Origin of the sequence: Pseudomonas sp. CFSAN084952 (genome assembly GCF_009648855.1) — a bacterium.
Lineage (GTDB): Bacteria > Pseudomonadota > Gammaproteobacteria > Pseudomonadales > Pseudomonadaceae > Aquipseudomonas > Aquipseudomonas paracarnis.
The window spans coordinates 1,778,665-1,894,007 of the sequence record NZ_CP045767.1 but is presented as its reverse complement, the minus strand read 5'-3'; the positions used below and the strand labels follow the sequence as shown (position 1 = coordinate 1,894,007).

Here is a 115,343-nt window from a genome sequence, read left to right as displayed (position 1 = left end):
CACGCCCTGGCTGACCGACCTGCAATACCAGCTGGGGTTCAGTACCGACCAGGGCTACCGGCCATTCGACACGCCCCATACCCGCGACACCACGCTGTACCACGGCTTGCTCGACCTGTACCGCACGCTAGTGGATGAACAGGCCGAACTGCTGCAAAAACAGAGCACGCTGGTGAGTTACTTCACCGAGGTGCAACAGCGTCTGAACCCTTCGTTGGCACCGGTACGCGAGGTCAACCACAAACTCGAACGCGCCGCCGACTACATCCGCGCTTACTGCACTCAGGCCTTGAAACTCGAAGACATCTGCCAGGCGGCCGATCTGTCGCCGTCTTACCTGATCCGCGCGTTCAAGCAGTATTACGGCTTGACGCCCCACGCCTTCATGGTCAACCGACGCATCCAGTTTGCCCGCAGCCAACTGCGCAATGGCGCACTGATTGCCGACGTCGCCCTGGCCGCGGGCTTTGCCGACCAGGCGCACTTCCAGCGCACCTTCAAACAACACTTCGCGGCCACGCCGGGGCAATACCGCGAGAACCTCAAGCCATCAGCAAATAACCCACACTGGCCACCAGCAACGCGGCCATTGAGCGGTTGAACAGCCGTACACCTTTGGGGTTGTTCAAGTAGCGGCGTAAAAACGTCCCCGCATACACCCAGCACGCCACCGACAGGTAGCAGATCACCAGGTAAAGCGCGGCAAACAACCACACCTGCGCCGCATCGCCATCAGCCACAAACAACCCCATGCCTGCCACACACGCCAGCCAGGCTTTCGGGTTGAGCCACTGCATGATCGCGCCATACAGCATCGACGGCGCGGTGTCGGTACCGTCAGCGTCCAGCCGACCATCGTCCACGGCGAGTTTCCACGCCATGTACAACAGGAACGCGACTCCGCCCCAGCGGATCAATTGGATCAGTATCGGCCAGCGCACCAGCACTTCATGCAGCCCCAGGCCGATCAGTATCAACAACAAGGTGAAACCTACGGCGGCGCCCAACACATGTTTCTGGCTGGCGACAAAACCGAAACGCGCGCCGGCACTTAAAGCAACCACATTGACGGGGCCGGGCGTGATGGACGTGGCCAGGGCAAAAGCGGCCATGGAGAGGATCAAGCTCATTACAGTTCCTTGTGTGATGCCAACGATGTTGAGATCACGGTAACGCGCCGGGCGATGAGCGTATTGAACAAAATGCCCCTGGGCGCTTCAGAAACGAACGCTGATCTGATGGATGCCCCCACGATCAAACTATGGGAGCTGGCTTCCACATTGGTCATGCATCGCCCAAAGGATCTACGCCTGGCACCGGTCCCCAGTGGGAGCGGGCTTGCCCGCGAAGGCGGCGTGTCAGCCACTGCATCTTTAACTGAACCACCGCTTTCGCAGGCAAGCCAGCTCCCACATTTGGACCGTGGGGCGTCACGGGAGCAAGCGCTTCGCCACAGGTACAGCGCGTGGCCACTTGGAGGGGATGACACCGCCTCACCCTTGGTATCCTGCCACTCCAACCCACAGGGACCCGTGCGCATGCAAATCAACCCAGCCTTTATCCTTCACCAGACCGAGCACTGGCAGCTCAACCACCACCTGACCTCGAAGCTGCCCGGTTACTTGATGCTGGGCGCCAGGGCGCCGATTGACGCCCTCCCCGACATGCCTGAAGCCGCACTGGCCGAACTGGGCGGCCTGCTCGCCAATATCCAGCGGGTGATGCAAACCCAGCTCCAGCCAAAATGGCTGTATATCAGCCGTTACGGCCATGTGCCGGGCTTACCGCTGCATTTTCATTGCATTCCCGTCTATGACTGGGTAGAGCAAGCGTTCTGGCGGGACGAACGCTATCGCTCGCTGAACGCTTTCGGGACGCCCCCCCTCGAACCCATGACCGATGGCGCTGAACTGACCCTGTTCGTATGGCGCGAGTTTGGCGAGAGCCTCACCCCGCCGCCGATTCAAGGGCTAGGGATAGAGCCTGTGATCGAGCAATTGCGCGCTGCATTCAAACGGGACTCATAACCCGCAACCGCTTCACCATCGGTACACACGCCAGCACCAACCCGGACGGCGAGCGGTACACCGCCTGCTCATCGCCCACATACCCGCACGCTCTATAAAAACTCACCGCGTTCAGTGTCGCATCCAGCACAACCTGTTCAATCGCCCGCTGCTGCGCCATACGCTCCAAGTGAGCAAGCATCACTTTGCCAAACCCTCGCCCGCTGAATAGGGGCAATACAAACAAGGCTCCGATTTCATGGCTGGCAAGATCCAGCATGCCAGTGACGACTGGTTTGCCATTGAACCATCCCATGTAGAACTGTTTTTCCATCAGCGCGCCGTAGCCATCACTGGCGCGACCTCGGGTCCAGAGCGCCATTTGTTCAGCGCTATAGGCGCCAATGCATTGGCCGCGAATGGCCTCGTGACGAATCTCAAACGCACGCTCGGCGTCGTCCGGCGTGGCACGTTTTATCTTCAGCATCGCAAGCTCCTTCCGTGACCTCAAACTGCCATTAGCCCATTTGTGCTAATCGACCCTACCTTACGGCAGCGCTATATTCCGCGGCACTTCCAACGTTCTCACCCACACCGCGCATTCCGTGCGCGCGGGTTCGTTGCGCGTTGGAAAAACCAAAACAACCCCAAGGAAGAAGCACCATGAAACTCTACTCCCCTGTCACTCGCTTTGCCCTGCTGGGCGCCTTGATCATCGGCGTCGCCGGTTGCAGCAATATCAAGCCCACCGAAGATCATCTCAAGAAGCTGTCGAAAACCAATCTGGGCGAGCCGGTAAAACGTATCTCCAATGTGCGCAGCGACTCCATGACCACCTACTACGTCGCTAACACAGCCTCCGGCGAGTACAACTGCTCCGTACCCAGTGGTGCCAGTGGCGGCGCGTTCGCGATTGCCAGCTTCGGCCTGATGAAGCCCGCGGCCTACTGCATGCCCAAGGGCGCCAAAGGCAATGGGTTGACGCCGTTCATGCAGTAATATTTTCCTGGCTGAGCGCTCGCAGAGTGCCGCGCAGTTCCGCAGGGCGTACCGGTTTGGACAAAATAGCGATCTGACGATCATGCAACGCGGCCTGGATTTTCTCCACGTCGTGCCCGGTAAGGATCAGCGCTGGCACCGCCCAGCCGCGTTGCTGGCGTAACTGGTCGATGCATTCGATGCCGGTGGCGTGGTTGCCCAGGTCATAGTCGGCAACGATGATGTCGCAGTCACTGACCAAACCCTGCCCCGTGGACTCGGCCTGCACTTGGCACCCCCAGCGCTCCAGCAGGGCCTGGGTGGCGAGCAGCACGTTGTAGTCATCTTCCACCAGGCACACCTTAAGGCCGGTGAGCAGCCCGGCTTGGCGTGCATCGTCGCGCAAGGCCGGTTGACGCGGCGCGGTGGCCAAGGCTAGGCCATGCAGGCTTACTGAGGTGCCATGGCCGACCCGCGAACGCAGGCTCACCTGCAACCCCATCAATTGCCCCAGGCGCTTGACGATGGACAGCCCAAGGCCCACACCTTCGACGTCCTTGTCACGCAGTTGGCGCACGCGATAAAACTCTTCGAAGACCTTTGACAGATGCTCCTTGGCAATCCCCCGCCCCTGGTCGTGCACCTGCACCACCACGCCGTCATCACGCATGCGCACGCCAATCAGCACCGGTCGTTGCGCCCCGTACTTGAAGCAATTGGAGAGCAGGTTCTGCACCATGGTCGCCAGCATGGCCGGATCAACCAGCACCCAGTGGGCACAGGGGCGCAGGCGCAGCTCCACGCCCGCCCAGCGAGCAGCCTCGGCGTTCTGGCGCACGAGGTCGGCAAGGAAGTCGCCCAGGTGGATCACTTGGTATTTGGGCAACAGGCGCCCGTTGTCGAGGGTGTAGAGGTCGAGAATCGAGCGGAACAATTGCGAGACGTTAAGCAGCGAGCGGTCGATATTGTCCACCAAGCGCTGTTCGTCCTCGCCCAAACGGGCTTCGCGCAGGCAGGCGGTAAACAGGCCAATGGAGTGGATCGGCTGGCGCAGGTCATGGCTGGCCTGGGCGAGAAAACGGGATTTTTCCAGGTTGGCGGCGATCGCCTGCTCGGAGGCCTTGCGCGTGCGCTCCAACAGGATATGGGCATACACCGGGATCACCGTGCTGGTGATCATCAGCATCAGCACCATGAATGGTTGTGCCTGCCACAGCGGCGTGAGTTGGTACACGATCAACAGCGCCAGCAACGCCAGCCCCGTCGCAATTGCCAGGTAGCGCGAACCGTAGCGCATGCCGTTGCCCAGGTTCACCCAGACCATCACCGCATACAGCGGCAATGCCGCCTCACCGCCTACCACCAGGCCGAACGAAGTGCCCGTGTAGTCGTGGATCATGCCAAAGATCCGCCGCGCCGGATAATGCCCGGGCCAGCGTGCGATCACTTGGCGAAGCACGATGGACGCCAGCAGGAACAGCAAGATATACAGGATCACCGGCAGATAAGTGTCCAGCGACTGCCCAGGCAAAAAGCCCAGCACGCCGATGTAAACGATAGCGATGCTGGCCACCACGATGCGCAGGTTAGCCTGATCGAGTTCGGAGTTAGTCTCGGGGCTCATCGTCCTATCCTTGACCTATCATCTGAAGGAGCGAGCTTGCTCGCGAAAAACGTCAACGATAACGCGTTTGACCTGGGAGTACGCGGTGCCTGTGCGTGCTTCACGAGCAAGCTCGCTCCTACATCGGCGGTAAATAAATTAGCATGCCTCGACACAACCTTGCCCCAGGAAGGAGCTCGCCATGACCGGCCGAATCATCATCGCCGACGACCACCCCATGTTTCGCGAAGGCATGACGCGCACCGTGCAGCGCCTGCTGCCGGGCGCGGTGGTGCAGGAGGCCGGCGACCTGGCCACGGTGAATGCGTTGCTGTGCGAAGCGGGCGAGGTCGATACCTTGATCCTCGATTTGCGCTTTCCCGGCCTGACCTGCATCAGCCAACTGGCCGAACTGCGCCAGCAACTGAAACGCACCACCTTGGTCCTGGTGTCGATGGTCGATGACCCCGCGCTGATCGAACAGGTCATGGCCTTGGGCGCCGACGGCTTTATCGGCAAGAACATCGCCCCGGACGAGATCGGCCAGGCCCTGCTGGCGATCCGCGAAGGCGAAGTGCTGGTCAAATTTGCCCCTTCAGGCCTGCTGCCCCTCGACACCCACACCCTCACCACCCGCCAGCAGGAAGTGCTGCGCCTGATTGCCCAGGGCAAGACCAACAAGGAAATTGCCAAGGCCCTGAATATCTCGCCGTTTACCGTACGTATCCATGTGTCGTCATTGTTGCGCAGCCTGAATGTCCCCTCGCGCGCTGCAGCTGCGGTGAAGTATTCCGGCGAGTTCTAGGCGATTGCACGGCTCAACGCTGCGCGGGAATACGAATACCGCCCCCACGGCATTGGCTTTTCACACTGCGCGGGCAACCGGCAAAGGCCAGGTCCTTGGTCAGGCACACCCGTACCTCCGACAACACCTTTCCCTTGCAGATCACCGCCATCCCGTGGTTACCCATACGCGGGTTGCTCGCGCGAAACAGCGCCTCGATCTCACTGGCCGGCAATGACGGCGGCGTATTAAACGGTTGCAACTGCTGCGGGATGGCGACCGCACCGAGCGCTACATCGGTCTTCTCCAGATATTCCAACGGTTCGAGCCCACTGCAGGTGCCATGCGTGGCCCACTCATGCTTGAGCAGCGCGCGGGTGGGAAACAGCGCAGCGCCCTTGTCCATTTCTGCCTCGCTCAAGCGCGTCTGCGGCGTGCAGGACGCCGGCCACCCTCCCCGCGCGTATTGCGGCCACAAACCGTGCAGCACAAAGCCGTAGCCCTTACCCGAGCATTGCTCGTTGCCTGGGTGCGTCAGGCAAAACGTGGGTGACCACGATAACGACAGCACATAGAAATCAAACTCGCCCGACTGCCCTTGGCTGCGTGGCGCCGCCGTTGTCGCGGTGGCGATCAGCAGCCACACCACCATCCAGTATTTCATCCCGGTATTCCTTTAAAAGAGTGAAGCCTTACGCTATTGCCACGACTAGGGATGCTGGGAATAACGGTGTAACACCTTGTCCAGGATGATATCGGTCTTCAGCGCTTCGATGGCCAGCGACGGATGCTCGGCCTCGCCACGAATATGCGCGTTCATGTTCAGGACATGGTGCCATTGAATATGGGTGTGACACGGCACCTCTAACACCTCGGTGGTCTCGCCTTCAAGACGCAGCGGCTGGTCGTCGAACACCGAAAATTGAATACGGCCGCGACTGCCGATCAGTTCGACCCGGTCTTCGCGGCGGTCCGCCACAAAATTCCAGCAGCCCATGCCCAATGCACCGCTGGCAAATGTCCAGCAGGCCGTCACTGCGTCTTCTGCCGCGTAGCGTCCTGCCTGTCGTGCGGAAAAGCCTGAGACCTCGACGATGTCCCCGGCCAGGTACTGGAACAGGTCGAACCCATGGCTGGCCAGGTCGGCAAAGTAGCCGCCACCGGCAATGGCCGGGTCGGTGCGCCAATTGCTGGCGTCGGTGTCTGTAACGGCAGCGGGTTTGCACAAGGTCCAGGTCAGGTGACGCAACTCACCGATACGGCCTTCCTGCAGCCAGGTGCGCACTTGCTGAAAGCGTGGCAATGAACGCCGGTAGTAGGAGACAAACAGATGCAGCCCGGCGCGCTCGAATGTGCGCTGCATCAACGCGCTCTGTTCAGCATTCAGCGACATCGGCTTTTCGACGCAGCAATGCTTGCCCGCCGCCGCCACCCTCAAGGCGTATTCAAGATGGCTGTCGGGTGGCGTGGCGATGTAGACCGCATCCACCTCGGGGTCGTCGATCAAGGCCTGGGCATCGGTATAACAACGGGCAATACCATGGCGCGCCGCGTAATCGCGCACCGCCTCGGCACGCCGCCCCATCACGGCGACCAAGGCCGAACCTGGCGCTTTATAGAAAGCCGGTCCACTCTTCAATTCAGTGACACTGCCACAGCCGATCATGCCCCAGCGTATGGTCTTCATCTAATGTCCTCGGTCGTATTCGTCAATCGGGCAGTATCCACATACCGGCCCTGGCGCGCCATAACCACTTAGCATGACAATTGCATTACACTTTTATGACACTCATTCGGCGCGGGGGCACATTCGATGAAAATTAGGGCAACCGTCATTTGCGAACATGAGGGGCATATCCTCTTCGTGCGCAAGGCCAGATCAAAATGGGCATTGCCCGGCGGGAAAGTCGAAGCGCACGAGCGCCCTGTCGGCGCGGCGGAACGCGAACTGGAAGAAGAAACCGGGTTAAACGTGGACGGCTTGCTGTACCTGCAAGAGCTCAAGGCCCGCGACACCGTCCACCATGTGTTTGAGGCCTCGGTGGTCAATATCGACGAGGCACGGCCGTGCAATGAGATTGTCGATTGCCAGTGGTATGCCTACAGCGCCCTGGACGAGCTGGACACCACAGACGCCACCCGCCACATCGTCAAATCCTTCCTGCGGCGCCTCTGACGCCCTGGACAGCCGCTAACCCACCGCCGCGAACCCGCGGCGCCCGGCCTTTATCTCGGCACGCAACTCACCAATCAGGTTGGCGATGGCACGGATGCTGTCCAGGCCCTCGGGCGATACGCGGGTCAGCAGCAAGTCGACACGACCGGACGCAGGCTCGAACACGCTGATGCGCAGCGAGCCGTCGCTATTGAGGCAGCACTCACACGCAAGCGGCAGGAAGCCTGAGGCCATGATGCGGTTGAATTCGGTGATGGAAATCATGATCAGCCCCCCGTCCCTGGGTTCTACCCGATTGAGGTGATGCAAGCAGCATAGATAAGGTTTTGCCGGCCACCGGACATTTAATGCAACAGTGTTAACCAGCCCTCACTTTGTCGGGCGTAACCGGCCATGAACGACAGGCCGAGATTAAATCGCGGGCAAAAAAAATCCCAAGTAGCTGATGGAAACTTGGGATTTAAAAATGCATAAACCGTGGGAGGTGAACGCCCGGCTATAGTAGCGATTGTAAAAACATGTAACAAGATTATTTTAATCCTTTCGTCGGATTGAAAGCGTCGTAAGTCATTCAATAACCACATGTTTTTTAAGGTGGAAGGCGGCAGTCATGCTACTTTTTGGTGCAAGTAACGGTTATAAACCCACGTATAAAAAAGGGTTATTAATCCGGTGCCGTACTTTTAAGTAATTGTTCACTTAATTGCTTGCACGTTTCTTGAAGGGCCTCACGACTCGAAGCGGTGGCGCCCACCACAGCCTCCAGGTGACGACACAGCGCCAAACGTTCAGCGGCTTCTTCACGTTGGCGGTCGACCTTTGCGTTGAGCTGAACAAAATAGAACCCCAGTAACACGGCGACAACCAGCACGCCCGCCGCGAAGTAGCGCAAGCTGTTGGACGATGAAGGCGCTGGGGCATTCATGGCCTTATGGCGCCCTGCTCTTTTCATAACGCACATCATCTCCATCGACCGGGCCCACGACAGACCAGCCCAGGCGCTGATAGAACCCATTGGCCCGGATCTCATCACGCCCATCAGTCACCAGGTACGCCGTGTCGTGGCGCTCAAACAGGGCCGCCTCGGCCACCGCCATCAGTTGACGGCCCAGGCCAAGCTTCTCGTGGGATGGCAGCACGAACATCGCGAACACTTCACCTTCATCCAGGTCGACCATGGAAAACCCCGCCGCCTGGCCGTCCACTTCCGCGATCCAGCCACAAGGTGCTGCGCGCAACGTGTCGCTCAATACCTGCGGGGTAATCCCCAGGCCAGCCATCTGTTCAAGGCTCAGGTGGTTTTGCACCACCGAGGTGCGAATCGCGCACAGCGTGTCGACGTCATCAGGTGTTGCCGTTCGAATCAGTACTTGCATACCGGCCTCCATGAAGAAGTGCGCAATTGTATGCAAATACTCACACGGGGTTTGTCGTGGATTTGTAAAGGCCCTACGGCTGGTGCGGGGCTACGAATTACTTGCGCGCCACCTTGTAGCGCAGGCAATCCTGATAAAAGCTCTGACGAATCGCCTCGGGCTTGAGCCGTGAGCGGCTGTCATAGGTCTGCTCGGTGATGCCCATGGCCATCATGCGCATCCACGATTTGCTGAACTTGAGGGTCTGGATCTTCTGCCGGGCCGCGTATAGCGAAACGCCGGATAACTTTAGCTCCTGGGCCCTGGCGGCCGTGCCTGCGCCCCAACTGCACATGTACTTGTCACCCTCGCGCAATTCCCTGGCCTGCGCGACAGTCGCGCCGCCGGCCAGGGAGCAGGCAATCAGCATCATTCCCACAGAGCGCATTTGCATCCTCACCTAACCACCTGAAAATAAAAGTGATTTTGGCGAGGATTTTGTTACAAAGGGGCCATTAAATTGCCTTACTGCGCAAAGCGACTCGCGGATGCTTCCTATCAAGGCTTGAGTTCGAACAGCGCCGGCATCGGTGGCCACTGCGAAGGCACTTTACGAAAGCGGCTGAACCCGGCTGCCTCAGCCATCTGGCGGGCACGCTTCTCGCCCATGAACGCCCCCAGCCCTGCCCCACCGTGGGACAGCGAACAGGTCATGCAATAGAGGGTGCTCTGCGGGTACATGACGCGCCCGAACAGGTTCATGTTCTCGTGCAGTTCCTCGGACAGGTTGAGCTCCACCATCAGGTAGGTGCCGTCCTCGGCCGTGGCAGCGCGCAAATCCTTGAGCATCTGCTGGGGGTCGGTAGCATCGTGGATCACCACAAAGGTGGTCACGAAGTCGAATTGCTGGCCGCGCAACGCATCGGAGTCGTTCACCTCGAATTGCACCCGGTCACCCACGCCGGCCGCCTCGGCGTTGGCCCGCGCCAACTCGATGGAAGGCAGGTGGAAATCGCAGCCGACAATGCGCGCCTCAGGATAGGCCTTGGCCATGGTGATCGCCGCCAGGCCCGCACCGCAGCCAAAATCCAGGACACTGCCGCCGGTCTTGAGCTTCTCTTCGACGCCATCCAAGGATGGAATCCAGTGCTGGACCAAGTAATGCTTGTACCAGGGCATGGTCATGCGCTCCATGCCTTTCCAGGTTTCCAGCGGGAACGCCTCTTCAGCGCAGCCACCACCATGGCGGAAGGCTTCGATGACCTTGGGCGCCATGCTCACGAACGGCACGCTCAGCTGAATGATGCCGCCGGCGAAATACGGCGAGTCTTCATCGGCCAGCACCGGCACAAATTCAGCCGGCATCTGGTAGCGGCGGGTTTGCGCGTCGTAGGTCAAATAATTGCCGGTGGCCATGCTGCCCAGCCATTCGCGCAAGTAACGCGCGTTGTAGCCAGTCTTGTGCGCCAACTCTTCCAGGGTCACCGCCTGGCCGTCGGCCAATGCCTTGAACAAGCCGAGTTGGTCGCCGATGTAGAGCATGGCACCGCGCAGCGTGTTGCCGTAATCCTCCATGATCCGCGCCGAGAACTGTTGGACCTTGGCTTTATCAACTTCCATAACGTTGGACATCTGTCGCTCCTTGATGAATTTGCAAGTCTGTTAAGGGATCAATGGCCGGCGAGTTTGGCCAGCACGTTGTCAACGATGCGCTCGGACATGCCCAGGTGGGTCCTGGGCTCGAACAGCCGTGCCAGGGCGCCGTCACTCATGACAGCAAGCACCCGCGCATCGGCCTCGATTGCCTCGCGGATCGACACGTGATTGCGCTGGCTGGCCTGGGATACTTCGAAGATGATCTGGTAGGCGCTGCTCTTGCCCAGCTTGCGCGCCATTTCGAACACCACCGCTTCGGTGCAGATGGCATCGCCATACGCCTGGGCGGTGCCTTCCATCTTCTGCACATTCACGGTGAGCCCGTCGATGGTCTCGGTCAGAATCGAGAGCGCCATCAATGCATAGTGGGAAACGTCCGCGACCGCGCACCACTCCAGCCGCGTACCGCGGTAATCGCGCTCATGCTCAAGAATCATCGCGTCCAGCGCGAGCATGACCTGGGCCTTGGCCAGCCGCGCCAACACCACCACCTGCTCGCAGCCTTCGGGGTTGCGTTTGTGCGGCATGGTGCTGCTGCCGATCTGCTGGTCGCTCCAGCCCACTTCCACTTCAGCGATTTCCCAGCGATTGAGCGTACGGATTTCATCGGCTACGCGGGCCAACGAGGCGGTAACCATGGCCAGGGTGCTGACGAACTCCGCAACGCGGTCACGGGACACATGCCAGCCCGTCAGGGGCACTTGCAGCGACAAGCGCTGGGCAAAACGCTCCAGCATCGGCATGGCGTCCGGGCCGAACGCCGCCATGGTGCCGACCCCGCCGAACAGTTGCACCACCAGTACACGCTGGCGGGCTTCGGCCAAGCGCTGCTGGTGGCGCAACAGCTCATCGATCCAGCCAGCGACCTTCAGCCCGAAGGTGGTCGGCAAGGCGGGAATCGAGTGGGTCCTGGCGACCATCAGCGAGTCACGGTGCGCATCGGCCAGGGTCGACAACTTACCCAGCAAAGTCTCCAGGGCCTGGTCCATCGCATCAAGCACATCGCGCATCTCCAGGGACTGGGCGGTGTCCTGTATGTCTTGGGTGGTAGCGCCGTAATGCACGTATTCACGGGCACTGGGGCTGCAATTTTTTTGCAGGGCGCTCAGCAATGGCATCAGCGAATGCCCAGTGGCAACCACACCCTCGGCCAGTTGGCGCACATTGATGCCCGATAGCAACGCGGCCTTTTCGATCTCCAGGGCCGCCTCGCGCGGGATGATGTTGACATCGGCCTGCGCCATGGCCAGCGCGGCTTCCACGTCCAGCCAGCGTTGCAGGCGACAATGACTGCAAAAAATCTTGCGGCTCTGCGGGCCGGCATAACCCGAACCGTGGGTTTTCGAATCGAGGATGTGGCTGTGTTCGTGGCGGCATTGCTCGCCGTCATGATCAAAACCTGGGTGGTCCGAACGTGCGGTGCAAGACGCACGAGCTGTCGTTTCCAAAGTTTGCGCATCCATCACATACCCTCCGTAGCGTACAGGGACTGATTGGTATTGCCTTGGGTTGCCATCAGTGCTTCAGCGCCATCGCCTGAAGCGCGAGGTCGTGCTTTAGTTGCCACCAGATCGACCATTTCGGCCGCCAGCCCTGTGTAGGCCGTCGGGTCAAGCAAGTCATCGAGCATTTGTGGGCTGAAACAACCGCGCAGCCGAGGGTCGCCAAGCAGCGCGTCGCGAAAGCAAACGCCCGCGTCTTGGGCCTGCAGGGCGATGTCGTGCACCAGGTGATGGGCCGTCTGCTTGCCACACCGAGGCGCCAGCGCAAGCATCACGCGCTCCGACAGGATCAGCCCGCCCAACAAGTCCAGGTTGCTGCGCATGCGCGCTTCACGCACCTCCAACCCCGCCAGCAGCAAGCCTTCCATACGAGCGAGCAACGCACCGGCGTAAATGAACAGCTCGGGTAAGGCCGCCCATTCGATGCGCCAGGTGGTGCCGTCACGCTCGTGCATCTGGAAAGCCGCATCGGTCAGCGCAACCATCTGCGCACGTACCAGCCGTGACAGCGCGCTGATCAAGTCCACCGTCGACGGGTTTTGCTTGTGGGGCATGGTGCTACTCCCCACTTGCCCGGCTCGCCGCCCCTCGCGCACTTCGTCGATCTCGGTGCGCTGCAGGTGGTAGATCTCATTGGCGACACGCCCCAACGTCGCCGACGCCTGCACCAGCAGCCACGCCGCTTCCAGGATGCGGTCGCGGGCGCTGTGCCAACTGCTCAACGGCGCCGCCAGGCCGAGGCTTTCCAGGGTGCGGCGCTGCACGTCCAAACCCTGCGGGCCAAGCCCGGCCAGGGTGCCCACGGCGCCGGTCAGGTTGCCGACCATCACCCGGGCGTAGGCTTCGTCAAAGCGTTCAAGGTGTCGATCAATCTCATCGACCCACACCGCCACCTTGTAGCCGAACGTGGTGGGCAATGCGTGTTGGCCATGGGTTCTGGCGACCATCGCCGTGTGCTTATGGCGCAGGGCGAGCGTGAGCAGATGCCCGCGGATCCCGCGCAAACGCTGCACTACCAGGCCCCAGGCATCGCGGATTTGCAGGATGAGGCCGGTGTCGAGGATGTCCTGGGTGGTCACGCCGTAATGCACGTATTCGCCCAGCCCATCGGCGCATAACCCCTGCAAGGCGCGCAGGGCCGGCACCAGGATGTGCCCGGTTTCCAGGCCCTCGCGCCCCAACGCATCGAGGTCCAGCAGTTCCACGCTGGCTACCCGGGCAATCTCCCGGGCGGCCTCGTGGGGGATGAGGCCCATCTGCGCCTGGGTCGCCGCCAGCGCTGTTTCAACATCGAGCCACTTCTGCACCTGATTGGCATCAGAGAAGATTGCAGCAAATTCCGGGGACGAGTAAGCGCCCCCGTGGATACGGGATTCAGTGATATGACTTGGCATGTCGGGTTACTCGGGTTGTCCAGGGAGGGCTACTTCACGCGTTGTACTTCTTCCCAGACTGCATCGTAATAAGCCCGCTCCAGCCGGAAGTGCTCGGCCAGAGACGTCAGGAACGCATTCTGGAACCCCAGGTCCGGAATACGCCGTGAGATCAGTGCCCATTCACGCTTGGCCCGCGGCGGCACCAGGCTGATGTGCACTTCGTAGTACTCCGCGTCATCCTGGCTCAAGCCCGCGTTGCGCAGGGCGTTGTACAGCTTGCCGTGGTTACCGGGCACCACCAGTTCGGTGATGTAGAACACCGCCAGGCCCCAGCCGACATCGGGGTTGCGGAAACAGCGTGCGCGGTTGTTGAGGTAGGCGATTTCCTCGGGCATCGTCGAGAGGGCCTCGAAATCGGCATTCAGGCCCACGGCGGCGAGCAGCTTGGCCAACAGCTTCGGGTGGGAACGCTGCTCATCCTCTTCGCCCAACTCGCCGTAGAGATAACGCGCCAGGGCAGCCGCCTCGTCCACGTCAGTCAGGTTGACCAGCAGGTCGGCGGCGTCCCGGTAAAGGCGATAAGTACGGAACCATTGGTGACGCAAAAACACCTGCAGTTGCTCGTGAGAGGCTTTGCCTTCAAACACATACTGCGACATCGGATGGTTTTCCCGCGACTGCGCGGCAATCTGCTCTTCCAGGCGCTGCTGGAAGCCGGCCTCGGACAAGGGCGATGCCAAGTCGGCTGACGGCATGAAACGCTCTTGCACGCTATAGACGGCATTGGCCAGCCAGCGCCGGGTCGAGGCGGTGGCCACGTCGTCGCTCAACGAGAGGATGTACAGCAATTGCTGGCACTGCGCTGCATTCGCGGCGTCGCCACGTTGGCCGGTCTCGCACAGGGCGCGCAGCATATTGGCGGCAATTTCGATGCGATTGAACGTCGCGTCCGGTTTCAAGGCTTCCGCCAGCAGACGGGCTTCGGCCGTGTGAATATTCTGCAATTGCGCCAGGGAAAAATTACGTGGGCTCATCATGTGCTCCATTATTTTTGTTTTTGGGTCGCAGGTCGTTCAGGCAGACAGGCGTTGGGCCTGCATCTGCTGCCACAGGCTGTCGAAGTAGGCCTTGTTGATTTCGAAGTGGTGCTTGAGTGCGCGCATGAACGTGCGTTGAAAGCCTTCCTCGCTGGCGAACTTGGCAATCAGTGCCCACATTTCTTCGGTGTCGATCTCATCCTGGGTGCCATGCAAGCGGTGGAATTCGCTGGGCTGCGCCGGTACATCCAGGCGCTGCAACAACTCGTAGATGCGCCGATGGTTGACGCAGCTGACAGACTCCACCGCATAGAGCAGCGCAAGGCCCCAGGCGACATCGGTGTGGCGCACACAGCGAATGCGATTATTCAGGTAGGCCTTTTCCAGCGGATGCAGCGCGGGGAAATCGATGGCCAGCGGAATATCGAAATACTCCATCAGATGGGCGAGCATCGCCGGGTGCGAACGCTCCGGTGTCTCAGCGCCTGCTTCGCCGTACAAGTTGCGGTAAAACACCGAGGCGTCTTCGATGGCTTCGAAACGGAAGGCCAACTCGGCCAGCAGGCTGTAGAAGTTGTAGGAACGGGTCCAGTGATGCTCCAGGAAAAAGCGCACATCCTGCACCGGCGGCGTACCTTGGAACAGGTGCACCGACATCGGGTGGTTGACCCGGCTGCGTGCGGCGATTTCAGCGTCGACCTGTTGACGGAACTCGTCCGCCGGCAACGCTTTAAAGCCCGGCACGTCGGCGGCGAACTCATCTTCGACGCGGTAGACCTCGCTGGCCATCCAGCGCCGGGTCGGCTCGGTGCGCGGGTCACCGGGGAGGTGCAGTTGCAGCAGGGCTGACTGATAGTGCGCATAAGCTTGGGCGTCTCCCGCCAGGCCTTGCCGGGTCAGTGCGAGCAGCGCTTCCAGCGCGCGGGTGACTTGGGCGTAGTTGGCGCTGGGTTCCAAGGCATTCACCATCAGCCGCGAGGCGTTGGTGAAGAGATCGGAATCCGAGCGTTGTTGCAGGGCAGCAGTATCCATTGATAACCCCTGAATCTTGTTTTTGTGGTTGGGCGTACTCGGAAAAAAGCCTAAAGGTTCCCGTAGTGGCAAGGTCAACACCTGTAGGAAAATTCTTTCAAAGGCTTGGAGATGGGGGGTTGGCGCCACCAAACAATAGGTATTACACAACTCCGTAGCAGCCAGCGGTAACCACGATGCGAAGCGAGTCGCTCTTGATCTTGCTCTTGATCTGAAGCGCCCCCCCCCCAAATCACTGGCGGATTACGGGCACACCGAGCCCAAGCGAGGTGCCGAGTGGTGGGGCAAGAGCCCTTTGGTTACTTTGGGCTGGGCCGGCATTCCGGCTCTTTTCCAAAGTGCCCCGCTGTCAGAGCGGAACCCTAAGTGGTCGTGACCGCAGGAATGGATATGTACACGGTATAACAGCGTCGGCTGTCAGGGCGTCATCGCAGGCAAGCCAGCTCCCACAGTTGGACTGCGGGGTGTCAGGTAGATAGGCGTCGACTGGCAGGCCGTCATCGCAGGCAAGCCAGCTCCCACAGTTGGACCGCAGGGCGTCAGTTAGATAAGCGTCGGCCATCAGACCAACGCCCTGCGCTCACGCACAAAGCGCGGCAACTGATCCCCAGGCAGTGCCTTGCTGAAATACCAGCCCTGGATAAACAACTCAGGCCCGTTACTCAAAAAGGCCAATTGCTCAGCCGTCTCAACCCCTTCCACTACCACGCCCAGGTCCAAGGCCTCGCAGAACCGCAACATACCTGTGAGCACCTGGGCGCCTTTAGGGTCATGCTGGGCAACCACAAAACTGCGGTCGATCTTGATGAAATCCACAGGAAACTGGTGCAGATAGCTCAACGCAGAAAACCCAGTGCCAAAATCATCCAGATAGACCTTGGCGCCCATGGCCTGCAACTTCTGGATGGTCTGGCGGGTGGCCGGGATGTCGCTGACCAGCGCGTCTTCGGTAATTTCCACTGAAACTTGCCCACGGGCCTGGCGAAGAATTTCCACCAGGCGGTCGCCATAGGCGGCGTCCTTGAGCGTGGTGCTGGAAATATTGATGGTCATCGGCAGTTCAAAACCCACCTTCTGCCATTTCTGATACTGGCGCACAGCCTGGGATGCCACCCACACGTCTACGTCCGGCATCAGCCTGGCGTGCGCCAGCCATTGCAGGAACTCCCAGGGCGAATGCACCGTGCCCTGGCTGTCCCGGGCGCGCATCAGCGCCTCGCACCCGGTGCACAAACCGGTGCGGGTGGAGATTTGGGGTTGAAACTCAAGGTAGAACTCGTAATCGCTGATCTGTTGAATACGGTTCAACTCAGCGGCCTGACGGGCCAATGTCTGGTGAGTGGCCAGCACCGGATCGAACTCCAGCAGACGGCCTTTCTCCTCGAGACCGCGAAAGGTCATGTCAAGGGATTTGAGGTACACCGTGCCGCCATCGCTGGACTGGCGATGAATCGCCCTGACGTAGGGCGCATACACCAGGGTACCGGCGCCCAACAGAACGATCTGCAACACCACCGCCGCCACATCGCCATGGGTGCTGAGGTACGCGTTGAGCAGCACCGGGGCGGTAAAGGGCACGCTGGCCACCGCCGGTGAGACCCAGCCCAGTTGCACCACCATCAACGCCACCATCGCGTTGAACGCCGGCACCAATAGAAATGGTATGAACAGGCGCGGGTTGAGGATGATCGGCAAACCGAACAACAGCACTTCGCTGACATTGAATAATGACAGCGGCAAACTGGCCACCGCCAGCAAGCGCATGGACTGGCTCTTGGAAAATAGCAGGATCGCCAATAACAGGCATAAGGTTGCGCCCGAGCCACCGATAAACGCAAAACTGCCCAGCAAGCCGTTGTTGAGCAGGTACAGCACCGGCTCCCCCGCCGCCAACGCTGCGCCATTGAGCGCCACCGCCTGGTCCAATGCATCGAATAACGGCTGCATGGCATACACGCCGTGAATCCCGAAGAACCACAGCAGCGAATTCATCAGGGTGACAAACAACCCGCTGCCGTAAGGCGTCTGCAACGCATCAAGCACCTGCGGCCCCTGGATTTGCGCCACATGGGGGATCAACAGCAGCAACGACAACACCGCCACCAACGACAAGGCCGTGAGTGCGCCGGGTATCACCATGTTGATGGTGCCCTTGAGGTTATGGCCGACCAGGTCCTGGTTGACCAGGCGCGTCCAGCGAAAGCGGTGCAGCCAGGCGATGGCCGGCACATTGATCAAGGGCGAAGCAATGGCAATAAAGAGTAGGAACGTGGCCGAAGCACGCGGGTACTCACGCAGCACGAAGGTTGCGACCACTACATGGGCCAGGCACAGGAAGGCGACCGGCAGTTGTGGCAGACGGTGTTGAATCGCCAACATGTAGCCGATGGAGGCCGCCACCAGCAACGGGATCACCGAGCTGATCTGTTTATGCAACCCGGCCAGGAAACTCACCACCTGCGCATCGAACCCCAGCGCCAGGGCGCATTCGGACAGGATCAGGAAACCAGCGGACACCAACAGGCACGGCAGTATCCACAGCAGCCCCTCCCGAATCGCACGCAGCGACTCCGTGCTGGCCAGGACCGCCAGGCGCTGTGTCAGGAAAAGTTTGAACAGGGTGTGCGCCATGGGCCGTCCTCTGCCTGTCACCGACTGCCGCTGAAGATCAGGGCCGGGAACACCCGCTAACGCTACACGGCCTGATAGCCGAAGCGAAAGCCTTTATCCCCGTCCCTGCCCGGCTTTTTTACCAGTGAATGCCGGGTTGCTAGACTAAATCCCTACAGATTTATCGAACTTTCTGACTTGAATCATCCCCTAAGGCTGTCTGAGTCGGTATCATCCGCACGGTTTGTGCGTGTTAAAGGATGTTACAACCTGTCTGATAATGGGTACGCACTCAGGGAATCTTGCCTGGAACGACAACAGGCCAAAGGAGAGAACCTCACTATGCAAGACAAACGCTCAAGTCACATGCGTCCTCTGTTTGTCACCATCCTGCTGTGGTTGTGCAGCGTGGTGTTGCTGTTTGTAATCAAGAACCTCATTGAATTGTTCACTGGGCCTGTGGCTGAAACCTGGGTAGACCTGACCCTGGTGCTGGTCGCTTACCTGATGTTTTTCTTGCTGGCGCCGTTGCAAAACTGGATGCAGCGCAGGTCGCGCAAGCGTGCCCGCCATCACCTCAACGCACGCGCGTCCGATAGCAACTCTCACCCTTCTCATTAAGGTGTCTACCTGTGTCGGCACCCAACGATACGCACCAACTTGCGCTGGACAGATTCCTGCGCGAACAACCGCAGGTCGCTGCCGAGCTGGACAGCCTAAACCCGCTGGTAGCCCAGGCCAGGGGCGAAACCCTGGCGCAGTATCGCGCCGAACGCCTGCATGAGGCTTTCGAAGCACACGCTGAACAGCAAAAATTATTCGCCTGGGAATTGACCCTCAAGCTGACGGCCGATTCGACCGAAGCCTTCGAGGCCCAGCGGCGCGAAGTGCATAAAGAAGTCGCACAGATGGCAGGCTTGGACTGGGCGCAGTACTGCCAGTTGCACGGCTTGGCCGTTTGACCTTTGCCCTACAAGCACCAGCGTGCTCGGTTGCGCCCCATGACGTGACGCAACTCGGCGACCGTTATGCTTCGGTGCTGCGGGTCTATCGCCAACGCTGCCTGTAACGCCACCCAGCAATGCCTGGGCAACTGCGCGGGCCGGGGCAGACAGACCGTGGAGGCGCGCTCCCCAACGCGCTTGCCGTGGGCCAGTTCGTACAGGACGCAGGCCACGCCGTACAGGTCGGCAGCGGCGGTCAGCGCACCGCCGGCCAACAGTTCCGGGGCGGCGTAGGCAGGTGTCCAGGCATTGAAACGACTGCGGCTGACACTCGGCAAACCCATTGCGGCGCCTGCTTGAGCCTGGCCCAGGCCGAAATCGAACAAGCGCACGCCCTCCTCGCCCACCATGACATTGGCTGGTTTGACATCACCGTGCAGAACGTCTTGCTGGTGGGTGTAGACCAGCGCATCCAGCAACTGCACGGCGATGGGTCGCAACTCCCGCCAAGGCAAGCCATAGGGGCACTCCAGCAGCAGGCGGTCCAGCGTCACTCCTTGCAGCAACTCCATGGTGAAAAACGCGACTTGACTGTGTGTATCGACCTCAAACGAAAACGCCCGTACCACATGCGCGTGCCTCAGGCTGCGGGTCAACGCAAACTCGCTGTACAACAACACATGCGCGTCGGGGCACTGGGAAATGGGTTCGTCGAGTAGCTTGATCGCGACCTTGGAACAGGGTTCGCCCAATTGCTCGTGCAACAGGTCGCGCGCGCGGTACACCCTGCCCATGCCACCTCTGCCCAAGACACGTTCAAGGTGATAGCGCCCAGACAGTAAACGGCAGGCTTGAGCTGCCGAGTTCATGGCTGCACCACAACCGCAGTCAGGTCATCGCGTATCGGCCGGCGCAACGCCGCTGCAAATAGCCGTTCCACTGCCCGTTGAGGCGTGCCCATGCTCAACGCCCGCCCCAGGTCAACGTGGCTGAGGGCCTGATACAAGCCATCACTGCACAACAAAAATACATCCCCAGGGCGGGTACGCAGTTCCAGTACCTCCAGATGCAACCGCGAACGCGCGCCAACGGCCCGGGTCAAGGCCCTGGCACCCGGGTAAGCCTGGGCTTGCGCCACACTCAACTGACGCTCGTCCATGAGGCGCTGCAGCAGCGAGTGGTCCTTCGACAATTGGTAGAGGCTCTGGTCGCGCCATAAATAGCAGCGACTGTCTCCCGCCCATAGGCAGGCCGCCCGGCCCTTCTCCAACAACAGGGCGACCACGGTACTGCCCATCGTCACTTCATTGGTTGCGCCAGGTTCTGTCCATGCGCGTCGTACTCCTTGGTTGACGTCCTGCAATTTGTTGCGAACCGCCTGAATACGCTGGTCAAGGTTGCCGTCAGCCGACACTGAAGCCAAGTGGCTGACTATCCACTGGCTGGCGACATCCCCGTGCCGATACCCGCCCATGCCGTCCGCCACCGCCCAGCAACCCGTGCTCGGGTTGTCCAGGAATGCATCCTCATTGCGCAACCGCGCCAGGCCTCGCTGCGTGCGCCCGGCGCTGCGCCACGGGGCTTCCATCGGGGTCACAGCTGCTCCGGCAGGCGAAAGGTGCGCCATGTGTCCATGTCAAACGGACCGGGCGTACGCTGGCTGGTGAGCCGGTAATTGGCGCGCAGGCCGGCGAGGTCTGCCTTGAGGATCTGTATATTACGGCCGCTGGCGGGCTCTTTCTGCAGCAGGTCCAGAAACCGGAACAACGACCACGCTCCAGTGTCTTTTTCGATGCCCAAGGGGCGCTGCTCCGCGCCTCTCTCCAAGACGAGGCTGCTGCGCCCATTGTCTGCGTCGGTGGGCCAATGGAACGTCATGGGTACGATCGGACCGTGGCGATACTCCAATTGCTGGTCGCCAAACCGCAGGATCGCTCGGCTGACCGATGGGTCCAGGCTGTAGGGTGCCAAGGTGAATCGCACGGACAACTCCCCCGCGTCTTCGGTAAAAAAGCCGCGGCGGATGACCTGGATCTTCATCAATTGCTCCAGCAGCGCACGGGAAACCGGCAAACTCTGGCCATCCAGCCCACGCAATCGGTAGCGGCTGCCGTCGGCACTGATAAAAGGCCGCAGGTAGCCCTCATAAAAGCGCGCCATCACCCCGCGTGGCTTGAAGAACTCCTGAAAATCGTGAAGGGCGACCTCACTGCTGGCGTGCGCATTGAATGGGTAACGTCGGCCAATGGCCTTGGCATAAAGGCTATGCACCTCGCTCTGATAACGTTGGTTGACGTGCACATAGGCCTGTTCCAGCAAATGCCGCCAACTGTCATCCGCCATACTTTCGAGCCAGCCGGCAACGGGCAGCGGCAGGCGAGCGGCGGCGTCTCGCAGATGGCCCAATGCATCCTGCTGGCCCTCCATGCGCTGCCTGGCACGCAGGAAGGCGGCCTGCTCGGGTGCGCTGTCCCGGTTCAAGGCCGTCAAATGCAGGTGCACTTCATCCAGCAGACGCAAGGCCTGAGTCAGCTCTACGCCGGGGTTCTGCTGCTCATCCAGCAATTGATGCAAAGGCTCAAAGCGGCGCTGCAAGGCGCGCCGCGGAGCCTCGACAATACCCGCCTGCCCCGCCGTCAACCTCGACTTGGCCATCTCGCCCAGGTCTGCCGACTGCTGGGCCACTTTGTCCAGCAGTCCATGGCTTGGCAACAAACGCGTATTTTCACGCACCTGTTGCAAGAGACGAATCAAAGGCGATTGCGCCGACGTCAGGTTCATCAGTTGCTCGGCATCCTGGCGCAGGTTGTCAGTCTCTTGCAGCCTGACTCGGCCAAGCGCATCGCTCCAGGCATCGGCATACTCGCTGAAATAACGTTGCTGCAGTTCAGCCATCAGGCGCCGCAAGTCCTCGGTCCCCAGGTCGGTACCCTCGCCGAGCACCCAGTTGTCCTGGGTGATGGCGTTTACCAACCGCGGGCCCTGCGCCTCAAAGTACTGCACATAGCGTTTGGTATAGAACCCCGGCACAGGCGGATCGATAGCGGCGAACACCTTACCCTCGGCCAGCCGCAACGGCTCCAGGCTGCGCGCTTGTTCGCGCAATACCCGATAGACCCCATCGGCCAACGATTCGCCCCTCAGCGCTTCACGGGCCTGGGCCACCCGCTCCGCGTTGAGTGACACCACAAAAGGTTGCTCCAGCAGCCGCGCAAGGTGCACATTGAGGCGCTTCTGTGTTGGCATATCCCCGGCAAACCGCACCGACCAAAGGCTTGCAATATGTTCTGCCAGCCAGGTCGTGTCACGGCGTTCGCGCAGATTGAGCATCAGGTAGGCACGCAGGTCGTCGAGCAGCCGCTCCCGGTCCCCGAGGCTGGCAATTACCTGTTCTTCCAACTGGGCGGCTGTCCAGGCCAGAAATGGCTTTTGCAGCGCGTGATCATAGGCTTGATCGACGCTGGGACGGCTCAGTTCGCCCTGATACAGCCCGGTGCGCTCCACCAGGCGTACATCTGCCGGCCCAGGAAAAACCTGGGTCGCCGCCAGTCGCGCGTCCAACAGCGCCAACAGCGCCGTGCTTTCATCGTCGGCCGCAAGGGCGAGCGGCGGGTGTGAGGTCAGCGCCGACAATTGCGCCAAGCGTTGGTGGTTGACTGAGTAACTGTGCCCCCATAGCCCGCCGACACCGCCAATAACCAGCGCTGCAGCCACCGCCTGCGCGCCCTGGCGCCAACGCAGACGTTGTTGTTCCTGAGCCTGCAAACCCGCAAGGTCGGCCTCGGCGAAGATCACCTGGCTGAACAGACCCTGCACAAAGCGCGGGTGCCTGCCATCGGCGCAGGTCAAGAAGAACCCTCGCAAACCGTTGATGGGTTGGTAGCGATGTGCGCAAAACGCCATGTCAACGAACAGGCTGACGCGCTCCCCCATTCGTGCTGCCTGCTGGGGAAACTCCAGCATCTGCCCACGTCGCTCGACATTGCGCTCCTGATGCAGTCGCCCAATCAGCTCACTGTTCAAGCGCTGCAATAATTGCTCGACCGCCTGACGAACCTGTGTTGTGTCAGTACCGTCGGCGCAACCTTGCAGGTGCTGACCCAACACGCTGTCGGCACTTTCTCCAAGGGGTGAGTCAAAGAATTCAGCGAATCCCGGCAATCGGTCGGCGTGGGTCAACACCAGGTAAATCGGCACATCCACATGCAACGTCTGTTGGATCTCTTGCAGGCGCGAGTGTACATGGCGTGCGTGATGATCCAGGTCGTATTCGTTGGTGCTCGACAGCATGTCGACCGATAGCGTCACCACCACACCGCTGAGCGGCCGCACTCGACGGCGCCACCGGAGCAGATGCAGCAAGGTGATCCAGCCTGCGGCGTCCACTGAAGAGTCGGGCTGGGTAAGGTAGCGTCCCGGGGTGTCGATCAGCACGCCTTCGTCGCCGAAATACCAGTCACAATGGGCACTGTTACCGATCGGCCGCGTTTGCGCGTGGTCCAGCGCCAGCGGCAAGCCCGCTGCCGCCAGCAGCTGTGTCTTGCCACTGCCCGGCTCACCGATCAACAGGTACCAGGGCAACTCATGACGCCAACGCGCGTTACGCTCTCCATAATGGCGGGATATCTTGAGCAGGTGCACGGCTTTCTTGAACCGACTGCGCAGGTGCCGGCGTTCGTCCTCCACCCCCGTCATCGGCTGTCGGCGCACCTCGCGTTCTGGTCTTTGGCGCCAGGCGGCAAAACCTGGGCCCACAAACGCCATCGCCAGTCCCCATAGCAAGAACACACCGCTGATGGTGACCAACCGAGCAGTCGCCCCGGCCCAGATACGGTGATCATCCACTGCCAGCAGCGGCCCCAAGAACCACACCATTGCCGCGCAGGAAAGCACCAGCAACAGGCTCCACACCCAAATCCTGCCCAGCACGGTGCCCACCCCCTTGAAGAATGCGATCATTCATTGCTCCCAGCGTTTACAAGGGCGTGCGGACCAGATCCGACGCCGAAAGTTGAAGGGGGTGCAGCGCGTTTGTACGCTCGTTGCTCAGCACCCAGGCAAACCCTGTGTACATCGCCAACACACACACCAAGGTGAGGCCGACCCACCAAGTGGCAGGGATGACCCGCACCTGCTTGCGCCGGTCGGTCCGCTGCTGGGCAGGCAGTAGCGCTTGCGCCGCCGGCTCCCCACGTACGTGCCTGATCTGGCGATACAAGGCATCGCGGACAGCCTCAAGTTGCGTCACGCCCCGCTCCATCACCCGGTATTTGCCTTCGAACCCCAGGGACAGGCACAGATACAGCAACTCCAGCATCGCCAGGTGCTTCACCGGGTCGCGCGTGAGGCGCTCCAGCAACTGGAATACTTTTTCGCCGCCAAAGGTTTCGTTATGGAAGCGGCTCAACAGGCTCATCTTCGACCATTCGCTTTGCGCCCCCCACGGTGTCGTCACCACCGCCTCGTCGATCACGCTGCACAACACATAGCGCGCCGACATGACCTGGCTGTTCTCCACGCCGCCCTGCAAGGCGCGGGTTTCGAACTGAGTCACCGCCAACACTAATCGGTCGTTGAGCGTGCCCAGGTTTTCACGGCCGGAGCAGACCCTGATCCCAATAACCTCGAACAATACCGCCAAGGCAGCGGCTACCAGCGGGTTGAGCCCTGTCTGAAAGCTATGCGTATCGAGCCTGTGGCCGGCGTAGATCATGCGGTCTTCCAACTGTTCGTAGCGCGGCGGCGATGGGAAATCCGTCAACGGCCCCTGGGCAGGCTCATGAGTCTCCCGGTCGAGCAGGACGGTTTTTTCATCCTGGGTGTATTCACTGTCCATGGCATTCAGTTCCTGATGGCCCAGAAGTCGAGTTCAAGCCCGGTGAATTCACCCCCGACGTGGAAAGCGAAACCACCCGACTGTTCCAGCTGTGCGATATCACGGGGGCTCATATCGAGCACGAAATAGGTCTTGCCGGCATGGAAAGGAATCTGTCGCGGCGCCACTGGCAAAGGCTTGACCTTGATACCGGCCAAGTGCAGGTTGACCAACTCGCGTATGCGCTCAACCGGCGCGACTTTCAGGTGGGCTGGCAGGCGCTGGCGCAATTCCTGCGCCTCACACTGCGCGGTGGCCGCCAGGATGAAGGTGGCGGTGCCAAGCAGTTTCAACTCGCTGACCGGGCATACCAGCACCCCGTACTGGCGAGGCTGCAATGCCAACTTGATCGCCTGTTGCTCCAGCACCACCGACAGTGCCGTACGCACCTGCGCCATCAGCCCGCGAAAACTGGCGCCCTGATCGCCGTGTTGATAGTGAACATCCAACTGCGCGCGTTTACTCTCAGTGGTGAAGGTTGATAGCTCCCCGAGCAGCGACACCAGCGCACGGAACACCGCTTCAGGCCGCACCCGCGTCTGGCTCAGGCAGTGGCGCAGCTCCAGCTCACTACGATTGATCACTTGCAGCATCAGGAAATCGGCGATTTGTGTGCCTTGGGTCGTGCTCTCGCCACGAATGCGCGCCGCGATGGCATCGCCCCGACTGGCAAGCAGGCCAATCACCTCCTTGAGACACGACGCCACGTACCCATGCTCCTGCACGAAGATAAACGTCGGGATGAACGCCGTATCCAGGTTCACGCCGCCTTCACCGCTGGCGTCGAGTACCTGGGCCACCTTGAGCTTGATGAAGTGCTGGTCACCCGGCTGTTCACCCAACAGAAGACGTAAGTCCGGGCGCGCGCAGTGGATTCGGCAACGCGTATCCGCCCCCACGTTGGAATCCCCCACTTCCACTTCACAGCTGAGGTAGCGCGCCAACACGTCACTTTGCTCAGGCCGGCGGGCTTCAAGGTGACTGCCGCTGACCAGCGGCAGCGCCAGGTAAACCCCTTGCGCGCCCGAACCCTCTGGCACCTGCACCACCAGCGGCTCCATGGCAGCATTCAAGTCAAACAGGCTGCCGTCCGGCAACACGCCGCTGGCCTGGTTGACCACCAGCTTGCCCAACTTGAGGTACTGCGTATTGAGTTCGAACGTGAGCAAACCCCAGGTGTCACTGCCCAGCAGGCGGGTCTGATTGAGCTGCTGGTGGTAATAACGGTCGTTGTGCTGCAAGTGCTGTGGCCGCAACAGCATGCCTTCCTGCCAGATAACTTTATGAACCTGCATGTTATTGCGCCTCCACACCGGCGAGCGGGTCAGCAACACGTATACCGCCCTGGTCCAGCACCAGCTCGACACGGTTGCGTTGCTGTACCGTCAAGGGCACCAGCAGCCGCCACTGGACATGGGGCAAGTCTCGAAAAGCGGCCAGTACTCCCACAAAACGACTATCGGGAGCGATGCGCAGTTTGAGCGCCAGCCGGTCACCCGGGCGCAGCTCAACCTCCTCGCTGCCGACCCAGTCCTTTGGCAGCGTGTGCTGCGCATTGCCATACAGGCTGAAGAAGTCGGCATGTTCAAAGGCAACGCCATGGCGCAGTTCGATCAACTGCACCACCACGGGAGAAGGACGACCGTGCAAGTCCGGGTTGACGTGCTCGCTGGCAGTCAGCACCACGTCCAGCTTGGTCAGCGTGGAAAATGGCGAGACGGCGCTGCAACCCGCCAACAGCCCGCACAAGAGCAACAACGAAACAAAGGTGGCTCGATACATGATTATCATCCTGGAAAATCAATGTGCAGGCTGGAGATCAGGCGCACCTGCTCCTCATAAGCCTTGGCGAAGTCGCCGGCCAACGGGCGATCATTCAACTGTTCTTGCGCCACCACACGCTGGTAGTAACGCTGGTAGGCACGCCACCGCCCGCCATCGGAGAAAAACCCGGCAGGCTTGCCCTGGGACGCAAAACACCCCAACAGATGGCTGGGTTCAAAGACAGCGCGGGCATTACGCATGGCGCTTCGACAAGCGGCCAGCAACGCAACCTGATGCACCTGCAGTTCCAGGTGCACCTGGGCAATGGCGCGCACCGCGGGCAGTTGACCCAACTCCCGGGTATCGAGCATCGCGGATAAAGCAGCATCGGTGTCGCTATACATTTTCAAGGGATTCTGGCCGGAGCCCTGACTGGCGAACGGCGCCATACCCAGTTCGTTATTCAGTTCTTCACGGGTGCGCAAACCTTGTTGCAGCCCTTCGATCGTCACCCGAAACAAGCGTGCCACCTTGATCGCCAATGCCTCCCGGGCCGGTGTGTCGAGGGCCGTCAGGTCCATACCCAGGACCGCTGCAAATTGCGACCAGAACACCTCGTCGGTCGACAGCGTCGACGCGACAGCGGGTACCGCGGTAACCTCCATCGAAGGGTCTTGCCGCCGCGGCAATACCACGTGCTCGCAATCGGCCCCATAGTGATCTGCCCATACCGCTTGCTCATCGGCGCTCTTGTTCAAGGCCTCCAGATCATCCGACGTGGCCCGCATCTGCCGATCAAGATCCAAGCCATGCAACGGGTCCAGCGACAGGAAAGCGTCATCGGGGATCGGCACCGCCGCTGGCGCCAGCAGCTCGTCGGAAGGTCGCGGCGATTCCAGCAATCGCGCACGTATCGTCAACACCCCCAGCTCGAATACGTCGCCGTCACTGATCAATCGTGCCTGCCCCTTGCGCAGGCGCTCAGGACTCTTGGCCATCCCGATACCGTTGCGGCTGATATCCGTGAGGAAATAACGTCCTTCACGGTAACCGATCAATCCATGATGGCTGGAGAGTACGCGGCTGGCGTCAGGGATCACCCAGTCACATCCAGGACCACGCCCGATCACGCCGCCTGTACCGTCAAATACTTTGCGGGCCAAAAGTAGGCTCTGGTCGCTTTCGCACGCGCAGACCTCAAACACAAGCTGCAGCTTCATGCCCCCTCCTTTCAGCGGCCACGAATGATCGCCTGCGGGTCACCCATGGGGTGGTACTCGGCATCATCGAACACATAGTTAGCGTTACAGCCTCCCAGCAAACACATCACCAGCACGACGACGTGCCATGGACGATCAGGCATCAGGTTTCTCCCACAGTAAAAATCAAGTGCACCATTTAGCGTTCCTCCCGGGCATCGCCAAAGGGAATGTTCAAACGGGCAAGACGGTAAAGCAGGGTGCGCCGGGCGACCCCCAGCTCCCGCGCGGTGCGGGTGCGATTGCCATGGTTCTTGTGCAGGCAGTCGAGCAGGAACGTACGCTCCACTCGCTCCATCCGCTGGCGCAGCGTCACGTCATCGGGAGTGGCCGGCTCTGGTGCCGGCGGCAGTGCCAGGTGCTCGGGCCGAATCACGCTGTCGTCACACAACAACACGGCGCGTTCCACCAGGCATTTGAGCTCGCGTACGTTGCCGGGAAAACCATGGCTGGACAGTTGATCGAGGGCGGTATTCGCCCATTCGACAGGTGGCCTCCCCAGCGCCGCGCACACCTTGCCTGTGAAATGGCGCGCCAGTTGCAGCACATCGCCGTCCCGCTCGCGCAGGGCCGGTAAGGTGATGGGGAACTGAGCCAGACGGTAATAGAGGTCTTCGCGAAAGCGCCCTTCGGCGACCATCGCCGCGAGGTCGCGGTGGGTCGCGGCAATGATGCGTACGTCGACCTTATGTGCCGCACTGGCACCCAGCGGGCGAACCTCACCCTCCTGTAATACCCGCAGCAACTTGGCTTGCAAGGGCAGCGGCATATCGCCGATCTCATCCAACAGCAACGTACCGCCATGTGCGGCGTCGAACAGCCCCCCGTGATTGCGATCGGCACCAGTGAACGCACCTTTGCGGTAGCCGAACAGCTCACTTTCAAGCAATCCTTCCGGGAACGCCGCGCAGTTCTGCACGACAAAGGCCTTGGCCTTGCGCGGCCCGGCCGTGTGTATGGCCCGGGCCACCACTTCCTTGCCTGTGCCGGTCTCACCCTGCAACAGCACGGTGTAAGGGGTGTGCAGGACTTTACTGATCAAACGACAGGCCTGCTCCATTGCCGCGCTGGTGCCAATCAGGCCGTATGCGCCAGCCAAGGGTTTGTGGCCTGCGGGCTTTGGGCCGACGTTGGGCTGCCTACCGCGCAGTACGCGTAACCGGTTCACGGCGTAGCTGCCCAAATGCCCCAACGAGGGGGCGTAGCCTTGCAGCTGGGCCGGCTGTTGGCGGGCGCACACCAGCACCCCAGTTATCCGCTCACATTGATTGAACAGCGGCACGATTAATAGCGCACGCCATGGTGTCGCCAATGCGGGCAGAAAACCTGTGTCATGGCCGCTGCCTTGCACATCCTCCAGGCTCAACCCAGTGCCTTGGGTCAAGGCGTCGTGCAGCAACTGTTGGGAATGCTGACCAGGCCGTGGAGGCATGACGGTGAGCGACGACACTTGGGCTAGATGTTGGGCGATCAGTTCAAGCCGGCCGGTCACTTCATCGAGCAGATACAATTGGCTGACGTCAGATTGGCTCAGCCGGGCCGCCGTGCTGACACATCCGTCAGGTAACGCGTGTTCATCACGCTCGAACCCCAAGCGTGCGAAACAGGCAGACAACGCGTCGGCATACCTCAGCGCGTCGGCCCCGCCACCGGGCAGGTTATCGGTCATTGGTTGCACCCGCAGAAATCCACCAGGGCCGATGCTGTTTCCAGCCGTGCTGACAGTGCGCCGATCATGCGTTGCAAATCCCTGTTCATCATGTCCATTCATCCCTAATGAAAATTACGGGTTAGCGTGACTACGCCATCGGCCCGCTCGTGCCCCAGCCAGGTGGTCCAACCCAGGCGGCAAACCGTGTTTTCGCCAATGTGCAGAGCCCTGATCTGACCCTGCGCCAGTACCAGACGCAGGTCGTATTCCAATGGGTCGCGCAGGGTCAGGCGCACCAGCGAACGCAGCGGCTGATAGGCCTTACCCGTGGGCAGGAAGTCGTGAAAACGCTGCCACCCCAACGCGCGGACATGCACCCTGAACTTGCCACTGCGGTCAGCGACGCGGCGCCCCAGCACCAGGTCCTCGCCAAGCACACTGTTGGCCCGCCCCAGGTCATTGCGCTGGACCGGGCTGATCTCGACCTGGCGTTCAACCCACTGCTCGATAAACAACGCGTCGTGCTTGAAGTAGTAGCGCAGGACCGACTCGATCAACGCCGCCGAGTGCACACGCACACTCAGCAGGCCCAGGTAGGGCAGCAGGCGTTTGCAATCGAGCTGGGAAGCGCCACGGATTGCGGTGCCGCCCAGACCCGTCAAGGCAAACATCTGCTCGGAAAAACCATCACTGGCGCCTGCCCGGAAACACGCCCGATAGCGGTACTTGCGCCAGATCGGGAGCATCAGCCGGTGCAAGCGATGATGGAACATATCCAGGAAATCTCGAGTCGGGTTGCCGCCTGGCTGCTCGGCAAATGCCTGCTCACCATAAAACGCAGGCAGTGGGGACCCGGCGCCAAATAACCCCAGTACATTGAGGCGCAGGCGTGCGCGCAAATGTCCATGCTCCATAAAGAACTCCACTCGGTCGATATCGTGCGCGGCAAAGCCCAAGCCAGGGTTGGCCTGGAACTCCAACTGGTCGTACAACGCGTCCTCATCCAGCAGCGGATGAGCCTCACGCAATCGCTCGATCACCTGCAAAACCGCCTGGAACAACGTGTATTCACGGATACCACGGCAAAGTTGATTCAGAGCAGGGGCTGTTGTCCCGTCAGGGATGGCCATAAATACACGTCTCCTTGTGTGCTGATGACACGCAACTCGTGATGGGAATTGAGGCTGGCATAAAGCGCAAAGAACTGATTGAGGACCGAAGCGAATACAAATAAGTCGCCCTGGCCGACAAAGCCTTGGGAATCGACCGTCAGATCGACCCGCACCCCTCGCACGGGCAACCCACGATGCAGGCGATCCGTCGCCTCATGATGGATGGCGCGCAAAGCCGCCAGTCTTTTCTGGCTGACCTTCAGTGCCTGGCGGTCGTAATAACGCGGCAGGTCGTAGGTTGCGAGAATCGCCTTCAAGGCGTTGATGTCGGTCAACGACAAGTAGTTGAGCGACATATTGCTGATGAGATTCCACAGGAAATCCTGGTCCAGGGGCGGTGCGTAGCTCGCCGTTGGCGCGGTGATATTGCGAAACGTCAACGACTCCGGTGTGTGTTCGCCGGGCTGGTTGATATCGCCTGCACGTAATTGCCGTGGCAGGTTGCAATTGGTACAGGTCAGTTCGACCGACAGGGTTTCCTGGCCCTGTTTGCGGCGATTGCCGAACCCCATCCAGGTGTCGAGTCCACCATGTTGAACCGACGAACGTTGGCGAATGCTGTAGCTGGGCGGTGCCGCCACAGGCTCGCTGTGGCAGTCATGTTCAAACGACTCGAACCGCACGTAGGTTTGATAGCCCAAGCCACCGGGGCGCCAGCCGGTGACCCGGTCCACTGAATACACGCTGGCATTGCCCGGCGTGTATTCCCCAGGTACCAAAAGGTACTCGTCCTGTTTACCGTCCAGGCGAATGGGAATTGCATCCTGAGTAAACAGGTTGACGATGGGCGTGCAATACAGCTTTACGTTATCCAAGGTAGGACGCAGGGGCTCGCGGCCCTGACTGCGGAGCTCGAAACGCATCACCAGGCCGTGCGCCTGCCGGAGCAACTCGTGAGACAACGTGTGCAACACCTCCAAGCCTTCGACATCGACAAACAGGTATTTCTCGGGAAACGCGAAGTACTCCTGCAGGTGCCGATAGCCCTCCAGCGTGTTCTGCGGATAAGGAATCAGCGCCTGTTCCTGGGAAAACCCCACTGGCCGGACCTGGTTGGCATTGAGCCGCAGCGTCAGGGGTTGGTCATCGCCGGCGCTGATCGGCAGGCCATCGTGATCCACGAGCTGCAGGCTGATTCCCGCCAGATGGCGCAATAGGCCCAGGTACAGGCCCTGACTGATGTAGTGGTCGCCGGCCAGGTGCAGTCGCAGCGAATCGAATTCCAACTCACTGAAGCTGCCGTCGACACTCATGCACAGGCGCAAAGCCAACCAGGCCCCTTCGCCCTGGCATTTGTATTCCAGGTCAGTGAGTTGCAATGGCATGACATCGGTGGGATAGCATGTACGGAACTGGCAACGCTCACCGTGGATGGGAGCGCTTTGCACGGCGGTATCCCGAGCCACCCGAACGCTTGGGCCGGCGCGTTTCAACGGGTCGAATTGCAAGATGCTGAAGGCCGGTATCGGGCGCATGTAATGGGGCCAGAGCAAGTGCATCAACGAGTGCGTCAACTCCGGCAGTTCGTCATCCAGCTTCTGACGCAAGCGCCCGGTCAGGAATGCAAAGCCCTCCAGCAAGCGCTCGACATCCGGGTCCTGGCCCGCTTCGCCGAGAAACGGCGCCAGGGCGGGATTACGTTCGGAAAAACGTCGCCCCAGTTGGCGCAACGCACTGAGTTCGCTTTGAAAATAACGGTTAAGCGTCATTGGCACAGACCTCAACCCGCCCGGTATCCGTGAGGCGCGCGTGGAACACTACAGGATGCAGTACGCCCGCAATCATCCGCTCAGCCTCAATGGCGAATGCCAGGGACAAGGAGTCACGCACAACCGGCAACAGCCTGACACGTACGTTCGTCAGCCGCGGCTCATAGGCCTGGATAAAACGTTCGATATGCAGCCGCGACTGGCTCAAGGACTCATGCAAGCTGAGCCGCATGTCATTGAGGTCAGGCAAGCCATAATCAGGCAGCGTCTGGACACTGCCCGCACGAGTGCTGAGCATTTTCCCCAAATGTGCGGCGATGGACGCCACGGTGGCACCCGGGTTAGACGCCCCCTGCTCGAGGCGTTCGAAAAGGCTGTTGTGCTCAAGCATGCCCTGGCTTCTGCTCATTCTTTATCGAGCTTCCCGACCAGGGACAACGTGAAGTCTGCCCCCATGTATTTGAAATGCGGGCGTACCGTAACGTTGACCCGGTACCAGCCAGGCTCGCCCTCGACATCGCTGACGACAATGCGCGCAGCGCGCAAGGGGCGCCGCCCGCGCACCTCGGCACTGGGATTTTCCTGGTCCGCCACGTATTGGCGAACCCATTTGTTGAGCTCCAACTCCAGGTCCGTCCGCTCTTTCCACGCGCCCAACTGCTCCCGTTGCAGCACTTTGAGGTAATGAGCCAGGCGGTTGACCACCATCATGTAGGGCAATTGGGTGCCCAAGCGGTAATTCAGCTCTGCCGCCTTGCCCTCCTCACTGATGCCGAACGATTTGGGCTTCTGCACGGAGCTGGCGGAAAAAAACGCTGCGTTATCGCTGCCCTTGCGCATGGTCAAGGCGATGAAACCTTCTTGTGCCAGCTCGTACTCACGTCGGTCCGAAATCAGCACCTCCGTAGGAATCTTGGTTTCAATCTCGCCCATGCTCTGGAAGTGATGCAGCGGCAGGTCTTCGACCGCCCCGCCGCTTTGCGGGCCAATAATGTTGGGGCACCAGCGAAAGCGCGCGAAGCTGTCGGTCAGGCGAGTGGCAAAGGCATAGGCGGTATTGCCCCACAAGTAATGCTCGTGGCTGTTAACCACGTTCTCCTGGTAGGCGAAGGTCTTGACCGGGCACTCAAGGGGGTCATACGGGGTGCGCAGCAAAAAGCGCGGCACGGTGAGGCCAATATATCGTGCGTCTTCGCTCTGCCGGAAACTTTGCCATTTGGCAAACTGCGGGCCTTCGAAATGGTCCCGCAGATCCTTCAGGTCGGGCAACCCGGTGAAGCTTTCCAAGCCGAAGAAACTTGGCCCCGCTGCAGCGATAAAGGGCGCGTGGGCCATGCCGGCGACGCTGGATGCGTATTGCATCAGTTTCACATCGGGCGCACTGGGCGAAAGAAAGTAATTGGCAATGATCGCGCCCACTGGCTGACCGCCGAACTGACCGTATTCGGCGCTATAGACGTGCTTGTATAACCCGGACTGGGTAATTTCCGATGAATCTTCGAAATCATCCAACAGGTCCTCGCGCGAAACATTCAGCAGTTCGATCTTGATGTTCTCGCGAAAATTGGTGCGATCGACCAGCAACTGCAAGCCTCGCCACGAAGCCTCCAACGCCTGGAAGTCCGGATGGTGAAGGATCTCATCCATTTGTTCGCTGAGCTTGGTGTCGATCTCGGCGATCATCCGGTCGACCAGGCGTTTCTTTACGGGTTCGTCACAATTATGTGGCTTGACCAGCTCTGCGATAAACGCCGACACGCCGCGCTTGGCGATGCCATAAGCCTCGTCGTCGGCGCTGAGCAATGTCTGGGAAATGATGTTATCGAGGATGCTACCGCTTTCGATAACCTGTACGGGTTGCGTGCCGTGTTGAATGGTGGTCATGGTGTCAGTGTCCTTTTACTGAAAACGTCAGGCTTGAGGCCTATCCAGGCCCAGTTCGGCGAGCACTCGTGCGCGAGAGTCACCATTGGCCAACGCCCGCTCGATAGCGTTGCGAAAGCTGGGCGTATTGCCCAGCGGTCCCTTGAGCGCCACTAATGCCTCACGCAATGCCATCAACTTTTGCAATTGCGGGATCTGCTCCACCAGGTTCGCGGGGTTGAAGTCCTTCATGGTGTTAATTCGCACCTGAACCGGCAGTTCTTCCACGTCGGCTGCATCCTGGAGGCGGTTGGGAACGCTCAGCGTCAGGCTCAATGCTTGCTTGGCCAACACCTCGTCAAAGGTGTGCTTGTCGATACCGATGGGCTTGCGATCTTCGAGTTTGCGTGGGTCCGCGCGCTGGGAAAAATCCCCCAGCACCAGCAGCTTCAACGGCAGTTCGACATCTTCCTGAGCGCTACCGACCGCGGGTTTGAAGGTAATATTGATACGTTCCTTGGGGGCTACCGAACCGTCTTTGGCCATGGTGCTTCTCCTTTTGATGAGGCGCTATTCAAGTACTGCTTCCAGGTCGAAATGGCATAACCGGCGATGCAGGGTGTCTTTTCCGTCTTGTACGGCTTGGTTTTGTGGCAACAGGTCGTAGCAGCGATACAGCAGTTGGCCCACTTGCATGGCCAGCTCCGGCTCCCAACTTTCCAGGCCCGTGCACTGTAATTGCAGGTCGAGTTGTTCCAGCTGGATCCTGGCCAGGTCATGCTTGCCGGCCGCCACACACAACCTGGCCAGCGCCAGGTGCCAGTGAAAACGCGCTCGATCACCACACGCCGCCCGCAGCCCTTGCTTGAGCACACTCACCGCGGCCTTGAGCCCGTCTTTGCGCAGGCAGGGCATCACCGCCTGCAACGCGGCTTCCCAGGGCTGAGCAGCGCTGTCGACGACGACATTGGAGGGCTCAGGCTTGTGCAGGTGACGCATGACGTGAAATGCGATCCACTCACCTGTCGCGGAGTCGGCAAAGGGCGTGCCGTCCTCGAACCGATACTCAGGCAGGTTCGGCAGGCGATGCAGCAGCAGAGCAAATTGCATTTCCAGTTCGGTCATGGCGAGGTCTGCGTGCAAGGCCTCCAGGCACTCCCAGACCATGCGCAAACCATCGAACCAGAACATTGCACCGGCCAGGCTGACCTCGAGTTCAAGCAACAGATCGGCGTAATGGCCTTGGCTGAAGCGGTCTTGATAGCGCTTGCGCTTGTCGGTAGCCAATGGGCGCAGCGCCGTGACGCGCTCATTATTGGCGTCGGGATAATTGACGAGCATCAGCCAGGCCAAGGTTCGGCCCAGGCGCAAGGCGCGCGGGTCGGCCGCATCCTGACGCAACCACCAGGTACATAAAGGCCGAGCCTGCTCCTGCAATGCGCGCAGCCGTTTGTGCGCGTCTTTTTCGTTATTGAGCGGTTGCTCGGGGGCCGGCAGCGGGCTTGGCGCAGGTTTGACCCGGGCAATGACGCCCGCGACGTCGCCAGGTTCGGCAGCAGCCTGGGCCAAGCGCGCCGACAGCTGCCGGCGAACCGGCAACAGCAGCGGCGCCTCGCTGCCAAGCTGTTCACCCCATATCTGATCGAGACATTCGAGGTGTTCCAACAGCGCCTGGAATAAAGGCCGTTGATCACTGAGCGGCAGGTTGTGCGCGCACGCTTGCTCAAGGCGCAACACCAACCAGCCAAACGCCGCAACGCGGGTACGCAGCTTAACTGGATAGACCTGCGTCCAATGGTGCTCGCAGAGTTCGCGCAGCACACCGAGACCAGCCAGCAACCCAGCGAATGAATCACGCTGATACAGGGCCCAGGTCAACCAGGCGGCGACGCGCAGATCCTTGGAATGCTCACGCAAAATGCACTCGCTGATCTCGCTGATCTTCTGCCAATCCGGCAGCCCCGCACCATGAATGGAATGAGCCTTGCCCAACTCGGTTTCCAGCACCTCAAACTCGCTTGAAAAACGCATGTCGCTACCAACAAAACTGCTTGGCGAACACGCTGTCCGGGCAAGTTCCTGGCAATAGGCATATAGCTGTTCTGAATAAAATATTTTGGGCTGCACACAACCATCCAAGGCAAAACAGGCAAAATTAACGTCGTTGTTAAAAACCTTTTAACTTCCGTTCAAACCACATCGAAGTGAACGAACCTTAGCCACGAAAAAAACAATCAGCAAGTAACGGAACGGAACTTAAGAAACATCCTACGCAGCTTGAAAATAAAGACATGCGCAGTTATTTGCGCAGTCTATCCAACTAGAAAACACTCTCAAGCGCCCACAGCCTTGCATTTACAAAAACACATGACATGAGCAACTAAGTGCGCATAAGCGTGCAACTAATAGCGCTAAAAACTCACCCACAGCCCTACAACAAATCCTCAATAACGGCCACTGAGTCTTCTTCGCCCTTATTTCATTGAGCCTCACACTTTCAGGCGCGCTTCTTGTTAAAGGCACTTGACCGCTCAGCGCTCTCGCTGCCCGGCAATACCTACTCAATCAGGCAAGGAAACCCGTCATGCCCACACCCGCGTACCTCTCCATCACTGGTGTCAAACAAGGTTTGATTACGGCAGGCACATTTACCCAGGACTCGGTAGGCAACATTTATCAGGAAGGCCATGAGGACCAGATTCTGGTGCAGGCGTTTGCTCATCAGGTGATCATTCCCCGCGACCCGCAATCGGGCCAGCCGACCGGTCAGCGCGTGCATAAACCCCTGATGATCAGCAAGGTTTTCGATAAATCCTCACCCTTGCTGTTCAGCGCCCTGACCACCGGCGAAGAAGTGTCCTGCCGCCTGGAGTGGCTGCGCACCTCCTCGGCCGGAACCCAGGAGCACTACTTCACGATTGAACTGGAAGGCGCCACCATCGTTGACATCCAATCTCGCATGCCCAACTGCCAAGACCCAGACAACGCCCACTTTACCCACCTGGAGGATGTGCACTTCACCTATCGCAAGATTATCTGGACTCACGAAGTGGCCGGGACGTCCGGCTCGGATGACTGGCGCAGCCCAGTGACGGGTTAACGCGAGCAGTAAAGACGGTAACCACGATGCGAAGCGAGCCGCTGTTGATCTTGATCTCAGGCGCCCCGTTAAACCACGCTGGCCGAACGCAGGCTTGAATTCGTGGCTAACCCGGCAGGACGCCGGGTTAGCCGCCCCGCGCCATGGATGGCGCGTGGCGGCGGCCCACGGATTCAAGCCTGCGTTCGGGCACACCGAGCCCAAGCGAGGTGCCGAGTGGTGGGGCAAGAGCGCTTTGCTTACTTTCGCGCTTTTCGAAAGTGAGCCGCCGTTGGGCGGAACCCTAGGTGGCCGTTACCGCAGAAATGGATATGTACACAATCCAACTGTGTTGACTGCCAGGCCGCCTTCGCTAGCAAGCCCGCTCCCACAGTTGGATTGTGGGGTGTCAGATAGATAAGTATTGCTTGTCAGGGCGTTATCGCAGGCAAGCCAGCTCCCACAGTTGGATCCTGGGGTGTCAGGTAGATAGGTATTGCTTGTCAGGGCGTTATCGCAGGCAAGCCAGCTCCCACAGTTGGATCCTGGGGTGTCAGGTAGATAGGTATTGCTTGTCAGGGCGTTATCGCAGGCAAGCCAGCTCCCACAGTTGGATCCTGGGGTGTCAGGTAGATAGGTATTGCTTGTCAGGGCGTTATCGCAGGCAAGCCAGCTCCCACAGGTTCAGCGTCGCGACACACAGGCCTCATCACAACCGGACAAACCAGCTCAATCGCAGTATGGTTGCCCTCTAACCACTCCCCAGGAAACACCGGTAATGCTGTTTGTCGTCATGCTCGGGGGAAAGCACCCGCGAGCCAGGATCGAAGTACACGATGTGGTATTCGCAGTGGCCGATACCCTGCAAGCCACCTACCCACAATTACGCGACGCCTGGTTTGGCAGCCCCAAAGGCGTACACATCGATTCATGGATGGCCGTCGATGGCGTCGACGGCTGGAAGGTTGAACTGAGCCACCTGGCGCCCCACGGCGATGCGCCGCGCCTGTACTTCATCAACCTCGGCGGCTACGAGGCCAATAGCTTTGGCGAAGCCCACCACTACCTGCTGGTGGTCGCCCGTAACAAACAGGAGGCCATGCGCAAAGGTAAGCAGCAGATGCTCAGCCACTGGTCCCAGGCCCACACCGACACGGTGCTGGATATCGACGATTGCCTGCCCATCGACCTGGTGGACGGCCGCTATATCCACCTGGTGCAAGCAGCGCACCAAGCGATCGTGCAGCGCAACGACTATCTCGTACTGCCTTGAACCGGCATGACCTAAACAGCGGCGACTGAAAACCCAGTGGAACTTTGCCGAGAAATAACCGCCTGAATCCGGTACGCTCACCGTTTTTTACTCTAGGAGTTACTCACCATGGCCAAAGCCACCGCCCGTCACATCCTCGTTGCCTCTGAAGACAAGTGCAACGAACTCAAGGCCCAAATCGAAGGCGGCGCTGATTTCGCAGAAGTCGCTAAAGCCAACTCCAGCTGCCCATCCAGCCGTCAGGGCGGTGACCTCGGTTCGTTCGGCCCAGGCCAGATGGTCAAGGAATTCGACACCGTGGTCTTCAGTGCCCCGGTCAACACCGTGCAAGGCCCGGTGAAGACCCAGTTCGGCTATCACCTGCTGGAAGTCACCAGCCGCCAGGATTGATTCAATCTGCGCTGATGCTATAAACAACGGCCCGCCCTTTGGTGGGCCGTTGTGCATCTGATGACTGGCGATGCCCAGGCCGTTAGCGTACAAATCCTTATTATTCTTTACCCGGCGCTCAAGGCTGATAATGCGATTGGCTTTTTCATCTCTGCTCTGCTCCACCCTGGCCTTTCTAATGGCCAGCACTGCGGTGATCGCAGCCCCGCAAACCTACCTGACGGTGTACGGCGAGCCCGCCAAGTACGCCGAAGGTTTCAGCCATTTCGACTATGCCAACCCCAACGCCCCCAAGGGCGGCAGCCTGCGGCGCTCAGCGCTGGAGGTGGGGCGGTTTGACCATGTGCTGCCCTATATCGACAAAGGCATCGGCGTGTCCCAGGTCGACGGCTGGGTGTATGCACCCTTGGCGTTGCGCTCGCTGGATGAGCCTTACACCGTCTATGGCCTGGTGGCGCAAAAGATGGAACGGGCCGACGACGGCCTGTCGCTGCGCTTCTACCTGAACCCCAAGGCGCGCTTTGCCGATGGCACGCCCATTACCGCGCAAGACGTGCGCTACAGCTTTGACGTGTTGATGACCCAAGGCAGCCTGCGCTATCGCACGTTATTTGCAGACGTCAAACACGTCGAAATCGAAGGCGAACGACAGGTGCGCTTTGATTTTTCCAGCAACGAAAACCGCACCCTCCCTCTGGATCTCGCCACTTTGCCGGTGTTCCCCGAGCACTGGTGGAAGACCCGCGACTTTGCCAACGGCGGCGGCTACGAAGCGCCACTGGGCAGCGGCCCTTACAAGGTCAGCAAGATCGACTCCGGCAATACCATCACCTTCACCCGCGACCCCGACTGGTGGGGCAAGGACTTGCCGGTCAGCCGCGGCTTGTACAACTTCGATCACCTGAGCCTGGAGTACTTCGGCGACACCGAAGTAGCGCGCCAAGTGCTACGCGGCGGCGCCTATGATTTCAACCGTGAATTCTCCGCCACCGGATACTCCATCGGCTACAACGGCCCGGCCCTGGACGATGGCCGTCTGCAGCGCGCGCACCTGGCCAAGGAGATGCCGCAGCCGGCCCAGGGCTATGTGTTCAATGTGCAAAAACCGATGTTCAAGGATCGCCGCGTGCGCCAGGCCCTGGCGATGCTGTGGGACTTTGAATGGGCCAACCGCCAGATGATGCGCAACCTGTACATCCGCCAGCAGAGCTATTTCTCCAATAGCCCGCTGGCCGCCAGCCAGTTACCGACCCCGGAAGAACTGGCGATCCTCGACCCCCTGCGCGGTCAGGTTCCCGACGAGGTGTTTACCCAGGTGTTCAAGGCCCCGGTCACCGATGGCAGTGGCATGATCCGCGACAAACAGCTGCAAGCCTTGGCCCTGCTGGAAGACGCCGGCTGGAAACCTGTGGGCGACAAACTCGTCAATGCCCAGGGCGAGCCACTGGAATTCACCTTCCTCAACGTCCAGAACGGCCTTGAGCGCCTGTTGCTGCCCTACAAACGTAACCTGGCGCAGATCGGCATCACCCTGAATATCCGCCGCATCGACTCCTCGCAATACGTCAACCGACTGATGGCCCGCGACTACGACATGATCGTCACGGGTTTCCCGGTCACCACCTCGCCCGGCATGGAGCTGTACAACTATTTCGGCTCTGCCGCCGCGTTCGATTCGGGCGCCAACAACTACATCGTGCTCAAGGACCCGGCCGTCGATACCCTGATCCATGGCCTGGTCAAGGCTGATACCCAGGCGAAGATGCTCACCTATGCCCACGCCCTGGACCGCGTGCTGCAATGGAATTACCTGTGGATCCCCAACTATTACCCACCGGGCACCTCCGCCGCATGGTGGAACCGTTTCGGGCGCCCGGCCATCGAGGCGAAGAACGACGAAGCCCTGGAAACCTGGTGGGAAGTCAGCCCCACCCCGCTGACGAACGAACAAATGCAGGCTGAGTTGAAAAAACGCGGAGAGGCCCACTGATGTTTGCCTATATCGTACGGCGCCTGCTGCTGATCATCCCGACGCTGGTGATCATCCTGTTGGTGAACTTCGTGATCGTGCAGGCCGCGCCCGGCGGGCCGGTGGAGCAAGCTATCGCCCACTTGCAAGGCATTGGCGGCGGTGGTGTAGCCGGCGCATCCGGCGAAGGCATCAGCGGCTCGCGAGCCAGCCGCGGTCTGGACCCAAAGCTGATCAAGGACATCGAGAAACAATACGGCTTCGACAAATCCGCGCCGGAACGCCTGTGGTTGATGCTCAAGAATTACGCCCAACTGGACTTCGGCAACAGCTTCTTTCGCGGCGCAACGGTAACTGACCTGATCCTGGAAAAGATGCCCGTCACCATTTCCCTCGGCCTGTGGGCCACGCTGATCACCTACCTGGTGTCGATCCCGTTGGGCATACGCAAGGCCGTGCGCCATGGCAGCAGCTTTGATATGTGGAGCAGCACGGCCATCGTCATCGGTTACGCGATGCCGGCATTCCTGTTCGCGATGTTCCTGATCGTGGTGTTCGCTGGCGGTACCTCGCTGAACTGGTTCCCGGTACGCGGGCTGGTCTCGGAAAACTTTGCAGAACTGAGCACCGTGGGCAAAATCGCCGACTACTTCTGGCACCTGGTATTGCCGGTAACCGCGTTGGTGATCGGCGGGTTCGCCACCTTGACTATCCTCACCAAGAACTCGTTCCTCAATGAAATTACCCGCCAGTACGTGGTCACCGCCCGCGCCAAGGGTTTGAGCGAACGCCGGGTGCTGTACGGTCACGTGTTCCGCAATGCGATGTTGCTGGTGATCTCGGGGATTCCCCAAGCGTTTATCAGCGTTTTCTTTGCCGGTTCGCTGCTGATCGAGGTGATCTTCTCCCTCGATGGCCTGGGCCGCATGAGCTACGAGGCAGCCGTGTCCCGCGACTACCCGGTGGTGTTCGGCTCGCTGTTTATCTTCACCCTGTTCGGCCTCTTGATAAAACTCATCGGTGACCTCTGCTACACCCTGGTGGACCCGCGTATCGACTTCGCCGCGAGGAACGCCTGATGCTCAACCTCTCCCCGGTGGCCCGCCGACGCTTCGAGCGCTTCAAGAAAAACCGCCGTGGCTGGTGGTCGCTGTGGCTGTTTATCGGCCTGTTTATCCTGACCCTGGGCGGCGAGTTGATCGCCAATGACAAGCCGCTGGTGCTCAGTTTCAAGAACGAGCTGTATTTTCCGGTGTTCAAGCGCTACACCGAGCAGCAGTTCGGTGGGCAGTTGCCGTTCCAGGCGGACTACCGCAGTGACTACGTGCAAAAGCTGATCAAGCAGGAGGGCGGCTGGATGCTGTTTCCGCCAATTCCTTTCAGCGATGACACGCCCAACTACGAACTCACCCGCCCTGCCCCGAGCCCGCCGTCGGCGGTGAACTGGCTGGGCACCGATGACCAGTCCCGCGATGTGTTGGCCCGGGTGATCTTTGGTGCACGGGTGTCGATCCTGTTTGCCCTGGCCCTGACCGCCATTAGCGCCGTCATTGGCATTGCCGCCGGGGCGTTGCAGGGGTACTACGGTGGCTGGGTAGACTTGCTCGGCCAGCGCCTCCTGGAGGTGTGGTCTGGCCTGCCGGTGCTGTACCTGCTGATTATCCTGTCGGGGTTTGTGGAGCCGAATTTCTGGTGGTTGCTGGGGATCATGGCGCTGTTTTCCTGGCTGGCCCTGGTGGACGTGGTGCGCGCCGAGTTCCTGCGCGGGCGCAACCTGGAATACGTCAAGGCCGCGCGCGCCCTGGGCCTGGGCGACGGCAAGATCATTCGTCGGCACATCCTGCCCAACGCCATGACCGCGACCCTCAGCTATTTGCCGTTCATTTTGACCGGGGCGATATCCACCTTGAGCGCCCTGGATTTCCTTGGCTTCGGCATGCCCGCCGGCAGCGCGTCCCTGGGCGAGCTGATCGGCCAGGGCAAGCAGAACCTGCAAGCGCCGTGGCTGGGCTTGACGGCGTTTTTCACCCTGGCGCTGATTCTGTCGTTGCTGGTGTTTATCGGCGAGGCATTGCGTGATGCCTTCGACCCCCGCTCATGAGTGACCGCGTATGAACCTGATCGAAATCCGCGACCTGTGCGTCGCCTTCAACGGCCAGACCGTCGTGCGCAACCTGAGCCTGGACGTGCGCCCTGGCGAGTGCCTGGCGCTGGTGGGCGAGTCGGGCTCGGGCAAGTCGGTGACGACCCACTCTATCCTGCAACTGCTGCCGCAAGCCGGCACCCAAACCCTGGGTTCGATCAAGTATCGCGGCCAGGAACTGATCGGCGCCTCACCGAGTACCTTGCAAAAATTGCGCGGCAACCGCATTGCCATGATCTTCCAGGAGCCGATGACCTCCCTGAACCCCCTGCACAGCATCGAAAAGCAGATCGGCGAAACCCTGCTGCTGCACAAGGGCCTGGGCGGCAAGGCGGCGCAGGCGCGCATCCTCGAACTGCTGGAACTGGTGGGCATCCAGAAACCCCAGGAACGGCTCAAGGCCTACCCCCATCAATTGTCCGGCGGCCAGCGCCAGCGGGTGATGATCGCCATGGCCCTGGCCTGCGAGCCCGAGCTGCTGATTGCCGACGAGCCCACCACAGCGCTGGACGTGACGGTGCAGCGCAAGATCCTGTTGCTGCTCAAGTCCTTGCAACAACGCCTGGGCATGTCGCTGCTGCTGATCAGCCATGACCTCAACCTGGTACGCAGTATCGCCCAGCGGGTCTGCGTGATGCGTGCCGGCGAAATCGTCGAGCAGGCCGACTGCCAGGCCTTGTTCACCGCCCCCCAGCATCCCTACAGCCGCCTGCTGCTGGATGCCGAGCCCTCGGGCGACGTGCTGTGCAGCGAGCCGCGTGACACGGTACTGGAAGTGGATGACCTGAGCGTGCAATTCCCTCTCGGTGGCGGACTGTTCCGGGCCAAGACCTACCTGCGCGCAGTGGACGGCATCAGCCTCAGCGTGCAGCGCGGCAAGACCCTGGGGATTGTCGGCGAGTCCGGCTCCGGCAAGTCCACCTTGGGCCAGGCGATCCTGCGCTTGCTCGACTCCAGCGGCAGCATCCGCTTTCAGGGTGAAGCTCTGGACCCGCTCAACCATCAGCAGATGCGCCCATGGCGCAAGCAGATGCAGGTGGTGTTCCAGGACCCCTATGGCAGCCTCAGCCCGCGCATGTCGGTGCAGCAGATCATCAGCGAGGGCCTGGAAGTGCATGCCCCGTGCAGCCTGGCCGACCGCGATGCGCAAGTGGTCCAGGTGCTCAAGGACGTGGGCCTCGACCCTGCCAGCCGACATCGCTACCCCCATGAGTTTTCCGGTGGCCAGCGCCAACGCATCGCCATTGCCCGCGCCCTGGTACTCAAGCCAGCGCTGATGCTGCTCGACGAACCCACCTCGGCCCTGGACCGTACGGTGCAGAAACAAGTGGTGGCGCTGCTGCGCGAACTGCAGGACAAATACGGCCTGACCTACCTGTTTATCAGCCATGACCTGGCGGTGGTGCGCGCCATGGCCCATGACATGATCGTGGTCAAGGATGGCAAGGTGGTGGAGCGTGGCGCGAGCCATGAGGTGTTCGAATCGCCCCAACACCCGTACACCAAAGAACTGCTGGCAGCAGCGCACATCCCTTTGTAGGGGTGAGATTGTTCCCACGCTCTGCATGGGAACACAACCCGAGACGCTCCGCGTCGTGCCCTGGCCCTACGCCAAGTGACGCAGAGCGTCACGGTAGGCATTCCCACGCAGAGCGTGGGAACGATCATTAACAGGATTCTGTACCCATGAGCACTAGCCTCAAGGACTACCAACAGGTTCGCGGCCTGGCCATCCAGTCGCTGTTCGAGATCATCGAGCAGTCCAGCGAGGGCACGGTCATCGTCGACCGCGATGCAAATATCGTGTGGATGAACGAGCGTTACGCCAAGCGCTTTGGCCTCAAGAGCGCCGACCAAGCCATTGGCCAGCCTTGCGAGCAGGTGATTTCCAACAGCCTGCTACGCCAGGTGGTGCGCAACGACCGGCCGATCCTGCTGGATATCCAGGACACTCCCAAAGGCCCACTGGTGGTGATGCGCCTGCCGATCCACGACGAGGCCGGGGCGGTGATCGGCGCGATTGGGTTTGCGCTGTTCGATGAACTGCGCAACCTGTCGCCGCTGATCGAGCGCTACCTGAGCATGCAGCAGGAGCTAGCCTCCACGCGCTCGCTGCTGCGTTCGCGGCAAAGCAAATACAACTTTGCGCACTTTATCGGCACCAGCGCCGCCAGCCTTGAGGTCAAGCGCCGGGCGCGGCGCAGTGCGAGTGCCGAGTCGCCGGTATTGCTGCTCGGGGAAACCGGCACCGGCAAGGAGTTGCTCGCCCAGGCCATCCACGGCGCATCGCCCCGGGCGCACAAAGCTTTTGTGAGCATCAATAGCGCGGCGATTCCCCATGACCTGCTTGAAGCCGAGTTCTTCGGCACTGCGCCCGGCGCCTTTACCGGTGCCGACCGCAAGGGTCGCCCCGGCAAATTCCAGATCGCCCAGGGCGGCACGTTGTTTCTCGATGAAATCGGCGACATGCCGCTGCCACTGCAAAGCAAATTGCTGCGGGTGTTGCAGGAAAAGGAATTCGAACCGGTGGGCTCCAACGAGATGCTGCACAGCGATGTGCGGGTGATTGCCGCGACGTCCATGGACCTGGAGGCGGCGATCAAGCGTGGCGAGTTTCGTGCCGATCTGTATTACCGCCTCAATGTGCTGCCGATCCAGGTGCCGCCGTTGCGTGAGCGGCTGGAGGATATTCCGGCATTGAGCGAGGCGATCCTCGAGGAACTGCGCAGCCAGCACGAACTGGACCGCGATGCCCTGGCGTTGTTGGCCCAGCATGCGTGGCCGGGGAATATCCGCGAGTTGCGCAATGTGCTCGAGCGGGCGGCGTTGTTGAGTGATGACCTGGTGTTGAACGCCGAAGAGATTCGCGCAGCGATTGGCACGTTCAGGCCGGTGCGACGGGGGCAGGTGGCGGCGGTCGAGGGCGAAACCTATACGGCAGCAAGGGAACGATTTGATCGGCAGGTGATTGGCGCGGCGTTGCAGGCGTGCGCGGGGAATGTGGTGGAGGCGGCCAGGCGCCTGAAGATTGGTCGATCTACGCTATACAAAAAAATTGTCGCATTGGGCATGACATCTTAGTAGACGACATCCAGTACATGCCCATACCTGCTCAAGCTCAAAGCAGGCCGAGCGCAACGCCATAGGCAACTGCTGAGGTCTTGTTCGGAACGCCGAGCTTATTTTTAACGTTATTTAAATGGTAATTTACCGTATCAGCGCAAATGCTCAGGATTATTGCCACCTCTGCCGAACTCTTGCCTTCGGCAGTCCACTGCAATATTTGACGTTCGCGTTCCGTCAACAACGGTTCCCTAGCGCTATTCTCACCGGTTTCCTTCACGTCCATCCCTTCACTGAAAACTTCAATCAATACCCTGAGCTTCAAAGCCAGCTCCTGCGCTTCACTCGCGCTGATCGCTTTCAGGGGCCTAGCCACAGAAAAGGTCAACAATGAGTTATTAAAGTCACGTAAGGTCAGGGTGCAACCGTACTTTAAGCCGTGCCGAACAGCCTCATCGGACAGTGTCCTATCGACGCCCGCGAGTAAGCGGTGATCCCAGATGACCAGCGATGACGATTTCGAGTGCTTCGCAATAAGCTCGTTCTTGCTAGAATGATGAAGGTCCAGGTATCGCGTTACCCAATGTAAGGGATAAGTCCCGGAAATTTTAGTCATCGGCTTTACGAATGGCGTCGCCGACCGAACAGCGAAGGAAAAATAGTAAAATCCCAAATCACCGATGACGTCCTGCATGGTTTCAGTTGCATGTTCTTCACACGCACATGTCTTAAATCGCTGACTCAAACTGCTGATCCATGCATACACACTCCACCTCCTGTATTAAATGTGATCACACTGGTCAGTTTCCTAGTCTTTACCAAGATTAGAGTTTAAAGCGGAAACGCCATTGACAACATGGCATATACTTTGTCGTGCGTGGAACGCATTTCAAGTGAATATAAGTGTAGATGCTGTGCAGCGCCAGTGGTTCTTGCTGTTCTCGACAAAACCTAGCGCCCAAGATCATAGGGAAAAGTCTTACAAAAGCCCTTATCTCTCGGCGCAGAGACTGTATTGCAAATTAATAATAAATGGAGAATCCGATATACGGTGCTCATCTGATATAGAAATAGCCTATGAACCAAATGGTTAAATGCGATATTTTTATGGTAAATTGTAGTCAATTCGCGGCCTTGACTTGACAAGTCTCTATTCGAAGTAAACATAATCACAATATCTTTAAAACAGCGGGACAGAATATATGTCGAATAAAAATATTATTGTCATTGGAGGCGAGTCCGATGACGATGTGAAGTGCATGACACCGATTGATGAATACATTATTTCGTTGACCGGAAAAGCAGCGCCCGTGGTCCTTTATATCTCCACCGCCAATGGCGATGACCCGGAGAAAATCTCAGATTTCTCGAACAAGTATGCTGCGGTCGGCTGCCCCGTCATCCCGCTCGCATTCTTCACCCCGCCCTTCCCTCATGCGCAGCAGATTTCATCGATGTTCGAGAAGGCTGACATCGTTTACGTCGCCGGTGGTAACACCCGTGCGATGTTGGCGGTCTGGCGCGAGTTTGGTGTTATTGATCTTTTGAAAGCCGCCGGGGACCAGGGCAAGGTCCTGTGTGGCGTCAGCGCGGGTGCCATATGCTGGTTCGATTTCGGCCACTCGGATTCCGGGGGGGCTTTTGCGCTGATCGATGGACTGGGCTTGCTGCCCGGTGCGCTGTGCCCGCACTTCAATTCTGAAGAGGGGCGAGAAACGTCCATTGTCGAACTGATTTGCAACCAACGCATTCATCCCGCCTACGCCGTCGATGACGGCATTGCGTTGCACTTCAAAAATGGTAGATATCACAGGACCCTTCACAATGACGCCACTTGCAGCGGTTATGCAATCGCCGTGCAATCGCCCCACGTAACGCGCTTGTGATCGGAACGTTCAATGGATGCAAGAGCCGGCACTCAGGTTCAACAGCGTACCGGTCATTGCGCCACATTGTTCGAGAAACACGACCGCCTGGGCCACCTCTTCAGGCCTCACCCATCGTTTGAGTGCCGTATTTTCCGCTATCAGATCGACCAATGCGGCCACTTGCGTTCCAGTCTTGTCCGACCTCGCCTGCAGGCTCCTTTCTTCTCCCGGAGTCATCACATCACCCGGCGCAATGCAGTTAATCCTGATGGCCGGGCCACACTCCCAGGCCAGCGGCCCGATCAGCGCATGCAGGGCACCTTTGGCGGCAGTGTAAAGGGTATTGCCCGTCTGCCTGGCCCCTGGCAGGGCCGCCTGGGAACCAATGAAAATGATATGCCCCATCTTGCTCTGCGACTGCCAGCTGCGAATAGCCAACCGGGCAAGTAACATGGGGCTGAAGACGTTCAATGCAAAGGTCGACTCCAGTGTGGATAGGTGGGTGTTGACGAAATCGTCATCAACACAGGCGCCAGCGTTCAATACCATCAGGTCCGGGGGGCCGGAGAGTTTTTCGGCCGCACTCCAAGCCTGACCTATATCGCCAGCCTGATAGAAATCGCAGTCAACATCACCACCGCTGCGCTGCAGGGTCACGACAGCGTAGCCTGCCTGTCTCAAGGCATCGGCGATCACCAGGCCAATGCCATAGCTGGCACCCGTTACCCAGGCGATCTTACGCTCAGTTGCACTCATAGACCGCCACCTCCCAATATCGCACAGGCGATGCTTTGCGCCTCTACGAACGGCCTGGATTGACTCGCGATGGTGGGCACATACCAGTTGTAATAGGTGCTGCCTTCACTCATTACGCCGGTAGCGAACAACCGTGCTTGTGCTATGCCTTGGGCCGATATGCAGTGTGATCCGGCACTGACCGCAACCCCCGGGGTGGCGAGCCAAGATCCATTGCGTGAGTGCACACGCCCGCCTTCCATCAGCCCGGCGAACAGGACGCTGGTTGTGTTCTTCAATGTCGGTTGGGCCGTGTAACCTTGCAGAAGGTGATCCAGGTCGATGCTTACCGGATCGGCAAATACCGTCGACTGCACATTCCAGCATCGTTTTTCCGATACCCAATGCAACTCAGGTGCAGGCCCCAGTGGCGTTGAGACAACCCCCGCGTCGATCAACATCAGCAACTCTTCCTGTCGATCATACTGCGGGCCGATCACATTGCGATTGATTGCAGAGGCAAAGTGGTTGTAGAACCAATTATGGGAGGATGGCGCCAGCCCCCCATGATTAACGATGGCCCTGATCGATTCCCGGGCGCTCATCAAGACTTCAAGGGCGCGCTTTTGCGCGCTGCCCGCCAGGCCAAGGCGGGCTTGGTGCAAATCATTGGTGATGAACTGAACAACACCGGCGGCATATTCTTCGCTACTTGCCTGAGGGAGCTCAGCCCATAGCAGGCGACTCATCAACGCCGTTGCCGTTTCGGCCGGTACATCTTGTTCAAGTGCGACCCGTGCGACGTCCTGAGCAAGCAAGGGATAAATTTGCGTCATGAAATTAATCGTTCCGCAACCATGCTGCTCGCGCATTGCCAACGCAGCTCGCTCATCGAAGCGCAGTTGGGGTTCGAACTCAGCGAGTCCGTCATCGACCGGTCGTGCTCGCGACGGCAACCCGCTGCGCGAAAAAAGGACAATGGCAGGTTCGGTACCTGCTGCCTTATAAACACCGTCGGCAAATACACCGCCCCTGCCTCGGGTCAACTCAGCGATCGCATCCATGGCCGTCAAGCCAAACCCCTGGATTCCGACGGTGCTACCGGCCGGTATGTCCTGGCGATCAAGCCCGGCCTGGTAGATGTCCGTGATCGTTTCGGCGCAATTGGCAACCGGCAGCAAATGGCCGACGGCAATGACCACGTAGTCGCTGACAATGCTGCGATCACTCAGCAGACGAGTGATCTCTTGCGGGCCATCCTGTTGTATATCGACGGCCTCGTCATCGACATATTCGACTTGGCAATTGCCCGGGCAATGCTCCAACAACAACTGGTACAGCGCGTGACAGTAGGCACCAAACCAGCGTCGTGGCACATAGGCGCCACTTTGCGCCGCTACGCCCTGCTGTTTCAACCAGGGCAGAAAATCCGCGAACATGTCTTTGACCAATGACGGTTGGAATTCGTCGCCTGGGATCAGGGTCAACAAGCCCGCCACCGTATTGAGCAAGAACCTGTCGGACAGCGTCTGGCCATGTACCCCCTGGCCCGGTAGCCCTTTGTTCACAATCACAATTTGAACCTGCTGCTGCGGGCGTCGCGCCGCCAGCGACAGGATACGCTCCAGCACGCAAAGCCCACGGGGTCCGAACCCGACAATGGTGACGCTCACGGTCTTCATGACCTATACCCTCTTGGGTGTAATTTAAAAAGCGTCAGCCGTCGGAGCCTGCCGAGCGGCGAGCACCTTGTGCGGCTGCGCGGCCAGGTCCCTGAGAGCCATCGCGATGCGGTGCGCTGAGTCGGCGCCGCCAAGCAAGACCCAGTTCGGCAGGGTGATGTGATCCAGCCGGGCGGACTCAGCCTGGGGCAATGGATAGCGCGCGGGCTCGAAATCAAGCCTGTTGGAAAAGTTTTTGATTCTCGGACTTGATAGCGGGTTGTACAGCCTGAACGAATTCATTGGTTGATAAAGCGGGCTTACCTGAACATTCAACGCTTGGGTCATGGCAAGGGCGAGGGCATCGATCGTGCAGCCCGGGAAATATTTTTCCAGGCCAACTTTCATCACCAGGTTGTAATAGGTACAGCGCGTATTGCGTGGATCACGGCGCAGGAAGGTAATGAAGTCCTCCTCTCCTTCGAACAACGCTCGCAAGGTTTCTGCGCATGCTTCACGTTGCGTATTCTGCTGGTCCAGATGCTGCAACCTGTCCAGCAATATGGCCGACTGAAACTCCGTCAGGCAAAAGTTCTGTCCTTGTACCGCACCCCGTTCGACCAGCTCCAAGCGACTCTCCACAGGCGTACCGGAAAATAGCCGCCCGTCGGCCCTCAACTGCTCAAGCTTTTCTGCCAGCACAGGGTCCGAGGTCACCACTGCACCGCCCTCGCCCGAGGTCAGCACCTTGGCTTGTTGCATACTGAAACAGCCCAACGCACCAAACGATCCGACCTTGCGGCCACGCCACATTGCACCGTGGGCTTGAGAGCAATCCTCGATCAATGGAATGGCGTAGCGCTCGGAAATGTCCAGGAAGGCATCGATGTCCGCTGTTCGGCAATAAGGATGCACCAGCAGGATCGCCTTGGTCTTGGCGTTGATCCGCGCCTGGGCGGCTTGCGGCGACATCGACAGGGACATCGGATCAATATCGACCAACACCGGCACCGCACCAACGCTGCAGGTGGCGGAGGCGCAAGCGACCCAGGTCAATCCAGGCACGAGGACTTCATCCCCCGCCCCGACCTCAAGCGCCAGCAGCGAAATGGTGAGCGCGGAGGTGCCGCTGGTGACAGGTGTGCAATACAACGTGCCGCAGTAGTCGGCAAACGCTCGGGCAAAGCGTCGTTCGTACGCCTCCTGCCCTGTGTAGGCGCCACTGATTGTCCACCGTGTCGATTCCAGAACCTCACTGACGATCTTCAGCGTGTCACTGTCGTGTGAAGGCCATTTAGGCCAGCTAACAGTCGCCCCTGCCGGAGTGTGGAGAGAACGGCTCGTTGCGTCGATGTGAATATTCATGGGTTTTACCTGTTGACTGAAAAGTGCCTGGTTGCGAGCAAGTGCTCAGGAAATTAGGTCCCAAAAAGGTTCGGATCGGTCTGACATACCCACCGTGGTATGCGCGCGGTTTGTACAGTGCGTGCACATTTCACAGGCGCCTTGACGATTGCCGGCTTCCAACGCTGCGCGGATGCGCGAGTAATCGTGGCTATTCCAAATCTGGGTAATGGATTGCTCGCAGATATTGCCCATGACATGGCTGCGATGAGCGTCCTCATAGCAAAGGACCACGTCGCCGGTGATGGTAACGATTAGCATCTCTGTCGGCGCAAAGCAGCGCTGCGAAACGTCCTCGCCGGTGGCCTTGGGCAGGTCTTCCATGGTTCCACCGCGATTGGTCAGCACCAGATCGTCTGAAAACTGAACAACCTGTTTGGGCCGGGGCGGGTGGGATTTACCGCTGTGGGAGGTGATAACGATCATTTGCAGGCCAGCTTCGATCAACGAGTCATAGCGGTGCTGGGTCAGCAGGTCTCCATTGGTAAACAATACAGGACGGCATTTTGGCACTGCCGCCAAAATACGACGGATGATCTCTTCCAGTCCTTTATGGATTAACGGTTCATTGTAGAAATGAAATGAGATCCGGCCATCAAAGTCTATTTCAACCAGCCGCTCGATAAAGGCAGATAGCACGTGCTCTTGAATCAAGCGCGGCACTTGCGGAAACGGCATAATCGATACAGGGCAATAGCTGCATTTACGGTTACACCGCGAATTTATTTCAATTTCAACATTTAAAAGTCTCATAAAACTTCGCCTCGTAACGTGGATGACAGGGCTTACTACTGTCCCTCGTGCTGGTTCAGTCTTTAACGATAGTTTCGATAGTGCGGCAGATTGCCAGTGCCTGTTTTGAATCAATTGTCGGCGCGCATAACATTTCAATGCCGACCGGCAGCCCTTTCGGACTGGTCATGGAAAAGTTCATCGCAATGGTCCGGGCACAGGTGGCGACCGATACATGCCGGGCTAGCGCAAGAGGGTCTGTCGACGCGTGACTGTGAATGTCCGACGTGGCCACATTGATTGCGACTGTAGGATGGATGAGCACTTGGCACTGGGTCTGCTGGAAATAATCAACCACATCCTGTTTTATTTGATTTGCAGTGAGCCGGGCACGTTCATATACCGCTTGTACTGGTCTACCCGTTGGGAGTGCCAATGATCTGATGCGGCGGGCGGCCAGGGTGTGTCGGTGGTCGAGCAGTCGTTCCAGCGTCGCAGGTTCACCTGCCCGGCTCTCCAGATAACTATTGAACGCGGGTAAAAATTCGTAGTTAACAATCGTGGTTAATGCGCAGGCGGCCGAGCCGAATGAGTCTGGCACCTCATGCATCACCAACGTGGCGCCGGCGCCGGCAAGCTTGAAGATCGCGTCATGCATACTGGCTTCAACCTCTGGCGCCAGCGCCGACAGCGAGAAATTGGCGGCGACAGCAATAGAAAGTTCCCCAGGCGCTAAGACGGGCAACTCTTCATAGTCATGAATAAGGCTTTCCAGCTTGGAGATATCATCGATCGAGGGGGCAATCAGGCCTAATTGATCGTAGCCAGAGGACGTTAACGGACAAACCTCATGGCTGGCCGGCTGCGCGCAAAGCGCTCTATATGCGCTGAGCCCACAGAACGCCGCGGGAATCCGTACAGACCCCACGGTATCTTCGCCCACCGCGAAACAGGCAGCACCGCCCGCCACTGCGGCAGCACATCCACCGCTGCTGCCGCCGGGAGAATGCTCGGGAAAGGTCGGGTTGATCACCTGCCCGTAATAGGCGTTGTCTGACGCCCAGCCATAGCTCATTTCATCGAGGTTGGCTTTACCGACACAGATGCCGCCCATGGATCTAAGACGAGCGACCAGTTGATGATCAGACGTCGGATAATTGTTGTTCAGAGCCGCGGTGCCGTTGGTTGTCGCAAACCCAAGAACGTCAATGCTATCTTTGACAACAAACCCTACGCCGGCCAGTGGCCCGCTCCCGGGAGCTGACGAATTTGGGCGGGACGTCTGGCCTTGCGGCGCAGCGGCCAAGCGATTGACGAACACGCAATAGCGGTCCTCCCAGTCGACAGACAGGCAAGATGAAACCCTGGCCATTGGCGTTGAGTGTTCTAACAGCTGACGCAGTTTCTTTTGTTCAAACATCTCTTGTCTTTCACCCCGGTTACGGTGTTCTTTGCACACCAGATAAACGCGAGCGCACAAACGCGATGTCCGCATTCAATCCAGCAATGGACAGCAAGGAGTAGTTATTTTCCAGAATGTAGGTATTGCAAAATCCAAGACGTTCAATAGTGTCGATAATTCCTGCGACATTGCCCTCACCCCGCCCAAGGGGAACATTGTCATACGCTGGCAAGATACCGTCCTTCACATGCACTTGATCAAGCAGATAGGGATGGACTGAACAAAGAATTTCTTCAACCGAATGTCCCCAACGCAACGGGTTGAAGATATCCAGCAAGATTCTGAAGTTTGGTTCATCTACCTGATGCACTAGTGCTGATTGATGCCCCGCGGACAGACTGTTTTCGCTGGCGATCATCACCGGCAGTCCCCGAACGGCGCGGCACAGTCGCCGGAAAAACGTAGCGGTCGCGGCGAAGTCACTCGCCTGCACTATTTCATTTTTGTTGAAGCTGGGAATATAAACGGCAGGCACTTCCAGAAACGCCGCTTGCTTGACAATATGCACGGCACTTTCAAAAAACTCGGTTTGAAACCTGCGTGCGCCCTGCTCGTTCAGTCCGAACGCCTCAACCAGGTTCAAGCCGATGGCACTGACTTTATGGCTACCGCTGTAGCCACCCAGGCCTACATTCAGGGCTTGTTCATTATTGACTGGACATGCCCTCAAAAGACGCAGTTGCGCCAATGTCTGAACGCCAGCATGCAGCACCAGTTGTTGGGGCAACACAGCAGGCTGGCAGGATTGGGGCAAACTCCAGGTTGCGCAGCCCAGATCAGTCATTATTGACAGCCAGGTAAGTGACAGCCTGTTGCAGTTGCTCAAACGTCAGCTCTTGCCACTGCTCCAAGTAGCCGACCGCGCCAATCGCGACGGGAATAACCAGATTCAGCGCACCAGCACGATGGGCAACCACCGCGGCCAGGGAATCATAAAGTGCCGGGGTATTCACTTCAGCCGGGACGCTGACGCGCAGCCCTACGCTCTTAAGGGTATTGACGATCAGATCGCAGGTTTGCCAGGCAAGTATCGAGCGTTGGGCACTGATGACAGCCGACAACGCAATATCGATTGCGACCGCTTCACCATGGCTGATTTTATAGGCAGTCGCTGCCTCGATATGAGGGCTGAATGTGTGGCCGAAGTCGACATAGCGCTGATAGCTGTCAAGCTCATACAGATTCTCCGACAGCTCCGTCAGCATGCCCGCTACCGACCGATCAATCGCGTCCCAGCCCACACCGCCCTGAAGCTTTTCCTCATGCAGGGTCGTTGAGACGTTGACCAACTGCCGGAACAGTACTGGATCCTTGATGACGGCTATCTTGATCGCTTCGGCAAACCCTGCTTTCAAATGCTCTACCGCTAGCGTTTTTAAAAAGCTGGGACACACAATGGTGTACTCCGCCGGATAAAACGAACCGAGGACACTTTTTTTCCCTTCATAGTTAATGCCGTTCTTGATGCCGACTGCTGCGTCAATCATGCCAATGAATGTCGTCGGTATTTTTATGCACCTGACCCCACGCCTGTAAATGGACGCGGCAAAGCCGACAATATCCAGGCATACGCCGCCGCCAATTGCGATAATCTGGCCATGGCGGGGCAAATTGATCTGTTTGGCTAATCGACAGACCTCGAGCGACATAGTGATATCTTTATTTTCCTCGGTAACGGCAAGTTCGAAAAAACACACCCGCTCGCCGCACTCGAGCTGGGAAAACTTTCGACGAATGGCCTCGCCATATAATGCATTTACAGTTGGCGTATAAATCACCATGGCGCAGCGTGTATCAATGAGTGATCCGAGTAACTCAGATGAGTCGAACATGACATCACACGATAAAAAAATCTTGTACTCTCTCAAGAGTGTTGAGCTGATCGCGTAGCGATTTTCGAATTGCTTTAGTTCAGACGCTGAATGCCATCTGTTTTCAAAGTTTGTTGAGTTGCTCATGAGTTCTATTGCTCCTTGTTCATTAACAACGAATCAAACCCTCGTGAAGTAGCCGCCTCAGGCACTGATGCTGTGAAAACAGGATGTTTAATAACAAGGTAGGCCGCGTAACTGCTGACCAGTGCCTGGGACAAAAACGCCAGATTGGATAACAGGCACAAACGCTGCAAGGTCACTTGGCCAGCGTCGATCAGCAGATACAACGGCACGATGAATATTGCCAAACGCGTGCAAATCGCCAGCAGCGACCAGATGGTTCGCCCGGCCGCTTGCAATATGGAACTATTGATATGGCTTAATCCCGATGTGACGAAATTCAAGGCCAGGCACGCCAGCACATAAGTTGCGTCATCGAGAACCTGAAGGTCGCTGGAAAAAAACGACACCAGGCTATGTCCCCATAGGTTACATACCCACGTCAGGCAGCCCATCACGCTGGTCACCAGCGCGAATGCGACAACGTATATTTCTTTGACCTTTCGCCTGTTACCCGCGCCGATATAGTACGCAGCGACTGGCACGCAACCGTGCGCCACGGAAACAGACGGAATAAAAAGTGCCTGGATGAGCATCAGGCTTATACCGATCGCCGCTTGCACAGGCGCACCTAACTTTGCAGCGGCCCAATACATCAGCGCGGTGTACATATAAATAACGAGGGTTTCCAGACCGGCAGGCAGCCCGACTGAAAAGATCCTTCTGGCAGTCGAGTATTCCCACCGAAACGCCATTGGTGGTTGGGCAAACTGACGGTAGCGATCAAATGCTCTGCGAAGAATTATCAACACAGCAACCCCGGTGGCGACCGTTGTAGCCAGGCCGGCGCCGAAGGTGCCCAAGCCATTGACACCCGGCACGCCGAAAATCAACAAAGGCGCCAGGACAAGATTGATGGGGACCGAAACACATTGAGCGATCAAAGGCCCATAGGGTTCGCCGGCGGCACGTAACCCGAAAGTCGCGACAGTCATGACTATCTGCAGGGCCAATCCTGGTATGTACCCGTTCAAGTAGGACTCGCCAAGCTCTTGGGCCGCCGCGCCCGAGGCCAACCTGGAAAGCATGTGAGCCCCGCCCATGTATCCGGCAGCGACCACAGCGCAACTGCAAAGAACAGCCATCAGGCCCGCATGGACAAAGATCCGTCGCGCCAGTGCAAATTGGCCGGCCCCCAGTGCCTGACCAATCAACGCGACCGCCCCGATACCCAAGAGTTGCCCAAGCATGCCGGTGAGCAGCGCGGCAGTGGCAGTCGACGTGACGCCTGCGACTGCATTTGCCCCCAAGTGGCTGACAAAGAACAAATCGATAAGCAAATATAACGATTGGATAACGATGCCGACGGCAATGGGCACTGACATATAAGAGATGCTTTTGGCAACGCCCAGATAACTTGCAAACATGGTTTATCACTCTAGTGAGGCCGCGCCAGCTTAAACTGCCGTGCTGCGACGCTAATGGACAAAGCATACTTCGCAACGAAGTCAGCGCAACTACCAAACTTGGTAGTTGCAGGGCGAGAGCCTATTCAGCAGGATAAATATCACGCTACCGGCTATTATCTACCCTAGGAGAAAGTTGATATGAATCATGGCACTTACGACAGTATATTAGACATGATCTTATATCACGTGAACTCCACGCCTGATCGTATCGCCGTCAAATGCGGTGCGCAGCACTTGACCTATCGACAGTTGGACCAGCAGGCAGATCTGATTGCCGGTTACCTGGAGCATAACGACGTTCCACGCAATGCTATTGTTGCAGTCGCCATGGAAAGAACCGTCCAGCTAATGGCTGTCTGCCTGGGGATAATGAAGCATGGCTGTGCCTATCTACCCATTGACATCGACAACCCTGAGCACAGAATCAAAAACATTCTGGATAACGCCGGGGTTGAATGTATTTTCAGCGATGCAGAGTCATTCCCTCGTCAGGGCTTTTGCGCCATGACCGTCAACCCACACACAATTTTCAGCCAAGCCTACCCTCGTAAAAACATCAGCGGGCCACGACCCAGTACGTGCGCCTACTGTATTTACACCTCTGGCTCCACCGGCGCCCCCAAAGGCGTACTGATCAGCCACGGCGCGTTATTGAACCATACGCATTGGTTCATAGAAGCGTTCGCTGTCAACGAGGCTGACATCATCTTGCAACGCACTTCGATAGCGTTTGATGCGTCGGTCTGGGAGCTATGGACGGGGCTGGCGGCCGGCGCATGTACCGTCATGCTCCCCGCAGCTTATGCCAAGCATCCGCTGGGGATTTTGCTGACACTGCAGAGAGAACATATAACCATCGCCCAGTTTGTACCTACACTGCTGCGCGAGCTGGTGAGGCTGAGGCAATTCGAACACATCCCCTGCCGGCTGGTATTTTGTGGTGGTGAGTCATTGACCTGGGAGTTGGCGGACCTGTTCCTGGCGAAAACCCGCACCCCGTTGGTCAACCTGTATGGGCCTACCGAGACCACTATAGACGCGACCTTCTGGCGGGTGAACCCAGATGCCGACAGGGCGTTGCCTGCCCCCATCGGCCAGCCCATTCGCGGTATGCAGGTATACCTGCTGGATGAGCAGGGGAAACCTGTTGCTCTACCGCATCAAGAAGGCGAAATAGTCATTGCGGGACCGGGTGTCGCCATTGGCTACGTCAACAGCCCTCATGAAAATGAGCTGCGCTTTACATCGCTTAACCTCGATGGACACGCTCTGCGAACTTACAAAACGGGCGATATTGGCTTTTTTTCCACCACAGGCGATCTTCACTACCTGGGACGTCGCGATAGCCAGTACAAAATCAACGGGCACCGAGTAGAGCTTCTGGCTATAGAGGAAATCGTGCAGCAGACGCCCGGCGTGCACAGCGCCGCCGCCTACATTGATACGCTCGTCAGCGCAGAAAAACAGATTTGCGTGGCGTTTGTGCCACAGGGCGATACGGATACACACGCCGTTGAGCAACGCATCAGGCAGGCCCTCTCCCTTCAGCTCCCGTCCTATATGCACCCCAGCCGAATCCAGGCACTGAGCGAACTGCCACTGTTGCCCAATGGCAAAATCAACCATAACACTTTGCGTGAACTGGCTTTTCAACCGGATACCGGCCCCACCGAAATCGACGCGCAAACCTCGACGGCCGTGCAATTGCAGTCCATCTGGACGGAAGTACTCAATCAGCAAACGATTTCCTCTGACAGCCACTTTTTTGAACGCGGGGCGACCTCCCTCTCGGTGATGATGCTGCTGGGCAGGATTGCGAACCTGTTCAACGTCTATCTGAGCCCCAAGGATATTTTCGATCATCCGGTTCTGGCTCAACAAGTGACGCTACTCGGCGAAGGTGCCAGCCATGGCGCTGAAAACGCTATGTTGCTCGACGCTTATGCCTGGCGCCGACGAGTGGGTGAACAGACGCCCGGGCTGGCTCAGTTGGAGATACTGGATAAACCCGCGCAAACCCCGGCCTACTTGGAAAATGTAGTGCTGGCGTTCTACATTAAGGGCACTTGTTCAGCGATCAGGGTGCGCGAGGCATTTGCTACGGTACTGGCACAGCAACCGGCACTGCGCTGCAGCTTCACGCTAAACACACACGGCCAGTGGCGTCGCACGCAGCACGTTATCGATGATTTCCCATTGCCGTTTCACGTCATCAACCTTGAGCCGCAAAACCAGTCCGACGACACCGTTACAGACCTAGTGGTGCAAGCTTCACTGACCGCCTTCGACTTGAGCAGCCCCCCGTTGATCCGGGCCACTTATATTCAGTGCCCTGAGGCCAATGATGTGCTGATTATCACTGCTCACCACATTGCCTTCGATGGCTGGTCAGGCGCGGTGCTGATGGACCAGCTATGCGCACACTATCAGGCACCCATGGGCAGCGTCGCACCTGAGCAGATCGTGCATTGCCTCAGCTACTCAGACTATACGGATGCCCAGCATCAACGCTTTACCGAGAAGTTGCTGGACAAGCATCTGGATTTCTGGCGACAGGCACTCGAACATTTACCCGAACCTTTTGCCTTGCGCGGAGCGGGCCAGCGACCGGACGCGTTTACGTTTCGCAGCGCGGTCATCCCATTGAACCTGGATGCGCAGTACGCCGCTATAGAACGCCTGTGCAATCGCAGCGGATTCAGCCTGTACACCATCATCCTGAGCGCATTCCTGGTGGCACTGGCCCGAAACACCGACACCGAGGATCTGTATGTGCGCTCACCAGTCGCCAATCGGATCGATGCGGCCCTTGAATCGGTGGTGGGGTACTTCGTTCATCCCATGGTGATCAGACCCAAGCTTAGCCACTGGTCACCTTCCCTGCACCTTCTTGAGCAGATCAATCACTGCGTGCTCGATGCCTACGGCCATGCGTTGTTGCCTCCACACTTATTTGAAGCCAACTGCTCACCACGCTCCAGTGCCTATGGGTCCCGGTTTCCCTACTGGTACAACCACCATAACTACCCGTCAAGGCAGCGCCAATTGGGTGACGCGCCGTTGCGGGGGATCGGCGTGCCGTCCACAGGCATCAAGACCGATGTGTCCCTTAACACGGTGCGCACCGACAGCGGGCTGATCGGCAGTCTGTCCTATTACCGCGATGGGATCTCGCAGGTGAATGCCCAGGCGTTGTTGGCGGATTTCCACCAAGCATTGGATCAATTGCTGACCATCGCCTAGTGGCAACCGGCACTGTCGCCGTGTCGATGCACCTTTTTACAGGGACGATCATTGTAATGGGCCACTTTACTGAAACCGCTGACAGACCTGACGCTTCGCTGGTTTTATACCCGGATGAGCTGCCTGAGCATAAAGACCGGGTCATTTCCCTTAATGGGCGCTGCGAAGCGGTACGGCAGCTGGGCGGCATGACCTTCTTGCGCGTGGCCAGCCACTATTTTTCATTACAAGTGATTGTCCTGGATGCGGCGCTGCGGGATGCCACGGCGCAGATTCGCCAGGCAGACATCATTTCAGTCAGTGGCCGCTTGAGAATCAGACCGGATGTGCTCAAGGAGAGCGTCGACCCGCGAACTCATCCGAATCAGTACGAGGTGGTTCTGGAGCAATTTTCGATTCTTTTGCCAGCGCAAAAAATCGACTTCGTGCCGAGCTCGAAAGCAAAAAACCATCACTTTCACCGGCATCGCCGGCACCAGAACAGTCAACTCGTTGCACTGATCAAGCTGCACCTGGAACGCCAGGGTTTTGTGCAACTGCCACCGCCCGCGTCACTGGGCTTTCATGAACAGCAACGGGTTCGCGAGTTGGTCGCCCTCTGCGACAGCAGCGAATGTGATTCGCCGTTGTTCAGTGCCTATACGACCGAACAATTAATGTTTGGCACCCAGCGGTTCTACTTCTTTATCGACGGCGCCGGCAACCTGCCTGACCTGCTACACGTTGTGATTGCTCATCACCAATGCGGTCCTGACGGCTATGAAGGGATATTGAGCGCCATCGCCCGGCAGGTCGTGGAGTTGCTCGCCCCCGACACGCCTTGGCGACTGGATGCGGCCCGGCCACACTGGCCTGCACTGATGCTGCAGACCCAGCCTTCGATGCACATCACAGGCCACACTGGCGACCGGCAATCCCTCGAACCCTCTGGGCAATGGGCTGCAGGACAACGGATCGCCATGCGCAGACGCCTCAAGAGTGCCCTGCCCCCCTTGGACGACATGGCTTCAACCTTGAGCGTGTCACTGGACGCACTCAGGCAGAACCTGGAGGCGGCCTGTCCGCCCAAACGAGGCAAAGTACTCGCACAAGAGCTTCAGCCGGGCTCCCACCCCGAACACGCCGAGTCCTATGAGGCATATTCAAAACTGGAATCCGAACACCAGATGCTGTTGGTCGAGCAATCCCTGCAGGGGTTCAACCCCTCGCAGCACATTGCAACTGCCCGCACCTCAGCCCAGGCAGCGTTGCGCTACATGGAACCGGCCCTGGATCACTACGGTATCGACCCGGGCATGGCGCAACGCTTTCTCTCGCTCCAGGCACAACTGCATCCAGACTCCAGCGGCCCCGCTTGCCCTGTGGAATTGTTCCAATTGCTGTGGACCGTACTGGGCAACCCATCAGCCAAGCGCCTGCTTGACAGCAACGCCCACCGTGATCGTCTACTGGCGGTATTCGTCGATCAAAGAATCCTGACGGACGTTCGCCAGCTCGTGTTTATCCACCCCGGCGCAATTGACGCACTGGGAAGCCTGTTTGAACACATACGCGACAAAGATACCCTGGGGCGCCTTCGCACACTTCTGCGCAGTGTAATTGCCAGAACCCCGACTGAACTCGCCACTTTACTGACGACCCTGGGCGCGATGTCCCCCGCTGACGCAATCGCCGCCATCGCACAGACCAAAAAACTCGAAAACGCGGTGAAACATGGTCTGACTACGCCTTACTGGCTGTCACGATGCCTGGACTGCGACGACCCTTCGTCCCTCGTAAATGAGCTGTACCTGAACAATCTAAAAGCCAGCCAGCGCGTATTGGGCAACCATCCGCTATTGCCCTCGTCGACGGGGAATGAAGGTGATACCCAACCGTCGCTCGCAGAGACGATCTATACCCTGTTCAGGCCAATTACCGCCGGCATCAGTGATCTGCAACAAACGCTGTGCGAGTTACGGGATCATTGCGGGCACGTAGAGCGTGCAGGCTTGAAACGATTCAACCGAGGCTTCGTACCGCATTTGCAAGGCTATCGCTATTTCATCAATCAAGAGCGCAAGCCTTATGACCGCCTCCGAATTTATCTTTCAAAAAATGCAGCGTCTTTTTTTGCCAAATCAACGACGGGTATCTGTACCGACATCAACCGCGGGCTGTTCGAAAGAGACGATCACTTTCACCTGAATATTTTCAGCGAGCGACGGGGGCGCCTGGTGGGCAATGTACAACTGTATACCCTGACCATTGGCAACGAGCCTGCTCTGCTGATTCGCGGCATCAACCCGATCAAGCATTACGCGACCAACGCACTCGTCGATGAACTCCTCGATTGCATCATCGCCTGCGCCACTGACCTTGCTGCCGAAAATGCCTACGCCATGGTGTGCGTTGCACACCAGAACGGCCTCTGGAACTCTAACTCCAATCGCCCAGAGTTGCGTGCTGCCCTGGCGCGACGCTTGGCACACACTGAGCCATTGACGCTTGACCACCCTTTTCACCTTTATACTTACTACCGCACCCCCATCTACCTGTCTGACGTCTATCCGCTATGGCGATCTACGGCGCAAACGCAAAAACTCTCTATCTAGAGACTAAAGCCTCATAAAAGAGACTGTGCGTTGTCACAGACGGCGCCGCAGCGCGTGCTTTGGAAATCGAGTTGGTTTGATCACACCCCGCCAGCACACAGTCTCACAATGGAGACAGCGCCTGAATTAACATCCATTAAATCGTTATTTTTCAAACAGTTATACGCTTGGCACGCATTTAGCTATAGCGTTTCCCAGTGTTACCCCACAACAATAACAATCCGATGGAGACACACCATGAGTGTGATCATTGCCCTGGCCGCGCTCGCGCTGCTGATGCTGGCCGCCTACCGTGGCTATAGCGTTATCCTGTTCGCCCCCATCGCCGCCCTTGGCGCGGTGCTGCTCACCGACCCGTCCGCTGTCGCCCCTGCCTTTACCGGGGTGTTCATGGAAAAGATGGTCGGCTTTATCAAGCTGTATTTCCCGGTCTTCCTGCTCGGTGCGGTGTTCGGCAAGCTCATTGAGCTGTCGGGGTTTTCGCGCTCGATCGTCGCCGCTGCGATCCGCTTGCTCGGCACGCGCCAAGCGATGCTGGTGATTGTGCTGGTCTGCGCCCTGCTCACCTACGGTGGTGTGTCGCTGTTCGTGGTGGTGTTTGCGGTGTACCCGTTTGCCGCCGAGATGTTCCGCCAGAGCAATATCCCCAAGCGCCTGATCCCGGCGACCATCGCCCTCGGTGCGTTCTCGTTCACCATGGACGCCCTACCCGGTACGCCGCAGATCCAGAACATCATCCCCAGCACCTTCTTCAACACCACCGCCTGGGCGGCGCCGTGGCTAGGGCTGATCGGCACGATCTTCGTGTTTTGCGCCGGTATGCTCTACCTCGCACGCCAGCGCAACAAGGCCCAGCGCGCCGGTGAAGGTTATGGCACCGAGTTGCGCAATGAGCCCGAAACCGCCGACAACCTGAGCCTGCCCAACCCGTGGCTCGCGTTGTCGCCGCTGATCCTGGTGGGGGTGATGAACCTGTTGTTCACCCACTGGATCCCGCAGTGGTACGGCAAGACCCACAGCCTCAGCCTGCCGGGCATGAGCGCGCCGGTGACCACCGAAATCGCCAAGCTCACCGCGATCTGGGCGGTGCAGGCGGCGTTGCTGGTGGGGATTGTCGTGGTGCTGGTGTTCGGCTTCTCGGCGATCAGGAGCAAGCTGGCCGAAGGCAGTAAAAGTGCGGTCAGCGGTGCGCTGCTAGCGGCAATGAACACCGCCTCGGAATACGGCTTTGGCGCAGTAATCGCCTCGCTGCCAGGCTTTCTGGTACTGGCGGACTGGCTCAAGGGCATCCCCAACCCGCTGGTCAACGAAGCGATCACCGTGACCTTGCTGGCCGGTATCACCGGCTCCGCTTCCGGCGGCATGAGCATCGCCCTCGCCGCGATGTCCGAGAGCTTTATTGCAGCCGCCCACGCGGCCAATATCCCCCTTGAGGTGCTGCACCGGGTCGCGGCCATGGCCAGCGGCGGCATGGATACCCTGCCCCACAACGGCGCGGTGATCACCCTGCTGGCCGTCACCGGGCTGACCCACCGCGAAGCCTACAAGGACATTTTTGGCATCACGATCATCAAGACCCTTGCGGTGTTCGTGGTGATCGGCACTTTCTACGCCACCGGCATTGTGTGAGGTTTTCATGACAACTTTGAATGGCAAGACCGCCCTGGTCACCGGCTCCACCAGCGGCATCGGCTTAGGGATTGCCCTGAGCCTGGCCAAGGCCGGCGCCAACCTGATTCTCAACGGCTTCGGCGACGCCAGCGCGGTGATCGCCCAGGTACAGGCGTTTGGCGGCAAGGTCGGGCATCACCCGGCAGACGTCAGCGACCCCGCGCAAATCGCCGACATGCTCGCCTACGCCGAGCGCGAGTTCGGTGGCGTGGACATCTTGGTCAACAATGCCGGTATCCAGCATGTGGCAGCGGTAGAAGACTTCCCTGTGGAGCGCTGGGATTCGATCATCGCCATCAACCTGTCCTCGGTGTTCCACAGCACACGCCTGAGCTTGCCGGGCATGAAGGCCAAGGGCTGGGGGCGCATCGTCAATATCGCCTCGGTGCATGGGCGAGTCGGCTCAGTGGGCAAGGCGGCGTATGTGGCGGCCAAACATGGGGTGATCGGCCTCACCAAGGTGGTGGGCCTGGAAACCGCCACCAGCAATGTCACCTGCAACGCCATCTGCCCGGGCTGGGTGCTGACGCCGCTGGTGCAGAAGCAGATTGATGATCGCGTGGCTACCGGGGTCGACCCACAGCAAGCGCAGCAGGATCTCCTGGCGGAGAAACAGCCGTCGCTGGAGTTTGTGACGCCGTCGCAGCTCGGGGAGCTGGTGTTGTTCTTGTGCAGTGAAGCCGGTGCCCAGGTGCGCGGCGCGGCCTGGAACATCGATGGTGGCTGGCTGGCCCAGTAAACCCGTGATGATCGTTCCCACGCTCTGCGTGGGCACGCAGACCGGGGCGCTCCGCGCCCCAAAAGTGGACGCAGAGCGTCCAGTCAGGCATTCCCACGCGAAGCGTGGGAACGAGAAGAGGCAGCTTATGTCCGACATCCTCTGGCAACCGTCCCCGGAACGCATCGCCAACACGCGCATGGATCAGTTCCGCCGCTTCATCAACCAACGCCACGGCGTGCAGCTCCACGACTACCCCGCCCTGCACCAATGGAGCATCGACCAACGCCCGGACTTCTGGCAGGCGATTGTCGCGTTCTTTGACGTGCAGTTTCGCAGCCCGCCCACGGTGACCCTGATCGAAGACATCGAGATGCCCAGCGCCCAATGGTTTCCCGGCGCCACCCTGAACTTTGCCGAACACCTGTTGCGCCGCCGCGACGATCATCCTGCTGTGGTGGCTGTCAGCGAAGACGGCCAACGTGAACAATTGAGCTATGCGCAGCTGGCGGAACACGTGGCCGGCCTGCAAAAAAGCCTGCGGGCGGCAGGGGTCGGCCTGGGTGACCGGGTGGCCGCGTGTATGCCCAACACCTGGCAAACCCTGGTCGGCATGCTCGCCACCACCAGCCTCGGTGCGATCTGGTCGTGCTCCTCGCCAGATTTCGGCACCCAGGGCGTCATCGACCGCTTCGGCCAGATCGAGCCCAAGGTGCTGATCACCTGCGCAGGCTACCGCTATGCCGGCAAGCGCATCGACCAGAGCGCCAAGCTCAATGAAATCCTCGAACGCCTGCCCTCCCTGCAACAGCTGATCATCGTGCCTTACGCCAAGCCCGAGGCGCAGGCTGGGGACTACGCCACCCACGCCCACGTCGCGCTGTGGGACGACTTCTATCAAGCCGGCGGCGAACCGGAATTTGTCGCGGTGCCGTTCGATCACCCGCTGTATATCCTCTATTCCAGCGGCACCACCGGCATCCCCAAGTGCATCATCCACGGCACGGGCGGCGTATTGCTGACGCACCTCAAGGAACACGGCCTGCATGCCGACCTGAACCGCGAGGACTGCCTGTTCTACTACACCACCTGCGGCTGGATGATGTGGAACTGGCTGGTGTCGGTGCTGGCGATCGGCGCCACCGCGGTGCTGTACGACGGCTCGCCGTTCCATCCCGGCCCCGAACGCTTGATCGACCTGATCGATGCGGAAAAAATCAGCGTGTTCGGCACCAGCCCCAAATTTCTCGCCACCCTGGAAAAATCCGGGTTGCAGCCGCGCTTGAGCCACGACCTGGGCAGCCTCAAGGGTCTGATTTCGACCGGCTCGCCGTTGTCGCCCCAGAGTTACGACTACGTGTACCGCGAGATCAAGGCTGAGCTGTGCCTGTCCTCGATGTCCGGTGGCACCGACATTGTCTCCTGCTTTGTGATCGGCAACCCGGTGCTGCCGGTACGGCGCGGTGAAATGCAGTGCAAGAGCCTGGCCATGGCCATCGAAGTGTGGGACGACCAGGGCCGGCCCCTGATCGGGGAGAAAGGCGAACTGGTGTGCACCCGGCACTTCCCTGCCATGCCCATCGGGCTGTGGAATGACCCGCAACAGCAAAAACTGCGCGCCTCGTATTTCAGCCAGTTCCCCGGCGTGTGGGCACAGGGTGACTATGCCGAGCAACGCGCCAACGGCAGCCTGTTGATCCACGGGCGTTCCGATGCGGTGCTCAACCCCGGCGGCGTGCGCATTGGCACCGCCGAGATTTATCGCCAGGTGGAAAAGGTCCCGCAGGTGCTGGAAAGCCTCGCCATCGGTCAACGCTGGCAGGACGACGTGCGCGTGGTGCTGTTTGTGCGCCTGGATGATGGAATTGAACTGGACGAGGCGCTGCAACAGCAGATCCGCCAGGTGATTCGCGCCAACACCACACCGCGGCACGTGCCGGCGAAGATCCTCGCTGTCACGGATATCCCCCGCACCATCAGCGGCAAAATCGTCGAATTGGCGGTGCGCAATGTGGTGCATGGCGAGCCGGTGAAAAACACCGATGCCCTGGCCAACCCCCAGGCACTGGAGCAATTTCGCCACAGAGCTGAGCTGGCCGATTAGATGAAAGGTTTCAGCGCTGACACAGCGTTTTGAAGAAAAACCCTCAAGGCATGCTATTTTTCCGGGGTAGCCACCCGTTGTCGTTCCTTGGGACAATGGGTGTTGTCATTTTTCAAAGCGTCAGGCTCAGGGCTTTTTATGAATGGAACATCCACCGGTAGCGAAGCCGCTGCATTGATCAGGCGGCTGGACTGGGCGCAAAGCCCCCTCGGTGAGGCCACTGAGTGGCCGCAAAGCCTGCGCACTGCTGTCGATATCGTCGTGCATTCACCCATGCCAATGGTGCTGCTGTGGGGCCCACACCTCATACAACTCTATAACGATGGCTTTGCCCACCTGATAGGCGGCAAGCACCCCGGCGCTCTGGGCCAGCCGGCGCACCACACTTGGCCCGAACTGGAAAGCTTCGCCGCGCCGGTCTACGACGCCGTGCTCGGCGGCCAGGTGCGCACCTTCAGCGAGCAACGCTTTGTGCTGCAACGCGAGGGCCGCGACACCGAGATATGGCTCGACCTGACCTACAGCCCGGTGCGCGATGAAAGCTGCCGGGTGGCCGGCATCCTGGTCACGGCCATTGAAACCAATGAGCGGCGCAGCAAAACCCTCGAACTGCAACAGCGCTCCGAAGCCAGCCTCAAGGCCCAGCACAACACCGAGCAGCGCCTGCAACTGGCACTGGCGGCCACCGACGCGGTAGGCACCTGGGACTGGGATATCGGCGAAGACCGTTTCATCGCCGACGCCCATTTCGCCTACCTGCATGGCGTCGACCCCAACGATTCGAGCCTGCTGCCCATCAGCGCCTACCTGCATGGTGTGCACCCTGAGGACCGGGGAACGGTGACGCGCAGCATCAAGCATTGCATTACCCATGGCACCGAATACGCCGAGGAGTATCGCTTGCTGCAAGCCGACGGCCAGGTGCGCTGGGTGTTCGCCCGTGGCCGCTGCTACAAGGATCAACAGGGCCGGCCTGCGCGTTTCCTCGGCGCCGCGCTGGACCTCACCGAGCGTAAAAACACCGAGCAAGCCCTGCGCCAGAGCCAGACCGAGCTGCAACTGATCATCAACGCCATGCCGGTGTTGATCGGCTACGTTGACCACGACCAGCGCTTTCGCCTCAACAACAGCGCTTACCTGGACTGGTACGGCAAGACGCCCCAGGAGCTGTACGGCAAAACCATCCGCGAAGTACTTGGCGACGAGGTGTATGCCGGGCGCGCAGACAAGATTGCCGCCGCGCTCAAGGGCAAGGCGTGCAGCTTCATGACGGTGACGCCTCATCGCGATGGCCGCCCGCGCCATGCACTGATGAAGTACCTGCCGCGCTTTAGCAGTGACGGTTCGGTGAATGGTTTCTACATCTTTGTGATCGACGAGACCGAACGCAAGCTCACCGAAGAAGCCCTGCGCCACCTCAACGAGAACCTTGAAGAACGCGTGGCCCAGCGCACCCAGGCGCTGGCCGAAGCCAACCAGCGCCTGCAAAACGAGATGTTCGAGCGCGAGCGTGCCGAAGATGCCCTGCGCCATGCGCAGAAGATGGAAGCGGTCGGCCAGCTCACCGGCGGTATCGCCCATGACTTCAACAACATGCTCACCGGCATCATCGGCAGCCTCGACCTGATGCAGCGTTACATTGCCGCCGGACGCAGCGACGATATCGGCCGTTTTGCCGATGCCGCCGTGTCCTCCGCCCACCGCGCCGCCGCCCTCACCCACCGGCTGCTGGCGTTCTCGCGACGCCAGTCGCTGGACCGTCGCCCCACCGACCCCAACCAACTGGTGGCGTCCCTGGAAGACCTGTTCCGGCGCACCAAGGGCGCGCATATCGAACTCAAGGTAAAACTGGGCAAGGACACCTGGCCGGTGAACACCGATGCCAGCCAATTGGAAAACGCCCTGCTCAACCTGGTGATCAACGCCCGCGACGCCATGCCCGACGGCGGCGAGCTGCTGATCGAAACCGCCAACAGTTACCTGGACGGCACCGACATCACCACCCTGGAACCGGTCAAGGCTGGCGACTATGTGATGCTTGGCGTGAGCGACAACGGCAGCGGCATGGCGCCGAAAATCCTCGCCAAGGCGTTCGACCCGTTCTTCACCACCAAACCCATCGGCCAAGGCACTGGCCTTGGGTTGTCGATGATCTACGGTTTTGCCCAGCAATCCGGCGGCCACGTGACCATCCAGAGCGAACCGGGCCAGGGCACCTGCGTGCGCCTGTACCTGCCGCGTTTGTATGGCACCGCACTGGAAAGCAGCCTGCCTACCAGCCTGACCGAAGCCCCCGTGGCCCTGGCCGGTGAAGCGGTGGTGGTGGTCGAGGACGACCCGGCGGTGCGTATGCTGGTGGTCAATGTACTCGACGAACTGGGCTATACCGCTCACCAGGCGGCGGATGCGCGTGCGGCGCTGCCGTTGCTGGAATCGGATTTGCGCGTGGACTTGCTGGTGACCGACGTTGGCTTGCCCGGCATGAACGGCCGGCAACTGGCGGAAATCGCCCGCCAGCATCGCCCCGGCCTGCGCGTGCTGTTCATGACCGGTTATGCCGAGAAAGCCGCCGAACGCCAGGGGTTCCTGGAGGACGGCATGGACATGGTCGCCAAGCCTTTTTCCATTGACCTGTTGGCCAACAAAATCCGTAGCATGATCGGCGTCGAGGCCTGAGTTCAGGCATAATCGCGCGCCGTCGCACAGCTGGTAGAGCCCCATGAAAGCCCAAGCCCGTCATATCCTGGTGAAAACCAGCGAAGAAGCCGAACAACTCAAGCAGCGTATTGCCAAAGGCGAAGCCTTTGATGTGCTGGCCAAGAAGTACTCCACCTGCCCGTCGGGCAAACGCGGTGGTGACCTGGGCGAAGTGCGGCCCGGGCAGATGGTGGGGGCGATTGATGCGGTGATCTTCAAGAAACCGGTGAAGGTGGTGCACGGGCCGATCAAGAGCAAGTTTGGCTATCACCTGGTGCAGGTGTTTTACCGCGATTGAGTGGATGGCTTCAGTCCGCTATCGCAGGCAAGCCAGCTCCCACATCCGATCGTTCCCACGCTCTGCGTGGGAATGCCTCACTGGACGCTCTGCGTCCGTTTCTGGGACGCGGAGCGTCCCGGGCTGCGCTCCCACGCAGAGCGTGGGAACGATCAGTGATCATCTCGGTATCAGCGCCCCCGGCACCTGAATCACCCGGCTCGCCAACCGATGCCCCGCCAGTGCGGCGTCTTGGGGCGAACCACCGTTGAGCCGACTGGCCAGATACGCCGCACTGAACGAATCCCCCGCCGCCGTGGTGTCCACCACCTTCTCCACTTTCAACGCCGGCACCGCAAAGCGCTCGCCCGCGCAACGAATCAGGCACGCATCCGCTCCCCGCTTGAGCACTACTTCTGCAATCGAGGGATACGCCGCAAACACCTGCTCGCTATCCTCATAGCCGAACAACGCGCGTTCGTCATCCTCGGTGAACAAGGCAATGTCCACTGCGGCCAACACCCTGCGATACGCCTCACGGGCCGTTTGCACATCGGCCCACAGCCTGGGCCGGTAGTTGTTATCGAACACCACCTTGGCGCCACGCTGGCGGGCTTCGATCAGCGCCTGCAGTAAGCGCTCACGCCCGATGTCTCCCAGCACCGCCAGGGTAATGCCACTGAAATACACCACGTCATAGCCCGGCAATGCCGCCAGGACCGGCTCGGCGGCAGGCGTGGTGAAGCAGTCGCGCACGGCCGCTTCGTTGCGCCAGTAGAGGAATTTACGTTCGCCCTGGGCATCAGTCTGGATGCAATACAAGCCCGGCAGGCGCCCAGGCAGACGCTGGACCCTGCCCAGGCCAAGGCCTTCGGCGTGCCAATGCTCACACATGGCATCGCTGAAGCTGTCATCGCCCAGGGCGGTGACGTAGTCAACGCTGCCGGCATCGCCCAGCTCGCGACGCAGGTACACCGCAGTGTTCAGGGTGTCGCCGCCGAAGCTCTGGTGCAGGCTGCCGTCGGCGCGGTGTTGCAGTTCGATCATGCATTCGCCGATGAGGGCGATGCGGGGGTGGGTGTTCATGGCAAAGTTCTCAGGTGTGCTGGAGGGCCCCATCGCGGGCAAGCCCGACTCCCGCATTCGACTGCATTCCTTCAGTTAAAACGCGGTCACTGTGGGAGCTGGCTTGTCGGGTCGCCGCATCGCTGCGATAGCCGCGACTCGGTCTAGAAGCAGGTACGCAGAGACTCGACCACCTGCAACTGCTCATCCACCAGGCACCCCACCTGCCATTTATCAAAGGTCAGGCAAGGGTGGGACGTACCAAAGGAAATGATGTCGCCAATACGCAATTCAACCCCGGGCGCCACGGTCATGAACGCATGCTGGTCCATTACCGCCGTGACCTTGCACCCGCTCACATCATCACCTTGCGCCGGCACGATCCCGGCCTTGTAGCGCTTGAGTGGCACCGGCAAACCGGCGTCGTAGGCCACGTCGCGCTTGCCCAGGGCAACCACCGCAAAACCAGGCTCCGGCAACGACTGCACATGCGCCCAGACTTCCATTGCCGGGCGCAGGCCCTCGTTGAGGTCGCTGCGGCGTTCGAGTACACAGCACTGCGCCTCTTTGTAGATGCCATGGTCGTGGGCCACGTAACTGCCTGGGCGCAACACGCTGAGGAAACGACCGGCGGCGTTCTGCGTTTCGAACGACTCGGCGATCAGGTCGTACCAGGCCGAGCCCGATGCGGTGATGATCGGCGTGGGCAGGTCGAACAGGCCGCTGTCTTGCAGCTCGACCGCCAGGCTCACCAGGCTGGCGGCGAAGGCGCGGATACCACTGATGGCGTGCTCGCCGTGGATCACGCCTTCGTAACCCTCGATACCGGTGAGGGCCAAGGCCGGCTGGGCCTGGACCGCCTTGGCCAGATCGCGCACTTGCTGCTCGCTGCGACAGCCGCACCGGCCACCGACCACGCCATACTCGATCATCACATTGAGGCGCTGACCACGGGCGGCGAAGAACAGGCCCAGGTCGGCAACGTTGTCCGGGTGATCGACCATGCAATGAAAGTCAAAATCCTTGTCGGCCAGCAGGTCCGCGATCAAGGCCATGTTCGCTGCGCCCACCAGTTGGTTGGCCATCAGCACGCGACGCACGCCGCTGGCGTAGGCGGCGCGGGTCTGCACGGCGGTAGCCAGGGTGATGCCCCAGGCACCGGCGGTGATCTGGCGCTGGAACAGCGCGGGCATCATGCTGGTCTTGCCGTGGGGCGCCAGCTCGGCGCCGCTGCTGCGGACAAAGTCCTGCATCCAGCGGATGTTATGTTCCAGGGCGTCACGGTGCAGCACCAGGGCCGGCAGGCTGACATCGCGAACCAAATGGGCACCGACGGCAGCGGCACCTTTTTCAACGGCGTTGAGGGCAGACATGGAAAACTCCTATTCGTTGATGCGCCGGGCCAGGCTGTTGGCACTGTCGATCAGTACCCGGCGATAGTCGTGGTAGTTTTTACTCGCATCAGCCCGGGGGGCGACGATGCACAGAGTCGCGATGCTGATGCCCTGGGCATCGCGCACCGGGGCGGCAAAACAATGGGTGAAGGTGTCGGCCACACTGTCGAAGGAGAAGAACCCATCCAGGCTGGCCTGGCGGATCTGCGCCAGGAAAGTGTCCAGCGGCAGGCGCAGGCCGTCCGGCAGGATGAAGTCGTCGGGATCGATCAGGTCGACGATCTGCTGATCGCTCAAATGCCCCAGCAACAAGCGCCCCGAGGCGGTCCAGGGAATGGGGGCGTTTTCACCGATATCCGAAGAAATACGGAAATGCCGCTGGCCCTCGCGCATCAGCGCTACCGTGTATTTGCGCCCGTTGAGCAGGCACATCTGTGCGGTTTCGTGGGTCTGGCTGACGATCTCCTGCAAGGCGTGGTCGGCCTCGCGGGTCAGGTCAAAGTGACGCAAGTGTGCCTGGCCAAGGAAATACAGCTGACGCCCCAGGTACACGTGGCCTTCCTTGCCCACGGTCTCCAGGATGCGCCGCTCCAGCAACGACGCCACCAGTTCGTAGACCGTGGATTTGGGGCTGCCGATGCCGCTGGCAATATCATTCGGGCGCAGGGGCTGGCCGATTTCCTTGAGAAAATCGAGGATATCGAACGCACGGTCCAGGCCTTTGGCGCGGCGTTTGATGGTGTCTTCGGTCATGGCAGTACTCGGTCCCGTTCCAGATGATCGTTCCCACGCTCTGCGTGGGCATGCATGCGGTGACGCTCTGCGTCACAAGCGCGGACGCAGAGCGTCCAAGGCGGTATTCCCACGCAGAGCGTGGGAATGATCAGTTAGGCCTTTTTCTTGTAGGCCACGCAATCAATCTCGACCTTGCAATCGACCATCATATTGGCCTGCACACAGGCACGCGCCGGGGCGTGTTCCGGGGTGAAGTATTCGCCGAACACCTTGTTGAAGCTCCAGAAGTCCCGTGGGTCTTCCAACCATACGCCCACCCGAACCACATCCTTGAGCTCGTAGCCGGCCTCTTCGAGGATCGCCACCACGTTGCGCATCGTCTGGCGGGTTTGCTCGATGATGCCGCCGTTGATGATTTCACCGTCCACCGCAGGTACCTGGCCCGACACGTACAGCCAGCCATCGGCTTCCACAGCACGGGCGAACGGGCGTGGCTGGCCGCCACCTGCGGTGCTGCCGGTGCCGTAACGAGTAATGCTCATATAGTTGCTCCTTGTTAAAAACGAATGTTCTTGAGAAATTCCGCCAGGCGCGGCGACTGCGGCCGCTCGAATATATCTTTCGCGCTGCCCTGCTCTTCAATGCGGCCCTGGTTCATGAACACGATCTGGTCCGAAACTTCATAGGCAAAGCGCATCTCGTGGGTGACCAACAACATGGTCATGCCCTCCTCCGCCAGCCCCTTGATCACGCTGAGCACTTCGCCCACCAACTCCGGGTCGAGGGCCGAGGTGACTTCATCGAACAGCATCAGGCTGGGGTTCATGGCAATGGCCCGGGCAATGGCCACACGTTGTTGCTGGCCGCCGGACAATTGGCCGGGAAAGTGATTGCGGCGTTCCAGCAGGCCGACGCGGTCCAACCATTTTTCGGCCAGGGCTACCGCTTCATCCTTGCCCATCTTCTTGACCTTGAGCAAGCCGAGGGTAACGTTCTGCAGCGCAGTCAGGTGCGGGAACAGGTTGAATTGCTGGAACGCCATGCCGGTCATTGCGCGGTGCTGGGCGATCACCCGCTCCGGGTGGCGTACGCGCTTGCCGCCAACATCGCTGTAACCAATGGACTCGCCATCCAGGGTGATCTGCCCGCCCTGGAACTCCTCCAGCAGGTTCACGCAGCGCAGCAAGGTGGTCTTGCCCGAGCCGCTGGAGCCGATCAACGTCACCACATTGCCGCGCTGCATGGACAGGTCGACGCCCTTGAGCACTTCCACCTGGCCGTATTGTTTACGCAGGCCACGAATGTCCAGCAGCGCTGGGTTGGTTTGAGCTTGGTTCATGGCAAGGCCACCCGTTTTTCAATGTAGCGCCCGAATAATTCGATGGCGTAGTTGATGACAAAGAACAGAAAACCGGCGAACAGGTAGAACTCCAGGGTCATGAAGGTGCGCGCGATCACCTGCTGAGTACTGAGCAGCAATTCGGCCACGCCGATCACCGACAGCAAGGTGGAAGCCTTGACAATTTCCGTGGAGGAATTGACCCAGGTCGGCAAAATCTGCCGCAGCGCCTGGGGCAACAGCACGTAGCCCAGGGACTGATAAAACGTCAGGCCAATCGCCTTACCCGCTTCCATTTGCCCACGGGGAATGGCTTGCAGCGCGCCGCGCACGATTTCCGATACATGGGAGCCACAGAACAAGGTGAGCCCGACCGCACCGGCCTGGAACGCACTGATTTGCCAGCCAAGGGCCGGCAGCATGTAGAAACACGCCAACACCAGTACAAACACCGGCGTGCCACGGATCAAATCGACATACAGACGGAACGGCGCGCGCATCCAGAATTTGCCGTAGGTGAGGATCAACCCGGCGACGATGCCGATCAGGGTGCCAAAGACAATCGCCAGCGCCGAGACCGCCACGCTTGCCTGAAAGCCAGCCCAAAGGGTCTCGCGGGCGATCCACAATTCATGCAGCCAACTGGGGGATTCGTACATGGGACCCTTCCTTAACGACGGATAGCCAAACGCTGTTCCAGGTAACGGAGCAGCATGGCAATCAGGTAACAGGCAGCCACGTAGAGCGCGGTCGTGACCAGCCAGGTTTCAATCACCCGATAGCTTTCGACGTTGATCTTGCGGGCGTAATAGGTCAGCTCCGGCACCGCGATCGCAGCGGCCAGGGAGGTGTCCTTGAACAGCGAGATAAAGTTGTTCGACAGCGCCGGCAGCACGTTGCGCAGCATCACCGGCACGGTGATGTAAGCGCGAATCCGCCACTCGCCCAGGCCGATGGCCAGGCCGGCTTCCCGCAAGCCCTTGGGAATATTCACCAGGCCTGCGCGGAATACCTCGGTGAGATAGGCGCCGGCATACAGCGACAGGGTGATGATGAACGAGGGAATCTTATCCAGGCGAATACCCAGGGAGGGCAAGGCGAAGTAGATCAACAGGATCAACACCAAGATTGGGGTGTTGCGCACCACCGTCACATACACCGAGGCAAGAATACGCAACGCACGGTGCCTGGAGAGCATGGCAAACGCCATCAACAGGCCGATCACGCAGCCGATGGCGATCGACAGCAACGCCAACTGCAACCCCAGGCCGAGCCCCGCCAGCAAGGTGTCGAAATCACGCCAGACGGCGGCAAAGTTCAACTGATAGTTCATGGTCAGCAGCACCTGAAGGGGGCATGTTCAGGCACGCCCCTATTGTTGCGGGTCACTTGAATTCCACGGGAAAACCAATCGCCGGTTCTGGCAGGTCCACGCCGAACCACTGCTTGAACGAAGCTTTGTAGGTGGGGAACTCCACACCGGTCATGGCTTCGTGCAGCGCGGTATTGACGAAGTTCAACCAGTCCTGGTCGCCGCGCTTGACCGCGCAGGCGTAGGTTTGCGGGCTCCAGGCGTAGGTGGGGCTGCGGTAGCGGCCAGGGTTCTGCACCATCAGGTATTTGACCGAGGACTGATCGGTGGCGGCGGCATCGGCGCGACCTGAGTTCACGGCCTGGTACATCAAGTCGACACTGTCGTACTGGTCGACCTTGGCCTTGGGCAGCGCCTGGTGCACCAACTCTTCGGCGTATACGTTTTGCAGCACTGCCACGGTAACGTCATCACCTGCGGCTTGGAGATCTTCGATTTCCTTGTACTTGCTGTTGTTGGGCAGCAGCAGGCCGACGCCTTCCCGGTAGTACGGCAGGGTGAAGGCCACCTGCTGCGCACGGCTGGCGGTGACGGTGATGAACTGGCAGCTCATGTCGACCTTGTCGGTGAGCAGGTTGGGAATACGTGCATCGGACGACTGCACCACAAACTCCACCTTGCTCGGGTCATTGAACAAGCCTTTGGCCACGATGCGGCCGATGTCGATATCAAATCCCTGCAACTTGCCATCCGCTCCCTGGAAGTGCCACGGCGCATTGGTACTGCCTGTACCTACGATCAAGTGCCCACGCTTGAGCACATCATCGAGCTTGCTGTCCGCCGCCTGCACCAGGCTGGCGAAGGAAGCCGATGCAGCGACGAGAAAAACACACGCTTTGAATACGGAAGGTCGGTGATGCATGACAAGCACTCCAGGGATTGTGTATTCCGCTATACCGGAACTTGGTATGTAACAACGGAATAGACAGCAGAAAGTGTGCCACAGACGCTGGAGGAAACCTATGGGGGTAATAAATGCGTTATGGATCAGCGTGATAGTGATTGCAGAGATAAACAGCGTTGCGCCGTCGTCGCATGGCAGTGCTACGCAACGCCCCACAACGGTGTTACAGCGCACCTAGACGGGTCGAGTGCAAGTGACGCGCACCTGTGAAGGTTGACAGTAGACGGTGACGACCCACCGGCTTAGCGTTGGCAAAAACCAATACGGCCGGAAGGGGGATCGACATGGGAGTCGCCACGCGCAGAATTTCTAGCGCCAAAGAGTTCAATCGGGTACTGAACACACCGCGTCCGGTGTTTATTCTGTTTTTCTTAGATGACTGCCCCGCTTGCGCGCAGGCCTGCGACTACTTCGAGCAGGCCGCCTGGAAGCATCCCTGGATAGTCAGCCTGATACTGGATTGTGCAAATACGCCGAAGCACCCTGACGTTCCAGGCACCCCGACGCTTTTAGTCTACGTGGACGGCGTCCTGGCAGACATATTCAAAGGCTTCGGCCCTTGGGAAAGTCAAGAACAGTGCGTAAAAGACATCTTCAGCCGTTATGACCTGAGCAAGGGCGCAAGTGCACTTGCGTCACCCGGCGCTCTTCCACTTCAGCCACGGTCAAACGCCAGCCTTCATGCTCCAGGCTATCGCCCACCGCCGGCAGGCGGTCGAGCAGGCTCATCACCAACCCCGCCAAGGTTTGATAGTCCTCGGTAGCCGCAGCCTTGAAGCCCGTACGCTGACGCAGCAGGTTGAGGTTCAAGGCACCATTGGCACGGAAACCATCGCCGTCCTCGACTATGTCCGGCCCTTCGATTTCGCTGGCATCGGGCAATTCACCGGCGATGGATTCCAGAATATCCGTCATGCTCAATACACCCATGAAGTCGCCGAATTCGTTGATCACGAAAGCAATGTGGGTGGACTCCTGGCGCATCTGCTCCAGGGCGTTGAGGATCGAAAAGCTTTCCAGCAGGTTGATCGCCCGACGCGCCAAGTGCGCAAGGTTCGGCTCGTTGCCAGCCAGGTATTCCTTGAGCAGTTCTTTCTTGTGTACAAAGCCCAAAGGCTCATCCACTGCACCGTTACGGATCAACGGCAGACGCGAGTAGGACGAGTGCATCAGTTTCAGACGCGTCGTCTCGGGGTCGTCCGCCAGGTCGATACAGTCAACCTTGGCCCTTGGGGTCATCAGGGTGCGAATCGGCCGCTCGGCCAGTTGCAGCACACCGCTGATCATCACCCGTTCGCGTCGATCAAACAGCGGCCCCTGCGCAGCATCCGGCTCGCCCAGCAGGTCAGCCACGTCTTCACCCACCTCTTCCACCGCCAGGCTGCGGCCGCCCAACAAGCGCATCACCGCATGGGCGGTACGCTCACGCACCGGCAACACACCCTGTGCCGATTTTTTGCGACGGGCCCGGGCGATCTGGTTGAACACCTCGATCAGAATCGAGAAGCCAATAGCCGCGTACAGGTAGCCCTTGGGAATATGGAAGCCCAAGCCTTCGGCGGTCAGGGCGAAGCCGATCATCATCAGGAAGCCCAGGCACAGCATGATCACGGTCGGATGCGCATTGACGAAACGGGTCAGCGGCTTGCTCGCCACGATCATCAGGCCGATGGACACGATCACCGCGATCATCATCACCGCCAGCTCGTCGACCATGCCCACGGCGGTAATCACCGCATCGAGGGAGAACACCGCATCCAGCACCACGATTTGCGCGACGATCGGCCAGAACATCGCGTAAGCCACATTGCCCTTGTGCTGCGCCACATGGCCTTCAAGGCGCTCATGCAATTCCATGGTGGCCTTGAACAGCAGGAATATACCGCCGAACAGCATGATCAGGTCACGGCCCGAGAAGCTCTTGTCGAACACCTCGAACAGCGGCTGGGTCAGGGTCACCAACCAGGAAATACTCGCCAACAGGCCCAGGCGCATCAGCAGCGCCAGGGATAAACCGATCAAACGTGCACGGTCACGCTGCTCCGGTGGCAGCTTGTCCGCCAGGATCGCGATAAACACCAGGTTGTCGATACCCAGCACCAGTTCCAGCACAATCAAGGTCGCAAGGCCGAGCCAGGCCGTAGGATCCGCTAACCATTCCATTTATAAATTCTCTGTCTTTAAAGTGTTCAGAACGCCGGGCACGGCAAAGTGCGGTCATACGACCGAGACAAGGTTAGTTGACGGAATACGGGGTGCTTCAGCGGGAACAGCGACAGCGGTTGTCTTGGGGAAAGACGACTGGGAGGCTCCGAGAGGGTGTTCATGCAAGTCCTGAAATGACAAAAGGACTTGAATCCTACATTTGAAATACAAATTTCCTACAGCGCAAAACTATTACAAAACCTGTAGCCCCCTATCAGAAGCACACCAATACTTGTGGGAGCTAGCTTGCCTGCGATGCAGGCACCTCGGTGTTGATCGTTCCCACGCTCCGCGTGGGAATGCCGCCTTTGACGCTCCGCGTCCCACCCGCGCAAGGGTGACGCGGAGCGTCACAGGATGCGTTCCCACGCTGGAGCGTGGGAACGATCTGTATCAGGTTTTACGAGTGGCATCGTCCAACGCCAGGATGGTGTGGGCGTTGGTGACGGTGGTCGCCAGCGTATTGATCACTCCCGAGCGCAACGCCCCCAAGGTCGCCGCCGCCTTGGTGTTCTCACTGGCAATCGCCACCACGTCCGGGATGCGAAACAGCTCCTGCACCGTCAACCCGATCACCCGCCCCTGGATGGCGTTGACCGCCGGCTGGCCGTGAATGTCGATAAAGTCATAGCCCATCATGTCGCCCACAGTGCCAGACAGGCGCGCCTGGGCGATTTCCTGGGGCGAGAACCAGCCCATGCGCACCATGTTGCTGTTCTCGCTCATGTCGCCGATGCCGATCAAGGCAATGTCAGCGCGGCGTGCGCGGTCAAGGGTGGAGCGCACCGTGTCGTTGTTGATCAGCACCCCGCGCAGCTCGGGGTTGGCCACCAGCGCTGGGGCGTAGAGGCTTTCACTTTCACCCCCAAAGCGCAGGGCCAGGCGCCGGCAGATGTGGTCAGGGTTCATGTATTCACCGGCCTTGAGCGAACCGCCGATGGCACACACGAAGGTGCAGTTGCGGGTCACCGGCAGAAACACGTTATCGGCCACCGCGCCGACGTTACGCCCCATGCCCACCGCAACGATCATGCCGTCGCCCAGGGTCTTGTTGAGGTAGTTGGCCACCAGGCTGGCGACCGCCGAGCGCTGGGTGTCGGGGTCGCTGTGGTCGACCGCGATCAAGGCGCGGTCGAGCTTGAAGCGCTCCACCAGCGCCCGTTCCAGCTCGTTGTTCATTGCCGGGTGCTGCAGCACGCGCACCTCGACAATCCCTTCATCGCGCGCACGCTTGAGCAGGCGGCTGACTTTTGCCCGCGACAGGTCAAAACGCTTGGCAATGGCCTCCTGAGTGACGTTCTCAAGGTAATAGAGCATCGCCACTTCGGTCATCTGATCGATATCACTGGCCATGCGCTGGGTACTGTCACTCATGGGGACGGGCTTCCGTTTCGGCGTCAAAGGCGCATTCTCCCGACTCTTGCCCTGCGCCGTCCACTACTGATGCCCATCGCGCTCGATCGCATTGATGCGCTCGACCTTGGCCCCGGACCGCGCCGCTTCGAACTCCGAGGCCAAAAACGCACTGACGATGCTTTTGGCCAACTCCGCACCGATGACCCGCGCACCGATGGAGAGGATTTGCGCATCGTTGCTCTTGCGCGCCCGCTCCGCCGAGTAGGTGTCATGAGCCTGGGCCGCACGGATGCCCAGAACTTTGTTGGCCGAGATGGCCATGCCTATGCCGGTGCCGCATACCAGCACGCCGAGGCGCTGTTGCCCGGCATTGATGGCGGTGGCCACGGCCAGAGCGATGTCCGGGTACAGCACCGGCGCCGTTGAATGCGTACCGAAGTCGGTGACCGGGTACCCCAACGCCTCGATATGGCGCTTCAACAACTCTTTGAGCTCAAAACCCGCTTCATCACATCCGATAGCCACCGGGAAAGGTGTGTTCATGGCGCCAAACTCCACTGATCAAATGATCACTTAGTGAAATATCTCTCACTCATTTCGCAAGCATTAACCCCTTACTGTCAAGCGAGATTTAACTGACCTGCCAGTCAAAGCCCTATACCAAGGCAATAACCACGTCAAAGATGAGAATCACACCTTTTAAGTGAAAGAGATTGACTGATCAGAATTTCATTTGATACACATATGATCACAGCGAAACATGACTGTGCGACCTAATAAGAATTCACAGCACGAGGACACGCCGATGGCCACGCCATTACTGCTCCAGGCTGAACATGTCGCCAAGGCTTACGCCGGGGTGCCAGCCCTGCGCGACGGGCGCCTTTCTCTGCGCGCCGGCAGCGTCCACGCCCTGTGTGGTGGCAACGGCGCCGGCAAGTCGACTTTCCTGAGCATCCTGATGGGCATCACCCAGCGTGACGCCGGCAGCATTGTGCTCAACGGCGCACCGGTGCAGTTCAATCGTCCGAGTGAAGCCTTGGCCGCGGGGATCGCAATGATCACTCAGGAGCTCGAACCCATCCCCTACATGACCGTCGCCGAAAACATCTGGCTGGGCCGCGAACCGCGCCGCGCCGGTTGCATCGTCGACAGCAAGGCCCTCAACCGCCGCACCCGCGAACTGCTCGAAAGCCTGGAGTTCGACGTCGACGCCACCAGCCCCATGCACCGCTTGAGCGTGGCGCAGATGCAACTGGTGGAAATCGCCAAGGCGTTCAGCCATGACTGCCAGGTGATGATCATGGACGAGCCCACCTCGGCCATCGGCGAGCGCGAGGCCGAAACCCTGTTCAAGGCGATTCGCCGCCTTACCGCACGCGGTGCCGGCATCGTGTACGTGTCCCATCGACTGAGCGAACTGGCGCAGATCGCCGATGACTACAGCATCTTCCGTGATGGCGCCTTTGTGGAAAGCGGGCGCATGGCCGATATCGACCGCGACCACCTGGTGCGCGGCATTGTCGGCCAGGAACTGACGCGCATCGACCACAAGGTGGGCCGCGAATGCGCGGCCAGCACCTGCCTGCAGGCCGACCACCTGAGCCGCAACGGTGAGTTCCACGACATCAGCCTGCAACTGCGCCGTGGCGAGATCCTCGGCATTTATGGGTTGATGGGCTCCGGGCGCAGTGAATTCCTCAATTGCATCTACGGCCTGACCGTGGCGGATGCCGGCAGCGTTACCTTGCAAGGCAAGCCCATGCCCATCGGGCAGCCCAAGGCGACCATCGACGCCGGCATGTCGCTGGTCACCGAAGACCGCAAGGACAGCGGCCTGGTGCTGACCGGCAGCATCCTGTCGAACATTGCACTGTCGGCCTATAAGCGCTTGTCGAGTTGGTCGCTGATCAACGCACGCAAAGAGGCGCAACTGGCCGAGGAGATGGTCAAGCGCCTGCAGATCAAGACCAGTTCCCTGGAGCTGCCGGTAGCGTCCATGAGCGGCGGCAACCAGCAAAAGGTGGTGCTCGCCAAATGCCTGTCCACGGAACCGGTGTGCCTGCTCTGCGATGAACCCACCCGCGGCATCGACGAAGGCGCCAAACAGGAGATCTACCACCTGCTCGACCAGTTTGTGCGGGCCGGTGGCGCAGCCATTTTGGTGTCGTCAGAAGCACCGGAACTGCTGCACTTGAGCGACCGCATCGCCGTCTTCAAAGGTGGCCGGCTGGTCACTATCAGCACCGACACCGCCCTTTCCCAGGAAGCCTTGTTGAGTCTTGCCTCATGAATGCCAAAACCATCGTTGCCCCCGTTACCGCCGCGCCGCGCAACCGCCTGCGCCTGTCCCTCGACCGCTTCGGCCTGCCGCTGGTGTTTATCCTGCTGTGCGTGGTGATGGCGTTTTCCAGTGAGTACTTCATGACCTGGCGCAACTGGATGGACATCCTGCGCCAGACCTCCATCAACGGCATTCTCGCCGTGGGCATGACCTATGTGATCCTGACCAAGGGTATCGACCTGTCGGTGGGGTCGATCCTGGCGTTCGCCGGGTTGTGCAGCGCCATGGTCGCCACCCAGGGTTATGGCCTGTTGGCGGCGGTCAGCGCAGGGATGTTTGCCGGCGCGATGCTCGGGGTGGTCAATGGTTTCATGATCGCCAACCTGTCGATCCCGCCGTTCGTGGCCACCCTCGGCATGCTCAGCATCGCGCGGGGCATGACCTTTATTCTCAACGACGGCAGCCCGATCACCGACCTGCCCGACGCCTACCTGGCCCTGGGCATCGGCAAGGTCGGCCCGGTGGGCGTGCCGATCATCATCTTCGCCGTGGTCGCGCTTATTTTCTGGATGGTGCTGCGCTACACCACCTACGGCCGTTATGTGTATGCGGTGGGCGGCAATGAAAAAAGCGCACGCACCTCCGGCATTGGCGTGCGCAAGGTGATGTTCTCGGTGTACGTGGTCTCGGGCCTGCTCGCCGGGTTGGCCGGCGTGGTGCTGTCGGCACGCACTACCTCTGCGCTGCCCCAGGCCGGGGTTTCCTATGAGCTGGACGCGATTGCCGCGGTGGTGATCGGCGGCACCAGCCTGTCGGGCGGTACCGGCAGCATTGTCGGCACCTTGTTCGGGGCCCTGTTGATCGGCGTGATCAACAACGGCCTGAACCTGCTCGGCGTGTCCTCCTATTACCAGCAGGTCGCCAAGGGCCTGATCATTGTGTTCGCAGTACTGATCGACGTGTGGCGCAAGAAGAAACGCTGAAGAACGACCCATAACAATAACCGGAGTTCTACTTATGAAACTGGGTACCACCCTGGCCGCCGCGGCGGCCCTCTCCCTGCTCGCCAGCAGTATCGCCCTGGCCGCCGACGGCAAGACCTACAAGATCGGCGCAGCCGTCTATGGCCTCAAGGGGCAGTTCATGCAGAACTGGGTTCGTGAGCTCAAGGAGCATCCGGCCGTCAAGGATGGCACCGTGCAGTTGACCGTGTTCGACGGCAACTACGACGCCCTGACCCAGAACAACCAGATCGAAAACATGGTGACCCAACGCTACGACGCGATTCTGTTCGTGCCGATTGATACCAAGGCCGGCGTCGGCACCGTCAAGGCCGCCATGAGCAACGACGTGGTGGTCATCGCCTCCAATACGAAAGTAGCCGATGCCAGCGTGCCGTATGTGGGTAACGACGACGTGGAAGGCGGCCGCCTGCAGGCCCAGGCCATGGTCGACAAGCTCAACGGCAAGGGCAACGTGGTGATCATCCAAGGCCCGATTGGCCAGTCGGCGCAGATCGACCGGGAAAAAGGCGAGCTGGAAGTGCTGGGCAAACACCCGGACATCAAGATCATCGAAAAGAAAACCGCCAACTGGGACCGCGCCCAGGCCATGACCCTCACCGAAGACTGGCTCAACGCCCACCCCAAGGGCATCAATGGCGTGATCGCCCAGAACGACGACATGGCCCTGGGCGCCGTGCAGGCCTTGAAGTCCCATGGCCTCACCGCCAAGGATGTGCCCGTTACCTCTATCGACGGCATGCCGGATGCGATCCAGGCGGCGAAAAAGGACGAAGTCACCACCTTCCTCCAGGATGCCCAGGCCCAATCCCAAGGCGCACTGGACGTGGCCCTGCGCGCCCTGGCAGGCGAGGACTACAAGCCGCAATCGGTGATCTGGGAGCGCTACGCCAAGGACGTGAAATGGGCCGACGGCACAGCCAAGAACTACATCCTGCCCTGGGTGCCGGTGACCAATGCCAATGCGGATGCGCTGTACAAGCAAGTCAGCGGCGGTAAGTAGTCAGTGGCTTGAAACACAGTCAACTGTGGGAGCTGGCTTGCCTGCGATGCAGGCACCTCGGTGCATCAGGTAGACCGGGTTGATGCAATCGCAGGCAAGCCAGCTCCCACATTGGACCGAGTTCTACCTTTTGATCTGTATCGGGAGTCATTCATGTCTGGTTTCTGGAACCAAGCCTTCGACCTCAGCGGCCGTTGCGCGGTGATCACCGGTGGCGCCGCCGGCATCGGCCTGGCCTGCGCCACCTTGCTGGCGGAACGCGGCGCAAGGGTGGCGCTGCTGGACCGCGATCCGGCCGTGGTTGAGGTGGCCGCCAGCCTGGGTGCCGGGCACCTGGGCATTGCCGTCGACCTCGGGAAGATCGACCAGATACAACCGACCGTCGACAAGGTGTTCGCACATTTCCAGCGCCTGGATTACCTGATCAACAGCGCAGGCGTGGTGCTGCTGGACAAGGCCATCGACGTCAGCGAAAGCGCCTGGGACACCACCCTGGACATCAACCTCAAGGCCAGCTTTTTCATGGCTCAGGCCTGCGCCAGGCACATGATCGCCCAGGGCAGCGGGCGCATCGTCAACCTGGCGTCCCAGGCCGCCGTGATTGGCCTGGACCGTCACGTCGCCTACTGCGCCAGCAAAGCCGCCATCGTCGGCATGACCAAAGTATTGGCTATGGAGTGGGCGCCGCAGGTGAACGTCAATGCTATCTCCCCCACCATCGTCGAAACCGCTCTGGGTAAAAAAGCCTGGGCCGGCGAGGTGGGTGAGCGGGCCAAATTGCAGATCCCGGCAGGTCGCTTTGCCCAGCCGGAAGAAATCGCCGGGCTGGCGCTGTACCTGCTCAGCGATGCCGCGCAGATGATCACCGGCGCCAACATGGTGATCGACGGCGGTTACAGCATTCAGTAATTCATCGTTATGTCGTGAGGTTTTGTCATGTCCACTGTCACCGAACGCACACCTGAACAACTCGCCCCGAGCATCCCGAAAACCATGCAGGCTGTGGTCTGCCACGGCCCGGAAGACTACCGCCTGGAAACCGTCGACGTGCCCACCCCCGGCCCCGACGAGATCCTGACCAAAGTCGAGCTGTGCGGCATTTGCATGGGCGATATCAAGACCTATCGCGGCGCGCCGTCGTTCTGGGGCGATGCCGAACAACCGCGCTACGTGAAGCCACCGATGATCCCCGGGCATGAGTTCGTGTGCCGCGTGGTCGCCCTTGGCCCAGGCGCCGAGAAGCGCGGCGTGGCCGTGGGCGACCGGGTGATCTCCGAGCAGATCGTGCCGTGCTGGGGCTGCCGCTTTTGCAACCACGGCCAGTACTGGATGTGCCAGAAGCACGACCTGTATGGCTTCCAGAACAATGTGCAGGGCGCCATGGCCCAATACATGATCTTCACCAAGGAAGGCATCATCCACAAAGTACCGGAATCCATCGCCCCCGATGAAGCGATCCTGATCGAACCCTTGGCCTGCTCGCTGCACGCGGCGGAACGCGCCAATGTCGACCATGACGACATCGTGGTGGTCGCCGGCGCCGGCACCCTGGGCCTGGGCATCATCGGCGCGGTGCGGTTGCGCAACCCCAAAAAGCTCATTGTGCTGGACATGAAACCCGAACGCGCCGCCCTCGCCCTGCGCCTGGGCGCCGATGAAGTGTGGAACCCGGCCGAGGTGGATGTGCTGGCGAAAATCCGCGAAATCACCGATGGCTACGGCTGCGACATTTATATCGAAGCCACCGGGCACCACAAGGCGGTGAACCAGGGCCTGGCGATGCTGCGCAAGCTGGGACGCTTTGTCGAATTCAGCGTGTTCAATGACGAGGCCACGGTGGACTGGTCGATCATTGGCGACCGCAAGGAGCTGGATATCCTCGGCTCACACCTGGGACCGTATATGTACCCAAGGGCCATCGACTTTATCGGCAACCGCAAGATCGACATGCGCGACGTGGTGACCCACAAGTTTGCGCTGGCGGATTTCAAGGAAGCGTTTGCAGTGATGGAGCGCGGCGACAAGTCGCTGAAGGTTGTGCTCGAACCCTGATCTGAGTAACAACACAAAACCCTGTGGGAGCTGGCTTGCCTGCGATGACGGTGCATCAGTAAAAAATCCCCAGCTGACACACCGCCATCGCAGGCAAGCCAGCTCCCACAGTGGAATAGTGCCGCCCCTTAGAACAAGAACACAGGAACCCGCGTTATGAATCGAGTAATCAACGATCCCGACCAAGTGGTCGAAGACATGCTGCGCGGCATCCTGGTCGCGCACCCCGAGCTGCGCCAGTACGAAAGCAACCCACGGGTCATCGTCAAGGCCAAGCCCTCAGCCCAGGGCCGCGTTGGCATTGTCACCGGCGGCGGCTCCGGGCATGAGCCGGCGTTCCTCGGTTATGTAGGCCCAGGCCTGGTGGATGCGGTGGCCGTCGGCGAGATTTTTTCCTCGCCCACCGCCAAAAGCTTTTTCGACGCCTTCCGCGCCGCCGACCATGGCGCAGGCGTGGCATGCCTGTATGGCAACTACGCGGGCGACAACATGAACGTGAAGCTGGCGATGAAAATGGCCGCCAGCAAAGACATGCGCATCCGCACGGTGGTCGCCAACGACGACGTGGCGTCCGCGCCCAAGGCCGACATTGCCAAGCGTCGCGGTGTAGCCGGGGAGATCTTCATGTGGAAGATCGGCGGTGCCGCCGCTGCCCAGCATTACGACCTGGACGGCGTGATTCGGGTGGCGCAGAAAACCGTCGACCACTGCCGCTCGATTGGTATCGGCCTTACGCCCTGCACCATCGCCGCGGTGGGCAAGCCGAACTTCCAGATTCCCGACGGGCAGATGGAATTAGGTATTGGCCATCATGGCGAGCCGGGCATCGAAGTCATCCCGATTGAACCGGCCGCCGCCATGGCCGAGCGCATGCTGGCGCCGATCCTCGCCGACCGCGATTTCAGCCAGGACGACAGCGTGGTGGTGCTGGTCTCTGGCCTCGGCGCCACCCCGGTGATGGAGTTGTATATTTTCTACGCCGAGGTGGAAAAACAGCTCAAGGCCAAAGGTTTGAAGATTCACCGTTGCTACGTGGGCAACTACTTCACTTCCCTGGAGATGATGGGCGTGACCTTGACCCTGCTCGGCCTCGACGCCGAGCTGAAAACCCTGATCGACCAACCCTGCCGCTCCATCGGCATGACCCAGGCGGAGTGAACCATGAGCCAGCATTTTTCCACCCATGATGGCAGCGCCATCGTCGCCGACCTGGTCAGCGTGATCGTGGCCAACCGGGAGTACCTCAGCGAAGTCGACGGCGCTATAGGAGATGGCGACCATGGCATCAACATGGCCAAAGGCTTTGCCCATTGCGGCCGCACGATCGAAGGCCGCCAACTGACCCTGGCCGAAGCTCTGGATGAACTGACCCTGAGCCTGATGGAAGGCATCGGCGGCTCCATGGGGCCCTTGTATGGCAGCCTGTTTATCGGCATGGCCGACGAAGTGCGCGGCAGTGAAGACATCGACGCCGCCACCTTCGCCCGCCTGCTGCGCGGCGGCTTGACCTCGCTGCAGGACATCACCGAAGCGGGCGTGGGCGACAAGTGCTTGATGGATACATTGATTCCGGCGGTAGAAGCCTTTGAACGGGCGCAGGCGTCGGGGCGTTCTTTCAGCGATGCGCTCGATGCGATGAAAACGGCCGCCTCCCAAGGGCGGGATTCGACCAAGGACCTGGTGGCCAAGATTGGCCGGGCCAGTCGTTTGGGTGAGCGCTCCCTCGGCGTTCTGGATGCCGGGGCCGTGTCGTGCTGCCTGATCCTTACGCAGTTGGCGGACTCGATTAAACCCCGTTTAACCTGACATGACCGAAAACCAATGTGGGAGCGGGCTTGCTCGCGAATGCGGAGTGTCAGCCAGCAAATCTATTGACTGATATACCGCATTCGCGAGCAAGCCCGCTCCCACAAGGGATTACCTGGTTTTCAGTACTGGCTTACCAGAACCGCTGCTGGGTCAAGCGGCTCCACCAGGTCAACAGCACCCGGTCCACCGAACCGCTGGCCGCCAGGCCCACGCGCTCTTGCAGGCTCTTACGCTCGGCATAGTGCAAGTGGAACACTTCGGCGGTCTTGGCCTTGGTAGCCAGGTATTCGTCGCTGGTTTGCAGCTCATCGACCAGTTGCTTGTCGAGGGCAGCGACGCCCAACCACACTTCACCGGTGGCCACCTCGTCAATCGCCAACTGTGGGCGGTAACGCGAGACGAAGTTCTTGAACAGCTGGTGGGTGATGTCCAGATCCTCCTGGAACTTCTCCCGGCCCTTCTCGGTGTTTTCGCCGAACACTGTGAGCGTGCGCTTGTATTCACCGGCGGTCAGCACTTCAAAGTCGATGTCGTGCTTTTTAAGCAGGCGATTGACGTTGGGCAACTGCGCCACCACGCCAATGGAACCGAGAATGGCGAAGGGTGCACTGATGATCTTCTCGCCGATGCAGGCCATCATGTAGCCGCCGCTGGCCGCCACTTTGTCGATGCACACGGTCAACGGCACGCCGGCCTGGCGGATACGCGCCAGTTGCGAAGAGGCCAGGCCATAGCTGTGCACCATGCCGCCGCCGCTTTCCAGGCGCAGCACCACTTCATCCTTGGGCGTGGCCAGGCTCAGCAGTGCGGTGATTTCATGGCGCAGGCTTTCGGTGGCCGAGGCCTTGATGTCACCGTCGAAATCCAGCACGAACACCCTCGGCTTGGGCTCGGGCTTCTTCTTGTCTTTCTTCTTTTCGGCTTTGCTTTCGGACTTGCGCAGGGCCTTGAGCTGGTCCTTGTCGAGCAGGCTCGACTCCAGGCGCTCGCGCAGGCCCTTGTAGAAATCATTCAGCTTGCTGACCTGCAATTGGCCGGCGGACTTACGACGACCTTTGCTGCGCAGTGCTGCAAAGCTGATCAGTACCACCAGAATAGCGACCACCAGGGTGACGGTCTTCGCCAGAAAGCTCGCGTATTCGGCCAAAAAATCCATATGTCTCCTTAAAAAATGCACTGCGCCGGGCGCGGATGGCCCCAGCATACCGACGCCACTGCGAAGGAGCCAGTGATCAAACCGCCAGCAGGCGGGCTCCAACGCGCTTTTAAAACAAGCGTATGTTTTTTCATTGACAGCTCGCAGGCATCCTCATAACCTCGCCAGACTTTCAACGTACCGGGAAAACGGACGTGGGCAGCATTTATCTGATTCGACATGGCCAGGCCTCCTTCGGTGCAGACGACTATGACGTCCTCTCGCCCGTTGGCGTGGAACAAGCGCAAGTGCTCGGTCGCCACCTGGCAGACCTGGGCATTGCGTTTGACCGCTGCATCGCCGGCGACCTGCGTCGCCAGCAGCACACTGCCAGCACCACGTTCGATCAGTACAGCGCCTTGGGCTTGCCGGTTCCGGCGCTGGAAACAGATAGCGCGTTCAACGAGTTCGACGGCGAAGCGATCATTCGCGGCCTGTTGCCCGACCTGCTCAGCAGTGAACCGGATGCCGTGCACATCCTGCGCAACGGCCCGCAGAACCGCAGCGAGTTCCAGCGCATTTTCGCCCTGATCATCGAACGCTGGCTGGCCGGCACCTATGACCCACCAGGGCTGGAAAGCTGGCTGGGGTTTGTCGAGCGGGTCCAGGGTGGCTTGCAGCGTATCCTGGAAGCCGCGAACCACACCGACAAAATCGCCGTATTCACCTCCGGCGGCACCATCACCGCCCTGCTCCACCTGATTACCCGAATGCCTGCCGCCCAGGCCTTCGAAATGAACTGGCAAATTGTTAACACCTCGCTCAACCAACTCAAGTTCCGTGGTCGCGAGGTGGCACTGGCTTCCTTCAACAGTCACGCCCACTTGCAACTGTTGAAGGCGCCGCAGCTCATCACTTTCCGATGAACTGTGGCCAACCGTGACCCCAAGGTCACTGGACTCTACCCTTAAGGATCGAAACCATGACTGACGTAGCTAAAGCCGTAGAAGCAATGAAAGCCAAATTCAACCCAAGCGCTGCCGAAGGCTTGGACCTGGTGTTCGGTTTCCGTATCGACGACACCAAGAATTTCTCGCTGGTGGTCAAGGACAAGACCTGCGAACTCAAAGAAGGCGAAAACCCTGACGCTCAGGTCACCCTGGTGATGGACAGCGAGACCCTGGAAGGCATCGTCGACGGCTCCACCGACGGCATGCAGGCGTTCATGGGCGGCAAGCTGCGCACCGAAGGCGACATGATGCTGGCGATGAAGCTGAGCGAGCTGTTCCCTTCCTGATTCACGGGTAACCCTGAATCCTGATCCCGCCTCCCCGGCGGGATTTTTTTGCCTGCATTCTCGCGGAGAATGAAGACCCCTTGTGGGAGCTGGCTTGCCTGCGATGGCATCTACTCCATTTGCCGGACGCAACGCGGTGCCTGTATCGCAGGCAAGCCAGCTCCCACAGAAAAGCAAATCCGCAAGGTTGCTCAGTTTTTGGGTTGCAGCAGTAACGCCACCAACGCGCTCCACCCGGTCTGGTGTGAAGCCCCCAGCCCTCGCCCTGTCTCTCCATGAAAATACTCATGGAACAACACCAGGTCACGACTGGCCGGGTCCTCCTGCAACTGTGCATAGCCCGCCATCGACGGCCGCACCCCGTTTTCATCTCTTAGAAACAACCGCGTCAGCCGCTCGCTGAGGCTGTCAGCCACCTCCTCCAGAGACGCCAGATACCCACTGCCCGCCGGGTACTCCACGGAAAAGTTATCGGCGTAGTAGCGGTGAAACTCGCGCAACGATTCAATCAGCATGTAATTGACCGGCATCCACAGTGGCCCGCGCCAATTGGAGTTGCCACCGTACAAGCGTGAGTCGGACTCACCGGGCTGGTAACTGGCACACAAGGTGTCGCCATTCATCTTCAACGCCAGGGGCTGCTCGGCGAACGCCTTGGACAGGGCGCGCACGCCAAAGGCCGACAAGAACTCCTGATCATCCAGCATGCGCCGCAGCAAATCCTTGGTGCGTTCACCGCGCAGCAGCGCCAGCAACAGGCGGTTGCCCTGCCCCGGTTCGGTCCAGCGCGAAACCAGCTTGGCCAGGTCCGGCCGATGATGCATAAAGCCCAGCAGGCGCTCGCGCAAGCCCTCCAGGCCTTCATGCTCGCGCTGCTCCAGCACCAGCACCGCGAACAGCGGCATTAACCCGACGATGGAGCGCAGGCGCACCGGCTCGCTCTGGCCATCAGGGCGGTGCAGCACGTCATAGAAAAACTGGTCCTGCTCATCCCACAAGCCTTCGGCGCTGTCATCGACGCGGTTGATAGCGCCGGCGATGTAGAGGAAATGCTCGAAAAACTTCACAGCAATATCCACGTACACCCCATTACGCTTGGCCAACTCCAGGCCGATGCGCATCAGGTCCAGGGCATAGGCCGCCACCCAGGCGGTGCCGTCGGCCTGGTCCAACTGGTAACCCGTCGGCAACGGGGCCGAGCGGTCGAACAAGGCGATATTGTCCAGGCCCAGAAAACCGCCCTGGAACAGGTTGCGGCCCTCGGCGTCCTTGCGGTTGACCCACCAAGAAAAATTCAACAGCAGCTTGTGAAAGATCCGCTCCAGGAAATCCATATCGCCCACGCCGGTCAGCGCCTTGTCCTGCTGATATACGCGCCAGCTGGCCCAGGCATGCACGGGCGGGTTGGCGTCGTCAAAGCGCCATTCGTAGGCCGGCAATTGGCCGTTGGGGTGCATGAAGCGGTCCTTTACCAGCAACAACAACTGTTGCTTGGCGTAACCAGGGTCGATCAGCGCGATGGCCACCGCCTGGAAGCCTTGATCCCAGGAGGCGTACCACGGGTATTCCCAGGTGTCTGGCATCGACAGGATGTCGAAGTTGCACAGGTGCCGCCAATGAGTATTGCGGATATGCAGGCGCTCGGGCGGTGGCGCGGGCTGGGCCGGGTCGCCGTCAAGCCACTGGTTCACGTCGAAATAGTACAGCTGCTTGGACCACAGCAGGCCGGCCAGGGCCTGGCGTTGTACAGTGCGCGCATCGTCATCGGCAAGGCCCTGTTGCAACACCGAGTAGAAGTCATCGGCCTCCTGGCGGCGCTGTTCGAACAGTTTGCGCGCATTGACATCGGGCGCGCCCACCGGCGCAAAACGCAGGTAAAGGGTTTTGCTTTCCTGGCCTGCCAGTTCAAGGGTGAAATGCGCGGCCACCTTGGTACCGGCGTCCCGGCGAACGGCCGACTCAACCGCGCCCACCACGTAATCGTTAATGCCATCCTTGAATGGCCCCGGCGCCGGTTGCCCGTCCAGTTTGGGCCGATTGGTTTGGTTTTCGCAGAACAGCCACTGCAACCCGTCCTGGCCCCAGGCACTGAGGTGGCGATCATCGAGTTCATGATGACGCGCCAGAACCCGCTCGCCGTCCAGCCTCAAGCTGGGCTTGGGTGCATCGAAGGTCCAGCTCCAGTCATTACGCGCCCAGAGCTGGGGCAGCACCTGCAGGCGTGTGGGTTGGTCCGAACGGTTATGCACGGTGACGCGCATGAAAATATCGTCGGGTTGATGCTTGGCGTATTCGACACTGACATCGCAGTAATGGTTATCTGCAAACACACCGGTATCAAGGATTTCATACTCGGCATCATCCAGCCCACGACGGGCGTTTTCGGCGATCAGGTCGGCGTAGGGAAACGCCGCATGGGGGTATTTGTAGAGCATGCGCATGTAGGCATGGCTCGGTACGCCATCGACGAAAAAGTACAGCTCCTTGACGTCTTCACCGTGGTTGCCTTCGGCGTTGTCGAGGCCGAACAGACGCTCCTTGAGAATTGCATCGCGCTCGTTCCACAGCGCCAGGCCCAGGCACCAGCGTTGGGCCTTGTCACTGAAACCGGCCAACCCGTCCTCGCCCCATCGATAGGCGCGGCTGCGAGCGTGTTCATGAGGGAAGTAGGCCCAGGCGTCACCGTCGGCGCTGTAGTCTTCGCGCACCGTGCCCCACTGGCGTTCACTCAGGTACGGCCCCCACTCGCGCCAACGTTCGGCGTGTTGCGTTGCCAGGCGCTGGCCTTCAATGGTGCCCAGCAGGTTGGTTGCGGGTTTGGCCGTCATCGGGTCCTCCTTCACCTACACAGTGAGGCGCAGTGTAGAGCGCAATGACGCCCGCATGCACATGAAGACTTGGACGCAAGGTCAACTCATTCATTTGCAGAATGAAGTCCAGAGGAATCTTCGTTTGCAAGCCGGCCGGCCGCTCAACAAAATCGGGCAAAGGCCACGATCATCGCTCAAGTCATCAGGAATTTTTCTATGCACGCCACCGCCCATGTCAGCCCCGACGAGATCCGCAAGGGCTTTTCCAAGGCCATGTCCGACATGTATCGAGATGAAGTGCCCTTGTACGGCGCGCTGCTTGAGCTGGTGGCCCAGACCAATGCCCGCGTGCTCGACAGCGAACCGGGCCTGGCGCATCAACTGCAACGTACCGGCGAAATCCAGCGCCTGGACATGGAACGCCACGGCGCCATCCGCCTGGGCACCGCTGCGGAACTGGCAACCATCAGCCGTTTATTCGCGGTGATGGGCATGCAACCGGTGGGCTACTACGACCTCACCCCCGCTGGCGTGCCTGTTCACTCCACCGCCTTTCGCGCCGTGCATGAACATGCGCTGCAAACCAGCCCGTTTCGCGTGTTCACCTCATTGCTGCGCCTGGAACTGATCGAAAACCCCGACCTGCGTGCCTTCGCCGAAAGCGCCCTGGCCAAACGCTCGATCTTTACCGCCGAGGCGTTGGCATTGATCGACCAGGCAGAGACCCAAGGCGGCTTGAATGCCAGCGATGCCGAGGCCTTTATCCGCCAGGCCCTGGAGACGTTCCGCTGGCACCACACTGCCACGGTCACCGGCGCCCAATATCAGCAACTGAGCGACCAGCACCGCCTGATCGCCGACGTCGTCGCGTTCAAAGGCCCGCACATCAACCACCTGACGCCACGCACCCTGGACATCGACCAGGTGCAGGCGGCGATGCCTGGCAAAGGCATCACCCCCAAAGCCGTGATCGAAGGCCCACCTCGGCGCCAGTGCCCGATCCTACTACGCCAGACCAGCTTCAAGGCCTTGGATGAACCCATCGCCTTCACCGATGCCCACGGCAGCCACAGCGCGCGCTTCGGCGAAATCGAACAACGCGGCGTCGCGCTTACGCCTAAAGGCCGCGCCCTGTACGACCAACTGCTGAACGCCGCCCGCGACGAACTCGGCACATTCCCCAATGAAGCCAACGCCGAACGCTATGTGCAATTGATGGAACAGCACTTCCATGCCTTCCCCGATAACTACCCGCAAATGCGCGAGCAGGGCTTGGCGTATTTTCGCTACTTCGTCACCGACAAGGGCTTGGCGGCACGCGGCCAGGTAGACCAGCCACGCACGTTGCAGACGCTGGTCAACGCCGGTCATGTGGCGGTGGAACCGCTGGTGTACGAGGATTTTCTGCCGGTCAGTGCGGCGGGAATCTTCCAGTCAAACCTGGGGGATGGGGCGCAGAGTCACTACGCGGGCAACTCCAACCGGGCAGCCTTCGAGCAGGCGCTGGGGCGCAGCACGATTGATGAGCTGCAGTTGTATGAGCAGACGCAGCAGCGTTCCATGGATATATGTGTTGAAACGCTGTTGAAATGACTGGATGCAAGACCGAACGCCAAGCGTCACGGCCTTGACGGTAACCACGATGCGAAGCGAGTCGCTCTTGATCTGCTTTTGATCTTGATCTTAGGCGCCCCGTTAAACCACGCTGGCCGGAATTCGACAGGGATTTGGGGGTAAACCGGCAGGGATGCCGGTTTAGCCGCCCCGCGCCATGGATGGCGCGTGGCGGCGGCCCCCCAAATCACTGGCGGATTACGGGCACACCGAGCCTAGGCGAGGTGCCGAGTGGTGGGGCAAGAGCGTTTTGCTAACTTTTGTCTGGGCCGGCATTCCGGCTTTTCAAAAGTGAGCCGCTGTAAAAGCGGAACCCTAAGTGGCCGTTACCGCAGGAATGGATATGTACCCGGTCCAACTGTGTTGACTGTCAGGCCGTCATCGCAGGCAAGCCAGCTCCCACATTTGGATTGTGGGGTGTCAGGTGGATAGGCGTCGGCTGGGAGGCCGCCTTCGCAGGCAAGCCAGCTCCCACATTTGGATTGTGGGGTGTCAGGTGGATAGGCGTCGGCTGGGAGGCCGCCATCGCAGGCAAGCCCGCTCCCACAGGCAGCATTTGCAGCCGACCGATTCGGCCCTGTGTTGCATGAATTCTGAGGATGCCCACCCGGCTCAAACAACGCAATCCTTGCGCCGCAACAAGCCCCAGAGCCGAGTGGACGGGGCGCATCATAAGGAGTGAAACGGCATTTGTCCTCCAGACAATTCTGAACAAATGTGCACATTCCAAGTGTGTGGCGAGGGATTGCCTAACCCAGCCGCCCCACAATTTCGTCTTTGACCAATAGCCGTTTCTTCTTCAGCTTTTCCACATCCTCATCGCTGGCACTGGCTTTTTCCGCTTTTAGCACCTCAGCGTCGGCGTCGTCGTATTGAGTGAGCAGCGCATCCAACCGTTTGTCCTGCGCCCTGCGTTCGTGAACAACTTCCTTGCTCAACCCCAAGTCCTGATACAGGTCGTGTTTCACTGGCATGGCGTACCTCCACAGATTGATCGATGGTCTACGCCCTTGAAGCTAGCCCATTCCAACAGCTCTTGTCATGTTTGAGGCCAACAACGTCCCGTTCGTCGCGGCGCAAGCGATGGGATCAAACCTTTGCCCCGCCCCGCCCTCCACTGTAGATCGCCACCCCAGGGAGAACGGTTTTATGAATCACGTTGCCACTGCTGCCGACACCCAATGCATCAACACCCTACGCACCCTGGCCATGGATGCCGTGCAGAAGGCCAATTCGGGGCACCCAGGTACGCCCATGGGCCTGGCGCCGGTGGGTTATACGTTGTGGAGTCGCTTCCTGCGTTATCACCCCGAGCATCCTGACTGGCCCAACCGTGACCGTTTTGTGCTGTCGGTAGGGCATGCCTCGATGCTGCTGTATTCGTTGTTGCACCTGGCCGGCGTGGTGGAAATCGATGCCCATGGCCAGCGCTCGGGCGAGCCGGCCGTCAGCCTGGACGATATCAAGCAGTTCCGGCAGATCGGCTCCAAGACCCCAGGCCATCCCGAGTACCGCATGACCACGGGCGTGGAAACTACCACCGGGCCGCTGGGCCAGGGCTGCGCCAACAGCGTGGGCATGGCCATGGCCGAGCGTTGGCTGGGCCAGCGCTTCAACCGCGACGGCCAGGTGCTGTTTGACTACGACGTCTACACCCTGTGCGGTGATGGCGACATGATGGAGGGCATCAGCAGCGAAGCCGCGTCCCTGGCCGGGCACTTGAAGCTCGATAACCTGTGCTGGATCTATGACAACAACACCATCAGCATCGAGGGCCACACTGAGCTGGCGTTCAGTGAAGACGTAATCCAACGCTTCCAGGCTTATGGCTGGCACACCGTGCACGTCACCGACGCCAATGACTTGCCGGCCTTGAGCGTGGCGCTGGAAACCTTCAAGGCCAACACCGGCGCCCCCACCTTGATCGTGGTGGACAGCGTGATCGGCTACGGCTCACCGCACAAACACAACACCGCTGCGGCCCATGGCGAGCCACTGGGAGAGGACGAGATTCGCCTGACCAAGGCCGCCTATGGCTGGCCGCAGGATTCAAGTTTTCTCGTACCCGAAGAGGCCCGCACACTGTTGCGCGATGCCCTTTACGAACGCGCCGAGCCGCTGTACGCCGAGTGGAACCAGACCCTCGCCGCCCTCGACCCGCAACGGGCCGATGAGCTGCAACGCATGCGCGCCGGGGAGATGCCCGAGCAATGGCAAGCACACCTGCCCAGCTTTGCCGCCGATGCCAAAGGCGTCGCCAGCCGTGCTTCGGGCGGCGAGGTATTGAATGCCTTCGCCCAACAAATTCCATGGCTGCTGGGCGGTTCGGCAGATCTGTCGCCCTCGACCAAGACCAACCTCACCTTCGACGGTGCCGGGCGTTTCAGCGCGGGTGACTACAGCGGGCGCAACCTGCACTTCGGTATCCGCGAACACGCCATGGGCGCAATTGCCAACGGCATGGCGCTGTCCTACCTGCGCCCGTACACCTCGACCTTCCTGGTGTTCAGCGACTACATGAAACCGCCAATCCGCCTGGCGGCGATCATGGAATTGCCGGTGATCTTCGTGTTTACCCATGACTCCATCGGCGTAGGCGAAGACGGGCCCACCCACCAGCCCATCGAACACCTGACCCAACTGCGTGCCACGCCGGGGCTGTTGACGCTACGGCCGGGCGATGCGAATGAAACCCTTGAGCTGTGGAAGGTGGCGCTGGCACAAACCCATCGGCCCAGCTGTATGGTGTTATCGCGCCAGGCATTGCCGACCCTCGACCGCAACCACTTTGCCGCAGCTTCCGGCGCGGCCAAAGGTGCGTATGTGTTGGCCGACGCGGATCAACCGAAGGTCATCTTGATCGCCACCGGCAGCGAAGTGGGCCTGGCGGTGGCCGCTTATGAGCAGCTCAAAGACCAAGGCATTGGCGCTCGCGTGGTGTCGATGCCCAGTTGGGAGCTGTTTGAAGACCAGGATCAAGCCTACCGCGACAGCGTCCTGCCGCCTGCGGTAAAAGCCCGTGTAGTGGTGGAGCAGGCAGGGCCCTTGGGGTGGGACCGCTACGTCGGGCAGACCGGCGCCAAAGTGGTGATGAACAGCTTCGGCGCCTCGGCACCACTGGCCAAGTTGCAGGAGAAGTTCGGGTTTACCGTGGAGAATGTGGTGAAGCTGGCCAAAGAGCAGATCCAGCACAACCTCACTGACTAACACGGGGCTTAATGGGGGAGCGGGCTTGCCCCTCCCACATGTTGGGCATCAGCCCCCGTTAGATCAGTGATTGGGCTAGATAAGGTGCGGTGCGGCTGTGTTTGCTCTTGGCAACCTTGTGGGGCGTGCCGCACGCCACTACCGTTCCGCCCAGGTCCCCTGCCCCCGGGCCGATATCAATCACCCAGTCACTCTGGGCCACCACGCGCATTTCATGCTCCACCACAACCACCGTATGCCCCGCCTCCACCAAGTGATTCAACTGGCTGAGCAAACGATCGACGTCCTTGGGGTGCAAGCCGGTGGTCGGTTCGTCCAAGACATACAAGGTGGCGCCCCGGGCGTTACGTTGCAGTTCAGTGGCGAGCTTGATGCGTTGGGCTTCGCCGCCGGACAGCTCGGTAGCCGGCTGCCCCAGGCGCAGATAACCCAGGCCGATATCGCGCAGCACGACTAACGAGCGCAGGATGCCAGGTTGCTCGGCGAACACCTGCACCGCCTGCTCCACCGTCAGCCCCAGCACCTGGGCGATATTCAAGCCCTGCCATTTGATCGCCAGGGTGTCGGGGTTATAGCGCGCGCCGTGGCAGGTCGGGCATGGCGCGTACACGCTGGGCATGAACAGCAATTCAACGCTGACAAAACCTTCACCCTCACAGTTCGGGCAACGGCCCTTGGCGACATTGAAGGAGAACTGCCCGGCATCGTAATTGCGCTTTTTGGCCGCTGGCGTGGCGGCGAACAGTTTGCGCACGTTGTCCGGTGTAGGTCGCCAGGTTGGAGCGCGGCGTGCGGCCGATGGGCTTCTGGTCCACCTGCACCAGGCGCTGGATGTGCTCCAGCCCGGCGCTGATGCGCCCGCCACTGGCTTGCGGTGCAGCATCTTCCAGGCTCGGTTCGTCGTCGCTTTCCAGCACACGCCCCAGGCCCGTGCCCACCAGCTCCAGCAGCGCCTGGCTGACCAGGCTGGACTTGCCCGAGCCAGAAATACCGGTCACCGCGGTGAAACAGCCCAGCGGGAAATCCACGTTCAAATCTTTCAGGTTATTTCGCGTCACGCCTGTGAGCTTCAGCCACCCGGCCGGCTCGCGGCTTGGCGCATTGGCCGGGCGAGGTGGGGCAAACAGGTATTCACGGGTCTGCGAGGCCTCGACGTCCGCCAACCCTGCGGGCGGCCCGCTGTACAACACTTGCCCGCCATGCTCGCCGGCAGCCGGGCCCACGTCGATCAGCCAGTCGGCGCGGCGCATGGTTTCCAGATCATGTTCCACCACAAACAGCGAATTGCCCGCGGCCTTTAAACGATCAAGCGCCGTGAACAATGCTTCGCCATCCGCCGGGTGCAGACCCGCCGAAGGCTCATCGAGCACATAAATAACACCGAACAACTGCGAGCCCAATTGGGTAGCCAGGCGCAGACGCTGCAGCTCCCCGGACGACAGGGTCGGCGTACTGCGCTCCAGGGACAGATAGCCCAGGCCCAGTTCGATCAAGGTGTTGACCCGTTCGAGCAGGTCCTGGGCGATGCGTTGGGCCGCCAGGCGTTTTTCCACCGACAGCTTCATCCTGTCCTGTCCCGCAGCCACCGGCCGCAGCAGCTCGGCCAATTGCGCCAAAGACAGCTGCGACAGCTCACCGATATCCACCCCGGCAAACTTCACCGACAGCGCCGCCTGGTTCAGGCGTTTGCCCTCGCACAATGGGCAGGCGCTGCCTTGCATGAACTGCGATACACGCTTTTTCATCAGCGCGCTTTGGGTGTGGGCGAAGGTGTGCAGGATATAGCGCCGAGCGCCGCTGAAGGTGCCTTGGTAGCTGGGTTCGAGCTTGCGTTTCAACGCCTCGCGGGTCTGCTGCGGGGTGAAGCCGGCGTACACCGGTACGGTGGGGGTTTCTTCGGTGAACAGGATCCAGTCGCGCTGCTTTTTCGGCAAGTCGCGCCATGGGATGTCCACGTCATAGCCCAGGGTCACAAGGATGTCGCGCAGGTTCTGGCCCTGCCACGCCAACGGCCAGGACGCCACTGCACGTTGGCGGATGGTCAATGACGGATCGGGCACCATCAGCGCCTCGGTCACTTCATACACACGGCCCAGGCCATGGCATTGCGGGCACGCGCCCTGGGGCAGGTTCGGCGAGAAGTCCTCGGCGTACAACATGGCCTGCCCTTTCGGATAACGGCCGGCGCGGGAATAGAGCATGCGGATCAAGCTCGACAAGGTGGTGACACTGCCCACCGACGAGCGCGCACTGGGTGTACCGCGTTGCTGTTGCAGGGCCACGGCAGGCGGCAAGCCTTCGATGCTGTCTACATCCGGCACGCCGACCTGGTCGATCAAGCGCCGCGCATAGGGCGCCACCGATTCGAAATAGCGGCGCTGGGCCTCGGCATACACTGTGGAAAACGCCAGGGACGATTTGCCGGAGCCAGACACGCCGGTAAACACCACCAGGGCGTCCCGGGGAATATCCACATCGACATTACGCAAGTTATGTTCACGGGCGCCACGCACCCTGACAAAGCCCGCTTGCCGGGCGGTGAGCGGTGGGATGTTGCGCTGTGAAGTCATGGGCAACCTTGTCTTGCGCTTAGCACCCTGCGCACGCGTTGGGTCAGGGCATCGGGGCTGTAGGGTTTGCTCAGCAGGTGGATATCGGCGCTGAGCAGATGATTGGAAGACAGAATGTCGCGGGTATGGCCTGAGGTAAACAGCACCGGCACCGGCGGGTTCTGCGCGCGGGCCCAGGTGGCCAGGTCGGTGCTCTTGACCCGACCGGGCATCACCACATCGGTGAAGATCAGGTCCGGCGACACGCCGCGCTGCAACACTTGCATCGCGCGGTCGCCATCCTCGGCAATCAGTACGGTATAGCCCGACTGCTGCAGCAACTCGACCACCGTCAGGCGTACGCCTTCATTGTCCTCGACCACCAGGATGGTTTCCTGGCCTCCGCCTTGCAGGTCCGCATCACTGTAGTCGTCGAAGCATTCAGGCTCCAGGCAGTGGGGGAAATACATCTGCACCACCGAGCCCTTGCCCTCCTCGCTCCACATGTCCACGTGCCCGCCACTTTGGCGCACAAAACCGAACACCATGCTCAGGCCCAGGCCGGTGCCGTGGCCTTCGCGCTTGGTGGTAAAAAAGGGTTCGAATGCGCGCTTGAGGGTCGCCTCGGACATGCCCACGCCGGTGTCGGCCACTGCCAGGCGCACGTACTCGCCGGGCTTGATGCTTTTACCGATGCAATCGTCCGGGTTGAGGATGACGTTTTCTCCGGTGATACGAATCACACCCTCGCCCTGCATGGCATCGCGGGCGTTGATCGCCAGGTTGAGCAGCGCGTTTTCCAGCTGGTTGCGGTCGACATTGATGCACCAGGAGTCCTGGGGCAGTTGCACGTCGATATGAATGGTTTCCCCCAACGCCCGTTGCAACAACTCGCCCAGGCCAGCGTAGATGCGCTGCGGGTTGTACACCGCCGGAGACAAGGGCTGGCGACGCGCAAAGGCCAGCAGTTGCGACGACAGCTTGGCCCCACGTTCCACGGCGGCGATGGCCGCGGTGACGCGACGTTGCACCTGGGGGTTGTCCGGTTCATGCCTGGCGAGCAAATGCAGGTTGCCGGCGATCACTTGCAGCAAGTTATTGAAGTCATGGGCCACGCCCCCGGTCAGGCCGCCAATCGCTTCCAGCTTCTGTGACTGGCGCAACTGGTCTTCTGCGGCCGACCGCGCCTGCACTTCAGCGGCTACGCGTTGCTCCAGATTATGGGTGAGCTCCTGGCGCACCCGCTCGGACTTCACCAGTTCGGTGGTTTCCACCACAATCGCCAGCACCCCGGCCGGCTGTTGGTTGTCCCCGGCCACGGGGCTGTAATAGAGGTCGAGCCATACGCTTTCCGGTTGGCCGTGACGCGATAGCACCAGTTCCTTGTTATTGAACGACAAGGTGCCGCCCGCCAGGCACGTATCCACCACATGCCGATTGAACTCGGCCACCTCCGGCCAGCCCAGTTCGACCGGAGTGCCCAAGAGGTAGGGATGGCGCCCGCCGGCAAATGCCGAATAGCTGTCGTTGTAGATCATGTACCCTGCCCGCCCCCACAGCATCACCATCGGCACGGGTGAGGCGAGCATCATTTGCACGGTGCAAGCCAGGCTCGTGGACCACTGATCCAAGGGGCCAAGGTCGGTACTTGACCAGTCAAACGTGCGAATCCGCTGGGCCATTTCGCCGGCCCAGCCTTCACAGCCATGGGGGTTGGATAAAAATTGCATGATTGGGCTCTGTGCAGGGACAAGACAGTCGCAAGTTTTGGAGCGCGCCAGCGGTGGATGGTTTCATCCTGAACACAGAGGAATGCATAAACCCCTGGAACTCAATGAAAATCCCGGCTGCGCACCACCATTCCATCCAGCAGCGGCGTCAAATCGGTGAGGCGCCCCGCGATCAAATGCCGCACCTCACCCACCGCCTCCCAACGGCCGTCCACCTTGAGCAAACGCGAGCCCACCAGCGCCTGGCGCTGACGCTCGGCCAGGTCGCGCCAGACCACCACATTGAGGTTGCCGAACTCATCTTCCAGGGTGACAAAGGTTACGCCGCTCGCCGTGCCTGGGCGTTGGCGCCCTGTGACCAGCCCGGCGATGCTCACGTTGCGCCCATGTTCCACCGCCAGCAACTCCTGGGAACTGCGGCAGCGGCGCCGGCGTAACTCGGCGCGCAACAACGCCAGGGGATGGGGCCCCAGGGTGGTACCGAGGGTGGCGTAATCGGCGTGCAAATCTTCGCCTACCGTGGGCTCGGGCAATGCCACCCGCGTCTCATCGGGGCTCGGCAGGCCGGCAAACAAGCCCAGTTGCTGATGCACACCGGCTACGTCCCAGCGCGCCTGATGGCGGTTGCCGGCCAGGGCGCGCAAGGCCCCGGCATCCGCCAGCAGCGCCTGGGCACGCGTATCCAGGCCGGCGCGCGCGTCCAGGTCAGCGATGTCGTTGAACCGCCGCTGCTGCCTCGCCGCTTCGATACGCCGCCCGTCGTCCTCGCGAAACCCCGAGATCATGCGCAAGCCCAAGCGAATCGCCGGTTGCTGGCCGTCGATGGGCTCCAGGCTGCACTCCCAGTCACTGGCCTGCACATCCACCGGGCGGATCTGCAAGCGATGGCGCCGGGCGTCCTGCAGGATCTGGTCCGGGCTGTAGAAGCCCATGGGCCAGCTGTTGATCAGGGCGCAGGCGAAGGCCGCTGGCTCATGGCATTTGAGCCAGCAACTGGCATAGGTCAGCAAGGCGAAACTGGCGGCGTGGGACTCAGGGAAACCATAGCTGCCAAAGCCCTTGATCTGCTCGAAAATCTGCGCGGCAAAGGCTTCGGTGTAGCCGTTCTTCAGCATGCCGGTGCGCAAGCGCTGCTGATGCGGCTCCAGGCCACCGTGGCGTTTCCAGGCGGCCATGGAGCGGCGCAACTGGTCGGCCTCGCCGGGGCTGTAGTCGGCGGCGACCATGGCAATCTGCATCACCTGTTCCTGGAACAGCGGGATGCCCAGGGTGCGTTCCAGCACGGCTTTCAATTGCGGCGACGGATAGGTCGTGGGCTCTTCATTATTCCGTCGACGCAAGTACGGATGCACCATGCCGCCCTGGATCGGCCCAGGCCGTACGATGGCGACCTCGATCACCAGGTCATAAAACGTCTGCGGCTTGAGCCGGGGCAACATCGACATCTGTGCCCGCGACTCGATCTGGAATACACCGATGGTGTCGGCCTTGCTGATCATGGCGTAGGTGGCCGGGTCTTCTTTGGGAATCGTGGCCAGGCTCAAGTCCCGGTGGCGATGCCGGCGCAGCAAATCGAAACAGCGGCGGATCGCACTGAGCATGCCCAGGGCGAGGATGTCCACCTTGAGCAAGCCGACGGCGTCGAGGTCGTCCTTGTCCCACTGGATAATGGTGCGCTCGGCCATGGCCGCATTTTCCACCGGCACCAGGGTGTCCAGCGGGTATTCGCTGATCACAAAGCCGCCAGGGTGCTGGGACAGGTGCCGCGGAAAACCGATCAGTTGCTGGGTCAACGTCAAGACACGCCGCAGCAGTGGGCTGTCCGGGTCGAAGCCGCTTTCACGCAGGCGCTCCAACGGCGGCGCCTCATCGCTCCAGCGCCCGCAGCAATCGGCCAAGGCGTTGATCTGGTCCGGCGGCAGCCCGAGGGCCTTGGCCACATCACGTACCGCGCCCGTGGCGTGGTAACTGCTGACCACCGCCGTCAAGGCTGCACGGGTGCGGCCATAGCGCTGGAACACGTATTGCAGCACCTCTTCGCGGCGTTCGTGCTCAAAATCCACGTCGATGTCCGGCGGCTCGTTGCGCTCCTTGGACAGGAAGCGCTCGAACAGCAGGTTGGTCAGGCTCGGGTTGATTTCGGTGATGCCCAAGGCAAAACACACCGCCGAGTTAGCCGCCGAACCACGGCCTTGGCACAAAATCGAACGGCTGCGGGCGAAACGCACGATGTCATGCACCGTAAGAAAATAGCTTTCGTAACCCAGCTCGCTGATCAGCTGCAGTTCACGATGGATTTGCTGCAAGGTCTTGTCGTCGATGCCTTCGGGCCAGCGCTGGGCGATGCCTTCTTCGGTGAGGGTGCGCAGCCAGGATTGGGCGTCATGCCCCGCGGGTACCAGCTCGCGTGGATAGTGATAGCGCAACTGGCCGAGGTCGAAGGTGCAGCGCCGCGCGATGGCGAGGGTTTCATCCAGTAAGGCCTGGGGATACAGCGCCGCCAGCGCATCGAGGCTACGCAGGTGGCGTTCGCCATTGGGGTGCAGGCGCGTGCCGGCTTCGGCCACCGGCACGTGGTGGCGGATGGCGGTCATGGTGTCTTGCAGGGCCCGGCGGCCCCGCGCATGCATATGCACATCGCCGCAGGCCACGGCAGGGATTTGCAGACTGTGGGCCAGTTGCAAACGCTGTTGCAGATGGCGCGCATCGTCCTGGCCGCAATGCAGATGCACCGCCAGCCACAGGCGCTGGTCGAAGGTGCGGCGCAGCCAGTCGAGGCTGGCCTGGGTGTCGCTGTCTTGCGCTACCCACAACGCCAAAAGACCGGGCAACGGTTGCTCGAAATCTTCCTGTAGCAGGCGATAGCGGCCCTTTTCAGCCCGCCGCCGGGCCAGGGTGATCAGCCGGCACAGGTGCTGGTAACCGCTCAGGCTCTCTACCAGCAGCACCAGTTTCGGGCCGTTTTCGATGTGCATTTCGCTGCCGATAATCAACGGCAAGTCTACGGCTTTGGCGGCTTGCCAAGCGCGCACGATGCCCGACAGCGTGCATTCATCGGTAATCGCCAGGGCGCTGTAGCCTTGGCGCTTGGCGCGCTCGAAAAGCTCCAGCGCACTGGAGGCGCCACGCTGGAAACTGAAATTGGACAGGCAGTGCAGCTCGGCATAATTCATGCGCCCCCACCTCCTGTTGTAGGAGCGAGCCTGCTGTGGCGAGGGAGCTTGCTCCCGCTGACTGCGCAGCAGTCTCCGGCTTTTATTGGGGGCGCTGCGCACCCCAGCGCAAGCAAGCTTGCTCGCCACAGTAGGTGCGCTCCAGCTGAGGGGATGCTCATGCAAACCACCCTTGCAACCACAGCCCATCGCCTTGCCCCACCGTGCGATAGGCCCACCCCTGCTGGCCGGCGCGGGTCTGGACCAGGTAATAGTCGCGGCGCACATCGGCGCCATCCCACCAGCCGGATTCAATGCGCTCCGGGCCCATCAGGATCTGTACGCCGTGTTCGGCCAGCAAGGTCGGTTGCGGCAATAGCCAGCCTGGGCGGCGGACCTTGTTCAAGCTCGGGCACGCCTGGGGGTCGGTCGCGGCCTGCCAGGCGCATTCGGGGCGGTGGTCGGCCTGAAAACGCAGGCCCTGCACCGCCTCATCCCCCAGACGTGCACGCAGGCGTTCGCGCAACTGTTCCCACGGCAGAGTTTGTTGCGGGCGGTCGTCGAACAGGTCCTGGCGTTGCGGCACGAACACCGGCAAGTCCTCGGCCACCAGGCGCACCCCCCGCACCGGCGCGGTGACCTGTACCTGCTCCAGGCGCCCACGGGCCAGTTCGAACAACATCGAAGGCTCGCGCTCGGCACTGAGCAGGCCCACCTTGATCACGCTGTCGTGTGCCTGGGCGTGTTCCAGGTGCAGGTCAAAGCGCTGCACGCCACTGTCACGCCCGCACAGGAACGCCGACAGATCGCCGGTCAAGCGCCGCAAGGGGAACAACAGCGCCTGGTGGGATTGCACGTCGAAATTCAACTCGATGCGTGCATCGAACTGGTCGGGCGGTTGATAGAACTCCAGGGCCAATGGCCGCTGCCCGCTCAGGGCGTCGAGGTGCTTGAGCAGGCTGGCGTCAAAGCGTCTCGCCAGGGTATGCCGTGGCAAGGCCTGCACCTGGGCCAGGCTGCGCAGGCCCATGCGCGACAAGGCGGTGGCGGCCTGGGGTTCAAGGCCCGCGCGGTCGATAGGCAACGATGCCAGGGCCTGCATCAGGGCGCGGTCATCGGCCACGGCCAGGCCGTCGTAGCCGTTTGCCAATATCCGCGCCGCCGCCGGGTTGGGCGCAGCGACGATGCGATGACGAAAGCCAAGTTCGGTCAGCTCTTTGCGCAAACGCGCCTCAAGTTGCGGCCAGGGCCCGAACAGGCCCAGGCTCGATTCGATCTCGAACAACAAAGCCCGTGGGTAATACAGGCTGACCTGGGAGCTGAAACGATAGGCCCAGGCGGCCAGAAACTGCTGCAGCCGCTCGATCTCCAACGGGTCGTATTCGACACAGGCAAAGTGCTTGACCAGGGCATGGGCCGCCGTCAACGATTGCCCGGGGCGCAGGCCCAAGGCGCGGGCGGCGGCGTTGACGGTTTGCAGTACACGCCGCTGCGGCGTGCCGGCCAGCAGCGCCAGCGGCTGCTCGGGTTCGGGGTGCACACGCTGTGCCCCGTCCAGCGCCAATTGCGGGAAGACAATACACACCCAACGCATGGCAACCTCAATGCCCCGCCAGGGCAATCGGCGCCGGATGGGCCAGCCCGCCACGGCACTTGAGCACCCGCACTTGCGCGGGCCTGGCCTCGACCGCCAAGCGCAGGGCGGCGGGCGAGGCATTGATCGCCTCGCTCAAGGAGCGCCAGGCAAACGCCAGGGTCTGCCCGGTTTCCGCCGCTACCTGCAAACGCCGCAAGGCACGATCATCGGCCTTGCGCGGCCAACACAACACCGCCCCGCAACTGCCCGAACGCAGGCATTGCTCCACCGCCCACAGCGCGTCACGCTCCTCGGCCCGGATGATGGACAACTGGCGCACATCCACCCCGGCGTTCTGCCACGCATGGGGATAGGGGGTATAGGGCGGCGCCACCAGCACAATGCGCTCGCCCAGGGCCGACAAGCGCGCCAGTGTGGGCAGCACCAGTTGCAACTCGCCCACCCCGTCCTGGGCCATCAGGATTTCACTCAAGGCCGATTCCGGCCAGCCGCCACTGGGCAGCACCGCATCCAGCGCCGCCAGCCCCGTGGGATGTACGCTGGCCGGGGGCGCGGCGGGCCGGCCCTTCCAGACTCGCCCGCCATTGAACAGCGAGTCCAGGGCAACCACGGCGCCCATCAGCCTTGCCTCACCAGGCCACAGAACACGCCTTCGATGGCCAGGTCCTGCTCGGGCCCGACCACGATGGGTTGATACGCCGGGTTGCGCGGCAACAGGCGAACCCTGTCGCCGTGGCGCTCGAATCGCTTGATGGTGACGTCGCCGTCCAGGCGCGCCACCACAATCTGCCCGTTCAAGGCTTCGGCAGTGCGGCGTACGCCCACCAGGTCGCCATCGAGAATGCCATCTTCAATCATCGAATCGCCCTGCACCCGCAGCAGGTAGTCGGGGGTTTTGGCGAAGGTGGCGGGGTCCAGTTGCAAGCGGCTGTGCACCTCGGCATCGGCGCCAATCGGCCGACCGGCCGCCACACGGCCGAGCACCGGTACATCCAGCCACTCGGGACGCGCAGGTTGATTGAGCAAGCGAATGCCACGGGCCTGGTTGGGGTTGACCTCGATAAAGCCGGCTTCGGTCAGCGCCACCACATGCTTGCGGGCGACGCTGCGCGAGGCGAAGCCGAACGCCTCGGCGATCTCGGCGAGGCTGGGAGGCTGGCCTTGTTGCGCGATGCGCTCGCGAATGAAGGTCAGGATGGCGGTGCGGCGGGGAGTCAGGTTTGTCATGGAGTACATTTGTACTCCTGTGGGAAATTTCTGACAATAACCGTCAGTCTGCTAATTGCCAGCTACCACATGAAGGCATAGGTATCTACTTAAGTCTGTAAGCTCAACGGTTACAACGATGCGAAGCGAGCCGCTCTTGATCTTGATCTGCTTTTGATCTTAGGCGCCCCGTTAAACCACGCTGGCCGGAATTCGACAGTGATTTGGGGGGTAAACCGGCAGGGATGCCGGTTTAGCCGCCCCGCGCCATGGATGGCGCGTGGCGGCGGCCCCCCAAATCACTGGCGGATTACGGGCACACCGAGCCTAAGCGAGGTGCCGAGTGGTGGGGCAAGAGCCCTTTGGTTACTTTGGGGCTCTTTTCCAAAGTGACCCGCCGTCAGGCGGAACCCTAAGTGGCCGTTACCGCAGGAATGGATATGTACACGGTCCAACTGTGTTGACTGTCAGGCCGTCTTCGCAGGCAAGCCAGCTCCCACATTGGATCGCGGGGCATCAGTTATATCTGTGTCGGCTGCCAGGCCGTCACGGGAGCAAGCTCCCTCGCCACAGATTTAGCGTCGTGCCAAAGTTGTGTAGATACCTATGCACATGAAGGCATACCTCACCACCCCTCTTTCAACATCCGCAGCTCCAGATGCTGCAACAACATAATCGTCTTGCCATCCACAATCTCCCCGCTCTGCACCATCGCCAGTGCCTGCTCAAAGCCCAGCTCCAGTACCTCGATATCCTCGCCCTCTTCTTCCAGGCCACCGCCCGCCCCCACTCGGTCGCCTGGCTGGTATTCACCGATAAAAAAGTGAATCCGCTCGGTCACCGATCCCGGGCTCATGAACGCCGCGTAGATTTTCTCAACATGCCCCACGCGATAGCCGGTCTCTTCCTCGGCCTCCAGGCGGATGCGTTCTTCGGCGCTGGCGTTATCGAGCAAACCGGCCGCCGCTTCAATCAGGTAGCCGGGGTAATCGTTGACGAACGTGGGCATGCGGAACTGGCGAATCAGCAAGACTGTGCGTTGCTCACGGTTGTACAACAGGATGGTCGCACCGTTGCCCCGGTCATACACCTCGCGGGTCTGGGCTTGCCAACTGCCGTCGCGACGGCGCAGGTCGAAGCTGTATTTCTTCAGCAGGTACCAGTTGTCCGAGAGGGTTTCTTCGGCGGTGATGCGCACGGGGCTATCGTTCATGGTCGAGCCTTGGTAGGTGGAAACAGATTCAGGTGGTGGCCTGGGTGGGCGGCTGTTTGATATGCGACCACGCGGCTGCCACTTCTTCAGCACTGCCTGCTTTGATCCGGGCAAGATTGCGTGGGTAATCCACGCCAGGATTTTCACTGAAACGCGTGGCGGTGAATTGGCCATTGCTGGCGCGCAGGATATAGCCGGTATCGGTGCACTGCCGGGAAGCCAGGAACAACACGCCCGGCGTCACCCAATCCGGCTTGAGTTCGTCCGGCTCTTGGGTCACGCCCCACATGCGCGTCTTGGCCACCGGCGAGATCGCGTTGACGAGCACCCCGGCCTCAGCGCCTTCGTGACTCAAGGCATTCATGATCCCCACTTGCGCCATCTTGCCAGCGCTGTAGGCCACCAGCCCGGTCTGTTCGTATTGCGCATACATGGCGCGGTCGGAGGTGGTGAGGATGATGCGCGGCGCACAAGAGCGCAGCAGATGTGGCCAGGCATGTTTGCACAACCACAGCGGTGCGTAGAGGTTGATGTCCATGGCGCGCTGCAGGAACGCAGCATCGAGTTCTGTGATGGGCTGGTAGCCCACCCAGCCGGCGTTGTGAATCAAAATATCGAGTTGGCCGAAGGTTTCGAGGGTATAGCTGATCAACTGCCGACACCCCTCGTCCGTGGACAAGTCACCGCCATGGCCCGCTACCATCAACCCTTCGGCGCGCAACGCCTCGGCGGCCTGTTGCACCACCGACGCATCGGTGCCGGTGCCCACGTTGTCGGCGCCAATATCACTGATGACAACACGGGCCCCAGCCTGCGCCAGTGCTCGTGCATAACTGAGTCCCAAGCCACGCGCACCTCCGGTGACGATTGCGGTTTTACCAGTGAAATCCATGTGTTTTTCCTCCTGTTCAGCCCCTCACCCTAACAACCCGCACGAGGATTGTTCAATGCTGTAACACTTTCATCCGTCACGGCCGTCGCATTAATGCCTACCCGCCCAGGCCATCTGGTAAAACCCGTGCTTCATCTTTGTTCTGGAACCTTCATGTCTTCTGCTTCTATGCCCCGCCGGGGCCTGCGCTGGTTTGTCTGGCTGTGCATGGCCGTGTTGATTGTCGGCCTGCCGGTCGGTTGCGCCGTGTTGCAACACAAGGAGCGCGAACTTGTGTTTCGCATCGAGCCGGGAACCGCCGGCTGGTACACCGGCCTGCCCAAGGCGGTGCAGGAATTCGAACTCAAGCCCGCCAGTTTCAAAGCAGGGCAGAACATTCATGGCTGGTGGTACCCGGCAGCCAACAAAGACGCGCCCGCCATCCTCTACCTGCACGGGGTACGCTGGAACCTCACGGGCCAATTGTTTCGCATCGAGCAATTGCATGCCCTGGGCTTTTCGGTCCTGGCCATCGACTATCGCGGCTTTGGCCAAAGCCAGGGCGACTTGCCCTCGGAAGCCACGGTGTACGAGGACGCTCGCATTGCCTGGGAGCGTTTCCAGACCCTGCAACCAGACCCCGGCAAGCGCCTGATCTACGGGCACTCCCTGGGTGGCGCGGTCGCCATCGACCTCGCTGCCGAGTTGGGCAAGCAGGTGCCATTGCCGGTGCGCGGGCTGGTGATCGAGTCCACGTTCACCTCCCTGGCGGATGTCGCCACGGCCGTTGCCAACACCTCATTGCCGGTGCGCTGGTTGCTGTCGCAGAAGTTCGATTCCATCGACAAGATTGCCGACATCCACATGCCGCTGCTGGTGGTCCACGGCCTCGACGACCGCTACGTACCACCGCGCTTCAGCCAGCAGTTATTCGAAGCCGCCCAGCAACCCAAACACCTGTTGCTGGTGCCCGGTGCCAGCCATAACAACAGCATGAACCTCGCCGGACGCAGCTATGGCCAGGCGCTGGAAAACCTGATGCGCACGAAGATGCCTGCCCAGGTGGTGACACACTCCACAGGCCGCGATAACGCCTCGTAAATACGCTTTTCGACACTGGGTTCGCGCTTGGCTGTCAAGCGCAAACCCTGGCCATGTTGGCCCGAAATACAAGTTGATCAAATAATGATCTTCGCTGAAATCGCCAACGCTGCCGGGCCTTCGCAAAGTTATCCACAGAGATACCCACGGTTTTCGTGGACAACTCTTTTTATATTTTTACGTTTTTTTTGCTCAAGCCGTGCTTCCAGGAAAGGTACCGGGCAACAGGATTTCGCGATTTACTTCGCGTATATCCTTATAGCCACAGAGCGCCATCGACACGTCCAGTTCGCGGGCGATGATATCAAGCGCCTTGGTCACCCCCGCCTCGCCCATCGCCCCCAACCCATACAAGTGCGGGCGGCCAATCATGGTGCCCTTGGCGCCCAGCGCCATGGCCTTGAGCACGTCCTGGCCGGAACGAATACCCCCGTCGAGCCACACTTCAATGCGGTTGCCCACGGCCTCGACAATCGCCGGCAATTGGCTGATGCTCGACGGCGCGCCATCAAGCTGCCGGCCACCGTGGTTACTCACCACCAACGCATCGGCACCGCAATCGGCCGCCAAGCGCGCATCCTCCACATCGAGAATGCCCTTGATGATCAGCTTGCCGCCCCAGCACCGCTTGATCCACGCCACATCGTCCCAGCTCAGGCGCGGGTCAAATTGCTGGGCGGTCCACGACGACAGCGAACTCATGTCGGCCACCCCCTTCACATGCCCGACGATATTGCCGAAACCACGCCGCTGGGTACCTAGCATGCCCATCACCCAGCGCGGCTTGGTCATCATGTTGAGAATGTTCGGCAGGGTCAGCTTGGGCGGCGCGGACAAACCATTGATCAAGTCCTTGTGGCGCTGCCCCAGAATCTGCAAATCCAGGGTCAGCACCAATGCATCCACCCCGGCCGCCTTGGCGCGCTCGATCAACTGCTCGATAAAACCGCGATCGCGCATCACATACAGCTGGAACCAGAACGGCTGGCCGACGTGCTCGGCGATGTCTTCCAGCGAACAGATACTCATGGTCGACAAGGTGTAGCGCAGCCCGAACGCAGCAGCGGCACGGGCAGTGAGGATTTCGCCATCGGCATGCTGCATGCCCGCCAGTCCAGTCGGCGCCAGCGCCACGGGCATGGCCATGTCCTGGCCAATCATACTGGCGCGGATCGAACGCTCGTCGATATTGCGCGCCACCCGTTGACGGAACTTGATACGCGCAAAATCAGTTTCGTTGGCGCGGTAGGTGCTCTCAGTCCAGGAGCCGGAATCGGCGTAGTCGTAGAACATGCGGGGGACACGTTTTTGCGCCAGCTTGCGTAAGTCTTCGATGGTTGTGATCAACGGCATCGGGTCACCTCTCCCTGAACTGAACACAGAGAGTAACCGGCAGGAGCGTGGGCAACCAGCCGTTGCGTTTAGATGGACTGACGATTAATCTCGCACAAACCCGCAATAAAGCGCACAAACATGCATAACACTCATCAAGCCATCGACCTGCCTTCCCTGCGCAAACAAAAGATCTTGTTGCTGCTGGAACGCGACGGCAAGGTCACCGCATCTGAGTTGGTCGAGCATTTCGCCGTGTCCCAGGACACCATCCGCCGCGACCTTGGCGAACTCGCTGCCGCCGGCCTGTTGCAACGCGTACACGGCGGCGCCCTGCCCCGGCCCAAGGACACCGGCAAGGATTTCTTTACCCGTGTCGGCGAGACCAACGAGGTCAAGCGCCACCTCGCCCGCGTGGCGGCGGAGCGGGTTGAAGACGGCCAGATCGTGCTGTTCGATTCTGGCTCCACCACCTTGCAGATTGCGCAGTGCTTGCCCCATGCACTGCACCTGACTGTGGTCACGCCATCCCCCATGATCGCCATCGCCCTGGCCGACCATCCGCATATAAAAGTGATCCTGGCCGGCGGCCAACTCAACCCCGCTACGCTCTCCACCGGCGGCCATGAAGCGGTGCGCCTGATCCAGAGCGTCAAGGCCGACCTGTTGTTCACCGGAGTGTGCGCATTGCACCCGCAAGTGGGCATCACCTCGCTGCATTTTGGTGAAGTGGCCGTCAAGCAAGCCTTGCTCGACAGCGCGTCCCACGTCATCGCCGTGACCACCTCAGACAAACTCGGCGCGGTGGAACCCTTTGTGGTGGCGCCATGCAGCCGTATTCATACGCTGATTACCGAGTGGGATGCACCGGATGTGCAGGCATATGAACAGTTGGGGTTGCAGGTGCAGCAGGTGGACGTGCAGTGATACAAACCACGATGCGAAGCGAGCCGCTCTTGATCTTGATCTGCTTTTGATCTGCTTTTGATCTTGATCTTAGGCGCCCCGTTAAACCACGCTGGCCGGAATTCGACAGGGATTTGGGGGGTAAACCGGCAGGGATGCCGGTTTAGCCGCCCCGCGCCATGGATGGCGCGTGGCGGCGGCCCCCCAAATCACTGGCGGATTACGGGCACACCGAGCCCAAGCGA

The 115,343-nt window shown here is 60.2% G+C and carries 97 protein-coding genes and 1 pseudogene (1 of these 98 running past the window's edge); 36 read left to right on the top strand and 62 right to left on the bottom strand.

The annotated features are described in order from the left end of the window. On the top strand, positions 1–601 hold the 3' portion of the coding sequence (locus GH769_RS08705; protein WP_032903836.1) for an AraC family transcriptional regulator. The gene continues 293 nt to the left of window position 1, outside the view; 601 of the gene's 894 nt are visible here — the last part of the coding sequence; its start codon lies beyond the left edge, outside the window; it ends in the stop codon at positions 599–601. Here the strand turns inward: GH769_RS08705 and GH769_RS08700 are convergent. After that, complete coding sequence (locus GH769_RS08700; protein WP_019820289.1) at positions 543–1,130, bottom strand: LysE family translocator; 588 nt, start codon at positions 1,128–1,130, stop codon at positions 543–545. The two genes, GH769_RS08705 and GH769_RS08700, sit on opposite strands and share 59 nt — an antisense overlap. Before the next feature lie 408 nt (positions 1,131–1,538). On the opposite strand from GH769_RS08700, the gene GH769_RS08695 reads away from it, so the two are divergent. Next, complete coding sequence (locus tag GH769_RS08695; protein ID WP_032903837.1) at positions 1,539–2,027, top strand: hydrolase; 489 nt, start codon at positions 1,539–1,541, stop codon at positions 2,025–2,027. On the opposite strand, the gene GH769_RS08690 is transcribed toward GH769_RS08695, so the two are convergent. Then, positions 2,011–2,493: a GNAT family N-acetyltransferase gene (locus tag GH769_RS08690; RefSeq protein ID WP_032903838.1), complete on the bottom strand. Its 483-nt coding sequence runs from the start codon at positions 2,491–2,493 to the stop codon at positions 2,011–2,013. The two genes, GH769_RS08695 and GH769_RS08690, sit on opposite strands and share 17 nt — an antisense overlap. Positions 2,494–2,669: 176 nt before the next feature. Between GH769_RS08690 and GH769_RS08685 the strand changes: the two genes are divergently transcribed. Beyond that, entirely contained in the window at positions 2,670–3,005 is a 336-nt protein-coding gene (locus tag GH769_RS08685) for a hypothetical protein (protein WP_153649615.1), read from the top strand. Here GH769_RS08685 and GH769_RS08680 read toward each other — a convergent pair. Beyond that, positions 2,995–4,608, bottom strand: a complete 1,614-nt coding sequence (locus GH769_RS08680) for a hybrid sensor histidine kinase/response regulator (protein WP_032903839.1) — start codon at positions 4,606–4,608, stop codon at positions 2,995–2,997. The two genes, GH769_RS08685 and GH769_RS08680, sit on opposite strands and share 11 nt — an antisense overlap. Positions 4,609–4,789: 181 nt before the next feature. On the opposite strand from GH769_RS08680, the gene GH769_RS08675 reads away from it, so the two are divergent. Further along, on the top strand, positions 4,790–5,392 hold the full coding sequence (locus GH769_RS08675) for a response regulator transcription factor (protein ID WP_014718246.1): 603 nt from the start codon (positions 4,790–4,792) through the stop codon (positions 5,390–5,392). A 13-nt stretch (positions 5,393–5,405) separates the two neighbouring features. On the opposite strand, the gene GH769_RS08670 is transcribed toward GH769_RS08675, so the two are convergent. Both GH769_RS08670 and GH769_RS08665 read right to left on the bottom strand, forming a co-directional pair. Beyond that, positions 5,406–6,035, bottom strand: a complete 630-nt coding sequence (locus GH769_RS08670) for a ribonuclease T2 (RefSeq protein WP_020301571.1) — start codon at positions 6,033–6,035, stop codon at positions 5,406–5,408. A gap of 45 nt (positions 6,036–6,080) precedes the next feature. Further along, positions 6,081–7,058 (bottom strand): Gfo/Idh/MocA family protein, encoded by a 978-nt coding sequence (locus GH769_RS08665; RefSeq protein ID WP_014718244.1) that lies wholly within the window; start codon positions 7,056–7,058, stop codon positions 6,081–6,083. 126 nt (positions 7,059–7,184) lie between these two features. On the opposite strand from GH769_RS08665, the gene GH769_RS08660 reads away from it, so the two are divergent. Continuing rightward, positions 7,185–7,547 carry an NUDIX hydrolase gene (locus tag GH769_RS08660; RefSeq protein ID WP_014718243.1) on the top strand — a complete coding sequence of 121 codons (363 nt, stop codon included), beginning with the start codon at positions 7,185–7,187 and terminating at the stop codon, positions 7,545–7,547. Between the two features lie 15 nt (positions 7,548–7,562). On the opposite strand, the gene GH769_RS08655 is transcribed toward GH769_RS08660, so the two are convergent. The 10 genes from GH769_RS08655 to GH769_RS08610 form a co-directional block, all read right to left on the bottom strand. Continuing rightward, positions 7,563–7,811: a DUF1652 domain-containing protein gene (locus tag GH769_RS08655; RefSeq protein ID WP_014718242.1), complete on the bottom strand. Its 249-nt coding sequence runs from the start codon at positions 7,809–7,811 to the stop codon at positions 7,563–7,565. Between the two features lie 400 nt (positions 7,812–8,211). Beyond that, complete coding sequence (locus GH769_RS08650; RefSeq protein WP_019820299.1) at positions 8,212–8,472, bottom strand: hypothetical protein; 261 nt, start codon at positions 8,470–8,472, stop codon at positions 8,212–8,214. Positions 8,473–8,476: 4 nt separating this feature from the next. Further along, positions 8,477–8,923, bottom strand: coding sequence for a GNAT family N-acetyltransferase (locus tag GH769_RS08645; protein ID WP_014718240.1), 447 nt, complete (start codon positions 8,921–8,923; stop codon positions 8,477–8,479). Positions 8,924–9,020: 97 nt separating this feature from the next. Next, a complete protein-coding gene (locus GH769_RS08640; protein WP_003191756.1) occupies positions 9,021–9,350 on the bottom strand; it encodes a hypothetical protein in 330 nt (109 codons plus the stop codon). 110 nt (positions 9,351–9,460) lie between these two features. Further along, positions 9,461–10,534, bottom strand: coding sequence for a class I SAM-dependent methyltransferase (locus tag GH769_RS08635; protein WP_032903841.1), 1,074 nt, complete (start codon positions 10,532–10,534; stop codon positions 9,461–9,463). Between the two features lie 38 nt (positions 10,535–10,572). After that, positions 10,573–12,021, bottom strand: a complete 1,449-nt coding sequence (locus GH769_RS08630; RefSeq protein ID WP_014718236.1) for an adenylosuccinate lyase family protein — start codon at positions 12,019–12,021, stop codon at positions 10,573–10,575. After that, entirely contained in the window at positions 12,021–13,454 is a 1,434-nt protein-coding gene (gene purB / locus GH769_RS08625) for an adenylosuccinate lyase (RefSeq protein ID WP_032903842.1), read from the bottom strand. Before purB ends, GH769_RS08630 begins: the two co-directional genes overlap by 1 nt. A 29-nt stretch (positions 13,455–13,483) precedes the next feature. Beyond that, the gene (locus GH769_RS08620) at positions 13,484–14,470 is read right to left on the bottom strand and encodes an HOASN domain-containing protein (protein ID WP_032903843.1); all 987 of its coding nucleotides are present in this window, start codon (positions 14,468–14,470) and stop codon (positions 13,484–13,486) included. A gap of 39 nt (positions 14,471–14,509) precedes the next feature. Then, positions 14,510–15,505 (bottom strand): HOASN domain-containing protein, encoded by a 996-nt coding sequence (locus tag GH769_RS08615; RefSeq protein WP_032903844.1) that lies wholly within the window; start codon positions 15,503–15,505, stop codon positions 14,510–14,512. 561 nt (positions 15,506–16,066) lie between these two features. Further along, positions 16,067–18,136 (bottom strand): EAL domain-containing protein, encoded by a 2,070-nt coding sequence (locus GH769_RS08610; protein ID WP_014718232.1) that lies wholly within the window; start codon positions 18,134–18,136, stop codon positions 16,067–16,069. Between the two features lie 345 nt (positions 18,137–18,481). On the opposite strand from GH769_RS08610, the gene GH769_RS08605 reads away from it, so the two are divergent. Beyond that, the gene (locus tag GH769_RS08605) at positions 18,482–18,736 is read left to right on the top strand and encodes a hypothetical protein (RefSeq protein WP_224797013.1); all 255 of its coding nucleotides are present in this window, start codon (positions 18,482–18,484) and stop codon (positions 18,734–18,736) included. A gap of 11 nt (positions 18,737–18,747) precedes the next feature. Next, complete coding sequence (locus GH769_RS08600; RefSeq protein WP_032903845.1) at positions 18,748–19,077, top strand: DUF6388 family protein; 330 nt, start codon at positions 18,748–18,750, stop codon at positions 19,075–19,077. An 8-nt stretch (positions 19,078–19,085) separates the two neighbouring features. Here GH769_RS08600 and GH769_RS08595 read toward each other — a convergent pair whose 3' ends face one another. From GH769_RS08595 to tssA, 15 genes are all read right to left on the bottom strand, one after another. Continuing rightward, positions 19,086–19,928, bottom strand: a complete 843-nt coding sequence (locus tag GH769_RS08595; RefSeq protein ID WP_072434478.1) for a serine/threonine-protein kinase — start codon at positions 19,926–19,928, stop codon at positions 19,086–19,088. Further along, positions 19,925–20,647 carry a PP2C family serine/threonine-protein phosphatase gene (locus GH769_RS08590; protein WP_019817593.1) on the bottom strand — a complete coding sequence of 241 codons (723 nt, stop codon included), beginning with the start codon at positions 20,645–20,647 and terminating at the stop codon, positions 19,925–19,927. Before GH769_RS08590 ends, GH769_RS08595 begins: the two co-directional genes overlap by 4 nt. Before the next feature lie 5 nt (positions 20,648–20,652). Continuing rightward, positions 20,653–24,018: a type VI secretion system membrane subunit TssM gene (gene tssM / locus GH769_RS08585; protein ID WP_032903848.1), complete on the bottom strand. Its 3,366-nt coding sequence runs from the start codon at positions 24,016–24,018 to the stop codon at positions 20,653–20,655. Positions 24,019–24,034: 16 nt separating this feature from the next. Then, complete coding sequence (icmH, locus tag GH769_RS08580) at positions 24,035–24,895, bottom strand: type IVB secretion system protein IcmH/DotU (RefSeq protein WP_014718226.1); 861 nt, start codon at positions 24,893–24,895, stop codon at positions 24,035–24,037. Between the two features lie 5 nt (positions 24,896–24,900). Next, entirely contained in the window at positions 24,901–26,229 is a 1,329-nt protein-coding gene (gene tssK, locus GH769_RS08575) for a type VI secretion system baseplate subunit TssK (RefSeq protein ID WP_020301576.1), read from the bottom strand. A gap of 1 nt (position 26,230) precedes the next feature. Continuing rightward, entirely contained in the window at positions 26,231–26,716 is a 486-nt protein-coding gene (gene tssJ, locus GH769_RS08570) for a type VI secretion system lipoprotein TssJ (protein ID WP_014718224.1), read from the bottom strand. A gap of 5 nt (positions 26,717–26,721) precedes the next feature. Continuing rightward, positions 26,722–27,918: a type VI secretion system-associated FHA domain protein TagH gene (gene tagH / locus GH769_RS08565; RefSeq protein WP_032903850.1), complete on the bottom strand. Its 1,197-nt coding sequence runs from the start codon at positions 27,916–27,918 to the stop codon at positions 26,722–26,724. A gap of 11 nt (positions 27,919–27,929) precedes the next feature. Continuing rightward, the gene (locus GH769_RS08560) at positions 27,930–28,061 is read right to left on the bottom strand and encodes a hypothetical protein (protein WP_014718222.1); all 132 of its coding nucleotides are present in this window, start codon (positions 28,059–28,061) and stop codon (positions 27,930–27,932) included. A gap of 35 nt (positions 28,062–28,096) precedes the next feature. Beyond that, positions 28,097–29,626, bottom strand: coding sequence for a sigma-54-dependent Fis family transcriptional regulator (locus GH769_RS08555; protein ID WP_032903853.1), 1,530 nt, complete (start codon positions 29,624–29,626; stop codon positions 28,097–28,099). A gap of 104 nt (positions 29,627–29,730) precedes the next feature. Beyond that, positions 29,731–30,738, bottom strand: coding sequence for a type VI secretion system baseplate subunit TssG (tssG, locus tag GH769_RS08550; RefSeq protein ID WP_014718220.1), 1,008 nt, complete (start codon positions 30,736–30,738; stop codon positions 29,731–29,733). Next, positions 30,702–32,489 (bottom strand): type VI secretion system baseplate subunit TssF, encoded by a 1,788-nt coding sequence (tssF, locus tag GH769_RS08545; protein WP_032903855.1) that lies wholly within the window; start codon positions 32,487–32,489, stop codon positions 30,702–30,704. The genes tssG and tssF overlap by 37 nt, the downstream gene beginning before the upstream one ends. After that, complete coding sequence (tssE, locus tag GH769_RS08540; protein WP_019817601.1) at positions 32,479–32,880, bottom strand: type VI secretion system baseplate subunit TssE; 402 nt, start codon at positions 32,878–32,880, stop codon at positions 32,479–32,481. The genes tssF and tssE overlap by 11 nt, the downstream gene beginning before the upstream one ends. 14 nt (positions 32,881–32,894) lie before the next feature. Next, a complete protein-coding gene (tssC, locus tag GH769_RS08535; RefSeq protein ID WP_014718217.1) occupies positions 32,895–34,373 on the bottom strand; it encodes a type VI secretion system contractile sheath large subunit in 1,479 nt (492 codons plus the stop codon). A gap of 27 nt (positions 34,374–34,400) precedes the next feature. Next, the gene (gene tssB / locus GH769_RS08530; protein ID WP_014718216.1) at positions 34,401–34,898 is read right to left on the bottom strand and encodes a type VI secretion system contractile sheath small subunit; all 498 of its coding nucleotides are present in this window, start codon (positions 34,896–34,898) and stop codon (positions 34,401–34,403) included. A gap of 24 nt (positions 34,899–34,922) precedes the next feature. After that, a complete protein-coding gene (tssA, locus tag GH769_RS08525) occupies positions 34,923–36,467 on the bottom strand; it encodes a type VI secretion system protein TssA (RefSeq protein ID WP_178128933.1) in 1,545 nt (514 codons plus the stop codon). Positions 36,468–36,936: 469 nt separating this feature from the next. Between tssA and GH769_RS08520 the strand changes: the two genes are divergently transcribed. From GH769_RS08520 to GH769_RS08485, 8 genes are all read left to right on the top strand, one after another. Then, positions 36,937–37,452: an Hcp family type VI secretion system effector gene (locus GH769_RS08520; protein WP_014718214.1), complete on the top strand. Its 516-nt coding sequence runs from the start codon at positions 36,937–36,939 to the stop codon at positions 37,450–37,452. 757 nt (positions 37,453–38,209) lie between these two features. Continuing rightward, entirely contained in the window at positions 38,210–38,704 is a 495-nt protein-coding gene (locus tag GH769_RS08515) for a DUF1543 domain-containing protein (protein ID WP_014718213.1), read from the top strand. A 108-nt stretch (positions 38,705–38,812) separates the two neighbouring features. Then, the gene (locus tag GH769_RS08510) at positions 38,813–39,094 is read left to right on the top strand and encodes a peptidylprolyl isomerase (RefSeq protein WP_014718212.1); all 282 of its coding nucleotides are present in this window, start codon (positions 38,813–38,815) and stop codon (positions 39,092–39,094) included. Between the two features lie 130 nt (positions 39,095–39,224). Beyond that, complete coding sequence (locus GH769_RS08505) at positions 39,225–41,084, top strand: extracellular solute-binding protein (protein WP_032903857.1); 1,860 nt, start codon at positions 39,225–39,227, stop codon at positions 41,082–41,084. Next, the gene (locus GH769_RS08500; protein ID WP_005788805.1) at positions 41,084–42,142 is read left to right on the top strand and encodes a microcin C ABC transporter permease YejB; all 1,059 of its coding nucleotides are present in this window, start codon (positions 41,084–41,086) and stop codon (positions 42,140–42,142) included. Before GH769_RS08505 ends, GH769_RS08500 begins: the two co-directional genes overlap by 1 nt. Beyond that, positions 42,142–43,164 carry an ABC transporter permease gene (locus GH769_RS08495; protein WP_032903858.1) on the top strand — a complete coding sequence of 341 codons (1,023 nt, stop codon included), beginning with the start codon at positions 42,142–42,144 and terminating at the stop codon, positions 43,162–43,164. Before GH769_RS08500 ends, GH769_RS08495 begins: the two co-directional genes overlap by 1 nt. 10 nt (positions 43,165–43,174) lie before the next feature. Next, positions 43,175–44,746 carry an ABC transporter ATP-binding protein gene (locus tag GH769_RS08490; RefSeq protein ID WP_032903859.1) on the top strand — a complete coding sequence of 524 codons (1,572 nt, stop codon included), beginning with the start codon at positions 43,175–43,177 and terminating at the stop codon, positions 44,744–44,746. 146 nt (positions 44,747–44,892) lie between these two features. Continuing rightward, positions 44,893–46,287: a sigma-54-dependent Fis family transcriptional regulator gene (locus GH769_RS08485; protein ID WP_032903860.1), complete on the top strand. Its 1,395-nt coding sequence runs from the start codon at positions 44,893–44,895 to the stop codon at positions 46,285–46,287. Between the two features lie 37 nt (positions 46,288–46,324). Here GH769_RS08485 and GH769_RS08480 read toward each other — a convergent pair whose 3' ends face one another. Then, entirely contained in the window at positions 46,325–47,035 is a 711-nt protein-coding gene (locus GH769_RS08480; protein ID WP_133244101.1) for a LuxR C-terminal-related transcriptional regulator, read from the bottom strand. Positions 47,036–47,471: 436 nt separating this feature from the next. Here GH769_RS08480 and GH769_RS08475 point away from each other — a divergent pair, with 436 nt between their 5' ends. After that, positions 47,472–48,155, top strand: a complete 684-nt coding sequence (locus GH769_RS08475) for a peptidase E (RefSeq protein WP_153649613.1) — start codon at positions 47,472–47,474, stop codon at positions 48,153–48,155. Positions 48,156–48,164: 9 nt separating this feature from the next. On the opposite strand, the gene GH769_RS08470 is transcribed toward GH769_RS08475, so the two are convergent. The 8 genes from GH769_RS08470 to GH769_RS08435 are packed head-to-tail and all read right to left on the bottom strand — an operon-like array spanning position 48,165 to position 57,492. Next, positions 48,165–48,893 (bottom strand): SDR family NAD(P)-dependent oxidoreductase, encoded by a 729-nt coding sequence (locus GH769_RS08470; protein WP_032903862.1) that lies wholly within the window; start codon positions 48,891–48,893, stop codon positions 48,165–48,167. Beyond that, entirely contained in the window at positions 48,890–50,554 is a 1,665-nt protein-coding gene (locus GH769_RS08465) for an FAD/NAD(P)-binding protein (RefSeq protein ID WP_032903863.1), read from the bottom strand. Before GH769_RS08465 ends, GH769_RS08470 begins: the two co-directional genes overlap by 4 nt. Positions 50,555–50,578: 24 nt before the next feature. Then, positions 50,579–51,898: a DegT/DnrJ/EryC1/StrS aminotransferase family protein gene (locus tag GH769_RS08460; RefSeq protein WP_081036851.1), complete on the bottom strand. Its 1,320-nt coding sequence runs from the start codon at positions 51,896–51,898 to the stop codon at positions 50,579–50,581. 45 nt (positions 51,899–51,943) lie between these two features. Then, on the bottom strand, positions 51,944–52,690 hold the full coding sequence (locus tag GH769_RS08455; protein WP_081036852.1) for a radical SAM/SPASM domain-containing protein: 747 nt from the start codon (positions 52,688–52,690) through the stop codon (positions 51,944–51,946). A gap of 55 nt (positions 52,691–52,745) precedes the next feature. After that, positions 52,746–54,089, bottom strand: a complete 1,344-nt coding sequence (locus GH769_RS08450) for an amidase family protein (RefSeq protein WP_050587248.1) — start codon at positions 54,087–54,089, stop codon at positions 52,746–52,748. A gap of 19 nt (positions 54,090–54,108) precedes the next feature. After that, a complete protein-coding gene (locus GH769_RS08445; protein WP_050587249.1) occupies positions 54,109–54,915 on the bottom strand; it encodes a sugar phosphate isomerase/epimerase in 807 nt (268 codons plus the stop codon). Then, complete coding sequence (locus tag GH769_RS08440) at positions 54,908–56,089, bottom strand: hypothetical protein (protein ID WP_050587250.1); 1,182 nt, start codon at positions 56,087–56,089, stop codon at positions 54,908–54,910. The genes GH769_RS08445 and GH769_RS08440 overlap by 8 nt, the downstream gene beginning before the upstream one ends. 5 nt (positions 56,090–56,094) lie before the next feature. Then, positions 56,095–57,492, bottom strand: coding sequence for an MATE family efflux transporter (locus GH769_RS08435; RefSeq protein WP_032903864.1), 1,398 nt, complete (start codon positions 57,490–57,492; stop codon positions 56,095–56,097). 180 nt (positions 57,493–57,672) lie between these two features. Here GH769_RS08435 and GH769_RS08430 point away from each other — a divergent pair, with 180 nt between their 5' ends. The 7 genes from GH769_RS08430 (at position 57,673) to GH769_RS08400 (ending at position 70,859) form a co-directional block, all read left to right on the top strand. Continuing rightward, entirely contained in the window at positions 57,673–60,777 is a 3,105-nt protein-coding gene (locus GH769_RS08430) for a non-ribosomal peptide synthetase (protein WP_032903865.1), read from the top strand. A gap of 20 nt (positions 60,778–60,797) precedes the next feature. Continuing rightward, complete coding sequence (locus tag GH769_RS08425; protein WP_133244208.1) at positions 60,798–63,371, top strand: hypothetical protein; 2,574 nt, start codon at positions 60,798–60,800, stop codon at positions 63,369–63,371. 237 nt (positions 63,372–63,608) lie between these two features. Beyond that, positions 63,609–65,000: a GntP family permease gene (locus GH769_RS08420; RefSeq protein ID WP_032903867.1), complete on the top strand. Its 1,392-nt coding sequence runs from the start codon at positions 63,609–63,611 to the stop codon at positions 64,998–65,000. Positions 65,001–65,007: 7 nt separating this feature from the next. Beyond that, positions 65,008–65,781 carry a 3-hydroxybutyrate dehydrogenase gene (locus GH769_RS08415; RefSeq protein WP_032903869.1) on the top strand — a complete coding sequence of 258 codons (774 nt, stop codon included), beginning with the start codon at positions 65,008–65,010 and terminating at the stop codon, positions 65,779–65,781. 127 nt (positions 65,782–65,908) lie between these two features. Beyond that, positions 65,909–67,864 (top strand): acetoacetate--CoA ligase, encoded by a 1,956-nt coding sequence (locus GH769_RS08410; protein ID WP_032903870.1) that lies wholly within the window; start codon positions 65,909–65,911, stop codon positions 67,862–67,864. A 138-nt stretch (positions 67,865–68,002) separates the two neighbouring features. Next, entirely contained in the window at positions 68,003–70,540 is a 2,538-nt protein-coding gene (locus GH769_RS08405) for a PAS domain-containing protein (RefSeq protein ID WP_032903871.1), read from the top strand. Positions 70,541–70,583: 43 nt separating this feature from the next. Further along, positions 70,584–70,859, top strand: coding sequence for a peptidylprolyl isomerase (locus GH769_RS08400; RefSeq protein WP_003174397.1), 276 nt, complete (start codon positions 70,584–70,586; stop codon positions 70,857–70,859). 159 nt (positions 70,860–71,018) lie between these two features. On the opposite strand, the gene GH769_RS08395 is transcribed toward GH769_RS08400, so the two are convergent. The 11 genes from GH769_RS08395 to rpiB all read right to left on the bottom strand — a co-directional run bounded on the left by GH769_RS08395 (position 71,019) and on the right by rpiB (position 81,751). Further along, positions 71,019–71,924 carry a sugar kinase gene (locus GH769_RS08395; RefSeq protein ID WP_032903896.1) on the bottom strand — a complete coding sequence of 302 codons (906 nt, stop codon included), beginning with the start codon at positions 71,922–71,924 and terminating at the stop codon, positions 71,019–71,021. A gap of 143 nt (positions 71,925–72,067) precedes the next feature. Further along, on the bottom strand, positions 72,068–73,276 hold the full coding sequence (locus tag GH769_RS08390) for an amino acid deaminase (protein WP_014718202.1): 1,209 nt from the start codon (positions 73,274–73,276) through the stop codon (positions 72,068–72,070). 9 nt (positions 73,277–73,285) lie between these two features. After that, positions 73,286–74,050: an IclR family transcriptional regulator gene (locus GH769_RS08385; RefSeq protein WP_014718201.1), complete on the bottom strand. Its 765-nt coding sequence runs from the start codon at positions 74,048–74,050 to the stop codon at positions 73,286–73,288. Positions 74,051–74,184: 134 nt separating this feature from the next. Further along, a complete protein-coding gene (locus tag GH769_RS08380; RefSeq protein WP_003191822.1) occupies positions 74,185–74,574 on the bottom strand; it encodes a RidA family protein in 390 nt (129 codons plus the stop codon). A 14-nt stretch (positions 74,575–74,588) separates the two neighbouring features. Beyond that, positions 74,589–75,371 carry an amino acid ABC transporter ATP-binding protein gene (locus GH769_RS08375; RefSeq protein ID WP_020301585.1) on the bottom strand — a complete coding sequence of 261 codons (783 nt, stop codon included), beginning with the start codon at positions 75,369–75,371 and terminating at the stop codon, positions 74,589–74,591. Then, a complete protein-coding gene (locus tag GH769_RS08370; RefSeq protein ID WP_014718199.1) occupies positions 75,368–76,030 on the bottom strand; it encodes an amino acid ABC transporter permease in 663 nt (220 codons plus the stop codon). The genes GH769_RS08375 and GH769_RS08370 overlap by 4 nt, the downstream gene beginning before the upstream one ends. Before the next feature lie 11 nt (positions 76,031–76,041). After that, positions 76,042–76,704 (bottom strand): amino acid ABC transporter permease, encoded by a 663-nt coding sequence (locus tag GH769_RS08365; protein ID WP_019817612.1) that lies wholly within the window; start codon positions 76,702–76,704, stop codon positions 76,042–76,044. 52 nt (positions 76,705–76,756) lie between these two features. Then, complete coding sequence (locus tag GH769_RS08360) at positions 76,757–77,605, bottom strand: transporter substrate-binding domain-containing protein (RefSeq protein WP_019817613.1); 849 nt, start codon at positions 77,603–77,605, stop codon at positions 76,757–76,759. 636 nt (positions 77,606–78,241) lie between these two features. Next, positions 78,242–79,810: a TerC family protein gene (locus GH769_RS08355; protein WP_032903872.1), complete on the bottom strand. Its 1,569-nt coding sequence runs from the start codon at positions 79,808–79,810 to the stop codon at positions 78,242–78,244. A gap of 435 nt (positions 79,811–80,245) precedes the next feature. Further along, on the bottom strand, positions 80,246–81,226 hold the full coding sequence (locus GH769_RS08345) for a sugar-binding transcriptional regulator (protein ID WP_003191835.1): 981 nt from the start codon (positions 81,224–81,226) through the stop codon (positions 80,246–80,248). A gap of 63 nt (positions 81,227–81,289) precedes the next feature. Further along, positions 81,290–81,751, bottom strand: a complete 462-nt coding sequence (rpiB, locus tag GH769_RS08340; protein WP_019817614.1) for a ribose 5-phosphate isomerase B — start codon at positions 81,749–81,751, stop codon at positions 81,290–81,292. A 262-nt stretch (positions 81,752–82,013) separates the two neighbouring features. Between rpiB and GH769_RS08335 the strand changes: the two genes are divergently transcribed. From GH769_RS08335 to dhaL, 7 genes are all read left to right on the top strand, one after another. After that, positions 82,014–83,501 (top strand): sugar ABC transporter ATP-binding protein, encoded by a 1,488-nt coding sequence (locus GH769_RS08335; RefSeq protein WP_153649612.1) that lies wholly within the window; start codon positions 82,014–82,016, stop codon positions 83,499–83,501. After that, positions 83,498–84,475, top strand: a complete 978-nt coding sequence (locus GH769_RS08330; protein WP_014718193.1) for an ABC transporter permease — start codon at positions 83,498–83,500, stop codon at positions 84,473–84,475. Before GH769_RS08335 ends, GH769_RS08330 begins: the two co-directional genes overlap by 4 nt. A gap of 34 nt (positions 84,476–84,509) precedes the next feature. After that, the gene (locus GH769_RS08325) at positions 84,510–85,517 is read left to right on the top strand and encodes a substrate-binding domain-containing protein (RefSeq protein ID WP_014718192.1); all 1,008 of its coding nucleotides are present in this window, start codon (positions 84,510–84,512) and stop codon (positions 85,515–85,517) included. Positions 85,518–85,670: 153 nt separating this feature from the next. Further along, a complete protein-coding gene (locus GH769_RS08320; protein ID WP_020301588.1) occupies positions 85,671–86,426 on the top strand; it encodes an SDR family oxidoreductase in 756 nt (251 codons plus the stop codon). 27 nt (positions 86,427–86,453) lie between these two features. After that, positions 86,454–87,569, top strand: a complete 1,116-nt coding sequence (locus tag GH769_RS08315; RefSeq protein ID WP_019817618.1) for an erythritol/L-threitol dehydrogenase — start codon at positions 86,454–86,456, stop codon at positions 87,567–87,569. Positions 87,570–87,725: 156 nt separating this feature from the next. Continuing rightward, positions 87,726–88,727, top strand: a complete 1,002-nt coding sequence (locus GH769_RS08310) for a dihydroxyacetone kinase subunit DhaK (protein WP_014718189.1) — start codon at positions 87,726–87,728, stop codon at positions 88,725–88,727. Positions 88,728–88,730: 3 nt separating this feature from the next. Beyond that, the gene (dhaL, locus tag GH769_RS08305) at positions 88,731–89,375 is read left to right on the top strand and encodes a dihydroxyacetone kinase subunit DhaL (protein ID WP_019817619.1); all 645 of its coding nucleotides are present in this window, start codon (positions 88,731–88,733) and stop codon (positions 89,373–89,375) included. A gap of 133 nt (positions 89,376–89,508) precedes the next feature. Here the strand turns inward: dhaL and sohB are convergent, their stop codons facing one another. Continuing rightward, positions 89,509–90,534 carry a protease SohB gene (gene sohB / locus GH769_RS08300; RefSeq protein WP_014718187.1) on the bottom strand — a complete coding sequence of 342 codons (1,026 nt, stop codon included), beginning with the start codon at positions 90,532–90,534 and terminating at the stop codon, positions 89,509–89,511. Between the two features lie 194 nt (positions 90,535–90,728). Here sohB and GH769_RS08295 point away from each other — a divergent pair, with 194 nt between their 5' ends. Together GH769_RS08295 and GH769_RS08290 are read left to right on the top strand one after the other, a co-directional pair. Beyond that, positions 90,729–91,439 carry a histidine phosphatase family protein gene (locus tag GH769_RS08295; RefSeq protein ID WP_032903875.1) on the top strand — a complete coding sequence of 237 codons (711 nt, stop codon included), beginning with the start codon at positions 90,729–90,731 and terminating at the stop codon, positions 91,437–91,439. A gap of 56 nt (positions 91,440–91,495) precedes the next feature. After that, complete coding sequence (locus GH769_RS08290; protein WP_014718185.1) at positions 91,496–91,810, top strand: SCP2 sterol-binding domain-containing protein; 315 nt, start codon at positions 91,496–91,498, stop codon at positions 91,808–91,810. Positions 91,811–92,001: 191 nt separating this feature from the next. Here the strand turns inward: GH769_RS08290 and GH769_RS08285 are convergent, their stop codons facing one another. Next, positions 92,002–94,638 (bottom strand): glucosidase, encoded by a 2,637-nt coding sequence (locus GH769_RS08285; RefSeq protein ID WP_032903877.1) that lies wholly within the window; start codon positions 94,636–94,638, stop codon positions 92,002–92,004. Between the two features lie 198 nt (positions 94,639–94,836). Between GH769_RS08285 and GH769_RS08280 the strand changes: the two genes are divergently transcribed. Next, positions 94,837–96,213 carry a VOC family protein gene (locus tag GH769_RS08280; protein WP_014718183.1) on the top strand — a complete coding sequence of 459 codons (1,377 nt, stop codon included), beginning with the start codon at positions 94,837–94,839 and terminating at the stop codon, positions 96,211–96,213. Between the two features lie 770 nt (positions 96,214–96,983). On the opposite strand, the gene GH769_RS08275 is transcribed toward GH769_RS08280, so the two are convergent. After that, on the bottom strand, positions 96,984–97,208 hold the full coding sequence (locus GH769_RS08275) for a DUF465 domain-containing protein (RefSeq protein ID WP_014718181.1): 225 nt from the start codon (positions 97,206–97,208) through the stop codon (positions 96,984–96,986). 175 nt (positions 97,209–97,383) lie between these two features. On the opposite strand from GH769_RS08275, the gene tkt reads away from it, so the two are divergent. Then, on the top strand, positions 97,384–99,441 hold the full coding sequence (gene tkt, locus GH769_RS08270; RefSeq protein ID WP_032903879.1) for a transketolase: 2,058 nt from the start codon (positions 97,384–97,386) through the stop codon (positions 99,439–99,441). A 58-nt stretch (positions 99,442–99,499) separates the two neighbouring features. On the opposite strand, the pseudogene GH769_RS08265 reads toward tkt, so the two are convergent. From GH769_RS08265 to GH769_RS08230, 8 genes and pseudogenes are all read right to left on the bottom strand, one after another. Beyond that, positions 99,500–102,011, bottom strand: a pseudogene (locus GH769_RS08265) (excinuclease ABC subunit A). After that, positions 102,008–103,720: an ATP-binding protein gene (locus tag GH769_RS08260; RefSeq protein WP_003191866.1), complete on the bottom strand. Its 1,713-nt coding sequence runs from the start codon at positions 103,718–103,720 to the stop codon at positions 102,008–102,010. Before GH769_RS08260 ends, GH769_RS08265 begins: the two are co-directional and overlap by 4 nt. A gap of 101 nt (positions 103,721–103,821) precedes the next feature. Then, positions 103,822–106,893 (bottom strand): error-prone DNA polymerase, encoded by a 3,072-nt coding sequence (locus GH769_RS08255; protein WP_020301595.1) that lies wholly within the window; start codon positions 106,891–106,893, stop codon positions 103,822–103,824. A gap of 157 nt (positions 106,894–107,050) precedes the next feature. Next, on the bottom strand, positions 107,051–108,466 hold the full coding sequence (locus GH769_RS08250; RefSeq protein WP_032903883.1) for a DNA polymerase Y family protein: 1,416 nt from the start codon (positions 108,464–108,466) through the stop codon (positions 107,051–107,053). A 7-nt stretch (positions 108,467–108,473) separates the two neighbouring features. Next, positions 108,474–109,088 carry a translesion DNA synthesis-associated protein ImuA gene (gene imuA / locus GH769_RS08245; protein ID WP_003191873.1) on the bottom strand — a complete coding sequence of 205 codons (615 nt, stop codon included), beginning with the start codon at positions 109,086–109,088 and terminating at the stop codon, positions 108,474–108,476. Beyond that, entirely contained in the window at positions 109,088–109,705 is a 618-nt protein-coding gene (gene lexA, locus GH769_RS08240; protein WP_020301598.1) for a transcriptional repressor LexA, read from the bottom strand. Before lexA ends, imuA begins: the two co-directional genes overlap by 1 nt. Before the next feature lie 595 nt (positions 109,706–110,300). Next, on the bottom strand, positions 110,301–110,888 hold the full coding sequence (locus GH769_RS08235; RefSeq protein ID WP_020302080.1) for an NUDIX domain-containing protein: 588 nt from the start codon (positions 110,886–110,888) through the stop codon (positions 110,301–110,303). Between the two features lie 28 nt (positions 110,889–110,916). After that, positions 110,917–111,780 (bottom strand): SDR family NAD(P)-dependent oxidoreductase, encoded by an 864-nt coding sequence (locus GH769_RS08230; protein WP_020302079.1) that lies wholly within the window; start codon positions 111,778–111,780, stop codon positions 110,917–110,919. Positions 111,781–111,933: 153 nt separating this feature from the next. Here GH769_RS08230 and GH769_RS08225 point away from each other — a divergent pair, with 153 nt between their 5' ends. Further along, on the top strand, positions 111,934–112,860 hold the full coding sequence (locus GH769_RS08225; RefSeq protein ID WP_032903886.1) for an alpha/beta hydrolase: 927 nt from the start codon (positions 111,934–111,936) through the stop codon (positions 112,858–112,860). Positions 112,861–113,052: 192 nt separating this feature from the next. Here GH769_RS08225 and GH769_RS08220 read toward each other — a convergent pair whose 3' ends face one another. Continuing rightward, positions 113,053–114,213, bottom strand: coding sequence for an alpha-hydroxy acid oxidase (locus tag GH769_RS08220; protein ID WP_020302077.1), 1,161 nt, complete (start codon positions 114,211–114,213; stop codon positions 113,053–113,055). 120 nt (positions 114,214–114,333) lie between these two features. On the opposite strand from GH769_RS08220, the gene GH769_RS08215 reads away from it, so the two are divergent. Then, a complete protein-coding gene (locus GH769_RS08215; RefSeq protein WP_032903888.1) occupies positions 114,334–115,119 on the top strand; it encodes a DeoR/GlpR family DNA-binding transcription regulator in 786 nt (261 codons plus the stop codon). The last annotated feature ends 224 nt before the right edge of the window (positions 115,120–115,343 follow it).

Excerpts from the sequence above, each read along its gene's own strand:
- GH769_RS08640 (WP_003191756.1), bottom strand. The coding sequence starts at position 9,350 with ATGCGCTCTGTGGGAATGATGCTGATTGCCTGCTCCCTGGCCGGCGGC.
- GH769_RS08420 (WP_032903867.1), top strand. The coding sequence starts at position 63,609 with ATGAGTGTGATCATTGCCCTGGCCGCGCTCGCGCTGCTGATGCTGGCC.
- GH769_RS08250 (WP_032903883.1), bottom strand. The coding sequence starts at position 108,466 with ATGCGTTGGGTGTGTATTGTCTTCCCGCAATTGGCGCTGGACGGGGCA.
- GH769_RS08515 (WP_014718213.1), top strand. The coding sequence starts at position 38,210 with ATGCTGTTTGTCGTCATGCTCGGGGGAAAGCACCCGCGAGCCAGGATC.
- GH769_RS08400 (WP_003174397.1), top strand. The coding sequence starts at position 70,584 with ATGAAAGCCCAAGCCCGTCATATCCTGGTGAAAACCAGCGAAGAAGCC.
- GH769_RS08555 (WP_032903853.1), bottom strand. The coding sequence starts at position 29,626 with ATGACCGATAACCTGCCCGGTGGCGGGGCCGACGCGCTGAGGTATGCC.
- GH769_RS08275 (WP_014718181.1), bottom strand. The coding sequence starts at position 97,208 with ATGCCAGTGAAACACGACCTGTATCAGGACTTGGGGTTGAGCAAGGAA.
- GH769_RS08685 (WP_153649615.1), top strand. The coding sequence starts at position 2,670 with ATGAAACTCTACTCCCCTGTCACTCGCTTTGCCCTGCTGGGCGCCTTG.
- tssC (WP_014718217.1), bottom strand. The coding sequence starts at position 34,373 with ATGACCACCATTCAACACGGCACGCAACCCGTACAGGTTATCGAAAGC.
- tssF (WP_032903855.1), bottom strand. The coding sequence starts at position 32,489 with ATGACGCTTAACCGTTATTTTCAAAGCGAACTCAGTGCGTTGCGCCAA.
- lexA (WP_020301598.1), bottom strand. The coding sequence starts at position 109,705 with ATGTACTCCATGACAAACCTGACTCCCCGCCGCACCGCCATCCTGACC.
- tssM (WP_032903848.1), bottom strand. The coding sequence starts at position 24,018 with ATGATCGCATTCTTCAAGGGGGTGGGCACCGTGCTGGGCAGGATTTGG.
- GH769_RS08675 (WP_014718246.1), top strand. The coding sequence starts at position 4,790 with ATGACCGGCCGAATCATCATCGCCGACGACCACCCCATGTTTCGCGAA.
- GH769_RS08215 (WP_032903888.1), top strand. The coding sequence starts at position 114,334 with ATGCATAACACTCATCAAGCCATCGACCTGCCTTCCCTGCGCAAACAA.
- GH769_RS08475 (WP_153649613.1), top strand. The coding sequence starts at position 47,472 with ATGTCGAATAAAAATATTATTGTCATTGGAGGCGAGTCCGATGACGAT.
- imuA (WP_003191873.1), bottom strand. The coding sequence starts at position 109,088 with ATGGGCGCCGTGGTTGCCCTGGACTCGCTGTTCAATGGCGGGCGAGTC.
- GH769_RS08415 (WP_032903869.1), top strand. The coding sequence starts at position 65,008 with ATGACAACTTTGAATGGCAAGACCGCCCTGGTCACCGGCTCCACCAGC.
- tssG (WP_014718220.1), bottom strand. The coding sequence starts at position 30,738 with ATGGCCATCCCTGACGGGACAACAGCCCCTGCTCTGAATCAACTTTGC.
- GH769_RS08645 (WP_014718240.1), bottom strand. The coding sequence starts at position 8,923 with ATGCAAGTACTGATTCGAACGGCAACACCTGATGACGTCGACACGCTG.
- GH769_RS08260 (WP_003191866.1), bottom strand. The coding sequence starts at position 103,720 with ATGCAATTTTTATCCAACCCCCATGGCTGTGAAGGCTGGGCCGGCGAA.
- GH769_RS08630 (WP_014718236.1), bottom strand. The coding sequence starts at position 12,021 with ATGGATGCGCAAACTTTGGAAACGACAGCTCGTGCGTCTTGCACCGCA.
- GH769_RS08690 (WP_032903838.1), bottom strand. The coding sequence starts at position 2,493 with ATGCTGAAGATAAAACGTGCCACGCCGGACGACGCCGAGCGTGCGTTT.
- tssK (WP_020301576.1), bottom strand. The coding sequence starts at position 26,229 with ATGCAGGTTCATAAAGTTATCTGGCAGGAAGGCATGCTGTTGCGGCCA.
- tagH (WP_032903850.1), bottom strand. The coding sequence starts at position 27,918 with ATGAAGCTGCAGCTTGTGTTTGAGGTCTGCGCGTGCGAAAGCGACCAG.
- GH769_RS08405 (WP_032903871.1), top strand. The coding sequence starts at position 68,003 with ATGAATGGAACATCCACCGGTAGCGAAGCCGCTGCATTGATCAGGCGG.
- purB (WP_032903842.1), bottom strand. The coding sequence starts at position 13,454 with ATGCCAAGTCATATCACTGAATCCCGTATCCACGGGGGCGCTTACTCG.
- GH769_RS08380 (WP_003191822.1), bottom strand. The coding sequence starts at position 74,574 with ATGAGCATTACTCGTTACGGCACCGGCAGCACCGCAGGTGGCGGCCAG.
- GH769_RS08370 (WP_014718199.1), bottom strand. The coding sequence starts at position 76,030 with ATGTACGAATCCCCCAGTTGGCTGCATGAATTGTGGATCGCCCGCGAG.
- GH769_RS08310 (WP_014718189.1), top strand. The coding sequence starts at position 87,726 with ATGAATCGAGTAATCAACGATCCCGACCAAGTGGTCGAAGACATGCTG.
- GH769_RS08455 (WP_081036852.1), bottom strand. The coding sequence starts at position 52,690 with ATGAGACTTTTAAATGTTGAAATTGAAATAAATTCGCGGTGTAACCGT.
- GH769_RS08230 (WP_020302079.1), bottom strand. The coding sequence starts at position 111,780 with ATGGATTTCACTGGTAAAACCGCAATCGTCACCGGAGGTGCGCGTGGC.
- GH769_RS08460 (WP_081036851.1), bottom strand. The coding sequence starts at position 51,898 with ATGAATATTCACATCGACGCAACGAGCCGTTCTCTCCACACTCCGGCA.
- GH769_RS08255 (WP_020301595.1), bottom strand. The coding sequence starts at position 106,893 with ATGAATTATGCCGAGCTGCACTGCCTGTCCAATTTCAGTTTCCAGCGT.
- GH769_RS08320 (WP_020301588.1), top strand. The coding sequence starts at position 85,671 with ATGTCTGGTTTCTGGAACCAAGCCTTCGACCTCAGCGGCCGTTGCGCG.
- GH769_RS08470 (WP_032903862.1), bottom strand. The coding sequence starts at position 48,893 with ATGAGTGCAACTGAGCGTAAGATCGCCTGGGTAACGGGTGCCAGCTAT.
- GH769_RS08365 (WP_019817612.1), bottom strand. The coding sequence starts at position 76,704 with ATGAACTATCAGTTGAACTTTGCCGCCGTCTGGCGTGATTTCGACACC.
- GH769_RS08325 (WP_014718192.1), top strand. The coding sequence starts at position 84,510 with ATGAAACTGGGTACCACCCTGGCCGCCGCGGCGGCCCTCTCCCTGCTC.
- GH769_RS08220 (WP_020302077.1), bottom strand. The coding sequence starts at position 114,213 with ATGCCGTTGATCACAACCATCGAAGACTTACGCAAGCTGGCGCAAAAA.
- GH769_RS08680 (WP_032903839.1), bottom strand. The coding sequence starts at position 4,608 with ATGAGCCCCGAGACTAACTCCGAACTCGATCAGGCTAACCTGCGCATC.
- GH769_RS08440 (WP_050587250.1), bottom strand. The coding sequence starts at position 56,089 with ATGAGCAACTCAACAAACTTTGAAAACAGATGGCATTCAGCGTCTGAA.
- GH769_RS08315 (WP_019817618.1), top strand. The coding sequence starts at position 86,454 with ATGTCCACTGTCACCGAACGCACACCTGAACAACTCGCCCCGAGCATC.
- GH769_RS08450 (WP_050587248.1), bottom strand. The coding sequence starts at position 54,089 with ATGTTTGAACAAAAGAAACTGCGTCAGCTGTTAGAACACTCAACGCCA.
- GH769_RS08620 (WP_032903843.1), bottom strand. The coding sequence starts at position 14,470 with ATGAGCCCACGTAATTTTTCCCTGGCGCAATTGCAGAATATTCACACG.
- GH769_RS08360 (WP_019817613.1), bottom strand. The coding sequence starts at position 77,605 with ATGCATCACCGACCTTCCGTATTCAAAGCGTGTGTTTTTCTCGTCGCT.
- GH769_RS08290 (WP_014718185.1), top strand. The coding sequence starts at position 91,496 with ATGACTGACGTAGCTAAAGCCGTAGAAGCAATGAAAGCCAAATTCAAC.
- tssB (WP_014718216.1), bottom strand. The coding sequence starts at position 34,898 with ATGGCCAAAGACGGTTCGGTAGCCCCCAAGGAACGTATCAATATTACC.
- rpiB (WP_019817614.1), bottom strand. The coding sequence starts at position 81,751 with ATGAACACACCTTTCCCGGTGGCTATCGGATGTGATGAAGCGGGTTTT.
- icmH (WP_014718226.1), bottom strand. The coding sequence starts at position 24,895 with ATGGACAGTGAATACACCCAGGATGAAAAAACCGTCCTGCTCGACCGG.
- GH769_RS08635 (WP_032903841.1), bottom strand. The coding sequence starts at position 10,534 with ATGTCCAACGTTATGGAAGTTGATAAAGCCAAGGTCCAACAGTTCTCG.
- GH769_RS08520 (WP_014718214.1), top strand. The coding sequence starts at position 36,937 with ATGCCCACACCCGCGTACCTCTCCATCACTGGTGTCAAACAAGGTTTG.
- GH769_RS08330 (WP_014718193.1), top strand. The coding sequence starts at position 83,498 with ATGAATGCCAAAACCATCGTTGCCCCCGTTACCGCCGCGCCGCGCAAC.
- GH769_RS08670 (WP_020301571.1), bottom strand. The coding sequence starts at position 6,035 with ATGAAATACTGGATGGTGGTGTGGCTGCTGATCGCCACCGCGACAACG.
- GH769_RS08385 (WP_014718201.1), bottom strand. The coding sequence starts at position 74,050 with ATGACCGAAGACACCATCAAACGCCGCGCCAAAGGCCTGGACCGTGCG.
- GH769_RS08345 (WP_003191835.1), bottom strand. The coding sequence starts at position 81,226 with ATGAGTGACAGTACCCAGCGCATGGCCAGTGATATCGATCAGATGACC.
- GH769_RS08610 (WP_014718232.1), bottom strand. The coding sequence starts at position 18,136 with ATGGCGCACACCCTGTTCAAACTTTTCCTGACACAGCGCCTGGCGGTC.
- GH769_RS08465 (WP_032903863.1), bottom strand. The coding sequence starts at position 50,554 with ATGAAGACCGTGAGCGTCACCATTGTCGGGTTCGGACCCCGTGGGCTT.
- dhaL (WP_019817619.1), top strand. The coding sequence starts at position 88,731 with ATGAGCCAGCATTTTTCCACCCATGATGGCAGCGCCATCGTCGCCGAC.
- sohB (WP_014718187.1), bottom strand. The coding sequence starts at position 90,534 with ATGGATTTTTTGGCCGAATACGCGAGCTTTCTGGCGAAGACCGTCACC.
- GH769_RS08500 (WP_005788805.1), top strand. The coding sequence starts at position 41,084 with ATGTTTGCCTATATCGTACGGCGCCTGCTGCTGATCATCCCGACGCTG.
- GH769_RS08375 (WP_020301585.1), bottom strand. The coding sequence starts at position 75,371 with ATGAACCAAGCTCAAACCAACCCAGCGCTGCTGGACATTCGTGGCCTG.
- GH769_RS08280 (WP_014718183.1), top strand. The coding sequence starts at position 94,837 with ATGCACGCCACCGCCCATGTCAGCCCCGACGAGATCCGCAAGGGCTTT.
- GH769_RS08665 (WP_014718244.1), bottom strand. The coding sequence starts at position 7,058 with ATGAAGACCATACGCTGGGGCATGATCGGCTGTGGCAGTGTCACTGAA.
- GH769_RS08505 (WP_032903857.1), top strand. The coding sequence starts at position 39,225 with ATGCGATTGGCTTTTTCATCTCTGCTCTGCTCCACCCTGGCCTTTCTA.
- GH769_RS08510 (WP_014718212.1), top strand. The coding sequence starts at position 38,813 with ATGGCCAAAGCCACCGCCCGTCACATCCTCGTTGCCTCTGAAGACAAG.
- GH769_RS08390 (WP_014718202.1), bottom strand. The coding sequence starts at position 73,276 with ATGTCTGCCCTCAACGCCGTTGAAAAAGGTGCCGCTGCCGTCGGTGCC.
- GH769_RS08430 (WP_032903865.1), top strand. The coding sequence starts at position 57,673 with ATGAATCATGGCACTTACGACAGTATATTAGACATGATCTTATATCAC.
- GH769_RS08495 (WP_032903858.1), top strand. The coding sequence starts at position 42,142 with ATGCTCAACCTCTCCCCGGTGGCCCGCCGACGCTTCGAGCGCTTCAAG.
- GH769_RS08235 (WP_020302080.1), bottom strand. The coding sequence starts at position 110,888 with ATGAACGATAGCCCCGTGCGCATCACCGCCGAAGAAACCCTCTCGGAC.
- GH769_RS08395 (WP_032903896.1), bottom strand. The coding sequence starts at position 71,924 with ATGAACACCCACCCCCGCATCGCCCTCATCGGCGAATGCATGATCGAA.
- GH769_RS08560 (WP_014718222.1), bottom strand. The coding sequence starts at position 28,061 with ATGCCTGATCGTCCATGGCACGTCGTCGTGCTGGTGATGTGTTTGCTG.
- tssE (WP_019817601.1), bottom strand. The coding sequence starts at position 32,880 with ATGCTTGAGCACAACAGCCTTTTCGAACGCCTCGAGCAGGGGGCGTCT.
- GH769_RS08410 (WP_032903870.1), top strand. The coding sequence starts at position 65,909 with ATGTCCGACATCCTCTGGCAACCGTCCCCGGAACGCATCGCCAACACG.
- GH769_RS08595 (WP_072434478.1), bottom strand. The coding sequence starts at position 19,928 with ATGAACTCGGCAGCTCAAGCCTGCCGTTTACTGTCTGGGCGCTATCAC.
- GH769_RS08605 (WP_224797013.1), top strand. The coding sequence starts at position 18,482 with ATGCGTCCTCTGTTTGTCACCATCCTGCTGTGGTTGTGCAGCGTGGTG.
- GH769_RS08335 (WP_153649612.1), top strand. The coding sequence starts at position 82,014 with ATGGCCACGCCATTACTGCTCCAGGCTGAACATGTCGCCAAGGCTTAC.
- GH769_RS08355 (WP_032903872.1), bottom strand. The coding sequence starts at position 79,810 with ATGGAATGGTTAGCGGATCCTACGGCCTGGCTCGGCCTTGCGACCTTG.
- GH769_RS08225 (WP_032903886.1), top strand. The coding sequence starts at position 111,934 with ATGTCTTCTGCTTCTATGCCCCGCCGGGGCCTGCGCTGGTTTGTCTGG.
- GH769_RS08485 (WP_032903860.1), top strand. The coding sequence starts at position 44,893 with ATGAGCACTAGCCTCAAGGACTACCAACAGGTTCGCGGCCTGGCCATC.
- GH769_RS08700 (WP_019820289.1), bottom strand. The coding sequence starts at position 1,130 with ATGAGCTTGATCCTCTCCATGGCCGCTTTTGCCCTGGCCACGTCCATC.
- GH769_RS08695 (WP_032903837.1), top strand. The coding sequence starts at position 1,539 with ATGCAAATCAACCCAGCCTTTATCCTTCACCAGACCGAGCACTGGCAG.
- tkt (WP_032903879.1), top strand. The coding sequence starts at position 97,384 with ATGAATCACGTTGCCACTGCTGCCGACACCCAATGCATCAACACCCTA.
- GH769_RS08445 (WP_050587249.1), bottom strand. The coding sequence starts at position 54,915 with ATGACTGATCTGGGCTGCGCAACCTGGAGTTTGCCCCAATCCTGCCAG.
- GH769_RS08435 (WP_032903864.1), bottom strand. The coding sequence starts at position 57,492 with ATGTTTGCAAGTTATCTGGGCGTTGCCAAAAGCATCTCTTATATGTCA.
- GH769_RS08660 (WP_014718243.1), top strand. The coding sequence starts at position 7,185 with ATGAAAATTAGGGCAACCGTCATTTGCGAACATGAGGGGCATATCCTC.
- GH769_RS08655 (WP_014718242.1), bottom strand. The coding sequence starts at position 7,811 with ATGATTTCCATCACCGAATTCAACCGCATCATGGCCTCAGGCTTCCTG.
- GH769_RS08285 (WP_032903877.1), bottom strand. The coding sequence starts at position 94,638 with ATGACGGCCAAACCCGCAACCAACCTGCTGGGCACCATTGAAGGCCAG.
- tssJ (WP_014718224.1), bottom strand. The coding sequence starts at position 26,716 with ATGTATCGAGCCACCTTTGTTTCGTTGTTGCTCTTGTGCGGGCTGTTG.
- GH769_RS08650 (WP_019820299.1), bottom strand. The coding sequence starts at position 8,472 with ATGAATGCCCCAGCGCCTTCATCGTCCAACAGCTTGCGCTACTTCGCG.
- GH769_RS08615 (WP_032903844.1), bottom strand. The coding sequence starts at position 15,505 with ATGGATACTGCTGCCCTGCAACAACGCTCGGATTCCGATCTCTTCACC.
- GH769_RS08490 (WP_032903859.1), top strand. The coding sequence starts at position 43,175 with ATGAACCTGATCGAAATCCGCGACCTGTGCGTCGCCTTCAACGGCCAG.
- GH769_RS08590 (WP_019817593.1), bottom strand. The coding sequence starts at position 20,647 with ATGGAAGCCCCGTGGCGCAGCGCCGGGCGCACGCAGCGAGGCCTGGCG.